General features: G+C 69.2%; 101 protein-coding genes, 3 tRNA genes and 1 other RNA gene (2 of these 105 cut by a window edge). 71 read left to right on the forward strand and 34 right to left on the reverse strand.

Going from position 1 to position 115343, the window contains the following annotated elements:
- From J7E25_RS10820 to J7E25_RS10825, 3 genes are all read right to left on the reverse strand, one after another.
- A protein-coding gene (locus J7E25_RS10820; RefSeq protein ID WP_214870165.1) for an MFS transporter crosses the window boundary here: on the reverse strand, positions 1-386 show its start. Its footprint begins 904 nt before the window's first position; only the first 386 of its 1290 coding nucleotides appear in the window; it begins with the start codon at positions 384-386; its stop codon lies off the left edge, out of view.
- A 317-nt stretch (positions 387-703) separates the two neighbouring features.
- Positions 704-871: a hypothetical protein gene (locus J7E25_RS18340; RefSeq protein WP_308164509.1), complete on the reverse strand. Its 168-nt coding sequence runs from the start codon at positions 869-871 to the stop codon at positions 704-706.
- Between the two features lie 25 nt (positions 872-896).
- Positions 897-1637: a hypothetical protein gene (locus J7E25_RS10825; protein ID WP_308164510.1), complete on the reverse strand. Its 741-nt coding sequence runs from the start codon at positions 1635-1637 to the stop codon at positions 897-899.
- A 129-nt stretch (positions 1638-1766) separates the two neighbouring features.
- Here J7E25_RS10825 and prfB point away from each other — a divergent pair, with 129 nt between their 5' ends.
- The 7 genes from prfB (at position 1767) to J7E25_RS10860 (ending at position 7949) form a co-directional block, all read left to right on the forward strand.
- Entirely contained in the window at positions 1767-2873 is a 1107-nt protein-coding gene (gene prfB / locus J7E25_RS10830; RefSeq protein WP_214870166.1) for a peptide chain release factor 2, read from the forward strand.
- A gap of 25 nt (positions 2874-2898) precedes the next feature.
- Entirely contained in the window at positions 2899-3630 is a 732-nt protein-coding gene (locus tag J7E25_RS10835) for a gamma-glutamyl-gamma-aminobutyrate hydrolase family protein (RefSeq protein WP_214870167.1), read from the forward strand.
- 118 nt (positions 3631-3748) lie between these two features.
- On the forward strand, positions 3749-4792 hold the full coding sequence (ftsE, locus tag J7E25_RS10840) for a cell division ATP-binding protein FtsE (RefSeq protein WP_214870168.1): 1044 nt from the start codon (positions 3749-3751) through the stop codon (positions 4790-4792).
- Positions 4789-5700, forward strand: a complete 912-nt coding sequence (ftsX, locus tag J7E25_RS10845) for a permease-like cell division protein FtsX (protein ID WP_214870169.1) — start codon at positions 4789-4791, stop codon at positions 5698-5700. Before ftsE ends, ftsX begins: the two co-directional genes overlap by 4 nt.
- A gap of 102 nt (positions 5701-5802) precedes the next feature.
- Positions 5803-6279 carry an SsrA-binding protein SmpB gene (gene smpB / locus J7E25_RS10850; protein ID WP_214870170.1) on the forward strand — a complete coding sequence of 159 codons (477 nt, stop codon included), beginning with the start codon at positions 5803-5805 and terminating at the stop codon, positions 6277-6279.
- 99 nt (positions 6280-6378) lie between these two features.
- Entirely contained in the window at positions 6379-7119 is a 741-nt protein-coding gene (locus tag J7E25_RS10855) for a tyrosine-protein phosphatase (protein ID WP_214870171.1), read from the forward strand.
- A 155-nt stretch (positions 7120-7274) separates the two neighbouring features.
- Positions 7275-7949, forward strand: coding sequence for a hypothetical protein (locus J7E25_RS10860; RefSeq protein WP_214870172.1), 675 nt, complete (start codon positions 7275-7277; stop codon positions 7947-7949).
- Between the two features lie 58 nt (positions 7950-8007).
- Here the strand turns inward: J7E25_RS10860 and J7E25_RS10865 are convergent, their stop codons facing one another.
- From J7E25_RS10865 to J7E25_RS10875, 3 genes are all read right to left on the reverse strand, one after another.
- Positions 8008-8697, reverse strand: coding sequence for an SIMPL domain-containing protein (locus tag J7E25_RS10865; RefSeq protein WP_214870173.1), 690 nt, complete (start codon positions 8695-8697; stop codon positions 8008-8010).
- Positions 8698-8797: 100 nt separating this feature from the next.
- A complete protein-coding gene (locus J7E25_RS10870; RefSeq protein WP_214870174.1) occupies positions 8798-10087 on the reverse strand; it encodes a glycosyltransferase in 1290 nt (429 codons plus the stop codon).
- A 33-nt stretch (positions 10088-10120) separates the two neighbouring features.
- Positions 10121-12316, reverse strand: coding sequence for a glycoside hydrolase domain-containing protein (locus J7E25_RS10875; RefSeq protein ID WP_214870175.1), 2196 nt, complete (start codon positions 12314-12316; stop codon positions 10121-10123).
- Positions 12317-12595: 279 nt separating this feature from the next.
- On the opposite strand from J7E25_RS10875, the gene ssrA reads away from it, so the two are divergent.
- Positions 12596-12965, forward strand: a transfer-messenger RNA (tmRNA) gene (ssrA, locus tag J7E25_RS10880).
- Between the two features lie 68 nt (positions 12966-13033).
- On the opposite strand, the gene J7E25_RS10885 is transcribed toward ssrA, so the two are convergent.
- The 4 genes from J7E25_RS10885 to J7E25_RS10900 all read right to left on the reverse strand — a co-directional run bounded on the left by J7E25_RS10885 (position 13034) and on the right by J7E25_RS10900 (position 16008).
- Positions 13034-13402, reverse strand: coding sequence for a hypothetical protein (locus tag J7E25_RS10885; protein ID WP_214870176.1), 369 nt, complete (start codon positions 13400-13402; stop codon positions 13034-13036).
- A 128-nt stretch (positions 13403-13530) separates the two neighbouring features.
- The gene (locus tag J7E25_RS18345) at positions 13531-14055 is read right to left on the reverse strand and encodes a septum formation family protein (protein WP_214870177.1); all 525 of its coding nucleotides are present in this window, start codon (positions 14053-14055) and stop codon (positions 13531-13533) included.
- Between the two features lie 171 nt (positions 14056-14226).
- A complete protein-coding gene (locus J7E25_RS10895; RefSeq protein ID WP_214870178.1) occupies positions 14227-15150 on the reverse strand; it encodes an LLM class F420-dependent oxidoreductase in 924 nt (307 codons plus the stop codon).
- A 12-nt stretch (positions 15151-15162) separates the two neighbouring features.
- A complete protein-coding gene (locus tag J7E25_RS10900) occupies positions 15163-16008 on the reverse strand; it encodes an inositol monophosphatase family protein (RefSeq protein WP_214870179.1) in 846 nt (281 codons plus the stop codon).
- A 136-nt stretch (positions 16009-16144) separates the two neighbouring features.
- Here J7E25_RS10900 and J7E25_RS10905 point away from each other — a divergent pair.
- The 3 genes from J7E25_RS10905 to J7E25_RS10915 all read left to right on the forward strand — a co-directional run bounded on the left by J7E25_RS10905 (position 16145) and on the right by J7E25_RS10915 (position 17479).
- Positions 16145-16217: transfer RNA gene (locus J7E25_RS10905), tRNA-Lys, on the forward strand.
- Between the two features lie 150 nt (positions 16218-16367).
- Positions 16368-16952, forward strand: coding sequence for a helix-turn-helix domain-containing protein (locus J7E25_RS10910; protein ID WP_214870180.1), 585 nt, complete (start codon positions 16368-16370; stop codon positions 16950-16952).
- Positions 16949-17479, forward strand: coding sequence for a hypothetical protein (locus tag J7E25_RS10915; protein WP_214870181.1), 531 nt, complete (start codon positions 16949-16951; stop codon positions 17477-17479). Before J7E25_RS10910 ends, J7E25_RS10915 begins: the two co-directional genes overlap by 4 nt.
- A 46-nt stretch (positions 17480-17525) precedes the next feature.
- On the opposite strand, the gene J7E25_RS10920 is transcribed toward J7E25_RS10915, so the two are convergent.
- Positions 17526-18464, reverse strand: coding sequence for a 5'-3' exonuclease (locus J7E25_RS10920; protein WP_214870182.1), 939 nt, complete (start codon positions 18462-18464; stop codon positions 17526-17528).
- 218 nt (positions 18465-18682) lie between these two features.
- Between J7E25_RS10920 and J7E25_RS10925 the strand changes: the two genes are divergently transcribed.
- On the forward strand, positions 18683-19120 hold the full coding sequence (locus J7E25_RS10925; protein ID WP_308164511.1) for a phosphoribosyltransferase family protein: 438 nt from the start codon (positions 18683-18685) through the stop codon (positions 19118-19120).
- Positions 19121-19251: 131 nt separating this feature from the next.
- Here the strand turns inward: J7E25_RS10925 and J7E25_RS10930 are convergent, their stop codons facing one another.
- The 7 genes from J7E25_RS10930 to J7E25_RS10960 all read right to left on the reverse strand — a co-directional run bounded on the left by J7E25_RS10930 (position 19252) and on the right by J7E25_RS10960 (position 24490).
- Positions 19252-19845, reverse strand: a complete 594-nt coding sequence (locus J7E25_RS10930) for an energy-coupling factor transporter transmembrane protein EcfT (protein ID WP_214870183.1) — start codon at positions 19843-19845, stop codon at positions 19252-19254.
- Complete coding sequence (locus tag J7E25_RS10935; RefSeq protein WP_214870184.1) at positions 19842-20522, reverse strand: energy-coupling factor ABC transporter ATP-binding protein; 681 nt, start codon at positions 20520-20522, stop codon at positions 19842-19844. The genes J7E25_RS10930 and J7E25_RS10935 overlap by 4 nt, the downstream gene beginning before the upstream one ends.
- Entirely contained in the window at positions 20519-21679 is a 1161-nt protein-coding gene (locus J7E25_RS10940; RefSeq protein WP_214870185.1) for a thiolase family protein, read from the reverse strand. The genes J7E25_RS10935 and J7E25_RS10940 overlap by 4 nt, the downstream gene beginning before the upstream one ends.
- The gene (locus tag J7E25_RS10945) at positions 21676-22914 is read right to left on the reverse strand and encodes a class I adenylate-forming enzyme family protein (protein ID WP_214870186.1); all 1239 of its coding nucleotides are present in this window, start codon (positions 22912-22914) and stop codon (positions 21676-21678) included. The genes J7E25_RS10940 and J7E25_RS10945 overlap by 4 nt, the downstream gene beginning before the upstream one ends.
- Positions 22915-22918: 4 nt before the next feature.
- The gene (locus tag J7E25_RS10950; RefSeq protein ID WP_214870187.1) at positions 22919-23578 is read right to left on the reverse strand and encodes a biotin transporter BioY; all 660 of its coding nucleotides are present in this window, start codon (positions 23576-23578) and stop codon (positions 22919-22921) included.
- 167 nt (positions 23579-23745) lie between these two features.
- Complete coding sequence (locus J7E25_RS10955; RefSeq protein ID WP_214870188.1) at positions 23746-24180, reverse strand: hypothetical protein; 435 nt, start codon at positions 24178-24180, stop codon at positions 23746-23748.
- A 109-nt stretch (positions 24181-24289) separates the two neighbouring features.
- Complete coding sequence (locus J7E25_RS10960) at positions 24290-24490, reverse strand: hypothetical protein (RefSeq protein ID WP_214870189.1); 201 nt, start codon at positions 24488-24490, stop codon at positions 24290-24292.
- Positions 24491-24588: 98 nt separating this feature from the next.
- Here J7E25_RS10960 and J7E25_RS10965 point away from each other — a divergent pair, with 98 nt between their 5' ends.
- The 3 genes from J7E25_RS10965 to J7E25_RS18210 are packed head-to-tail and all read left to right on the forward strand — an operon-like array spanning position 24589 to position 30015.
- On the forward strand, positions 24589-25188 hold the full coding sequence (locus tag J7E25_RS10965) for a TetR/AcrR family transcriptional regulator (RefSeq protein ID WP_214870190.1): 600 nt from the start codon (positions 24589-24591) through the stop codon (positions 25186-25188).
- A 7-nt stretch (positions 25189-25195) separates the two neighbouring features.
- Complete coding sequence (locus tag J7E25_RS10970) at positions 25196-28099, forward strand: MMPL family transporter (protein ID WP_214870191.1); 2904 nt, start codon at positions 25196-25198, stop codon at positions 28097-28099.
- Positions 28096-30015 (forward strand): YhgE/Pip family protein, encoded by a 1920-nt coding sequence (locus J7E25_RS18210; RefSeq protein WP_214870192.1) that lies wholly within the window; start codon positions 28096-28098, stop codon positions 30013-30015. Before J7E25_RS10970 ends, J7E25_RS18210 begins: the two co-directional genes overlap by 4 nt.
- A 59-nt stretch (positions 30016-30074) precedes the next feature.
- On the opposite strand, the gene J7E25_RS10980 is transcribed toward J7E25_RS18210, so the two are convergent.
- A complete protein-coding gene (locus J7E25_RS10980) occupies positions 30075-30935 on the reverse strand; it encodes a sugar phosphate isomerase/epimerase (RefSeq protein ID WP_214870193.1) in 861 nt (286 codons plus the stop codon).
- A 110-nt stretch (positions 30936-31045) separates the two neighbouring features.
- Here J7E25_RS10980 and J7E25_RS10985 point away from each other — a divergent pair, with 110 nt between their 5' ends.
- Genes J7E25_RS10985 through ilvC form a run of 5 tightly spaced genes read left to right on the forward strand, consistent with a single transcriptional unit; the run spans position 31046 to position 38422 of the window.
- Positions 31046-33298, forward strand: a complete 2253-nt coding sequence (locus tag J7E25_RS10985) for a bifunctional alpha,alpha-trehalose-phosphate synthase (UDP-forming)/trehalose-phosphatase (protein ID WP_214870194.1) — start codon at positions 31046-31048, stop codon at positions 33296-33298.
- A 10-nt stretch (positions 33299-33308) separates the two neighbouring features.
- Positions 33309-35003 carry a dihydroxy-acid dehydratase gene (ilvD, locus tag J7E25_RS10990; RefSeq protein WP_214870195.1) on the forward strand — a complete coding sequence of 565 codons (1695 nt, stop codon included), beginning with the start codon at positions 33309-33311 and terminating at the stop codon, positions 35001-35003.
- 43 nt (positions 35004-35046) lie between these two features.
- Positions 35047-36849 (forward strand): acetolactate synthase large subunit, encoded by a 1803-nt coding sequence (locus J7E25_RS10995; RefSeq protein ID WP_214870196.1) that lies wholly within the window; start codon positions 35047-35049, stop codon positions 36847-36849.
- 2 nt (positions 36850-36851) lie between these two features.
- Complete coding sequence (gene ilvN, locus J7E25_RS11000) at positions 36852-37361, forward strand: acetolactate synthase small subunit (RefSeq protein ID WP_129521140.1); 510 nt, start codon at positions 36852-36854, stop codon at positions 37359-37361.
- Positions 37362-37372: 11 nt separating this feature from the next.
- Positions 37373-38422 (forward strand): ketol-acid reductoisomerase, encoded by a 1050-nt coding sequence (gene ilvC, locus J7E25_RS11005; RefSeq protein WP_374196228.1) that lies wholly within the window; start codon positions 37373-37375, stop codon positions 38420-38422.
- A gap of 79 nt (positions 38423-38501) precedes the next feature.
- Here the strand turns inward: ilvC and J7E25_RS11010 are convergent, their stop codons facing one another.
- The gene (locus J7E25_RS11010; protein ID WP_214870198.1) at positions 38502-42623 is read right to left on the reverse strand and encodes a BTAD domain-containing putative transcriptional regulator; all 4122 of its coding nucleotides are present in this window, start codon (positions 42621-42623) and stop codon (positions 38502-38504) included.
- A gap of 147 nt (positions 42624-42770) precedes the next feature.
- On the opposite strand from J7E25_RS11010, the gene J7E25_RS11015 reads away from it, so the two are divergent.
- The 6 genes from J7E25_RS11015 to serA all read left to right on the forward strand — a co-directional run bounded on the left by J7E25_RS11015 (position 42771) and on the right by serA (position 46743).
- Positions 42771-43109 (forward strand): hypothetical protein, encoded by a 339-nt coding sequence (locus J7E25_RS11015; protein WP_214870199.1) that lies wholly within the window; start codon positions 42771-42773, stop codon positions 43107-43109.
- A 107-nt stretch (positions 43110-43216) separates the two neighbouring features.
- Positions 43217-43963 carry a copper homeostasis protein CutC gene (locus J7E25_RS11020; RefSeq protein WP_214870200.1) on the forward strand — a complete coding sequence of 249 codons (747 nt, stop codon included), beginning with the start codon at positions 43217-43219 and terminating at the stop codon, positions 43961-43963.
- Positions 43960-44109, forward strand: a complete 150-nt coding sequence (locus tag J7E25_RS11025) for a hypothetical protein (protein ID WP_214870201.1) — start codon at positions 43960-43962, stop codon at positions 44107-44109. The genes J7E25_RS11020 and J7E25_RS11025 overlap by 4 nt, the downstream gene beginning before the upstream one ends.
- A 9-nt stretch (positions 44110-44118) precedes the next feature.
- Positions 44119-44604 carry a DNA polymerase III subunit gamma/tau gene (locus J7E25_RS11030; protein WP_214870202.1) on the forward strand — a complete coding sequence of 162 codons (486 nt, stop codon included), beginning with the start codon at positions 44119-44121 and terminating at the stop codon, positions 44602-44604.
- A complete protein-coding gene (locus J7E25_RS11035; RefSeq protein ID WP_214870203.1) occupies positions 44601-45005 on the forward strand; it encodes a hypothetical protein in 405 nt (134 codons plus the stop codon). Before J7E25_RS11030 ends, J7E25_RS11035 begins: the two co-directional genes overlap by 4 nt.
- A 148-nt stretch (positions 45006-45153) precedes the next feature.
- Positions 45154-46743 (forward strand): phosphoglycerate dehydrogenase, encoded by a 1590-nt coding sequence (gene serA, locus J7E25_RS11040; RefSeq protein WP_214870204.1) that lies wholly within the window; start codon positions 45154-45156, stop codon positions 46741-46743.
- Here serA and J7E25_RS11045 read toward each other — a convergent pair.
- Entirely contained in the window at positions 46733-47305 is a 573-nt protein-coding gene (locus tag J7E25_RS11045) for a TetR/AcrR family transcriptional regulator (protein ID WP_214870205.1), read from the reverse strand. The two genes, serA and J7E25_RS11045, sit on opposite strands and share 11 nt — an antisense overlap.
- 77 nt (positions 47306-47382) lie before the next feature.
- On the opposite strand from J7E25_RS11045, the gene J7E25_RS11050 reads away from it, so the two are divergent.
- On the forward strand, positions 47383-48951 hold the full coding sequence (locus J7E25_RS11050; RefSeq protein ID WP_214870206.1) for an MFS transporter: 1569 nt from the start codon (positions 47383-47385) through the stop codon (positions 48949-48951).
- 77 nt (positions 48952-49028) lie between these two features.
- Here the strand turns inward: J7E25_RS11050 and J7E25_RS11055 are convergent, their stop codons facing one another.
- Entirely contained in the window at positions 49029-49292 is a 264-nt protein-coding gene (locus J7E25_RS11055; RefSeq protein WP_214870207.1) for a DUF6458 family protein, read from the reverse strand.
- A 138-nt stretch (positions 49293-49430) separates the two neighbouring features.
- Between J7E25_RS11055 and J7E25_RS11060 the strand changes: the two genes are divergently transcribed.
- From J7E25_RS11060 to J7E25_RS11075, 4 genes are read left to right on the forward strand one after another with little or no spacing between them, the layout of a single operon-like run.
- The gene (locus J7E25_RS11060; protein WP_214870208.1) at positions 49431-50489 is read left to right on the forward strand and encodes a 3-isopropylmalate dehydrogenase; all 1059 of its coding nucleotides are present in this window, start codon (positions 49431-49433) and stop codon (positions 50487-50489) included.
- 29 nt (positions 50490-50518) lie between these two features.
- The gene (locus J7E25_RS11065; protein WP_214870209.1) at positions 50519-51634 is read left to right on the forward strand and encodes a branched-chain amino acid aminotransferase; all 1116 of its coding nucleotides are present in this window, start codon (positions 50519-50521) and stop codon (positions 51632-51634) included.
- Positions 51631-52089, forward strand: coding sequence for a GNAT family acetyltransferase (locus tag J7E25_RS11070; RefSeq protein ID WP_308164515.1), 459 nt, complete (start codon positions 51631-51633; stop codon positions 52087-52089). Before J7E25_RS11065 ends, J7E25_RS11070 begins: the two co-directional genes overlap by 4 nt.
- 4 nt (positions 52090-52093) lie before the next feature.
- Positions 52094-52870, forward strand: a complete 777-nt coding sequence (locus tag J7E25_RS11075; RefSeq protein ID WP_214870210.1) for a fumarylacetoacetate hydrolase family protein — start codon at positions 52094-52096, stop codon at positions 52868-52870.
- An 18-nt stretch (positions 52871-52888) separates the two neighbouring features.
- On the opposite strand, the gene J7E25_RS11080 is transcribed toward J7E25_RS11075, so the two are convergent.
- The 7 genes from J7E25_RS11080 to J7E25_RS11110 all read right to left on the reverse strand — a co-directional run bounded on the left by J7E25_RS11080 (position 52889) and on the right by J7E25_RS11110 (position 61609).
- Positions 52889-53734 carry a LacI family DNA-binding transcriptional regulator gene (locus J7E25_RS11080; RefSeq protein WP_214870211.1) on the reverse strand — a complete coding sequence of 282 codons (846 nt, stop codon included), beginning with the start codon at positions 53732-53734 and terminating at the stop codon, positions 52889-52891.
- Positions 53718-56186 carry a glycoside hydrolase family 2 protein gene (locus J7E25_RS11085; RefSeq protein ID WP_214870212.1) on the reverse strand — a complete coding sequence of 823 codons (2469 nt, stop codon included), beginning with the start codon at positions 56184-56186 and terminating at the stop codon, positions 53718-53720. Before J7E25_RS11085 ends, J7E25_RS11080 begins: the two co-directional genes overlap by 17 nt.
- Positions 56183-56974 carry an ABC transporter ATP-binding protein gene (locus J7E25_RS11090; protein WP_214870213.1) on the reverse strand — a complete coding sequence of 264 codons (792 nt, stop codon included), beginning with the start codon at positions 56972-56974 and terminating at the stop codon, positions 56183-56185. The genes J7E25_RS11085 and J7E25_RS11090 overlap by 4 nt, the downstream gene beginning before the upstream one ends.
- Positions 56971-57858: an ABC transporter ATP-binding protein gene (locus tag J7E25_RS11095; RefSeq protein WP_214870597.1), complete on the reverse strand. Its 888-nt coding sequence runs from the start codon at positions 57856-57858 to the stop codon at positions 56971-56973. Before J7E25_RS11095 ends, J7E25_RS11090 begins: the two co-directional genes overlap by 4 nt.
- Positions 57859-57890: 32 nt before the next feature.
- The gene (locus J7E25_RS11100; protein ID WP_214870214.1) at positions 57891-58850 is read right to left on the reverse strand and encodes an ABC transporter permease; all 960 of its coding nucleotides are present in this window, start codon (positions 58848-58850) and stop codon (positions 57891-57893) included.
- A gap of 9 nt (positions 58851-58859) precedes the next feature.
- A complete protein-coding gene (locus J7E25_RS11105) occupies positions 58860-59849 on the reverse strand; it encodes an ABC transporter permease (protein WP_214870215.1) in 990 nt (329 codons plus the stop codon).
- Positions 59850-59932: 83 nt separating this feature from the next.
- Positions 59933-61609, reverse strand: coding sequence for an ABC transporter substrate-binding protein (locus J7E25_RS11110; protein ID WP_214870216.1), 1677 nt, complete (start codon positions 61607-61609; stop codon positions 59933-59935).
- A 319-nt stretch (positions 61610-61928) separates the two neighbouring features.
- Between J7E25_RS11110 and J7E25_RS11115 the strand changes: the two genes are divergently transcribed.
- Both J7E25_RS11115 and J7E25_RS11120 read left to right on the forward strand, forming a co-directional pair.
- Entirely contained in the window at positions 61929-63143 is a 1215-nt protein-coding gene (locus J7E25_RS11115) for an ROK family transcriptional regulator (protein WP_214870217.1), read from the forward strand.
- Positions 63140-64081 carry a BadF/BadG/BcrA/BcrD ATPase family protein gene (locus J7E25_RS11120; protein ID WP_214870218.1) on the forward strand — a complete coding sequence of 314 codons (942 nt, stop codon included), beginning with the start codon at positions 63140-63142 and terminating at the stop codon, positions 64079-64081. The genes J7E25_RS11115 and J7E25_RS11120 overlap by 4 nt, the downstream gene beginning before the upstream one ends.
- Before the next feature lie 27 nt (positions 64082-64108).
- On the opposite strand, the gene J7E25_RS11125 is transcribed toward J7E25_RS11120, so the two are convergent.
- Positions 64109-65140 (reverse strand): aminotransferase class V-fold PLP-dependent enzyme, encoded by a 1032-nt coding sequence (locus tag J7E25_RS11125; RefSeq protein ID WP_214870219.1) that lies wholly within the window; start codon positions 65138-65140, stop codon positions 64109-64111.
- A gap of 82 nt (positions 65141-65222) precedes the next feature.
- Between J7E25_RS11125 and J7E25_RS11130 the strand changes: the two genes are divergently transcribed.
- From J7E25_RS11130 to J7E25_RS11150, 5 genes are all read left to right on the forward strand, one after another.
- Positions 65223-66164 carry a LysR family transcriptional regulator gene (locus J7E25_RS11130; RefSeq protein ID WP_215005130.1) on the forward strand — a complete coding sequence of 314 codons (942 nt, stop codon included), beginning with the start codon at positions 65223-65225 and terminating at the stop codon, positions 66162-66164.
- Between the two features lie 59 nt (positions 66165-66223).
- A complete protein-coding gene (gene gltX, locus J7E25_RS11135) occupies positions 66224-67738 on the forward strand; it encodes a glutamate--tRNA ligase (RefSeq protein ID WP_214870221.1) in 1515 nt (504 codons plus the stop codon).
- Positions 67735-68694: an NAD(P)/FAD-dependent oxidoreductase gene (locus tag J7E25_RS11140; RefSeq protein WP_214870222.1), complete on the forward strand. Its 960-nt coding sequence runs from the start codon at positions 67735-67737 to the stop codon at positions 68692-68694. The genes gltX and J7E25_RS11140 overlap by 4 nt, the downstream gene beginning before the upstream one ends.
- 89 nt (positions 68695-68783) lie before the next feature.
- A tRNA-Gln gene (locus J7E25_RS11145) sits at positions 68784-68855 on the forward strand.
- 223 nt (positions 68856-69078) lie between these two features.
- The gene (locus J7E25_RS11150; protein ID WP_214870223.1) at positions 69079-71385 is read left to right on the forward strand and encodes a transglycosylase domain-containing protein; all 2307 of its coding nucleotides are present in this window, start codon (positions 69079-69081) and stop codon (positions 71383-71385) included.
- Positions 71386-71392: 7 nt separating this feature from the next.
- On the opposite strand, the gene J7E25_RS11155 is transcribed toward J7E25_RS11150, so the two are convergent.
- Entirely contained in the window at positions 71393-72028 is a 636-nt protein-coding gene (locus J7E25_RS11155; RefSeq protein ID WP_214870598.1) for an MBL fold metallo-hydrolase, read from the reverse strand.
- 61 nt (positions 72029-72089) lie between these two features.
- Here J7E25_RS11155 and J7E25_RS11160 point away from each other — a divergent pair, with 61 nt between their 5' ends.
- The 18 genes from J7E25_RS11160 (at position 72090) to J7E25_RS11245 (ending at position 96271) form a co-directional block, all read left to right on the forward strand.
- Positions 72090-72992, forward strand: a complete 903-nt coding sequence (locus J7E25_RS11160; protein ID WP_214870224.1) for a diacylglycerol kinase family protein — start codon at positions 72090-72092, stop codon at positions 72990-72992.
- 75 nt (positions 72993-73067) lie between these two features.
- Positions 73068-73140 (forward strand) — tRNA-Glu (locus J7E25_RS11165).
- Positions 73141-73491: 351 nt separating this feature from the next.
- The gene (locus tag J7E25_RS11170) at positions 73492-74526 is read left to right on the forward strand and encodes a TerC family protein (RefSeq protein WP_214870225.1); all 1035 of its coding nucleotides are present in this window, start codon (positions 73492-73494) and stop codon (positions 74524-74526) included.
- 117 nt (positions 74527-74643) lie between these two features.
- Positions 74644-75537: a PP2C family serine/threonine-protein phosphatase gene (locus J7E25_RS11175; RefSeq protein ID WP_215005116.1), complete on the forward strand. Its 894-nt coding sequence runs from the start codon at positions 74644-74646 to the stop codon at positions 75535-75537.
- Positions 75518-76726, forward strand: coding sequence for an FHA domain-containing protein (locus J7E25_RS11180; protein WP_214870226.1), 1209 nt, complete (start codon positions 75518-75520; stop codon positions 76724-76726). The genes J7E25_RS11175 and J7E25_RS11180 overlap by 20 nt, the downstream gene beginning before the upstream one ends.
- Positions 76726-78441 carry a serine/threonine-protein kinase gene (locus tag J7E25_RS11185; RefSeq protein WP_214870600.1) on the forward strand — a complete coding sequence of 572 codons (1716 nt, stop codon included), beginning with the start codon at positions 76726-76728 and terminating at the stop codon, positions 78439-78441. Before J7E25_RS11180 ends, J7E25_RS11185 begins: the two co-directional genes overlap by 1 nt.
- Positions 78438-79154, forward strand: a complete 717-nt coding sequence (locus J7E25_RS11190) for a hypothetical protein (protein ID WP_214870601.1) — start codon at positions 78438-78440, stop codon at positions 79152-79154. Before J7E25_RS11185 ends, J7E25_RS11190 begins: the two co-directional genes overlap by 4 nt.
- A 159-nt stretch (positions 79155-79313) precedes the next feature.
- Positions 79314-84560 (forward strand): Ig-like domain-containing protein, encoded by a 5247-nt coding sequence (locus J7E25_RS11195; RefSeq protein ID WP_214870227.1) that lies wholly within the window; start codon positions 79314-79316, stop codon positions 84558-84560.
- A 109-nt stretch (positions 84561-84669) separates the two neighbouring features.
- Positions 84670-85632, forward strand: a complete 963-nt coding sequence (locus J7E25_RS11200; protein ID WP_214870602.1) for a MoxR family ATPase — start codon at positions 84670-84672, stop codon at positions 85630-85632.
- Entirely contained in the window at positions 85629-86927 is a 1299-nt protein-coding gene (locus tag J7E25_RS11205; protein WP_214870228.1) for a DUF58 domain-containing protein, read from the forward strand. Before J7E25_RS11200 ends, J7E25_RS11205 begins: the two co-directional genes overlap by 4 nt.
- Positions 86924-89239, forward strand: coding sequence for a transglutaminase domain-containing protein (locus J7E25_RS11210; protein WP_214870229.1), 2316 nt, complete (start codon positions 86924-86926; stop codon positions 89237-89239). Before J7E25_RS11205 ends, J7E25_RS11210 begins: the two co-directional genes overlap by 4 nt.
- Before the next feature lie 10 nt (positions 89240-89249).
- Complete coding sequence (locus tag J7E25_RS11215) at positions 89250-89804, forward strand: FHA domain-containing protein (RefSeq protein ID WP_214870230.1); 555 nt, start codon at positions 89250-89252, stop codon at positions 89802-89804.
- A gap of 115 nt (positions 89805-89919) precedes the next feature.
- The gene (leuC, locus tag J7E25_RS11220; RefSeq protein WP_214870231.1) at positions 89920-91374 is read left to right on the forward strand and encodes a 3-isopropylmalate dehydratase large subunit; all 1455 of its coding nucleotides are present in this window, start codon (positions 89920-89922) and stop codon (positions 91372-91374) included.
- A gap of 2 nt (positions 91375-91376) precedes the next feature.
- The gene (gene leuD, locus J7E25_RS11225) at positions 91377-91997 is read left to right on the forward strand and encodes a 3-isopropylmalate dehydratase small subunit (RefSeq protein ID WP_214870232.1); all 621 of its coding nucleotides are present in this window, start codon (positions 91377-91379) and stop codon (positions 91995-91997) included.
- Positions 91994-93364, forward strand: a complete 1371-nt coding sequence (gene murA / locus J7E25_RS11230; protein WP_214870233.1) for a UDP-N-acetylglucosamine 1-carboxyvinyltransferase — start codon at positions 91994-91996, stop codon at positions 93362-93364. The genes leuD and murA overlap by 4 nt, the downstream gene beginning before the upstream one ends.
- A 7-nt stretch (positions 93365-93371) precedes the next feature.
- Positions 93372-94148 (forward strand): 1-acyl-sn-glycerol-3-phosphate acyltransferase, encoded by a 777-nt coding sequence (locus tag J7E25_RS11235; protein WP_215005095.1) that lies wholly within the window; start codon positions 93372-93374, stop codon positions 94146-94148.
- Positions 94138-95277, forward strand: a complete 1140-nt coding sequence (locus J7E25_RS11240) for an NAD(P)H-dependent glycerol-3-phosphate dehydrogenase (RefSeq protein WP_215005092.1) — start codon at positions 94138-94140, stop codon at positions 95275-95277. Before J7E25_RS11235 ends, J7E25_RS11240 begins: the two co-directional genes overlap by 11 nt.
- The gene (locus tag J7E25_RS11245) at positions 95177-96271 is read left to right on the forward strand and encodes a D-alanine--D-alanine ligase family protein (protein WP_214870234.1); all 1095 of its coding nucleotides are present in this window, start codon (positions 95177-95179) and stop codon (positions 96269-96271) included. The genes J7E25_RS11240 and J7E25_RS11245 overlap by 101 nt, the downstream gene beginning before the upstream one ends.
- On the opposite strand, the gene J7E25_RS11250 is transcribed toward J7E25_RS11245, so the two are convergent.
- On the reverse strand, positions 96268-96771 hold the full coding sequence (locus J7E25_RS11250) for a DUF3515 domain-containing protein (RefSeq protein ID WP_214870235.1): 504 nt from the start codon (positions 96769-96771) through the stop codon (positions 96268-96270). The two genes, J7E25_RS11245 and J7E25_RS11250, sit on opposite strands and share 4 nt — an antisense overlap.
- 23 nt (positions 96772-96794) lie before the next feature.
- Here J7E25_RS11250 and thiL point away from each other — a divergent pair, with 23 nt between their 5' ends.
- Positions 96795-97808 carry a thiamine-phosphate kinase gene (thiL, locus tag J7E25_RS11255; RefSeq protein ID WP_214870236.1) on the forward strand — a complete coding sequence of 338 codons (1014 nt, stop codon included), beginning with the start codon at positions 96795-96797 and terminating at the stop codon, positions 97806-97808.
- A gap of 43 nt (positions 97809-97851) precedes the next feature.
- Here thiL and J7E25_RS11260 read toward each other — a convergent pair whose 3' ends face one another.
- On the reverse strand, positions 97852-98451 hold the full coding sequence (locus J7E25_RS11260) for an RsmD family RNA methyltransferase (RefSeq protein WP_214870237.1): 600 nt from the start codon (positions 98449-98451) through the stop codon (positions 97852-97854).
- Between the two features lie 48 nt (positions 98452-98499).
- On the opposite strand from J7E25_RS11260, the gene J7E25_RS18350 reads away from it, so the two are divergent.
- From J7E25_RS18350 to J7E25_RS11290, 6 genes are read left to right on the forward strand one after another with little or no spacing between them, the layout of a single operon-like run.
- The gene (locus J7E25_RS18350) at positions 98500-99306 is read left to right on the forward strand and encodes a tetratricopeptide repeat protein (protein WP_215005089.1); all 807 of its coding nucleotides are present in this window, start codon (positions 98500-98502) and stop codon (positions 99304-99306) included.
- Entirely contained in the window at positions 99303-101552 is a 2250-nt protein-coding gene (locus J7E25_RS11270) for an ATP-dependent DNA helicase RecG (RefSeq protein ID WP_214870238.1), read from the forward strand. Before J7E25_RS18350 ends, J7E25_RS11270 begins: the two co-directional genes overlap by 4 nt.
- A gap of 51 nt (positions 101553-101603) precedes the next feature.
- The gene (coaD, locus tag J7E25_RS11275) at positions 101604-102095 is read left to right on the forward strand and encodes a pantetheine-phosphate adenylyltransferase (protein WP_214870239.1); all 492 of its coding nucleotides are present in this window, start codon (positions 101604-101606) and stop codon (positions 102093-102095) included.
- A 50-nt stretch (positions 102096-102145) separates the two neighbouring features.
- Complete coding sequence (locus J7E25_RS11280; protein ID WP_214870606.1) at positions 102146-103120, forward strand: MoxR family ATPase; 975 nt, start codon at positions 102146-102148, stop codon at positions 103118-103120.
- 1 nt (position 103121) lies between these two features.
- Positions 103122-104516, forward strand: coding sequence for a DUF58 domain-containing protein (locus J7E25_RS11285; protein WP_214870240.1), 1395 nt, complete (start codon positions 103122-103124; stop codon positions 104514-104516).
- A complete protein-coding gene (locus tag J7E25_RS11290; protein ID WP_214870241.1) occupies positions 104506-106836 on the forward strand; it encodes a DUF3488 and transglutaminase-like domain-containing protein in 2331 nt (776 codons plus the stop codon). Before J7E25_RS11285 ends, J7E25_RS11290 begins: the two co-directional genes overlap by 11 nt.
- Before the next feature lie 26 nt (positions 106837-106862).
- Here J7E25_RS11290 and J7E25_RS18455 read toward each other — a convergent pair whose 3' ends face one another.
- On the reverse strand, positions 106863-107021 hold the full coding sequence (locus tag J7E25_RS18455) for a hypothetical protein (RefSeq protein WP_215005083.1): 159 nt from the start codon (positions 107019-107021) through the stop codon (positions 106863-106865).
- On the opposite strand from J7E25_RS18455, the gene J7E25_RS11295 reads away from it, so the two are divergent.
- The 8 genes from J7E25_RS11295 to J7E25_RS11330 form a co-directional block, all read left to right on the forward strand.
- Complete coding sequence (locus tag J7E25_RS11295; RefSeq protein ID WP_215005080.1) at positions 107016-107417, forward strand: DUF177 domain-containing protein; 402 nt, start codon at positions 107016-107018, stop codon at positions 107415-107417. The genes J7E25_RS18455 and J7E25_RS11295 overlap by 6 nt on opposite strands.
- Before the next feature lie 2 nt (positions 107418-107419).
- The gene (gene rpmF / locus J7E25_RS11300; RefSeq protein ID WP_108595599.1) at positions 107420-107623 is read left to right on the forward strand and encodes a 50S ribosomal protein L32; all 204 of its coding nucleotides are present in this window, start codon (positions 107420-107422) and stop codon (positions 107621-107623) included.
- 76 nt (positions 107624-107699) lie between these two features.
- Positions 107700-108362, forward strand: coding sequence for a ribonuclease III (gene rnc, locus J7E25_RS11305; protein WP_251039032.1), 663 nt, complete (start codon positions 107700-107702; stop codon positions 108360-108362).
- Between the two features lie 130 nt (positions 108363-108492).
- Positions 108493-109722, forward strand: a complete 1230-nt coding sequence (locus tag J7E25_RS11310) for an ROK family transcriptional regulator (protein WP_214870243.1) — start codon at positions 108493-108495, stop codon at positions 109720-109722.
- A 186-nt stretch (positions 109723-109908) separates the two neighbouring features.
- Positions 109909-111255, forward strand: a complete 1347-nt coding sequence (locus tag J7E25_RS11315) for an extracellular solute-binding protein (RefSeq protein ID WP_214870244.1) — start codon at positions 109909-109911, stop codon at positions 111253-111255.
- Between the two features lie 3 nt (positions 111256-111258).
- On the forward strand, positions 111259-112209 hold the full coding sequence (locus J7E25_RS11320; protein ID WP_214870245.1) for a carbohydrate ABC transporter permease: 951 nt from the start codon (positions 111259-111261) through the stop codon (positions 112207-112209).
- Between the two features lie 8 nt (positions 112210-112217).
- Positions 112218-113048 (forward strand): carbohydrate ABC transporter permease, encoded by an 831-nt coding sequence (locus J7E25_RS11325; protein ID WP_374196216.1) that lies wholly within the window; start codon positions 112218-112220, stop codon positions 113046-113048.
- A gap of 28 nt (positions 113049-113076) precedes the next feature.
- A protein-coding gene (locus J7E25_RS11330; protein ID WP_214870247.1) for a glycoside hydrolase family 38 C-terminal domain-containing protein crosses the window boundary here: on the forward strand, positions 113077-115343 show its 5' portion. The gene runs 796 nt beyond the window's last position; only the first 2267 of its 3063 coding nucleotides appear in the window; its start codon is at positions 113077-113079; the stop codon falls past the right edge of the window.

Raw genomic sequence — 115343 nt, forward strand, 5'->3', positions numbered from 1 at the left:
ACGTAGCTCGTGAGGAACGCGTGCCGGGCCAGGCCGAACACCGCAGTCGCGAGGCCGAGCAGGAAGACGCCGATGCCGAGCGCGAACGTCGTGGGCGCAGCGAGCGAGATGAGCACGGCGATGACCGCGAGCAGCGCTCCGCCCATCATCGCGTTGCGCTCGCCGATGCGCGCCACGAGCCACCCCGCCGGCAGGTCGCCGACGAGCTCGCCGACCATGAGCATCGCGGCGATGAGGCCCGCGAGGGCGAGCGAGGCGCCACGCTCGGTGGCGACCACGGGGATCACCGGGATCATCGCCCCCTCGCCGAGCGAGAACAGCAGGGTCGGCAGGTAGGCCGGGAGGATGATCGCACGCCAGGAGTACGGCGGCGTGGTGTCGGTCATCTCCTCGATGCTATTCCTCGGTGGAGAACTCGGACGCAGGGCCACGCGGTCACGGCTCGGCTGGGAAGGCCATCTTGGATCTTGACCTCACGCAGGAGATCGCCGCGCTGCGCTCCACCTTTCGCGACATCCACTCCGTCGTCGACGTCGACGCACTTCAGTCGGAGAGCGACGCGCCCCGCTCGGTCGCGACCACCGGGATCACGGGGATCAGCGCGCCCTCGCCGACCGAGAACAGCAGCGTAGGCAAGGAGGCTGGGAGGACGATCGACCGCCACGAGAACGGGTGCGCGGTGTCGGCGGTCGTCCCTTCGATGCTATGCCCGCGCCGCTCCATCGGCCTCGTACCAGCGCAGCACGCGCAGCGCGCGGAGCGTGTTCCACCGGCTCGGCGTGCCGTCGGCGCCCTCCATCGCGAAGTGCCGGCGCGCGCGGTGGGTGCTCTGGAGCAGCCAGCGCCCGTCGTCGCCGCGGCGGCGTCGCACGAGCTCGATCGCTTCGCCGCACCGATCATCGGGAGCTGCGCCGGTGGAACGGAGATAGTCGAGCGCGCGAAGCACGTCGTAGTGCCATTGCGGCGGGAAGGAGAACCGCGTCCACTCCGACCTGATCACCTCGCCGGTCGACAGCGAACCGGAACAGGCGACGCTCCAGCAGGTACTCCTCGCCGCGGTACCGAGCCGCGGTGACCGCCGGGCCGGCCGAGTTCGAACGCTCGAACTCGAGCAGCGCCTCGAGGGCGAGGATGGTGGTGTTGAACGACGACCGCTTCGAGCGCTCCGGCGCCCGGCAGTTCCATCCGCCGTCCTCGAGCTGCTGGCCCAGCAGCCATTCGAGCAGCTCCTCGACGAGCTCGCCGGTCACGCGGAAGTACGCCCCGAGCACGAGCACCATCCCGTTCACACCCGTCTCACGCTCGCCGCCGAAGAACGGCTTGCCGCCGCGGCCCTCCCACGTCACGCCGTCGCGCACGCGCTCGATCGCCGCACGCGCCCCCGCTGACTCGGGATCGAGCCCGAGCAGGCGCAGCAGCAGCATCGTGTACGTCGTCGAAATCCACTTCGGCGAGTACGTGCCGCAGCCCCACTGCCCGTCGGCGCCCTGCAGCGAGAGCAGCCGCGCGCCCCATCCCTCGGTGGCGACGCGGGCGCGCTGGGCAGCGATGACCTCGGCCGGTGTATCGGTCAGGTCGCGCATCACCTGCCAGCGGATCGACGGGTCGGCGTCGAGCAGCCACTCCGTGACATCCATCGGACCCGCCCTTCGAACACCTCGACTCTGTCGTGCCCCTGGGCGGGATGCAAGGGTCCTCGGACCCCCCGCCGGCGGGAGTCCCGCTCGCAGGCCGCTCACGGCGCGGCCCACTAGGCTGGGAATGCCATGTTGGATCTTGACCTCACGCAGGAGATCGCCGCGCTGCGCTCCACCTTCCGCGACATCCGCTCCGTCGTCGACGTCGACGCACTTCAGTCGGAGATCGAGCGGCTGTCAGTGCTCGCCGGTGCGCCCGACCTCTGGGACGACACCGACAACGCCCAGAAGGTGACCAGCGCACTCAGCCACCGCCAGTCCGAGCTCGCGCGCGTGAAGAGCATCGAGTCGCGCCTCGATGACCTCGAGGTGCTCATCGAGCTCGCGAACGAGGCCGGCGACGAGGAGAGTGCCCTCGAGTCGCGCGCCGAGCTCGAGTCGCTGCAGAAGACGATCGGCCAGCTCGAGGTGCAGACCCTGCTCGATGGCGAATGGGACGATCGCCCCGCCGTGATCACCATCCGCGCCGGAGCCGGCGGCGTCGACGCGGCCGACTTCGCCGAGATGCTCATGCGCATGTACTTGCGCTGGGCCGAGAAGCACAACTACTCCGCCAAGGTGATGGACACGAGCTACGCCGAAGAGGCGGGCATCAAGTCGGCCACCTTCGAAATCGACGCACCCTACGCGTTCGGCACCCTTTCCGTCGAGGCGGGTACGCACCGCCTTGTGCGCATGAGCCCGTTCGGCCAGGCCGGCAAGCGTCAGACGAGCTTCGCCGCGGTCGAGGTCATTCCCCTCATGGAGGAGGCGGGCGCGATCGAGATCCCCGAGAACGACATCCGCGTCGACGTGTTCCGATCGAGCGGCCCCGGCGGGCAGTCGGTCAACACGACCGACTCCGCCGTGCGCCTCACCCACCTCCCCACCGGCACGGTCGTCTCGATGCAGAACGAGAAATCGCAGATCCAGAACCGCGCCGCCGCCATGCGCGTGCTGCAGTCGCGACTGCTGCTGCTGCAGAAGGAGCAGGAGGCTGCGCAGAAGAAAGAGCTCGCGGGCACCATCACCGCGAGCTGGGGCGACCAGATGCGCTCCTACGTGCTCGCGCCGTACCAGATGGTCAAAGACCTTCGCACCGAACACGAGGTGAACAACCCGTCCGCCGTCTTCGACGGCGACCTCGACGGGTTCATCGCCGCCGGCATCAAGTGGCGCAAGCAGAAGCAGGACTGAGAGCACGCAACCTCCGGGAGTGCGCATGACCGTTCCCGTCATCGGCCTCGTCGCCGACCGAAAGGCGGTGACGACGGGCGCGTGGGTCGACATCCCGAATGACGGCTTGCCGCACCGATACGTCGCCGCGCTCGAGCAGGCGGGCGGCGCACCGCTGCTCATCCCGAGCCTCGACGTGCACATCGCCGAACCCGAGCGCGTGCTCGACCGCATCGACGGCCTGTTCCTGCCCGGCGGTCGCGACCTCGATGCCGACCTCTACGGCAGCGAGGCGCACCCATCGAACGACCCGCCGCTGCGCGTGCGCGATGAGCTCGAAATCGCCCTCACGCGGCTGGCGCACGATCGGGGCATCCCCGTCTTCGGCACCTGCCGAGGCCTCCAGGTGCTCAATGTGGCGATGGGCGGCACACTCGAGCAGCACCTCGGCGACCGGGTCGATCTCACGATTCACCGCGACGTCATCGGCAGATACACCCCGCACCACGTGTCGATCGAGCCGGGCTCGTTGCTGAGCACCCTCACGCACGAGCTGTCGTTCGAGATCGCCTCACACCACCACCAGGGCGTCGACGAGCTCGGCGAGGGCCTCGTGGTCTCGGCGACCGCCCCCGACGGCGTCATCGAGGCGATCGAGTCCTCCGACGGCTCCTTCTGCCTCGGCGTGCAGTGGCACCCCGAGGAGCGCCTCGATCCCGAGGGTCTCTGGCTCATCGGGGCGTTCATCGCAGCAGCCCGCAAGCGGATGGCCGGATGACCGGCGTCGAACCCGGGCACGGAAACGAGCACGAGCTCGCGCCCGCACGAGCGCGGTTCGCAGTGAGTTGGGCGCGTCGCGGTGCCGACAGCGGGCGCGCTGCTTAAGCTCGACTGCGATGATCCGATTCGACGCTGTGACCAAGACCTACCCGGGCCAGGCGAGGCCCGCGCTGAACGACCTCGGAGTGGAGATCCTCCGCAGCGAGTTCGTGTTCCTCGTCGGCGCATCGGGCTCCGGCAAGTCGACCTTCCTGCGGCTCATCCTCAAAGAGGAAAAGCCCACACGGGGGGCCATCCACGTGCTCGGCCAAGACCTCGGCTCGATCTCGAGTCGCAAGGTCCCCTACTTTCGGCGCGACCTCGGCGTCGTGTTCCAGGACTTCCGCCTGCTGCCGAACAAGTCGGTCTTCGAGAACGTTGCGTTCACCCTGCGCGTCATCGGCAAGTCGCGCGGCTTCATCCAGTCGGCTGTGCCCGAGACGCTGAAGCTCGTCGGTCTCGACGGCAAGGGCAAGCGGATGCCGCACGAGCTCTCGGGTGGCGAGCAGCAGCGTGTCGCAATCGCCCGCGCCATCGTCAACAAGCCGCAGATCCTCCTCGCCGACGAGCCCACGGGAAACCTCGACCCGGTCACGAGCGCCGGCATCATGACTCTGCTCGAGCGCATCAACGCGGGCGGCACGACCGTGGTCATGGCCACGCACGAGGCGGGCATCGTCGACCAGATGCAGCGTCGCGTCATCGAGCTCGTGGCCGGTGACATCGTGCGCGACGAGCGCAGCTCGGGCTACGGCGCGGCACTGCCCGACTCGGGCGACGAGGCCAAGGTGCCCACGGGCGAGCCGATTACGTCGGCCGCACCGAAGGTGCCCATGGAGGTCATGCGCGAGGCGCAGCCGCTCTACGTCGAGCCCGAGGTGCGCGATGACGTGACGGATGCCGCGGCCGCCATCACGGCCGCAGCCACCGCCTCGGTGCCCATCACGCCGGCAACCGACGACGACGCGGCGCCGTTGACGGGCAAGCGACCGGCCAGCCCCGGCTCGAAGCCCGATGCGACCGCACACGAACATCTCACGCTCGCAGAGCGGCTTGGCCTTCGGGCCCCGGGCGGCCCACGCGAAGGCGACGACGATCAAGAAGTTGGGCCGACCAAATGAGGCTCGGTCTCGTGCTCTCAGAGGCGGCCAACGGCCTCCGCCGCAACGCCTCGATGGTGGTCTCGGTCGTGCTCGTCACGTTCATCTCGCTCACCTTCGTGGGCACCGCCGCGCTGCTGCAGTTGCAGATCGGCCAGATGAAGAACTACTGGTACGACCGCGCGCAAGTGGCGGTCTATCTCTGCACGGCCGTGTCGACCACCGCGGGTTGCACCGACGGTGAGGCCACCGACGAGCAGCAGGCGGCGATCCAGCAGCAGCTCGAGTCCGAGACGCTCGCCCCGTTCATCGACGAGTTCTACTTCGAAGACCACGAGCAGGCCTACGCGAACTTCCAGGAGCAGTTCGCCGGCACGCCCGCCGCCGACTACGTGACGCCCGAGGTGCTCAACGAGACGTTCTGGGTGAACCTCGTCGACCCGTCGCAATCGGCGGTGCTCGTCGAGAGCCTCGCGGGCATGGCCGGCGTCGAGCAGGTGGTCGACCAACGCAGTTACCTCGACCAGATCTTCGACGTGCTGAATGCGGCGAGCTACACGGCGATCGCGATCGCGTCCATCATGCTCGTCGCGGCCGCGCTGCTGATCGCCACCACGATTCGGCTGTCGGCGTTCTCGCGACGGCGCGAGCTCGGCATCATGCGGCTCGTCGGGGCATCCAACCGCTTCATCCAGACGCCGTTCGTGCTCGAGGGTGTGTTCGCGGGGCTCATCGGCTCGTTGCTGGCGGGCGGGGCGGTGATCGGGATCGTGCACTTCTTCGTGCAGGGCTACCTCGCGACGAACCTGTCGTTCACGTTCGTCGACCTCACCGACGCGTTCATCGTGGTGCCGTTGCTCATCCTCGTGGGGGTGCTGCTCGCCGCGGTCTCAGCGGGCATCGCGATCACCCGCTACCTCAAGGTCTGAGCACGGCGAACGGATGCCGCGGCATCCGTTAGACTGAACGGCTGCCTCGGCCATCGCCGGCGGCATCCGTCAGCACATGTAATTCGAGTGAGGGAGCACACCGTGCCCAGGGAACGCGGTCAGCAGGTCGTGGCGACCAACCGCAAGGCGCGCCACGATTACACGATCGAGGACACCTATGAAGCGGGCATCGTGCTCACCGGCACCGAGGTGAAGTCGCTGCGCGAGGGCCGCGCGTCGCTCGTCGACGGGTATGCGTTCATCGACGGCGGCGAGATGTGGCTCGACGCGGTGCATATTCCGCAGTACACCGAGGGCACGTGGAACAACCACGCCCCGAGGCGCAAGCGCAAGCTCCTGCTGCACAAGCACGAGATCGTGAAGATCAGCCACCGCACGAGCCAGGGCGGCTACACGCTCGTGCCGCTCTCGATCTACTTCAGCGACGGCAAGGCCAAGGTCGAGATCGCGGTCGCGAAGGGCAAGCGCGAGTACGACAAGCGGCAGGCGCTGCGTGAGCGTCAAGACAAGCGCGAGGCCGATCGCGCCATCTCCAGCCGCCGCAACCTCGGCGACTGATCGGCCCGCTAGGGCGACGGATGCCTCGAGCGCGCGTCGCTCGCGGAGGCCCGAGTTCGCCCTGCCGTCGTGTCGTGCCTGCGAGGTAGGCTCATCGCGATGGAGATCCCCACCCGTATCCCGGTTCCCGGCACGTTCAACTTCCGCGATGTCGGTGGGTTGCCGTCGGTCACGGGAACGGTGCGCGAGGGTGTGCTCTATCGCTCCGACGGGCTGCATCGCCTTGGCGAGGCCGGCCGCGCAGTGCTTCGCGAACTCGGGGTCGGCATCGTCATCGACCTACGTGACGAGAACGAGGCCCAGTACATGCCCGACGACCTCACCGGTCTCGAGGTCGAGGTGGTGCGATTCCCGGTGTTCGAGGGGTCCGGTGCCTCGCAGGGCGCCGGCGGCATCTCACTCGACGCGCTCTATCACCGCATCGTGACCCAGCACACCTCGGTCGTCGTGAGCGCGTTACGCGAGATCGCCGGCGCGGGGGAGCGGGCGGTGGTGGTGCATTGCACCGCCGGCAAAGATCGCACCGGCATCGTCGTCGCGCTCGCGCTCATGGCGGTCGGCGTCCATCGCGAGGCCGTCATCGCCGACTACGTCGTCACCGAGTCGAATCTGGCCGGCGAGTGGCTCGAAGAGATGGTGACCATGGTCGGCCGCTTCGGTGTGCCCGACAGCCCCGAGCTCCGCACGCTCATGGGCGGCAGTCCGCGCGAGGCCATCGAAGGGGTGCTCGACACCATCGAGCGCGAGCACGGTTCGACACGGGAATACCTGCTCGCCTCGGGTCTCCAGCTCGCGCATCTCGCGGCACTCGAGGCGCTGCTGATCGACGACGGGCGCTGACGACGGCCCCGGCGGCGACGGTCGATCGCGCTGCAGCGACGGCGATCCGCGGGGCCCTTGTGGCATACTCCGCATCACAGGCAAGGAGACTGCCATGACGGGACTATTTGGCCGTGACCCTTGGGCCGATTCGCACTAGACCACAGGAGCAGGATATGAACCTTCGTGCCCTCGCCGTTATCGCCTTCTCCCGTCTGGCGCTATTGGTCGGAGCCATTGGCTTCGTGGTGGTCGGCACCCTTATCGGCGGACCGCTAGGCCCGTACGCAATTGCTGTCGGGATTTTCTTGTTCGTCGTCTCGGCGACTGTGGCCATCTGGACAAATGTCGTCATACGTCGGAGCTCGAAGCCCATTGGCGATGGGCGCCCACGGAATGCGAATCCGCTCGAACTCACCTTTGTCGTTGGCGCAGGCCTGACGCTTGTGGTCGGAGCACTTGTCTTCCTGGTGGTCGCGTTCACTCTCGGTGGATGGTTTCAGCCGTTCGAAATTACTGTCGCTGCTCTCTTGGTGGTCGTCTTGGCGATCATGAACATTCGGACGCTTGCAGTCTTGCGCCGGAGCTCGAAGCCCATTGACGATGCGCGCCCAGAGAATGCGAACCCGCCTGAACAGACCGTTATCGTTGGCGCCAGCCTGACGCTCGTGGTCGGAGCGCTTGTCCTCCTGGCGGTCGGCTTCTCGCTCGGCGGATGGCTTCCGCCTTACGCAATTGCTGTCGCGGCGCTCTTGCTGGTCGTCTTGGCAATCGTGAACATTCGGACGCTTGCAGTCTTGCGAAGGTGGGCCATCGATGATGCGCCCCCAGATGAACGCCATCAGCATTGAGAGGGGCACAACCGCCGTATCCGCTCCCGATACAACAGCGGCTATTGCCGCCAGCGATCTAGCGAACTCTGCCCGCGGTCTCGGCAGCGAAGCGGGCGTCGACCGAGGCCGCGATCACGAGCTGCGCGGGCGTGAACTGCGCGGGTGACGCGCCTCCCGATGCATCCGCGGCACCCCGCATCGCGAACACGCGCTCGACGCCGACGCCGGGAGGAGGCAGTGGCTGGGCGGTGAGCAGTCCGGTGTCGGCGAGCTCGACGGGTGTGGGCGAGCCGAGTCCGAGCGCGGACGCGTAGACGGAGGCCTTCTCGACTGCGTCGGCGACCGCGGCACGCTGGGCGTCTGCCTGAACCGAGCGTTGCGTGGCATCCGTGAGCTTCCACTCGATACCGCCCACCGTGAGCGAACTGCGAAGCGAGACCTCGCTCACCCACTCGCCGAGGCGCTCGAGGTCATTGAAGATGACCTCGAGATCGGCACGCGCCTCGTGAACGACGGGCAGTTGCTTGCCCTCGGCATTCCACGGCCGGTGCGACCAGACGCGAAGCTGCCCGGCCGACCAGGTGTCGAGTACGCCGGATGCCTCGAGCCCCCGCACCTCTGCGACGAGTCGCTCATGCGCCTCAGTCGTACGAGCGAGGGTGTTCTCGCGTTCGGCCCCCGATGCACTCACCGAGAGGGACACCGCCCCGAGTTCGGGATCGATGCGCTCTTCGGCGTTGCCCCTGACGGCGATCGTGGTCGGCATGATGGCCCCTCTCAACGCGTGCGCCGGGTGCCGCGATGCACCCGGCGGCCGCGCCGGAGCCCGGTCGCCCTCAGCATACGGGGGAGCGCCGGCCCGAGCGTCAGGCGAGCGTGCGCGCCGGAAGCACCCCCGCCTCATCGAAGAGCCGCTCGAAGACCGCGCCGCGGTCGAACTGCAGGGCGAAGGCGCGGGCCCGGGCGGCACGAGCGAGCCGCTCTTCGGGGTCGAGCGCGAGGGACTCGTCGATCGCCGCGGCGATGGCGTCGGGGTCGTCGACGGGCACGATGATCGCGTGCTCGCCGACCGCCTCGAGGATGCCGCCGGTCTCGGTCGTGACGACCGGCCCGCCGCCGGCGAGCATCTTCTCGGCGAGCGCGATGCCGAAGGTCTCGACGAACTCGGGACGAGGCTTGCTCGGCAGCACGTAGGTGGCGCAACCCGCCATGAGGTAGGGCTTCTCGGCGTCGTCGACATCGTCGAGGAAGATGATGCGGTCGGCGAGCGGGGAGGCCGCGGCGAGCTCGCGGAGCGCCTCGGCCTCGGGGCCGCGCCCCGCGATCACGAGCTGCAGGCGTTCGTTCGACGGGGTGCGTTCGAAGCCGGCGATGAGGTCGTCGACGCCCTTCGCCTTCGTGAGGCGCGAGAGGAAGAGCACATAGCCGTCGCGCTCGAGCCCTCGTGCGGCGAGCACGCCGTCAATGAGCACCGGGTCGAGGTCGAGGTATTGCGAAGTGTCGATAGCGGGGTAGGAGATCCGGATGCGCTCGCGGCACTGGTCCGCGAAGCGGGTGCCGTGGAACGCGTCGATCTCGGCCGCCGAGGAAATGATGAGCTCCCTCGTGTACTCCGAGACCGCGACGCAGTGATCTTGCGCGAGGTAGCTCGAAAGGATGTGCGCGGCCGCGCCGAAGCGCCCCTCGTCGACGCACGAGCGCACGACGTTCGTGACATCCGATCCGACTGCCTCGGCGATCGTCGTGACGTTCACGGGCAGGCCCGTGCTCCACGCCGCGCGCACGGCGTCGGTGACGGCCACGGTGTGCGGGCTGAGGTAGAGCGAGAGGCACACGGTGGGTACGCCGTCGGTGAAGAGCTCGACGAGCCGCCCCGTGATGCCGGCGAGATAGCGCCCATCGGGCACCTTGTAGTCGCCGACCGGTTCGGGGCGCTCGACGATGATGCCCTGGCTATAGGGGAGCATTCGGTCCAGCGGCTTCAGCGGCAGGCCCGTGGCCTGGAGTCGTTCGATGGGCCAGGTGACGATGCGCACCTCGTCGAAGCCGCGTTCGAGGGCGGCCTCGGCGAGGTTGCGTCCCTCGACCGAATGGCCGCAGATCACGGGGTCGGCGCGGTTCACGATGACGAGTCGATTGCGGGGTTTGGTGCTCATGGCGGCTCCTTCGCGGTCAGATACGTTCAGATGTCAGTCGGACGAGGCCGAGGGGGGACGGTCACGTACCCCCCAGCTGCCGGGCTCGGGCCCGAGATCCACGCGCAATCGGCCGCCGCGGTGCAATTCGTCACCGCGAAGCCAGCTGCGCTCGAGCGGATCGCCGTTGAGCGACACCGATTGTACATATTGGGCAGGCCCGTCGGGCCGTGGTTCCACAAACCCCGTGGTCTCGATCGAGAGGGTGCCGTCGCCGAGTCGGATCTCTGCTTCGGCGAACGATGGGGCGTTCAGGAGGAAGAGGTTCTGGCCGGCCACCGGGAAGAGCCCGAGCGACGCCCAGACGTACCACGAGCTGAGTCCGCCCGAGTCGTCGTTGCCCGGCAGCCCGCCGCGGCCCGTGCCGAACTGCTGGAGCACCGCGGCGTGCACGACGTCGGCCGTGCGGTCTGGGCGGCCGGCATACTGGTAGGCCCACGGCGCCTCCATGTCGGGCTCGTTGTTGAGGCCCTCGAAACGACCCAGGGCGTAGCCGTTCGCGAGTTCCTCGAGTCCCGGCCGCACGCCGAGCTGCTGCACCGGCACGGCGCCGAACCCGAAAAAGGCGTCGAGCATGCTCACGAAGGCGTCATCGCCGCCGGCGAGACCGATGCGGTTGTGCATGTCGTGCAAGAGCCGGAACGAGTAGTTGTAGCGGCTGCCCTCGTAGAAGGTCGAGTCGAGCAGGAGCCCCGTGGTGTCGTCGAACGCGTTCACCCACCCTGCGGAGAGTGTCGTGAACTCGTCGGCGAGGGCGCGATCGCCCACGCGGGCTGCCACCTTCGCGGTGCACCAGTAGCCGAAGGCGATGTCGAGGGTGTGGCTGATCGGATGCGCGACGCCGCGCAGCAGGAAGTCCTCGCCGTAGGTGCGGCGCAGGTCGGAGTGCATGTGCACGAGGGCCCAGTCCCAGTCGATGCCGGGAAGGCCGAGCTGGCAGAGGTCGGCGAGGAAGGTCTGCGCGAGTGCGCTGCCCTGCCGCGAGAAGCGATCGCTGCCACGGGCCATCCGGTAGCCGATCGGGAAGTTCCCTTCCTCCTCGCAGATCGTGAGGAGCGCCGTTCCGAGCTCGACCGCCCGCTCGGGCAGGAGGGCGGTGAGGAGCGGCAGCTGGGTGCGGTAGATGTCCCACATCGTGCTCAAGTCGTAGACGAACGGCCCCTCGGTCGGCCAGAACGGGCTCTCCTCGGGCGCGAGGCACGGCTTGATGAGCGAGTGGTACAACGCGGTCGAGAACACCGTCTCCCGCTCGGCCGACGGAGTGTCGATCGTGATCGACTTCAAGTGCCGTCGCCAGGTCTTCTTCGTTCGGTCGCGACGCTGCGGGAAGCGCGCCGGCCCGACGCCGCAGTCGCGCCGGAGGTTTTCGCGAGCTTGCTCGACGCCACGGAGCGAGAACCCGATGCGCACCTCGACACTCTGGCCGGGCTCGCTCGGGCCTGCCCACATCAGGCCGAACGGCCGCAGGGTCGTTGGCCGGATGTGGTCGAAGTCGAGTCGTGTGCCGCCCGGCATGAGTCGCCGGTCGTACCAGAGCATCTGCCGCCATTGCGTGGCGTCGCATTCGATGTAGACCGCGAGCGGCGTGCCTTCGACGACGATCTCGCCCTGCGCGACACCGGGCGCGACGGATTCGAGCTTCGCCCGCAAGGGGATGGTCTCTCCGTGCGGGATCCCGAGGCCGCCGAGCGAGAAGTCGATGACGATGCGCGCACTGCGATGACGTGGGAACGTGTAGCGATGCACGGCGCTCTTCGGGCCCACGGTGAGTTCTGCGCGGATGCCGGAATCGAGTGTCGCGGCGTAGTACCCGGGCTCCGCGACTTCGTCGACGATCTCCCAGTTGCGTCCCAGCTCATCGAGCGGTTCGATCATGGGGCTCACCCGGAAGTAGTTGTAATACTTGCGGATCGCGCCGGTTCCGGACTGCTGGAAGTGCGTGAATCCGGATGCCACGGCCGAATCGTGGATCGTCGTCGGAACGCCCTCGGTGCTGAGGTCGTAGCGTCCGTAGCCCGTGGGGTACGCGCCCGAGTACGCACACGCCGACACCATGCCCAGGGGATACGTCGCCCCGGGGTGCGTGTTGCCGACCTGCGGCTTCGGCCACCACCATGACGCGGCGACCCCGGTCTGCGGCGGTAGGTCGGTGACCTCGGTGCCGATGAACGGATCGACCCGCCCGATCATGCGGCTCCACGACGACGCCGTGCGCCGCCCGTGCGCCCGCATCGCGTCGCGAGCGGCATCATCGTCTCGGGAGTTCCCATGCCGGGACGCTACGGGTATGAGGTCGGTCTTAGGTTACGAGCACGTGAACGGTTGCCGAGCACTCCAGGGAATGACAGGTGCCCTGCACCTGTTGTAGTCTGTAAGGCCGTGCAGCCGTAAGGTTTGCGCGGATTTGGAAACTCCACAGTGTGCGACAACGGCTCGCCGAATCTGATCTCGATCAGCACGGCGCGACATGGGGATGATCGGTTTCGACATCGCCTGCGAACCCACGAGAAGCGGGCCGAGGATTCAGGGTTATCTCGTTAACGATCTCTGAAAAACAATAACTGCCAATAAGACGCAGTCTGACTTCGCGCTCGCTGCTTAAGCGAGTCCGATAGTCCGTCAGCCCGGGTTTGTTTCCGCCCCGGTTGCTGGCGTCATTTAGGGAACTTGCTGCGCGTCGTCGCCTGAGCGACGTGCGGGACTTTCTTCAGGCTGGGCCTGTCGACTTAGGTGCCTGTGGCAAAGGTCGGGGCCGAGTAGAACGCCTGCACAGGATGCGCCCGGAGAAGGCGTGGAATCACAGCGATGGACGGGGGTTCAATTCCCCCCATCTCCACCATCGGCCGTTGTCGCACATCGTGGAAACGAAGGCCGCCCCGATTGGGGCGGCCTTCGTCATGTCGAGCGTCAGGGGCACCCCTCCAACAGCTGGATGCCGTGCTCGGTCTGGCGGCTCACCTGCACGGAACCCTGCGAGTCGCAGATGGCGTTCACGAGCAGGGCGAAACCCTCCCCGTTCTGGAAGTTGCCCTCCTCGCCCGGAAGGCCAAATCCCTCGACCGTTCCCGGTGGCACGAACACCCACGCTTCGGGAGCACCGGGGAAGACGCTGGGCAACCACGCCCAGTTTCCGTCGATGATGGGCCCGTCGGTACACACGGCGCCGCAGGACGCCGGCGCCTTGCTGACGTTGACGCAGTTCAGCGCGCTTGCAGCTGTCGGGACGAGCACGAATGCGGCGACCAGGCCAGCCGCTGCTAACGCCTTCTTGAACATGATTCCTCCGTTGCAGCTTCGGATACGGCAGAACGACGTGAGTCGGTCGCAAACCTACTCAGACCTGAGGATGTGTCAATAGCTGAGCGACGCTTTGGCCAGAGATCGCCCTCGGGCCATGGGCGAGCTCAGTACGCGGTGCCCTGAAGCGACCCGGTCACCTGGCCGGCCGGGTCGTAGATGACGCATGAGACGATGCGGTCGGAGAGCTGGGTCCAGCTCTCCTCCGAGGGGCGGTACGCGTAGAAGTCGAGCGTCGACGAGTCGTAGGCGAGGCCGACGAAGCGGTCGAACTCGACGAGGCAGGTGTCATCGGCTTCGGTCTGGATGGCGTCGTCGCCGGGGAACTCGTCGCCCGTGAGGGTGAAGTCGAAGTACACCTCTTCGTCGTGGGGCTGGTCGCACGGCACGACGGGCACCTCGGAGACGAGCTCTTCGGAGACTTCGTTCATGCAATCGCCGACCCGGAGGGTGAACACGTCGGCCTGCCCCTCCTCGACGATCTCCTGGGTCGTCTCGTCGCGCTCGGCCTGGGGCGCCGAGCCCTGGAGCAGGTTGCCGATGATGCTGCAGCCGCTGAGCGGAACCGCGATGGCGACCGCCGTCAAGGCGGTGAGGACTCGCACGAGCGTGCGGCGCTGGGCAGTGGACACGGAGGTCGCCTCTCGATTGAAGGAGTGCTCGCCAGCGCAGACATGGTCGGTCATGACCTGGTGGGCAGGCCGAACGGCCGCCTCGAGCGTGGATTCGTTGTCACCTTATCGGGCCGCCTGAGGCGGGCGCCACCATCGGCGTGTCACGCGAAGTGGGGCCACTCCCGCTCCTCAGTTGAGGTGCGGGAGCACTTCCGCCGCGATGAGCTCGAGGTGATCGAGGTCGGTCATGTCGACGAGCTGCAGGTAGACGCGATCGGCGCCGAGCGCCTCGAGACGTAGCAGTTTCTCGACCGCGGCTTCGGGCGTTCCCGCCACGTTGACGTCGGCGAACGTGTCGGGGTCGCCGTCGATCGCCGCGAGCCGGCGGTGGTAGTCGGCCTCGTTGGTCGCGACGATCGTGGGCAGCGCGACGGTGGTTCGCAGCGTCTCGGGGTCGCGATCGATCGCTTCGCACGCGCGACGCACGCCGTCGAAGGTCTCGGCGATCCGGTCTTCACCGCGGAACCCGATGTTGAACTCGGTCGCGTACCGTGCGGCGATGGCGGGCGTGCGGCGGGGGCCGTTGCCGCCCACGATGATGGGCACGCGCGGCTGCACGGGCTTCGGCAGAGCCGGCGAGCCCTCGAGCGTGTAGTGCTCGCCCGAGAAGTCGAACCGGCTGCCGACGGGCGTCGACCACAGTCCGGTCACGACGTCGAGCTGCTCCTCGAGCAAGCCGAAGCGCTTCTCGGGGAACGGGATGCCGTAGGCGGCGTGCTCCTCGGCGAACCAGCCCGTGCCGAGGCCGAGCTCGACACGACCGCCCGACATCGCGTCGACTTGGGCGACCTGAATTGCGAGGATGCTCGGGTGCCGGAAGGTCGCCGAGGAGACGAGCGTGCCGAGCCGGATGCGGCGGGTCTCGCGGGCGAGGCCGGCGAGAGTGGTCCAGGCATCCGTGGGTCCTGGCATCCCGTCACTGTCGTCCATCGCGAGGTAATGGTCGGAACGGAACCAGCCGTCGAAGCCGAGTCGCTCTGTCGCGCTGGCTTGCGCGAGCTGGTCGTCGTAGCTCGCACCCTGCTGCGGCTCGGTGAAGATGCAGATCTCCATCTGGGTCTCCTGTCAGTTCTGGTCGGTTGCGAGGGCGGTGAGTACGGCGTCGTGCAGCAGGCCGTTGGTGGCGAGCGAGCTGCCGTGCCAGGGGCCCGGGTCGCCGGTTACCGAGGTGAAGCGGCCGCCCGCCTCCTCGACGATGGGGATGAGGGCGGCCAGGTCGTAGGGCTTCACGTCGAACTCGCTGACGACGTCGATGAGCCCCTCGGCGAGCAGTGCGTAGGCCCACAAGTCTCCGTAGGCGCGGTCACGCCACACCTGCTCAGAAAGGGCGAGCAGTCGATCGAGATAGCCGGCGTCGCGCCACTGGGCAAGGCTCTGGAAGCTGAGCGAGGCGTCGGCGAGCTGCTCGACGCCCGACACGCGCAGACGGCGAGCACCGGGGAATGCTCCGGATGCCGCATCCGTCGCCGACTCGCTCGCGCCGAGTTCAGCGGCCGACGAGATCGTCCACGCACCCATGCCGGTGGCCGCCCACCAGCGCCGGCTCATCGCGGGCGAGGATGCGACGCCGACGACCGGCACGCCGTCGATCGCGAGGGCGATGAGTGTGCCCCACACCGGCACGCCGCGCAGGAAGTTCGACGTGCCATCGATTGGATCGATGATCCACTGGCGGTTCGACTCGCCCTCGATGCCGAACTCCTCGCCGTAGGTGCCGTCGTCGGGACGGGCCGCGGCGATGCGGTCCCGGATCGCCCGTTCGACCGCAAGATCGGCCTCGGTGACGGGCGTGCGGTCGGGTTTCGTCTGCACGTCGAGATCGATGGCGCGGAATCTGGCGAGCGAGACCGCATCGGCGAGGTCGGCGAGTTCGAGGGCGAGGGTGAGGTCGTCGGCGAGGCTGTCGGTCACCGATTCAGGCTATCGGGCCGCGTCGGTGCCGGCCGCCTCGATTCATGCCGCTGCGGCGCGCCCTCGATTGGCGTTGTGGCCCCTTCTCCTGATAACGTGGTCCGTCGGTTCGGGTTGTCAAAACCTCCCGAATCACGCACCTCTAGCTCAATCGGCAGAGCAACTGACTCTTAATCAGTGGGTTCTGGGTTCAAGTCCCAGGGGGTGCACGGAACTGCCTCGAACCTCTCGCCGGGTTCGGGGCTTTTTCATTTGCCCTGGTGTGAACGCGCCTCGATCATTCCGCGGGTCTCTCGGTCCGGCTGGAGTCAGCGCTCCGGTAGGGGTGCGTGGATTCAAGCTGTGGGTATAATTGCTGCATGAGTGACCTCATCCGTACTGCGCGTCGGGGTGCCGGCCTGACGGGTTCGCAGCTCGCAGATCGGCTCGGAATCTCCGTCGGCGCAGTGTCGCACATGGAGCAGTCGGAACGTCGGGGCACGATCCAGCTCGACACGCTTCGTCGAGCGCTCGCGGCGATGGGACAGGAAATCCGTCTCGACACAGTTGCGCGCGACCCGTACGCGCCGTTCACTCCGGCGAACGTCACCGACGAGATCAACCGAGCGATCGACGATGACCGCCCCGAGTTCGCACTCCGAATCCTGACGCACGCTGCGTCGATGATCGCCGAGAGCCCCGAGCGGTTCAGTCGGGAGTCGCTCGAACGTCGGCCGTCCGAGATCGGCGATCACCGTTGGGAGCAACTGTTCCGTGCCATCATCGGCGACGCGATACCCGATGATCGCGCACGACCGAGCTGGGCCGAGCCGACGCGGCTGCCCCGGGCCTGGTATCCCTTCGGGCACTACGCGTCGCTCAAGAGCCGAGCGAAGGAGAGCACGCCCGAGCGGCTCCGGAAGCTGAACATCTTGATCGACGAGCGATCGCTGAGCCGCGCGTGAACGACGGCCTGGCGTTGACGCCGGCGCGGGCGAAGGAGCTCATCGACGAACTCGAGCGACGCCTGGCCGCGCGCGGCATCCACGGTTCGATCCGAATCGCCGGCGGTGCTGCGATGGTGCTTCGATTCCCGGATGATCCAGAAGTCCGGGTCACGACCGACGTGGACGCAGCGTATGAACCCCGCCCCGAGGTCGACGAGGTCATCGCCGAGATGGCACGCGACTACGGCCTGCCGGACCGGTGGATGAACGGTTCGAGCACTCCGTGGAACATCGTGACCGACACCGGCGAGATGATCACCGTCGCCACCGCCGAGGAACTCGTCGGCATGAAGATGGCCGCCGGGAGAGCGCAAGACCTCGCCGACCTGCGTATCCTCGCCAAGCACCTGAACATCACGCGCGCGGAAGAACTCGTCGATATCGCGTACGCGATCTACGGTGAGGATTCGCCGGTATTGAACGACTCGCGCGAGTCATACGAGCTGTTCGCCCGAGACGTACTCGCCGATCGCCGTCGAAGCTGACCAGAAGCGCGCCCAGAGGTACCGTGAGAACCGCGCAAATCCGCGGTCAGTACGCGTCGACCCCGTTGCCGAGTGCGCGCAGCGCCCGCTGCGCCGAGCCGCCGAGGTTCCACTCGTTCGCGAGGCGTTCGACCTCGGCGATGGCCTCGGCATCGAGCGGCCGGATGCGCCCGTCGATCTCGCCGAGTTCGAGGTCGCGCACGACCTCGACGACCTTCGGCGCGACCGCGAGGTAGTCGGTTGCGCCGGTCATGCGCGCCCGGATCGTCGCCGAGAGCGGCGCGGTGGGGTCTGCCGCGGCGGCGATGAGCGCATCGAGATCGACGAACTGCTGCAGGAGGCTCGCGGCCGTCTTCTCGCCGATGCCGGCGACGCCCGGCAGCCCGTCGGAGGTGTCGCCGCGCAGCACGGAGAAGTCGACGTACTGGGAGGGGAGCACCCCGTACTTGCCGACGACCGTGACGTCGGTCACCACCTCGAGCTTGCTCATGCCGCGAGCCGTGTAGATGACGCGCACCCGGCTCGCGTCATCGACGAGCTGGAAGAGGTCGCGGTCGCCCGTGACGACGTCGACCGGCATCGTCGCCTGGGTCGCGAGGCTGCCGATGACGTCATCGGCCTCGTGGTGGGCAGCACCGACGATCGGGATGTCGAGCGCGTCGAGGATCTGCCGGATCATCGGGATCTGCGCCTCGAGCGGGTCGGGCGTCACCTCGACATCGGGGCCGACCGGCACGACCTCGGCGACGCGGTGCGCCTTGTAACTCGGGATGAGATCGACGCGCCAGTGCGGGCGCCAGTCGTCGTCCCAGCACGCCACGAGATGCGTTGGCTCATACTCGGCCACGAGCCGCGCGATGATGTCGAGCAGCCCGCGCACGGCGTTGACGGGCGTGCCGTCTGGAGCGCGGATCGTATCGGGCACGCCGTAGAACGCCCGGAAGTAGAGCGAGGCGGTGTCGAGCAACATGAGTCGGTCGGACATGTCGCAATCCTGCCACGTACCAGCAATCCTCCGGGCGAGGTGGGGAATCGGCCTAATAGTGGGTGATTCGTCGTTGACGTGCGAAAGAGCTGGCTGTGGCACCATGAGGGGTGCCCCAGTTGCGTGAAAGGTTGCTCTCGTCCTTTCGATGGATCGGCGACCGCACCGACCCGGACTATCGCGCCGACGTCACCGGGTGGTGGCGGGACGCTGAGATAGTGGATCAGATCGGCGCGGGCCTGGCTGGTCTGTTCGAGAATGATCGGCCGACCGTCGTCATGGGCACTCAATCCCGTGGAAGTCTGCTAGGAGTGCTTACGGCCCGGAGTGTGGGCGTAGGGCTCGCAGAAGTACGGAAAGATCCGGGCCGCGCCGCGGACAGCGATGCATGGTGGGAGACGTCGACCGCGCCCGACTACCGAGACCAGCATCTGCAGCTGGGGCTTCGTCGCTCGCTCTTGCGTTCGGGCGACAGTGTGCTTTTTGTCGACGACTGGATTGCGACCGGCGCACAGGCAGAAGCATGCCGAGCATTGGTCCAGATGAGCGGTGCAGGTTGGATTGGCGCCGCCGTCGTGGTTGACGGTTTGGTGCGCTCTGACCTTCGTCGCAGCCTGCGAGTGCGGTCACTTCTCCACATTCGCGACCTTGCCTGACGCCGCATCTGGACACGTGCGAACGCGCGTGGACTGAGAAGGTGCCTTAGAGCAGGTAGAGCGAGGCGGTGTCGAGGAGCATCAGTCGTTCGGCCACACCGCGATCATGTCACGACTGCGCCGACCGGCTCTCAATCGTCGAGGCCGCGCGCCACGAGCGCCTCGCCGAGCGCTTCGGCCGATTGCAGCGAACGCACGATCACGGGTACCGCGAGCGCCGTGAGCGACCCGGTCGCTCCTCGCGCGCGCCGCGCCTCGATCACCTCGCGCACGATCTCGGCGGTCAACGGCACGCAGCGGATCGTGAGGGCGAGGAGCAGGCCCACGCGGTCGCCGTCGACCCAGCGCCGGAACGGCCGGAGCAGCTGCTGACACGCGTCGAGCACGCTGGACACCGTCGTCGTGAGGGTGAAGAGGGCGGCAAGGGCGACGGATGCCGCGACGCGCCCGCCCATCATGAGCGCCGCCGTCCACCCGGCGAACAGGGCCTGCACGGGCACGGCGATCGCGAGCAGCCACAGGATCGGCACGACGTGCCGCCACACCATGCGCGGCGGGATGCGAGCGGCGAGGAAGAGCACGCCGACGCCGCCCACGGCTGCCGCGAGTTGCCACGGCTCCTGGAGCACCGTGATCACGGCGATCGTGACGGCGAGCAGTCCGAGCTTGGCCAGCGCGGGCGCACGATGCACGAGGGTGCTGCCGGGAACGTAGAGGCCGATCATGCGATGAGGCTCCGATAGGCGCCGAGCGCGGCATCCGGAGTGTCGTCGGCGACGATGCGGCCCTCATCGATGACGACGACCCGGTCGAAGCCGTCGAGGAGCTCGAGCTGGTGGGTGACCACGACGACCTGCTGCTCGAGCGAGCTCAGCATTTGGCCGATAAGGCGCGCGTTGCGGGCGTCGAGCAGGGTCGTCGGTTCGTCGGCGACGACGACGGAGGGCTCGGCGACGAGCACCGACGCGAGCGCCAGCAGTTGCTTCTGCCCGCCTGAAAGGCGATGCGCGGGGTGCTCGGCGTGGGCGGCGAGGCCGAAGCGCTCGAGCGTCGAGGCCACCCGCTTCGCGACATCCGGCTTCGACAGCCCGCTCTTGCGCAGGGTGAACGCGACGTCTTCCGAGACCGTCGGCATGACGATCTGGTTGTCGGGGTTGGTGAACACGAAGCCGACCCGGCGGCGCACCTCGCGTCCCTGCCGCGTGACGTCGAGGCCGTCGACAGTGACCGTGCCGAGGTCGGGAGTGACGAGGCCGTTGATCATGCGGGCGAGCGTCGACTTGCCCGATCCGTTGGCGCCCACGATGCCGATGCGGCCTTCGCCGAGCACGAGGTCGACGCCGCGCAGCACTGGGCGCTCACCGTAGGAGTGCTCGACCCGGCTGAACTCGATCACGCTCATGCCACTCGCTCCACGATCATCGCCACGCCTTGCCCGCCACCGATCGAACATGCTGCCAAACCGAGCCGCGAGTCGTCTGAGGCGTGCATCCGAGCCGCAAGCCGCACCAGGAGTATCGCCCCCGACGCGCCCCAGGGGTGCCCCAACGCGATCGCGCCGCCGTCGCCCGAGATCGTTCCCTCGTCGAGGCCGACGGCGTCGCTCACCGCGAGCAGTTGCGCGGCGAAGGCCTCGGTGATCTCGACGAAGCCGAGGTCGGCGACGGATGCCCCGCAGCGTTCGAGCGCTCGGAGGATGGCCGGTGCCGCCCCGATCCCGGGCAGTCCGGGGTCGGAGCCGGTGGTCGCCGCAGCGATCACGCGCAGGCCGGGGAGCCCGAGACGCCGACGCACCGCCTCGGTCGTGACGGCCATCGCGGCGGCGCCGTCGGAGATGCCGCATGAGTTTCCCGCGGTGACCGTGCCATCGGGGCGGAATGCAGGGTGGAACCGCGAGAGCGTGCGCTCGTCGAGTCGATCGCGCGGGCGGTCGTCTGCCACGATGCCGTCGAGGGTGACGATCTCCGCGTCGAAGGCGCCGGTTGCCTGCGCTGCCGCGGCGAGCCGGTGCGAACGGGCGGCCCAGGCATCCTGGCGCTCGCGCGTCACGCCCGATCGGGCGGCGAGATCGTCGGCGGCGGGTCCCATCTCGGGGTCGGGAGTGCCGATCGGGGCGAAGGGGGCTCGCTCGTAGCGCCGCGTCGGCGCTCCGTCGCCGGTCTCGGGCGGCCAATAGCGCCATGGCGCCGTCGAGGCCGACTCCGCGCCGCCGGCGATCACGAGCTCAGCGTCGCCACCGCGGATGCGGGAGGCGGCCTGCATCACCGCGTCGAGGCCCGAGCCGCACTGGCGGTCGACCGTGACCCCCGGAACATCGTGGCCGAGCCCGGCGCGAAGCGCCGAGATGCGCGCGACGTCGCCGCCTGGGCCGAGGCAATTGCCGAGCACGACGTCGTCGACGGAAATGCCTGCGGGAGCGACGGATGCCGCGACGGCGGCGAGCACCGGCGCCGCGAGCGCGTCGACGGTGCGGCCCGCGAACCCGCGTCCGGTGGTGGCCACGGCGGTGCGCCGTGCGGCGACGATGACGGGTGCCTCAAAGCTGATGCTGCGGGTCATGCGCGCCCGAACCGATCCTCGTCGAGCGAACCGGCGGCGAGGGCGACGCCGAGCGCACCGCGGGCGACCTTGCCCGAGGTCGTGCGCGGGAGCGACTCGATCGCGTACCAGCGTCGCGGGAGCTCGGGTGCGGTGAGGCGCGAGCGCGCTGCGGTGATGATGTGCGCGCGATCGGCCGACGGGGCGAGCTCGAGCACCGCGACCGGCACGTGTCCGTGCAGGGCGTGGGGCACGGCGATCACGGCCGCGGCTCGAACGCCCGCGAGTCCGGTGAGGGCGGCCTCGACGTCTTCGGCGAGCACCGTGGTGCCCGAGACGGTCACGGCGGAGTCGCCGCGGCCGCGCACGACGAGGCTGCCGTTCGCGGCGGCATCCGCTCGATCGCCGACCGTCGCGAAGCCGTTCGCATCCCTTCGGAACGGCCCGTCGACGCCGGCGTACCCGAGCGAGAGGTAGGGGGAGCGGGCCCACAGTTCGCCCGCGCGCACGTCGACCTCGACGCCGGGGAACGGCATGAGCGCGCCGGAGCCCTCGGCGTCGACGCGCGAGTGGTCGACCGCGGCGACGAACGAGAGCTCGGCGGCACCGTAGTACTCGGTCACGGCGATGCCGGCGGCGCGAGCCGATGCGAGGGTCGATGGCGGGAGTGCGCTGCCCGCGACGACGACTCGTCGTGGGCGGTGCCCCGCTGAGGCGAGTCGCTCGAGCGTCGTCGGCGTCGCGTGCACGAGGTCGGCCCCGGCGATGTCGTCGACGAGCACCACACCGCTCCAGAGCGCGTGCAGCGCGGCGAAGAGGTGCATCGAGACGTGCAGCGGCCCGGTGATCGCGACGATCGGTTGCTCGGCGCGCGCGCCGCGGCGGGCACGGCGAGCCTCGGTGAGCTCGGTGAAGGGCTCGAACGACGCCGTCCACGAGGCGAGCGTGCGGGCGACGGGCCGGGCGTTGCCCGACGATCCGCTCGTCATGAGCACGAGCTCGGTGCCGGGCGGCATCGAGCGCACTGCCGGAGCGGCCTGCGCGGGGTCGGCGACGACGACGGCACGCTTCGCCTCGAGGGCGGCGAGCACCGTCGCGAGCTGGGCCACGGGGTCGGCGTCGTGCGCGAGCACCGGCGCCTGCGTGCGGTCGAACTGCTCGGCGACGGATGCCACGAGCCGGCGCAATTCGGCACGGCTCGACGTGCGACCGGCGAGGCGGATCGCCTCACCGTCGCCGTCGAGCCAGCCGATCACGCCTTTACTCCGAGCGCGGCGCCGAGGCGACCTCGGCTGAGGTCGGACGCGGGGTCGCCGGAGCGGGCTCGCTCGCTGCTTCGACAGCGCGTGACCAGGGCCACGACCGAAGGGCGATGAGGCCCGGCCAGGCGCGGTGCACCTGCTTCGCGACGAGCACGGTGACGACGACCTTGAGGATGTCGCCGGGCAGGAAGACGAAGGAGCCGCTGAGCGCAACCCAGAACGGTACCCCGGACGAGATGGCCAGCCACGGCACGCCGAGTGCGTAGATGGCGACGATGCCGCCGAGCGCGGTCGCGCCGAGGGCGGGGACCACGCCGTACCGGGGGAGGAGGCGTGCCGTGAACCAGCCGATGACGAGGGCTCCCACCAACCAGCCGACCAGGTATCCGGCCGATGGGCCGACGAAGACACCGAGTCCGCCGCGTCCGCCGGAGAGCAGGGGCAGGCCGGCTGCGACGAGGCCTTCGAACAGCAGCACCGTGAGGAAGCCCTTGCGGGCGCCGAGGATCGCGCCCGCGAGCATGACACCGAGCGTCTGGAAGGTGATGGGAACGCCGGTCGTGCCGATCTGCAGGGCGCCGGGAAGGCCGAGCGCGGCGATGAGGGCGGCGAAGACGGCGATCTGTGCGAGATCGCGGGCGGGGATGCGACTGGTCACGAAGTCCTCCGGGTCGAAGCGTTGGCCGAGGAGACGGCGGAATTCACGCTACGGCGGGGAGGGAGGGCCGTGCTCGCGGTCGCCGTACAGAAATCGGGTGCCGATTTTGGACGAGCGCCGTGGGCGGGCGTTGTCCGAATGGCGAGCTGCGCGGACGGAGGGGCGACTCAGGCCGCGCGGGACTCGACGTGCGCGGTGCCGATCGTGGGGAGGGCGTCTGCCTCAGCGGCATCCGAATCTGCCGGCACCTCGACGGGGTCGGCCCACATGACGAGCGGCGACGGGGTCCAGCTGAGCGCGAGCGACTCCTCGCCAGCAGGCACGACGACGGTGACCGCGTCGCGCTCATCGAGGATCGAGCGGGTGAGCTCCGCCGCGATCTGGTGCGTCAGCATCGCGTGGAAGATGCGGTCGGTGTCGCCTTCGGCGCGGCGCACGAGCGACCAGCTGCCCGACGGACCGATGAACTCGGAGAGCTTCGCGTTCAGGAGCTCGAAGATGTGCTCGCCGCGCAGATCGGCCGCGTTCGCGCGCGGTGCGGGAAGGGCAGCGTGAGCGGCGGCTTGTGCGGCAAGCCTCGCGCGGCGCCAGCGGCGGAACATCGTGACCCCTCTCGGTGGTGCGGAACGACGGATCGGGTCGTTCGTCCCAGTCTCGGGCACCGCGTCATGGATTTCGAGTGACACGCCGCGGAGCGGCCCATGGGTGCCGCTATTGGCCGAACTCCCGCTCGAGCTCGGCTCGCTTCGACTCGTCGGACACGGTGCCGATGGCGATCGCGAGGCTCGCGAGCCAGGAGACCCACATGAGTGCCAGGCGCCAGTCGCGTGGACCGGTGGTGGTGGCGCGGATGACGCCGACGCCGGCGAAGATCGCGGTGAGCACGGCCCCGCTGAAGAGGTACTTGCGCATGCCGCAACGCTACTCGTTCGCCTCAGATGTCTGGGAGTCATCCGTGAATCTGACCGATCGTGCAGAATCTGACCGATCGGTCAAGGTACGTTCGACCCATGCCAACCGATGCCCAAGCCACGTCTCGCGTGCGCCCGGCCGACGAACTTCGACAGGTCGCCCTCGAGCTGTTCTCGACCGTCGGCTTCGCCGCGACGTCGCTGCAGCAGATCGCCGACCACGCCGGCTACTCGAAGTCGAGCGTGCTCTACCACTTCGCCTCGAAAGAGGCGCTGCTCGAGTCGGCGATCGGCCCAGCGATCGACGACCTCGAGGCCCTGCTCGGCGACTTCGTCGCCGGTGGTCGCTCAGCCGAGGCACGCACCGTCTTCATCGAGCGGTTCGTCGACTTCCTGCTGGGCAACCGCCTCGCCGTGCACACCTTCGTGAACCAAGGGCAGTCGCTGCTCAGCATCCCAGTCATCCAGCGTGCGAACACCGCCATTCGCGGCATCGCCGACTCGATCTGCGCCGACGACGCACCCGTCATCGAGAACATCCGCTTCGGCGTCGCGCTCGCCGGCGCCGCCTACATGCTCGTCGCCGGCGCCAACTTCGTCGACGACGACCGCAAGTTCGACGACGTCGAGGTGCGCCCGGCACTGATCTCCGTGCTCTCCGAACTCCTCCTCCCGGCCGACGGCCGCTCGACGCGATAGGCACCCAATGGCTCTGCTCCTCCACCGCCTCGGCCGCTTCGCCTTCCGCCGGGCCTGGCTCGTCATCGCGGCCTGGGTGCTCGCCCTCGGCGCCCTCGTCGGCGCCGGGGTCGGGCTCGGCGGCCAGCTCCAGGAGTCCTACGCGATTCCCGGCACCGAATCGCAGACCGCGATCGACCAGCTCGCCGCCGTGTTCCCGCAGACGGCCGGCGCGTCGGCGAAAGCCGTCGTCGAGACGCCCGACGGGGCATCCGTCGACAACGCGGCCTACCGTAGCGCGATCGAGGCCATGGAGGCCGAGCTCGAGGAGGTCGACGGCGTGGCGAGCGTGCTCGGCCCGTTCGACGAGTACGCCGGCGACCAGGTCTCGCACGACGCGCGCACCGCCTACATCCAGGTGCAGTTCGACGGCCCGACCTCGGATGTCACGACCGACACGATCGACGCCGTCACCGCCACCGGCGACATCGGCCGAGACGCCGGGCTCAGGGTCGCGTTCGGCGGCGAGGTGTTCCAGGAGACCAACTTCGGCCTGACGATCACCGAGATCTTCGGCGTGCTCTTCGCCGCAGTCGTGCTCCACATCACCTTCGGCTCGCTGCTCTCGGCCGGCATGCCGCTGCTCACCGCGCTCGTCGGCGTGGGCGCCGCGTTCGGCGGCATCTCGATCGTCGCCGCGTTCGCAACCGTGTCGAGCACGGCCCCGATGCTCGCAGTGATGATCGGGCTCGCCGTGGGCATCGACTACGCGCTCTTCATCCTCTCCCGGCATCGCACGCAGCTGGCGCGCGGCCACACTCCCGAGGAGAGCGCCGCCGAGGCCGTCGCCACGGCGGGCGGTGCGGTCGTGTTCGCGGGGCTCACCGTGATCATTGCGCTGCTGGGCCTGCTCATCGTCGGCATCCCGTTCCTCAGTGTCATGGGCGTCTCGGCGGCCTTCGCCGTGTTCATCGCGGTCGCCGGCGCCGTCACGCTGTTGCCGGCACTCCTCGGAGTGTTCGGCAAGCGGCTCGCGCCGAAGCCCGGAAGTCGGGTGCACCGGCGGGCGAACGCGAGCGATGAGGGCGGCACTCGCACGCTCGGCCGTCGCTGGGTCGACCTCGTGCTGAAGGCGCCCGTCGTCTTCGTGGTGCTCGTCGTCGGCGTGCTCGGTACGGCCGCCATCCCCGCCGCGAGCCTCGACCTGAACCTCCCGAGCGGAGCGTCGGAGCCCGCCGGATCGACGCAGCGCGAGGCCTACGAGATGATCGACTCCGGGTTCGGTCCCGGCTACAACGGGCCGCTCATCGTCACGGTCGACATCACCCAGACGACCGACATCTTCGACGACCTCGACGCCGTCGGCGCTCGCATCGCAGAGCTCGACGACGTCGCCTATGTCGGCGACGGCATGCCGAACGAGACCGCCGACACAGCCATCATCCAGGTCGTGCCCGAAAGCGCCCCCGACGCCCCCGAGACGAAGGACCTCGTCGAGCGAATCCGTGAGCTCGCGCCGTCGATCGAGGCAGACTTCGGCACCCCTCTCGCTGTGACTGGCTATACGGCCGTCTCGATCGACATCTCGAACCGCTTGACCGACGCGCTGATCCCGTTCGCGCTCATCGTCGTCGGGCTCTCGATCGTGCTGCTGCTCATGGTGTTCCGCTCGGTGTTCGTGCCGGTGAAGGCGGCGCTCGGGTTCCTCCTCTCGGCGTTCGGCGCGATCGGCGTCACCGTCGCGATCTTCCAGTGGGGGTGGTTCGCCGACCTGTTGCACGTGCAGCCCGGCCCGATCCTGAGCTTCCTGCCGATCCTCCTGATGGCGGTGCTGTTCGGCCTCGCGATGGACTACGAGGTGTTCCTCGTGTCGGGCATGCGCGAGGAGTTCGTGCGGTCGCTCAAGCACAACCCGGCAGGCGAGCCGCGCCAGGCCGTCGTGCACGGCTTCCAGCACGCGTCGCGGGTGGTCACCGCCGCCGCGCTCATCATGTTCTTCGTGTTCTTCGCCTTCGTGCCCGAGGGCTCCGGGGTGATCAAGGGCATCGCGTTCGCGCTCGCCGTCGGCGTCGCGTTCGACGCGTTCCTCGTGCGGATGACGCTCGTGCCCGCTGCGATGGCGCTCGCCGGCCGTGCCGCCTGGTGGCTGCCGAAGTGGCTTGCGAAGCGGCTGCCCGACGTCGACATCGAGGGCGAGGGGCTCCGGGCCCACCTCGACCAGGTCGCGTGGGCGGCATCGCGGCCCGCCGCCGTGAACGCAGACCTCGCCGTGTTCGGCCTGCCCGAGCGATCGATCGGCCCGGTGTCCCTCGAGGTGCCGAAGGGCGGCCTGCTCGCCATCCGCGGTGAGGCGGTCGACCGTCGCGTGGTCGCGGCGACCCTCGCCGGGCGGCTCGCACCCGTCTCGGGGCGACTCGCGGTGCTGGGGCATCCGCTCCCGTCGGGCAATCGAGACGTGCTGCAGTCCGTGGCGCTCGCGGAAGCAGCAGCGGATGCCGGAGGCCCCCGCAGCGTCGGCGAGCTCATCGCGAGCCGGCTCGACGCGACCCGCCCGTGGTACCGCCTGGCGCCATCACGTGCCCTCGTGCGCAGCTGGACCGATCGCGCCGCAGAGGCCGCGGGGCACGACGACGACGGACCGCGTTTCGGCACCGACACGCCGCTCGCCGCACTCGATACGCTCGATCGCACGATCGTCGCCCTCGCCGCCGCACTTGCGGAGCGGCCGAAGGCCGTCGTCGTCGACCTCGACGATGCCGGCACCTCGGGCACCGCCCTCTGGGATGCTGCCGCGCGCCTCGTTCCCACCGGGGTCACCCTCATCGCGGGAGTCGGCGCCGACGCGGCGCTGCCCGCTCCGGGCTCGCCATACGCCGGGCGTGACATCCGCATCCTCGAACCCGACGCGACCGCCCAGGAGGCCCTCCGATGAGCTCCCGACTCCAGTCTCTGCTCGGCACCACGCCGGCGCAACGCCGTGTGCGCTACGGCGCCCTCCTCGCGGCCGTCATCGTCGTGCCGCTCGCGGTCGCCGGCCTCTTCTCGGGCGCGCTCGGCGGTGCGGGCGACCAGCTCGACGCGATCCCGGCGGTCGTCGTCAACAACGACGAGATGGTCACGATGACGGGCGCCGACGGCACCGAGCAGCCGGTGCTCGCGGGCCGCCAGCTCGTCACGGAGCTCACAGGCCCCGCGAGCACCGGGTTCGACTGGTCCATCTCGAACGACGAGGAGGCCGCCGAGCTGCTCGCGAGCGGCGAGGCCTACGCCGTGCTCACCGTTCCCGCCGACTTCTCCGACTCCGTGACCTCGCTCGCGGGTGAGACGCCCACCAGGGCGCAGCTCGACATCCGAACCGACGACGCGCACGGCTATCTCGCGGGGTCGGTGGCGCAATCGGTCGGCGACGCCATGACCGCCGCCTTCGGCCGTGAGCTCACCGCCCGGTATCTCGAGGGGTTCTACTCGAACCTCGCCTCGCTCGGCGGCTCGCTCGGCGACGCCGCAACCGGCGCGACCGAGCTCTCGAGCGGCGTGGGCTCGCTCGCCGGCGGACTCGGCGAGCTCTCCACCGGCGTCGCCTCGGCGGCGTCGGGCGCAGCGGATGCCGCGAGCGGGGCGTACGCCTACGCCGACGGCGTGGGGGAGTACACCTCGGGAGTCGACTCGCTCGCCGGCGGAATCGGGCAGCTGCAGCAGCAGGCGGGAGCGCTCGACGGCCTCACCTCCGGCACGGCGGACTACGTGACGAATGTGCACGCGGCCGCAGACGGGTTCGACGCGCTCGCCGCGGGCCTCGCGCCGCTCCTCGCGGCGGATCCCTCCGGCGCGGCGGCGCAGAGCGTCGCCGAGTACGCGGGAGGGCTCGACCGGCTCGCGGCAGGCGGCGACCTCCTCGTGACGAAGACCGGTGAGGGCGTCGACCAGTTGCAGGGCGGCATCGACGAGATCGGCACCGGCGTCGCGCAGCTCGCGGGCGGGTCCGAGCAGCTTCGGTCGGGCGCCGACGGGCTCGCGAGCGGTGTCGACTCGCTCGCGAGCGGACTCGGCGAGCTCTCCACTGGCACCGCGGATGCCGCGAGCGGCGCCACGCAACTCGCGGACGGCGCTGGGAGCCTCGCCTCCGGCCTCACGAGCGGCGCCGAGAGTGCCTCCGCGCTCACGGACATCGACGCCGCGACGACGGCCGACGTCGTCTCGGAACCGGTCGTGGTCGATTCCGCCCGCGACCATGAGATCGACTCGACGGGTGAGGTCATCGGCATGCTGTTCGTGCCGATCGGCCTCTGGATCGGGGCGTTGGCGATGTTCCTCGTCTTCCGCCCGTTCAGCCGCGACGCGCTCCGCAGCACCGCCTCGACCGGCGGGCTCGTCTCGCGCACGCTCGCCCGCGCCGGCCTCGTCGCCCTCGCGCAAGCGGTCGCGGTCGTCGCGTTGCTGCACACCGCGCTCGGCGTCTCGTGGGCCGTGCTCCCGCAGACGCTCGCGTTCGCGGCGCTCCTCGCAGTCGCCTTCACCGCGGTCCACGCCTTCCTGAGCGTCGCACTCGGCCGCGCGGGCATGCTCGTCTCGCTCGTGCTCGTGGCCCTCCAGCTCGCGGCATCCGGTGGCCTCTATCCGGTGGAGGTGCTGAGCGGCCCGTTCCAGGCCATCAGCCCGTTCCTGCCGCTCACCTGGGCGGTGCAGGGCATGCAGGCGATCGTCGCCGGTGCCGGTGGGGGAGCCGTGGGCACCGCGGCGGGAATGGTCGCGCTGTTCGGGCTCGCCGGCCTCATCGGCACGGCGATGGTCGTGGCGAGGCGTCGCGGCATCCGCTCGATCGGCTTCGCCTCCGCGGCCCTCGGCTGACGATGGACGGGCTCGGCGTCTGCAGGATCGCCGAGCCCGTTCACCACCGCCTCAGCGCCTCAATGGCGCGAACCCGGCAGGATCGCCTCGAGCGCGCGCCGGGAGCGGATGAGTGCCCGGCGTCGCTTCGACTGGTGCGTGTGCGTGCGGGCGAACTCGAGCGTCTCGCGCAAGAGCTCGAGCCGTTCACGCTCGCTCCTGGCCTTGCGGGTGTTCACCTCGGCGACGATCGAGCCGCTCCAGCCACGGCTCGCGAGCGCCTCGAGCACCTCGGCGACCGGTTCGCGACCGTACCCGGGCAGCAGGTGCTCGTCGAAGATCTGGCCCTCGCCGATCGCGCCCGACCCGTCGCAGAGGTGCACGTGCCGAAGCCGCGCGCCGAGGTCGTTCGCGAACTCGAGACTGTCGACGCCCGACAGCGCGGCATGCGAGAAATCGAGAGTCACCGCGTCGCAGTCCATGATGCGCGGGTCCCATCCGGGGGCATATGCCTTGAGGTTCTTGCCGGCGGCGCGCCACGGGAACATGTTCTCGACGGCGATGACGACCCCGTACTCGGCCGAGATCTCGCGCACGATCCGCAGGAACTCGAGCGCGTAGGTCGCCTGCCAGCGGAACGGCGGGTGCACGACGACCGACTCGGCGCCCACCGCCGCCGCGAGCTCAGCGGTGCGCTCGAGCTTCACGCGAGGGTCGCGCCCCCACACGAAGTGCGTGAGCAGCAGCACCGGGGCGTGCACCGTGAGGATCGGCAGCGCGTACCGTCGCGAGAGCTCGAGGAGATGCTCGGCCTGCTGCGTCGACTCCTCTTGCGTCACCATGATCTCGATGCCGTCGAAGCCCGCGAGCTTCGCCAGCCGGAAGGCATGCTCGGGCTCGAGCGGATAGACGCAGGTCGTGCTCATGCCGATGCGAATCATCAGGGCGGCAGTCTAGCCGCGGCCTCCTCACTGTGGGAGGGTCGTCGCGGGCGATCCCTCCGGCGATCGGTGCACTGTTAGCCTGAGGCAAGCGAAGGGACATCCGCCAGATGCTGCACGCCCCCGAATCGACACCGAGCGACGACCTCTACATCGACGCGGCGTACGACATGATCGTCGTGTCGAATCGCCTTCCCGTCGACTACGAGCAGGCCCCAGACGGGTCCACCACGTGGAAGGGCTCACCAGGTGGCCTCGTCACCGCACTCGAGCCCATCATGCGCACCACCGAAGGCGCCTGGGTGGGCTGGGCGGGCGTCGCCGACATGGAGTTCGACCCGTTCGAGCACGACGGCATCTCGATCATCCCCGTGCCGCTCTCGGCTGACGAGCTCGAAGAGTACTACGAGGGCTTCTCGAACGACACGCTCTGGCCTCTCTATCACGACGTCATCGCGCCGCCGTCGTTCCACCGCGAGTGGTGGGACTCGTACGTTCGCGTCAATCGCCGCTTCGCAGAAGCCGCCGCGCGCGCCGCCTCCCACGGCGCCGTCGTGTGGGTGCAGGACTACCAGCTCCAGCTCGTGCCGCGGATGCTTCGCGAGAGCCGCCCCGACCTCGTGATCGGGTTCTTCAACCACATCCCGTTCCCGGCCTACGGCATCTACTCCCAGCTTCCGTGGCGTCGCCAGGTCATCGACGGACTGCTCGGCGCCGACGTCATCGGCTTCCAGCGGTCGGCCGACGCCGGCAACTTCACGAGAGCCGTGCGCCGGCTGTTCGGGTACGCCACGCGCGGCAGCGTCATCGACGTGCCCGACGGCAACGACCAGGTGCGGCACGTCGTGGCCCGCCATTTCCCGATCTCGATCGACGCGGCCGGCTTCGAGGAGCTCGCGCGCCGCCCCGAAGTGCAGGCGCGCGCGAAGGAGATCCGGTCGAGCCTCGGCGATCCCAAGACGATCATCCTCGGCGTCGACCGGCTCGACTACACGAAGGGCATCCGGCATCGGCTGAAGGCGTTCGGCGAGCTGCTGCGCGACGAGCGGCTCTCGGTCGAAGACGTCACGCTCGTGCAGGTTGCCAGCCCCTCCCGTGAACGCGTCGAGACCTATCGACTGCTTCGCGACGAGATCGAGCTCATGGTCGGCCGACTGAACGGCGACCATTCGACGCTCGGGCACCAGGCGATCGCCTATCTCCACCATGGCTACCCCAGGGAAGAGATGGTGGCCCTCTACCTCGCGGCCGACGTCATGCTCGTCACCGCGTTGCGCGACGGCATGAACCTCGTCGCCAAGGAGTACGTCGCGTGCCGGTTCGACGAGCGCGGGGTGCTGCTGCTCAGCGAGTTCACCGGGGCATCCGACGAGCTCAGGCAAGCCGTGCTCGTCAATCCGCACGACATCGAGGGCTTGAAAGACGCGATCGTCGAGGCGATCGAGATGCCGCAGCGGGAGCGCTCGCGCCGCATGCGCGCCCTGCGCAAGCGAGTGCGGGAGAACGACGTCGCGAACTGGTCGGCCACGTTCCTGAAGACGCTCACCGGCAGCGGCATCATCGCGCCCGGCGTGCCCGAGGGACTCACGTCCGCGCTGAACCGCATCGCCGGCACCGAGCGCCTCCTCGTGGCACTCGACTTCGACGGCACACTCGCTCCGCTCGTCGACCGGCCAGAAGACGCGCGGGCAACCAAGCGCGCCCGAGCGGCGATCGAACGGCTCGCCGCCGCAGACGACACGAGGGTTGCGATCGTGTCGGGGCGAGCGCTGCAGAGCCTGCGCGAGGTGGCCGATCCGCCGCAGGGCACGCTCCTCAGCGGTTCGCACGGCGTCGAGCTGCAACTCGACAGCGGCGGCGTCACGATCGACCTGCGCGATGCCGAGCTGGCCGGACTCGAGCGCCTCACGCAGATCCTCGAAGAAGTGGCATCCGGGGCAGAGGGTGCCTGGGTCGAGTGGAAGCCGGCCGGTCTCGCACTGCACACCCGACGTGTGCCCGCGAACATCGGCGCGACGCTGCAGCGTACGGCGCGCGAGCGCGTCGAGGCCGAGGTGCCCGAGCTCAGCGTGCGCGGCGGCAAGGGAGTGCTCGAGTTCTCGGTGCGCCCAGGCGACAAGGGCGAAGCGCTCACCAGGCTCAGACAGCACGCCGGCTCGAGCGCGGTGTTCTACGTCGGCGACGACGTCACCGACGAAGACGCGTTCGCGGCTCTGGAGTACGAGGATGTCGGCGTCAAGGTCGGCCAAGGCAAGTCGCTCGCCACCCACCGCGTGAAGAGCACGGAAGACGTCGCCGAGCTGCTCGAGCGCCTCGCCGACGCCCGTGACATGGCGCGCGGTCGACCTTCGCGCTGGACATAGACTCGAAGGCATGTCGGAGTTCGATCCCAAGCCGCGTAGCCGCACCGTCACCGACGGCATCGAAGCCATGACGAGCCGGGGCATGCTCCGCGCCGTCGGAATGGGCGATGCCGACTGGGACAAGCCCCAGATCGGCATCGCGAGTTCGTGGAACGAGATCACGCCCTGCAACCTGTCGCTCGGCCGCCTCGCGCAGGCCGCGAAAGAAGGCGTGCACGGCGGTGGCGGCTACCCGCTGCAGTTCGGCACCGTCTCGGTCTCCGACGGCATCTCGATGGGCCACGAGGGCATGCACTTCTCGCTCGTCTCTCGCGAGGTCATCGCCGACTCGGTCGAGGTCGTCATGCAGGCCGAGCGCCTCGACGGCTCGGTGCTCCTCGCGGGCTGTGACAAGTCGATCCCCGGCATGCTCATGGCCGCGGCCCGGCTCGATCTCGCCTCGGTGTTCCTCTACGCCGGATCGATCGCACCCGGTTGGGTGCGGCTCTCCGACGGCACCGAGAAGGACATCACGATCATCGACTCGTTCGAGGCGGTGGGCGCGGTGAAGGCCGGCACGATGAGCGCCGAAGACGCGCACCGCATCGAGTGCGCCTTCGCCCCCGGTGAGGGCGCCTGCGGCGGAATGTACACCGCCAACACCATGGCCTCGGTCGCCGAGGCGCTCGGCCTCTCGCTCCCGGGCTCCGCTTCGCCGGCTTCCGCCGACCGTCGGCGCGACTACTACGCGCACCGCTCGGGCGAGGCCGTCGTCAACCTGTTGAAGCACGGCATCACCGCGCGGCAGATCCTCACCAAGCAGGCATTCGAGAACGCGATCGCCGTGGGCATGGCACTCGGCGGCTCGACGAACATCGTGCTGCACCTGCTCGCGATCGCGCACGAGGCCGAGGTCGACCTGACGCTCGACGACTTCAACCGCATCGGCGCGAAGGTGCCGCACGTCGGCGACCTGAAGCCGTTCGGCAAGTACGTCATGAACGACGTCGACCGTCGCGGCGGCCTGCCCGTGCTCATGAAGGCGCTGCTCGACGCCGGACTCATGCACGGCGACGCACTCACCGTCACCGGCAAGACGCTCGCCGAGAATCTCGCCGAGATGAACATCCCGCCGCTCGACGGCGAGGTGCTGCGTACTCTCGACAACCCGATCCACGAGACCGGCGGGCTCACGATCCTGCACGGGTCGCTCGCACCCGAGGGTGCGGTCGTGAAGACCGCCGGCTTCGACGCGGCGACCTTCGAGGGCCCGGCCCGGGTGTTCGAGCGCGAACGCGCGGCGATGGACGCCCTCACCGAGGGGAAGATCTCGCACGGCGACGTCGTGGTGATCCGCTACGAAGGCCCCAAGGGTGGGCCCGGCATGCGCGAGATGCTCGCCATCACCGCCGCCATCAAGGGCGCGGGACTCGGAAAAGATGTACTACTCTTGACGGACGGTCGATTCTCAGGCGGCACAACCGGCCTCTGCATCGGCCATCTGGCACCCGAAGCAGTCGACGCTGGTCCGATTGCATTCGTGCGCGATGGTGATCTGATACGGGTCGATATCGCAGCTCGCACGATCGACCTACTGGTCGACGACGCCGAGCTGGCTGCCCGCCGTGAAGGCTGGGCTCCGCTTCCTCCGCGCTATACCCGTGGCGTCCTCGCGAAGTACTCGAAGCTCGTGCGTTCCGCCGCCGAAGGCGCCACCACGGGCTAGTGCTGCGCTTCCCGCACACCTCGCTGCAAAGAACAGGAACCGAATGACCACGGAATCCATCCCCGTGCCGTCGCCCACCGCACCGCCCACCGGTGCGCCCGAAAAGATCACCGGCGCCGAGGGCGTCGTGCGCTCGCTCGAGATGCTCGGCATCACCGACGTCTTCGGCCTGCCCGGCGGCGCGATCCTCCCCGTCTACGACCCGCTGCTCGACAGCAAGAAGCTCCGTCACATCCTCGTGCGTCACGAGCAGGGCGCCGGCCACGCGGCAGAGGGGTACGCATCGTCATCCGGCAAGCTCGGCGTGACGATCGCGACCTCTGGCCCCGGCGCCACGAACCTCGTCACGGCCATCGCCGACGCGCACATGGACAGCGTGCCGATCCTCGCCATCACAGGCCAGGTGTTCTCCAACCTGATGGGCACCGACGCGTTCCAAGAGGCCGACATCGTGGGCATCACGATGCCGATCACGAAGCACTCCTTCCTCGTGAAAGACCCCGCCGAGATCCCCTCGACGATCGCCGCGGCCTACCACATCGCCACGACCGGCCGCCCGGGCCCCGTGCTCGTCGATATCACCAAAGACGCCCAGCAGGCCTCGTTCGAGTTCCACTGGCCGCCGAAGATCGATCTGCCGGGGTACCGCCCGATCATGAAGGCGCACGGCAAGCAGGTCGCCGCGGCGGCACAGCTGTTCGCTGAAGCGAAGCGCCCCGTGCTCTACGTCGGCGGCGGCGTCATCCGTTCCCGGGCGTCCGCCGAGCTCATCGAGCTCGCCGAGGCGACCAATGCGCCCGTCGTCACCACCCTCATGGCGCGCGGCGCGTTCCCCGACTCGCACCCGCAGCACCTCGGCATGCCGGGCATGCACGGCACCGTGCCCGCGGTCATCGCGCTGCAGGAGGCCGACCTCCTCATCGCGCTCGGCGCACGGTTCGACGACCGCGTCACCGGCAAGTCGGCACTCTTCGCGCCGAACGCCAAGGTCGTGCACGTCGACATCGATCCGGCCGAGATCTCGAAGATCCGCACCGCCGACGTGCCGATCGTGGGCGATGCGAAAGACGTGATCGTCGACCTGCTCGCGGCCTACCGCGAGGCGACCCGCACCACGACGCCCGACGTCGCCGAGTGGTGGGCCACCCTCGACGGGCTGCGCTCGGAGTTCCCGCTCGGCTTCTCGACCCCCTCCGACGGTCTCCTCGCCCCGCAGCTCGTGATCCAGCGCATCGGCGAGCTCACCGGCCCCGAGGGCGTCTACGCCGCGGGCGTGGGCCAGCACCAGATGTGGGCCGCGCAGTTCATCAAGTACGAGCGCCCGAACTCCTGGCTGAACTCGGGCGGTGCGGGCACCATGGGCTACGCGGTGCCGGCGGCGATGGGCGCGAAGGTCGCCGAGCCAGACCGGGTCGTGTGGGCCATCGATGGCGACGGATGCTTCCAGATGACGAACCAGGAGCTCGCCACGTGCACCCTGAACGACATCCCGATCAAGGTCGCCATCATCAACAACTCCTCGCTCGGCATGGTGCGCCAGTGGCAGACGCTCTTCTACGACGGCCGCTACTCGAACACCGACCTGAACACGGGTCATGACACCGTTCGCATCCCCGACTTCGTCGCACTCGCCGAGGCATACGGCGCACTCGGCATCCGAGTGACGAAAGAGGATGAGATCGACGCGGCGATCAAGCTCGCGCTCGAGACGAACGACCGCCCCGTCGTCATCGACTTCGTCGTGAGCGCCGACGCGATGGTATGGCCGATGGTGCCGCAAGGCGTCTCGAACAGCTACATCCAATACGCGAGAGACCACTCGCCCGCATTCTCTGAGGAGGACTAGACATGTCGACGCACGTTCTCTCACTCCTCGTGGAAGACAAGCCAGGTCTGCTGACCCGCGTCGCAGGGCTCTTCGCTCGTCGCGGCTTCAACATCGAGAGCCTCGCGGTCGGCCACTCCGAGATCGACGGGCTTTCCCGCATCACGGTCGTCGTCGACGTGGAAGACCTGCCGCTCGAGCAGGTCACGAAGCAGCTCAACAAGCTCATCAACGTCATCAAGATCGTGGAGCTCGACCCCGCGCAGTCCGTGCATCGAGAGCACCTGCTCATCAAGGTGCGCGTCGACAACGCGACCCGGTCGCAAGTGCTCGAGGCGGTGAATCTCTTCCGTGCCCGCGTCGTCGATGTCTCGAGCGACGCGCTCGTGATCGAGGTCACCGGTGACTCCGGCAAGACCACCGCGTTCCTCAAGGTGCTCGAGCCCTACGGCATCAAGGAGATCGCCCAGTCGGGCCTTCTCGCGATCGGTCGCGGTGGCAAGTCCATCACCGAGCGCGTCTTCAAGAATTGAACCAGACCCACATCAAGGAGAAAGAACAGCACATGGCTGAGATCTACTACGACAAGGACGCCGACCTCGCGCTCATCCAGGGCAAGAAGGTCGCCGTCATCGGCTACGGCTCGCAGGGCCACGCGCACGCGCAGAACCTCCGCGACTCGGGCGTCGAGGTCGTCATCGGCCTCAAGGAGGGCTCGAAGTCCAAGCCCAAGGCCGAAGAGGCCGGCTTCGAGGTGAAGAGCGTCGCCGATGCCGCGGCCGAGGCCGACGTCATCGTCATCCTCGCTCCTGACCAGTACCAGCGCCACATCTACGCCGAGTCCATCAAAGACAACCTGTCCGAGGGCAAGACCCTCGTCTTCGGCCACGGCTTCAACATTCGCTTCGGCTACATCGAGGCGCCCGAGGGCGTCGACGTCGTCATGGTGGCCCCGAAGGGCCCGGGCCACACCGTGCGCCGTGAGTACGAGGCAGGCCGCGGCGTCCCCGTGATCGTCGCCGTCGAGAAGGATGCCTCGGGCAACGCCTGGCCGCTCGTGCTCTCGTACGCCAAGGCGATCGGCGGCCTCCGCGCCGGCGGCATCAAGACGACCTTCACCGAAGAAACCGAGACCGACCTCTTCGGCGAGCAGGCCGTGCTCTGCGGCGGCGTCTCGCAGCTCGTGCAGTACGGCTTCGAGACCCTCACCGAGGCCGGCTACCAGCCGCAGGTCGCGTACTTCGAGGTGCTCCACGAGCTGAAGCTCATCGTCGACCTCATGTGGGAGGGCGGCATCGCGAAGCAGCGCTGGTCGGTCTCCGACACGGCCGAGTACGGCGACTACGTCTCGGGCCCTCGCGTCATCGATCCGCACGTCAAGGAGAACATGCAGGCGGTGCTCGGCGACATCCAGTCGGGCGCATTCGCCGAGCGGTTCATCGCCGACCAGGACAACGGCGCGAAGGAGTTCCTCGAGCTCCGCGCGAAGGGCGAGGCGCATCCCATCGAGGCCACGGGCCGCGAGCTCCGCAAGCTCTTCGCCTGGAACGCCTCGAACGACGACGACTACGTCGACGGCGAGGTCGCTCGCTGACGCGAGACTCCGCTTCACCGCTACGAGACGGCGGGGTCGGCTCCGGCTGGCCCCGCCGTCGGCGTCTCCGGGCGACGGCTCAGCCGCCAGCCGATCCGAACCCGCACGTCGAGCGATAGGGTGCGATCGCGCCGAGGTGCTCCTCCCACTCCTCGCGTGTGAGGTCGCGTCCCGCGATCCGGCATGCCGCTTCGACCTGGCTCTCGGGGTCGAGGTCCCACAGCTGCAGGCCGTCCGAGCGGACCACCGCGAGCTCACGGCCGTCGGGGCGCAGCGACGCCGCGAACCCCTCCCCGCCCGCCGTTGGGATCGCGTCACCGAGACGCAGGCCGCTCGCGAGGTCGTATAACGAGGCCGACCCGTCGATCCCCGTCGCCAGCAGGGTGCGGCCGTCCACGCTCGCCTGCAGCGTTCTCGTGCCGGCGGCGGTGCTGGGCAGCGAGCCGATCACGGCGAAGTCGTCGATCGCGTAGGTCAGCAGTCGGGTGCCCTCGGCGCCCACCACGACCGCGTCGCCCACGACCGTGGTGATCTCCGGACCCACGAGTTGAGCGGCGGCGAACTCGCCCCGGTCCGTGTCCAGGATCCTCGTGGTGAAGACACCGTCGTTGCTCCACGTGGTCACGAGCAGGCGGGAGCCGTCCGACAGAGGACTGACCGAGGTCGGCCCCAGGCGGCTGTTGAGCTGGAAGGGTCCGGTGAGTCGTTCGCCGGTGATCGGATCGAGCACCCACAGGTATCCGTCCGCGACGACCATGACCCGTCGGCCGGAGGTCCACGTCAGCCCGGTGGACGACTGGTCGGGGATCTCGCTCGGAAGCACCTCGCCCGTCGTCGCGTCGAGCAGGGCCAGCTCCGTGCCGCCATCCAGGTTCACGAGCAACGAATCGACGCCCGCCCAGACGGGACCGACCGCACCGTCGGGAAGCACGAGACGGCTGGAGTCGCTGCGCGGATCCCAGACGTGCACCCGAGATGAGCCATCCGTGACGAGCACGGAGGAGCCATCCGATCCGTACCCGCCCACCGTGGTCGATCCGCGTGCGATCACCCGGGTGATCGCACCTCTGCCGTCGACGGCCCACCGGGAGAGCACCGGTTCGTCCGTTCCCACGATCACGAGCTCGGACCCGTCGGGACCAGGGAAGACGCCCGCTGCGCGCTGCGGGAGCGGTGCGGTCGATGCTCCAGTCGCGAGGTCGTATTGCAGGACATCGCCGGCCTCGTTTCCGCACCACACCGCCCCAGGTGTCGTGGAGACCGACAGCGTCGTGCACGCCGACGGCCACCGGTCGATCTCATGGCTCCATCGCAGCGCGCCCGAGGTCATGTCCAACGCGATGACTCCCGAGTCGCCGGCGGCGATGAGCGTGGAGCCGGCCTGCGCGATCGCACTGTTCGCGAAGCCGGACGGCACCGCGAATCGAGGGCCGGGAACGTTCGTTCGAAGGTCGACGATCCCGACGGCATCGGTGGATCCGATTGCCAGCCGGTCGTCATCAAGGAAGGCCACCGAGGCGGCACCGGCGCCTCGCGTCCAATCGCGCGCCGCAACCGGGTACTCGATGCGGGAGACCTGCATGGATTCCAGGTCGATCGCGCGGAGTCGGCCATCGCGACCGGCGACGGCGGCGAACGATCCCGTGGAGTCGACGGCCACACGGTTGGCGGCGACGCTCAACCTCACGGGCGGACCGATCGGATCGCCCGAGGCGAGGTCCACGGCGAGGAACTCCGACACGCCCGGCTGATAGGAGGCCGAGCCGGGGACGACATATCTCACCACGACCGCGGTCCCGCCGTCCGCGCTGACTTCGACGAACGGCCGGGCTGTGAACGCGACCGTGCTCGGCGTGATCGCGAGGTCCCGTATGGGCCGAGCCGTCTCGATGTCGTAGATCGCCGCGGTTCCGTCGTCTCGCACGACGACGGCCTCATCGGTTCCCGGGATGGGGTGTGCGACGAACCGCTCCGTGTCCGGGATGGTGGAGGTCCGGAGGAGACCGGGGGACGAGGTGAAGGTTCCCATGAGTGCGGTTCGGGGCCGTGGGTCGTCGGGCCAGCGGGTGTGCGCCTCGACGGCGAGGAGCGCCGCGACCGCACGCTGCGACGACCGCAGCGCGAGCGAGGTGCCGACGATGTCCTCGATGTCCGCCGACTCGCGGTGCCGTGCCGCGTCGCCGGCACCGCGCACTGCGAGGATGGTGGCTGCGATGGATGCCACGACGAACACGGCCGCGCTCGTGAGCAGGATGCGTCGGAGTCGGGTCTGGCGCAGTTCGCGTCGGGCGTCTTCGGCGGCGCGATGCTCCTCGGCGAACTCGCGCTCCGCAGACAGGTCGAGGAAGTCGGATTCGGTGCCGGTCAGGTCCGGCGAGGATGCGTTGCGCCATTCGAGCGCGGTGCGCAGGCGTGCCCCGCGGTAGAGCTCGTCCGCCGGCCGTCCTGACTCATCCCATGATTCGGCCGCGGCGGTCAGGCGCGCGAGGGTGCGCGCGCCCTCCGCATCCTCCTCGAGCCAGGAGTGCAGGCGCGGCCAGGCGGTGGCGAGAGATTCATGGGCGACCGTGATCGTCGCGCCGGCCACGCTCACCAGACGTGCGTCCACGAGCCGCGTGATGATCGCGGACCGATGCGCGTCCGCGCGGAGCGGGCCGACCAACACCCGGCGCTGAACGGTGCGTCCATCGGGCGTGAGAGAGACGAGACGCCGCAGGAGTGCCTGGCACTGGATCCGCTCTTCCGGAGACAGCCCGGCGTACAGCTCTTCGGCCGACCGGGCGATCGCTCCGCTGATGCCGCCGACCGACTCGTAGGCCTCGACCGTGAGTACCGCGCCCTCGCGTCGCCGCCAGGTCTCCGCGAGCGCATGGGAGAGGTGGGGGAGCACGCCCAGTTCGCCGACGGCGTCGCGGAGTATGAGCTCGGTGAGGCCGTGTTCCACGCGTAGACCCGAGTATCGAGCGGGTTCCTCGATCGCAAGACGAAGGGCCTCTGCACTCGGGGGGCCGAGGACGACGAGTCCCTCCCGGACGAGCGGACCGAGCAGGGGGTCGGCCACGCAGCGATCGATGGCGTCGGAGCGCAGCGTGAGGATGACGTCGTGTCCGGTAGCGACGACCTGCGCGACCGACTCGCAATAGGCGGCGATTTCGTCGGGCGGCCACCCGAGCTGGAAGAGCTCCTCGAACTGGTCGATGATGACGACGTCGCCCGTGCGCCGACCGGTGCCGGGCGTGATGAGCACCGGCCCGCGGCCGCGGTCTCGGAGGCGGGGTACGACCCCCGCGAGAACCAGCGAAGACTTGCCGCTCCCCGACGGCCCGACGACGGTGACGAGATGCGCCTCATCGAGGCGATCGAGCACCTCGGTGATCTCGGGGTCGCGGCCGAAGAAATCGGCTGCGTCGTCGGGCGTGAAGGGTCGCAGCCCTTTGTACGGGTTGCCGGCCCGCGCCGCGCGGGGGGCGGGCGGAGGATTGATCCGCGGGTCCTGACGGAGGATCTCGGTCTCGAGTGCCGAGATCTCCAGGCCGGGGTCGACGCCCAACCGGCTTCCGAGCTCGTCGCGAAGGCGGCGGAGCGCGGCCAGCGCATCCGCCTGGCGACCGCTTCGATACAACGCGAGCGCGAGGATCGACCAGCGGCGCTCCGAGAGCGGCTCGGCACGCACGAGGCCCTCGGCCTCCGCGATCACGCTGTGGTGCTCGCCGCAGTCGAGGTGCGCCTCGAGCAGATCCTCTTCTATCGCCCGCCTGATCTCGTCGAGCCGTGCGGCCTCGACGGACGCGGGCGGCCACGCGGCGACGTCTGAGAACGGCGGACCACGCCAGAGCGCGAGCGCCTGCTCGTATCCCGTGATCGCCCGTTCCGGATCGCCCTCGCCCTGATGCCCGCGGGCTCGATCAACGAGACGCTGGAAGCGCACGGAGTCGATCGTCTCCGTCGCGACGCCGAGCGCGTACCCTTGCGTGGTCGTCAGGATGCTCTGCGATCCGAGCCGCCGACGAACGCGGGACACGAGCGCCTGCACCTGCTTCGGCCATGTTCGGGGAACCGTGTCACCCCAGCAGGCCTCTGCGAGCTCGCCGGCGCGTACTTCGTGCCCTGGGTTCACCGCCAGTGCGGCGACCACCGCCCGCTCCTGCGGGCTGAGCGCCCCGGCATCCGTCGAGAGCGCCCCGAGCACATTGATGCTCACACCTGCAGTGTGAGAGCTGCGTGAGGCGGTGTCAATGGCGGAGCGCCGGCGTTCATACCGTGCTGATACCGGCGGCCACCGGCGTTCATACCGTGCTGATACCGGCGGCCACCCGCATTCATACCGGCCCTCGTCAACGTGGAGAGCATGGAACACACACAGAACACCCGCAAGTTCCTCGCCGCCGGTCTCGTACTCGTCGCGGCCACGGTCGGTCTCGCAGGCTGCGCAACCGCATCCCCTGCTGCCGACCCCGGCCTCCATCGCATGCTCGTGCGTGAGAGTGCCGACCGGTATGTCGACGAACTCATCGAACGTGCCAACCTCGACTCCACGCACCGCATGCTCGTGCGTGAGAGTGCCGACCGGTACGTCGACGAACTCATCGAACGTGGCAACCTCGACTCCACGCACCGCATGCTCGTGCGTGAGAGTGCCGACCGGTATGTCGACGAACTCATCGAACGTGCCAACGCCGCTCGCTGAGCGGTCCCCACACTGCACCCCCACGGCGGGGTCGGCTCAGGCCGGCCCCGTCGGTGCGTTTCCTCCGGGAACGGGCCTCTCTCGCATGAGTTAGTAGCGTGGCAAGGGTGTCAGGATTCCTTCCCGTCGAGATCGCCGTGCAGGATGCCGCGGGGGTCCGCATCGCGCTCAGCGGCGGTGCCGCCCGCGTCGAGCTCTGCCAGGCCCTCGGGCTGGGCGGGCTCACACCCTCGGCCGGGTCGATCGAGGCTGCCGCGGCGCTCGCGACGGAGGCATCCGTCACCGGTTTCGTGCACGTACTCGTGCGCCCGCGCGGTGGGGGGTTCGTGTACGACCGCGATGAGGTCGAGGCGACCGTGCGCGACATCCGCCTGGCCCGATCGCTCGGTGCCGATGGCGTGGTCGTCGGTGCGCTGACGGATGCCGGTGCGCTCGACCTCGACGCGATCGCCGCGTTCCTCGACGCAGCAGACGGGCTCGACGTCACCGTGCACCGGGCCGTCGATGCCGCAACGGATCCACTCGCGGCCGTCGCCGCGCTTGCAGGTACCGGCGTGCGTCGCGTCCTCACATCAGGAGGTGCAGCCGACTGCCGTGCCGGCCTACCCACGCTGGCCCGGATGGTGTCGGAGGCGGGCGGCGCGGTCGAGGTGATGGCCGGCGGCGGCGTCGGCGTCGACGACATCGGAGCGCTCGCGGCGGTCGGCGTCGACGCGGTGCATCTGTCGGCGCGTCGCCGCGACGGGCGAGGCGGACCGAGCGGGCCGGGCGGCGGCGAGATCGGCTTCGATGCCACCGACGCGGAGCTCGTGCGTGCGGCCGTCGCTGCGGCTCAATCCGCGGTGCGAGCGTGAGCGGCGCTGCCGTCGGACCCGACGTGGACGAAGACGACCGCCGGAAGTCGGCGATGGAGAGCTGGGCCATCGAGGGCGCGCAAGTGGACTTCGAGTTCGGCGCCGCGCAGCCGCGGGTCGAGGGTCGTTGCCTGCCGAATGGCTAGGCTGAGGACATGGCCCGCGATTCCGACGACGACGCCCTGCGCTGGGAGGGCGACGACGATCCGACGCTCGCTCCGGGCTGGAAGACGGTCGGCAATCCGGCGACAGCTGAGCCCGATGCACCCGCATCCGACGGCAACGGCACCGAAGCGGCATCCGACTCCTCGCAGCAGCAGTCAACAGGCCGGGCGGATGCCGCGTCGCCGACGGGCTCGGTCGAGCTCGTCGTGCTCGGGGTGCTCGGCGGCGTGTACCTGCTGTACGCGGTCGGCTGGATCATCGTTGCCACGCGGCTCTCGACCGGATCGGTCGATCCCGTCGCGCAGTTCATGTTCGGGCTCGGTGGCTGGCTGGCGGTTTTCGCGGTTCCCCTGTGGTTCGGGATCACGCTCTGGCTGTCGGCGGGTCGCTCCCGCGTGAGGATCCTCTGGCTCGTCGCCGGAGCGATCGTGCTCGTGCCGTTGCCGTTCCTGCTCGGAACCGGGGTCACCGCATGAGCGCGGGAGCAGGGGAGGAGTCGGTGCGCCGCGAGCGCGCCGAGATCGACGACGCATCGACGCCGCGATCGCGAGTGTCGGGCACTCCGCTCTGGCTGGCCGTCACGCTCGCCGTGCTCTTCGGTCTCTTCTACGCCTACGACGTGTGGGAGGCGCTCGGCAACCTCATCGGCATGTCGACGCTCGCGACTCACCTCGAGGTCGGCATCACCGGCTTCGGCTGGTTCCTCCTCGTGCTCGCCATCGTGCTTCCGCTCGCCCTGTTCGCTGGCGCCTTCGCGCTCGGTCGGCGTCGCGGCCCGCTCGTGCAGATCGCGTTCTATGCGGTCGGGCTCGGTGTGTCGGCCGCGCTCAGCATGGACATCATCGCCGCGTTCACCCGCTGGGTGCCGCTCGCGTGACCCCCGTGCCAGCGCATCGCAGCGGCTGCAGGTGTCTCCCGCCGTCATGAAGTCGGAGCGCTCCGGCGGGCTCGGCTAGAGTTTCACGTGATTGCGTCAGCGATTGCGACGCTCGTCACCCCCCTCTGGCCAAAGGAATCGATTCGTCGTGTCAAAGCCGGTCGTGCTGATCGCAGAAGAACTCTCACCCGCCACCGTCGACGCGCTGGGGCCCGACTTCGACGTTCGCAACGTCGACGGCACCGATCGTGCAGCTCTGCTCGCGGCGCTCTCCGACGCGAATGCGATCCTCGTGCGTTCCGCCACGAAGGTCGACGCCGAGGCGATCGCCGCCGCGCCGCGGCTCAAGGTCATCGCGCGCGCGGGGGTGGGCCTCGACAACGTCGACATCAAGGCGGCGACGACCGCCGGTGTCATGGTCGTGAATGCGCCGACGTCCAACATCATCTCGGCGGCCGAGCTCACCGTCGGACACATCCTGAGCCTCGCCCGCCACATTCCGGCGGCGCACGCGGCGCTCGCGCAGGGCGAATGGAAGCGCTCGCACTACACAGGCGTCGAGCTCTACGAGAAGACCATCGGCATCATCGGCCTCGGTCGCATCGGCGCGCTCATCGCCGCCCGACTGCAGGCGTTCGGCACCGAGGTCATCGCCTACGACCCCTACATCACCGCTGCGCGAGCCCAGCAGCTCGGGGTGCAGACCGTGAGCCTCGACGAGCTCCTCGAGCGCAGCGACTTCATCACGATCCACATGCCGAAGACGCCCGAGACCACGGGCATGATCAGCACCGAGCAGCTCGCGAAGATGAAGCCCACGGCGTACCTCGTGAACGTGGCGCGCGGTGGCCTGATCGACGAGGACGCGCTGTACGAGGCGCTCGCCGCCCGCCGCATCGCCGGTGCGGGCCTCGACGTGTTCGTCTCGGAGCCGCCGCGCGAGTCGCCGCTGCTGTCACTGCCGAACGTCATCGTCACGCCGCACCTCGGCGCCTCGACCGACGAAGCGCAGGAGAAGGCCGGCGTCTCGGTCGCGAAGTCGGTGCGCCTGGCGCTCGCCGGCGAGTTGGTGCCCGACGCGGTGAACGTCGCGGGCGGTGTCATCGACCCGTACGTGCGTCCCGGTATCCCGCTCGTCGAGAAGCTCGGCCAGCTCTTCGCCGGCCTGGCCCACGGTCGCCTCACGAGCATCGACGTCGAGGTGCGCGGCGAGCTCAGCGACTACGACGTCTCGGTGCTGAAGCTCGCCGCCCTCAAGGGCGTCTTCACGAACATCGTCAGCGAGACCGTGTCGTACGTGAACGCGCCGCTCCTCGCTGAGCAGCGCGGCATCGAGGTGCGGCTCATCACCTCGCCGGAGTCGCCCGAGTACCGCAACGTCATCACGCTGCGCGGCGCACTCGCCGACGGCGAGCAGGTGTCGGTGGCGGGCACGCTCACCGGCACGAAGCAGATCGAGAAGCTCGTGGGCGTGAACGGCTACGAGATCGAGGTGCCGATCGCGAAGACCCACATCGTGATGGAGTACACCGACCGTCCCGGCATCGTGGCGATCTACGGCCGCGAGTTCGGCGACGCCGGCATCAACATCGCCGGCATGCAGATCGCGCGGCGTGAGGCCGGCGGCGAGGCGCTGAGCGTGCTCACCGTCGACTCGCCGGTGCCCACCGAGGTGCTCGAGCGGGTGCGCGAGGCCATCGAGGCCGACGTGCTCGTCGAGATCGACATCACCGAGTAGGTGTCGGAGGCGGCTCGGCGGCGAGCCGCTCGAGCAGCGCGATGAGCGAGTCCATCTCCGCCGTGCGCGGCGCATCGACGCCGAGCTGCTCGTCGTCGCCGTGCAGGGCCGAGTCGTAGTAGAGGCCGTCGCCGATGAGCGTGATCGCGAGTGCGACGGTCGGGTCGGCCACGTGCCGTCGCACGGCGTCGAGCCAACGCTGGCGCACCGCACGGATGACGCGGACGGCGGGTGGGCTGCCGGCCTGGGCGAGTCGCGCCGCAGCGACGCCCGCCCGGTCGAGCGGGTGGCCGACGGCGACCGCGCTGCGCACGTAGTAGGCGACGGCGCCCTCAGGGGCGCGCTCGAGCTCCTCGATGTCGGCGTCGACGAGGTCGATGAACCGCGTGAGGACCGCGTCGACGAGTGCTTCGCGTGATGCGAAGTGGTAGAGCAGCCCGCCCTTCGACACGCCGGCGGCGCGGGCCGTGGCCTCGAGGGTCGCGGCCCGCTCGCCGCCGTCGATGAGGATGCGCTCGAACGCATCGAGCACGGCGTCACGGGCGGCAGGTGGACGGCTCATGTGCTCGATCGTAGCGAGCGCAATCCGGTCATCCTCTGATACTATACCGGCTGGACGGTATAGTAACGGAAACTGAGATGACGAACACGACACGCACTGACACCGACACGATCGAGACGCCGACGTCCTCCGCACCGGCGCCGCAGCGAGCATCACGACGCGCCTGGATCGCGCTCGCCGTGCTCATGCTTCCGGTGCTGCTCGTGTCGGTCGACAACACGGTGCTGAGCTTCGCGCTGCCGTCGATCTCGCGCGACCTCGCGCCGACCGCTGCACAGCAACTCTGGATCATCGACGCGTATCCCCTCGTGCTCGCCGGCCTTCTCGTCGCGATGGGCAGTGCCGGCGATCGCTTCGGGCGGCGACGACTGCTCCTCATCGGTTCGACGGGATTCGCGATCGTGTCGATCGCGGCGGCGTTCGCACCGACCGCAGAGGCGCTCATCGCCGCTCGCGCCGCGCTCGGCTTCTTCGGCGCCATGCTCATGCCCTCGACGCTCTCGCTGCTGCGCGCGGTCTTCACCGACCGCGAGCAGCGCCGTCTCGCGATCGCCATCTGGGCGTCGGGATTCGCTGCCGGCAGCGCCCTCGGGCCGCTCGTCGGCGGCATCCTCCTCGAGCACTTCGCGTGGGGTTCCGTGTTCCTCCTCGCCGTGCCGGTGCTCGTGCCATTGCTGGTGCTCGTGCCGCTGCTGATTCCCGAGAGCCGCGATCCCGCGCCCGGGCGCATAGACGTGGCGAGCACCGTGCTCTCGCTCGCTGCGATGGGTCCGGTCGTCTACGGCATCAAGTCGCTCGCGACCGAGGGCGTCGGTGGATTCGGCGTGCAGGCGATCATCATCGGCCTCGTTTGCGCGGCGTGGTTCGTCCGTCGGCAGCTGCGCAGCGACTCGCCCATGCTCGAAGTGCGGCTCTTCCGGCAGGGCTCATTCGGCGGCGCGGTGCTCGTGAACCTCTTCAGCGTCATCGCTCTCGTCGGATTCCTCTACTTCGTGTCGCAGCACCTGCAGCTCATCGCCGAGCTCACCCCCGTCGCGGCCGGACTCGCGCTCCTGCCGGGCCTCATCGCGATGATCATCGCGGGCCTCGTGGTCGTGCCCGTGGCCCGCCGAGTGCGGCCCCGGGTGCTCGTCCCGGTCGCGCTCCTGCTCTCGGCCTCCGGGTACCTCGTCATCGCGCTCTCCACGAGCGCCGAATCGATCGCGCCGATCGTCATCGCCTTCATGCTGCTCGGCGTCGGCATCGGCGCCGCCGAGACGGTCTCGAACGAGCTGATCCTCTCGAGTGCGCCGCCGGCCAAGGCGGGCGCCGCCTCCGCCGTCTCCGAGACGGCCTACGAACTCGGTGCCGTGCTCGGCACGGCCCTGCTCGGCAGCATTCTCGCCGCGCACTTCCGCGCCGCGATCGAACTGCCCGCAGTGCTCACCGGCGAGCAGGCGGCGGCCGCGCGAGAGACGCTCGCGGGTGCCGTGACCGTGGCCGAGGGGCTTCCCGCCGCGGTCGGAGCCGAGCTCGCGGCATCCGCGGCGCACGCGTTCGACGGCGGAGTGGTGGTGACCTCCCTCATCGGTGTGGTGCTCATGGCCGCCGCCGCGGTCGTCGCGGCGGTCGCGCTCAGGAATCCACGGCCGGTCGACGCGGCCTGAAGCACGCTCGCCGCAACGAGCGAACGGCCGTCGCGTCGCTCATGGAGCGCCGGGACGGCCGTTCGACGTTCGAATGCTCAGAGGACGGTGGGGTCCTCGGGAGTCGAGTGCTCGTTGCGCGTGACCCGATCGCCCGTACCGGGGTCGACGCTCGTCTGGGAGGTCGACACGGAACGACGACGACGGGCGAGCAGGATGACGCCGAGGATGACGACGATCACTCCGGCGATCATCAGGATGTAGCCGACCAGCTGAAGGTCGATCCAGTCGACGGTGAGGTTGAGCGCGAACGCGAGGATCGCGCCGATCACGAAGAGCACGATTCCGAGACCGAGACTCATGGGTGGTTCCTGCTTTCTCTCCGGCGGCCCTGCAGGCCGTGTTTCGATGAGGCGGATACCTCGTCCTGAGGCCGAGTGTATCGATCGGCCACTCGCGTGGACAGTACGCTGGGAGGGCTGGCGCACGAAGGAGAATTCATGGTAGGCACGGTCAGGCTCGCGGTCATTCCCGGTGATGGGATCGGACCAGAGGTCGTCGGCGAGGCGCTGAAGGCCCTCGCGGCCGTCACCGACGGCGGGGAGGTCTCGTTCGAGCAGACGGAGTTCTCGCTCGGCGCCGGCCGGTACCTCGAGACCGGCGACGTGATGACCGACGACGACCTCGCCGCCATCGCCGGACACGACGCGATCCTGCTCGGGGCCGTCGGCGGTGCCCCCGGCGATCCGCGACTCCTCGGCGCGAACATCGAGCGCGGACTCCTCCTCAAGCTCCGATTCGAGCTCGACCACTACGTCAACCTGCGTCCGACGGTGCTGTATCCGGGCGTCACGAGCCCGCTCGCCGCTCCGGGCGACGTCGACTTCCTCGTCGTGCGCGAGGGCACCGAGGGGCCGTACGTCGGCAACGGCGGGGCGATCCGCGTCGGCACGCCGCACGAGGTCGCGAACGAGGTTTCGGTGAACACCGCCTACGGGGTGGAGCGCGTCGTGCGCTACGCCTTCGCAGCGGCATCCGCGAGGCCTCGAAAGCGCCTCACCCTGGTGCACAAGACCAACGTGCTCGTGTTCGCCGGATCGCTGTGGAAGCGCACGGTCGATGCCGTCGCAACCGAGTTCCCCGACGTCGCCGTCGACTACCTGCACGTCGACGCGGCGACGATCTTCCTCGTCACGGATCCTGCTAGATTCGATGTCATCGTCACGGACAACCTCTTCGGCGACATTCTGACCGACCTCGCCGGCGCAATCAGCGGCGGCATCGGACTCGCAGCCTCGGGCAACATCAACCCCGACGGCCGGTTCCCGAGCATGTTCGAGCCGGTTCACGGTTCCGCACCCGACATCGCCGGGAAGGGCATCGCCGACCCCACGGCCGCCATCCTCTCCGTCGCGCTGCTCCTCGAGCACCTCGGCCTCACGGAGCAGGCTCAGCAGGTCACGCGGGCGGTCGCCGCCGACATCGCCGAGCGCGGCGACGCGAAACGCTCGACCTCCGAAGTCGGCGACGCCGTCGTCGCCCGCCTCGGCGCACTGTAGAAGATTCCGCGCACTCGAAGGAAGACACCATGACGATCAACCTCCCGCTCCAGGCCCCCTCCGCATCCGGGCTCATCTGGCAGGTCATCCGCAACGAGTCCTCGCGCAGCGAGGCCGAACGCGACGAGATCCTCGCCGACCCCGGCTTCGGCAACCACTTCACCGACCACATGATCGACCTGTGCTGGTCGGAGAAGGGCGGCTGGCACCGTCCGCGGGTGCAGCCCTACGGCCCCATCCAGCTCGACCCCGCTGCGGCCGTCTTCCACTACGCCCAGGAGATCTTCGAGGGCATGAAGGCCTACCGCCACGCCGACGGCTCGATCTGGACCTTCCGTCCCTACGAGAACGCGGCGCGCATGCAGCGCTCGGCACGCCGTATGGCGCTGCCCGAGCTGCCGAGCGAGATCTTTCTCGAGTCGCTCAAGCAGCTCATCGGGGTCGACGCCGCGTGGGTGCCGAGCGCGCCCGAGACGAGCCTCTACCTCCGACCGTTCATGTTCGCGAAAGAGGCGTTCCTCGGCGTACGTCCCGCGAAGAAGGTCGGCTACTACGTCATCGCGAGCCCGGCCGCCGCATACTTCCCGGGCGGCGTGCAGCCCGTGAGCATCTGGCTGTCCACCGACTACGCGCGCGCCGGCAAGGGCGGCACGGGAGCGGCCAAGACCGGCGGCAACTACGCCTCGAGCCTGCTGCCCCAGGCCGAGGCATCCGCGAAGGGCTGCCAGCAGGTGCTCTTCCTCGACAACGACGGGTACATCGAGGAGCTCGGCGGCATGAACATCGTGTTCGTGCAGCGTGACGGCACCCTGGTCACCCCCGAGTCCGACTCGATCCTCGAGGGCATCACGCGCGACTCCGTGCTGCAGCTCGCGGCCGATCGCGGGCACTCGGTCGAGCGCCGCCGCGTCACCATGACGGAATGGCGCGAGGGCGCGGCATCCGGTGACATCGTCGGCGCATTCGCGTGCGGCACCGCCGCCGTCGTCGTGCCGATCGGGCGACTCCTCGCCGACGACTTCGAGATCGTGCACTCGGGCGCCGCCTCGAGCGAGCTCGCACTGTCGCTTCGCGAAGAGCTCACGGGAATCCAGTACGGCCGGGTCGAAGACCGTCACGGGTGGTTGACCCGGCTCGACGCGTGACCGCGCCGGGCGCCGGGCCCGGCATGCGCATCCGCGCGTTCGATCGGGCCGACACCGAAGCCGTCGTCGAGCTGTGGCGTGCCTCGCGCCTCGTCGTGCCCTGGAACGACCCGTATCGCGACATCGAGCGCAAGCTCGCCGTGCAGCCAGAGCTCTTCCTCGTGGGCGAGTCGGGCGGCGCCGTCATCGCGACGGCGATGGTCGGGTACGACGGCCACCGCGGCTGGGTGAACTACCTCGCCGTCGACGGGTCTCGGCGCGGCGAGCGACTCGGTGCGCGACTCATGGCCGAGGCCGAGCGGTTGCTCACCGAGCTCGGGTGCCCGAAGCTCAACCTCCAGGTGCGCTCGACGAATGCAGGGGTGATCGAGTTCTACCGCCGTCTGGGCTACCAGGTCGACGAAGTGGCGAGCCTCGGCAAGCGGCTGATCGCGGATGCCTCGCCGGTAGGCTGAACGCATGAAGCTCGCGCGATTCAGTCACGGCGATTCCATCGCATTCGGCGTCGTCGATGAAGAGGAGCACGAGCTCGTCGTGTTGAAGGCCGACCCGATGTTCGCCGGGTTCGAGACCACGGGGGAGCGCGTGCGGCTCGCCGACGTGAAGCTGCTCGCGCCCGTGATCCCGCGTTCGAAGATCGTCGCGGTCGGCAGGAACTACCGCGACCACGCTGCCGAGATGGGCGGCGACGCCCCGTCAGAGCCGCTGCTCTTCCTGAAGCCGAACACCTCGGTCATCGGTCCCGATGACACGATCGCACTGCCGCGGCAGAGCAAGCAGGTCGAACACGAGGGCGAGCTCGCGGTGGTCATCGGCCGCATCGCGAAGAACGTCGCCGAAGAAGATGCCGACGCGTTCATCTTCGGGTACACGATCGCGAACGACGTCACTGCGCGCGACCTGCAACGCAGCGACGGCCAATGGGCACGGGCGAAGGGCTTCGACACGTTCTGCCCGCTCGGTCCCGTGATCGACACCGAGATCGATCTCGAGCACGGCACGATCGAGACGAGCGTGAACGGCGAGCGCCGGCAGGAGGGGCGCCTGGCCGACATGGTGCACTCGATCCCGGCGATCGTCGCCTATGCGTCATCCGTGTTCACGCTGCTCCCCGGCGACGTGATCCTCACCGGTACGCCGGCGGGCGTCGGTCCGATCGTCTCGGGCGACGTCGTCGAGATCACGGTCTCGGGCCTCGGCACCCTCTCGAACCCGGTGCGTGCGGCCGAACTCTGAGCCGGCGGCACGGCACGTTCACGTCGATTCGCGAATGACGAGCCTCGGCGGTTCGGCTCGACCGGTGCGCACACGCCCGTCGGCGATCGTGTCGAGGAGGAGTTCGGTCGCCCCGCGGCCGTAGCGGGTGAGATCGTGGGCGAGCGCGGTCACGGTGGGGTTCGCCAGCTGCAACGCCACCGAATCGTCCCACGCCACGATCGCCACGCGCTCGGGCACCGCGAGCTCGAGCTCCCTGCAGACCTCGAGGCCGGCGAGTGCCATGACGTCGTTGTCGAACAGGATCCCCGACGGGGCGTCGGCGCGGGTGACGAGCCCGCGGGTCGCCGCAGCCCCGCTGTCGGCGGTGAAGTCGGCCTCGTGCCGTTCGTGCCGAATACCGCGTGCCTCGCACGACCGGGCGAACGCCTCGTCGCGCAACTGCGTGTGCACGTACATCGCGGGGCCCGTCACGCGAGCGAGATGCCGGTGCCCGCGCTCGGCGAGGTGGGCGACCACCCGATCGACGATCTCGACGTTGTCGTCGGTGAACGTCGAGAACCCCGGTGCGTCGTCGGGTCGCGCGAGCGCGACGGCCGGCATGCCCAGTGCCGAGAGGGATGCGAGGCGCGGGTCGGCGGGAGTCAGGTCGGCGACGATGACCCCCCGCACTCGTCGCTCTTCGTGCCAGCGCGCGTGCACGCGAACCTCGTCGTCGAGCGACTCCACGACCTTCATGAGCAGTCGGTGCCCGCGGGCGGCGAGAGCTTCCTCAGCACCCGTGATGAATCGTTGCCAGAACGGTTCCATGGGCACGCGCCGGCGAGGCTGGTGCAGACACAGGCCGACGGATGCCTCGACATCGGCGCTATGCAATGAGGTCATTCACCGAACATAGCGTCGGGAAGCGATCGTGTCCCGCGAGTTCGGCACCCCCTGTTCCGGTGACGAGGAAGGTGTGCGAGTCACCCGGCGCCAGGGTGACGAGACCGGAGTCGACTCGCGCGCCGGGAGCGATGCGGTCGGCCTGCAGCACCAGGTCCTTCACGAGCGACGCCGCGGTCACGCTCAATCGCACGGTGCCGTCGTCGCCGGCGGTCCACGTCGCCGCCAACGCGTCGGCGGGCGACCGGAGCCTCAGCTTCGGGTCCTCGGAGAAATACCACGGCGCGTCGGCCACGTCATCGCCTGCGCGTGCGAGCACGAACTCGCCCGCGGCATCCGTCGTCGCCAGCAACTCCGCGCCGAGCGGGAACCGCGCCGACTCACGCGCCCCGAGGTCGAGCGTGTGCGTCTCAGTGGCCAGCCGGTCGCCGTCGAGGGTCATGCGCGTGACCTCGACCTCGCCGCGCCAGCCTTCGTCGCGGTCATTGTGCGCGACGAGGACAGCCCCGCCGTCGTGCGGCTGCACGGTCAGCAACCGGTCGCCGTACACGCGGCGCAAGGCGTGCCACGCGGGCTTGCGGATGCCCGAGAAGTCCACGGCAGCCCACGAGATCACCGGCCAGGAGTCGTTCAACTGCCACACGATCTGGCCCGTGTTGCGCGGGTGGAGCGAGCGGAAGTGCTCGATGCCGAAGGCGATCGCTCGAGCCTGGTTCAGCTGCGTCGCGAAGTGCCATTCGTCGATGTTGCGCCACTTCGGCAGATGGGCGCCGAGTCCGCGCTCGAGCTTGATGTTGCCCTGGTCGGCCTTCTGGTGCACCAGCATCTGTTCGCCGTAAGGGTCGAGCGGCTCATCGTGCACGGCGCCCGTGAGGGTCGTCCAGGCGGGCGGCCCCTGGAAGCCGAACTCCGACGCGAACCGCGGTTCGTGTTCGCGATACGCGGTGTAGTCGCGCTCGTTCCAAACGTCCCAGAGGTGCATGGTGCCGTGCCGCGCGTCGTTCGGGTGGGCGTACCGCATGAACGAGAACGGGCTGCCGGGGGAGTAAGGACGGGTCGGGTCGAGCTCGGCGACGATCGAGGGCAGCAGGTCGAAGTAGTAGCCCTCGCCCCACGTGCGCCCCTCGAGACGGCGACGCCAGTCCCACTCGAGGTATCCCCAGATGTTCTCGTTGCACCCGTTCCAGAGCACGAGCGACGGATGCCGCGACAGCCGGGCCACCTGCTCGCGCGCCTCGGCCTCCACCTCGCCGCGCAACGGCTCCTCCTCGGCGTAGGCGGCGCACGCGAAGAGGAAGTCCTGCCAGACGAGCATCCCGAGCTCATCGCAGATGTCGTAGAAGTCGTCGTGTTCGTAGAGGCCGCCGCCCCACACCCGCAGGAGGTTCATGTTGGCCTCCACCGCGTCGTTCACTCGCGCGAGGTAGCGCTCGGGGCCGACCCGCGTGACGAAGGTGTCGTCGGGGATCCAGTTCGCGCCGCGGATGTTGACCTCCCGCCCGTTCACGATGACGGTGAACCGAGTGCCGAGTTCGTCCGGAGTCGTGTCGAGCTGCACCGAGCGGAAGCCGACGAGCGCCGACCACCGGTCGTCGCCGGCGGTCACGGTCACTTCGTAGCGTGGTTGCGCGCCGTAACCGCGCGGCCACCACAGGTCGATCTCGCCCGCGTCCACGACGACGCCGAGCTCGGTCGTGCCGGCGGGTGCGAGCGCTGTCACGGTGGTGCCCGCCACCTGAACGGTGATCTCGGTATCGACGGCGGATGCGGCATCCGCCCACTCGAGCGAGACCCGTGCGTCGAGCCGACCGCTCGCGCGATCACCGGCCGGCGCCGAGACCTCGACGAGCGGCCGGACGCCCGCGATGCGCACCCCTGACCAGGAGTCGATGCCGATCGACTTCCAGATGCCCGAGGAGGACAGGTCGATGCCCCAGTCCCAGCCGAAGTCGCAGGCCATCTTGCGCATGGCGTTGAACGGGTGCTGGTTGACGTGGGGACGGGCCCCGAGCAGTTTCGCCTGTTCGTCGGCGAAGTCGAGGGGAGCCCTGAACTCGACGACGAGCTCGTTCGAGCCGTCGACGAGTGCGTCGCGCACGTCGAAGCGGTACGAGCGGTGCTGGTTCGCGGTGCTGGCGACGAGTTGCCCGTTGAGCCGGATGGTCGCCGCCGTGTCGAGCCCGAGCGCGACGAGGTCATGCCGGGTGTGTCCGTCGTCGTGCCAGTCGAACACGGTGCGGTACCGCCAGTCGGTGCGACCGATCCACGCGAGTTGCGTCTCGTTGGCGCCGTCGTACGGGTCGGGGATGCTGCCGGCGGCCACGAGGTCGAGGTGCACCTGGCCCGGCACTCGGGCCGCGATCTCTCTCGTGAATGCGCCGGGTGCAGCTCCGGCGGTCGCGGCGAGGAACCAGTCGGCTCCGTCGGCGGAGTCGAGGGAATGGAACGTCATGCGGCTCGTCTCTTCTCTGGGTTGGGCGCGGCTTCTGCGAGCAGTTTCGTGTACTCGTGCTTCGGCGCGAGGATGACGTCGTCGGCAGGTCCGCGCTCGACGATCTCACCGCGGAACATCACGAGGATCTCATCGGAGAAATGGCGGGCGGTCGCGAGGTCGTGGGTGATGTAGAGCACTCCGAGGTCCTCCTCGCGCTGCAACTCGGCGAGGAGGTTCAGCACGCCGAGGCGGATCGAGACGTCGAGCATCGAGACCGGCTCGTCGGCGATGAGGATCCGCGGTTGCGGTGCGAGGGCGCGCGCGATCGCGACGCGCTGACGCTGGCCGCCCGAGAGCTCGTGGGGCTTGCGCCGGGCGATGCCGGGCTCGAGCTGCACGCGCTCGAGCAGGGCTCCGACCCGTCGGGACACCTCGGCCTCTCCGCGCGCCATTCCGTGCAGCACGAGCGGGCGGGCGAGGTGGTGGAAGACCGTGTGGTACGGATTCAGTGACGCGAACGGGTCTTGGAAGACCATCTGCACGGCGCTCCGGTAGGCGACGAGGCCGGCCCCGCGGCGCCGGATCGGCGAGCCGTCGAGCAGGATCTGTCCGCGTGTCGGTCGCTCGAGCTGCAGGATGAGCTTCGCGATCGTCGACTTGCCGCTTCCCGACTGTCCGACGAGCGCGGTCGTGCGTCCGGCCTCGATGCGGAAGTCCACGTCGTCGACCGCGGTCAGCGTGCGGCTGCGGAATCCGCCTCGCAAGCGGTACTCCTTCGTGACGGAACGGAACTCGAGCGCGCTCATGACGCCACCTCCTGTTTCACGCCGCTGCGCACGAAGTCCCCGCGGTCGCCGGTGAGGCTCGGGAACGACGCGAGCAGTTGCTTCGTGTAGTCGTGCTGCGGGTTCGTGTAGAGCTCGCCGGCGTCGGCGAGCTCCACGATCTCACCGGCCCGCATGACGGCGATGCGGTCGGAGATCTCGAGCAGGAGCGGCAGGTCGTGGGTGATGAAGATCACGGCGAACCCGAGCTCCGCGCGGAGCCTCGTGATCTCCCTCAGGATCTCGCGCTGCACGACCACGTCGAGGGCGGTCGTCGGCTCGTCCATGATCATGATCTGCGGGTCGAGCGCCATCGCCATCGCGATCATGACGCGCTGCCGCATGCCGCCCGAGAGCTCGTGCGGGAAGGAGGTGAGCCGTGAGGGGTCGACGCCGACGCGCTCGAGTAGCTCAGCGCAACGGCGGCGTCGCTCGCGCTTCGGGAGGTCGGGGCGGTGGGTCGTGAAGATGTCCTCGAGCTGCGCGCGGATCGAGATCACCGGGTTGAGCGAGTTCATCGCCCCTTGGAACACCATGGAGATCCGGCTCCAGCGGAACGCCCGCAGGTCTTCGCCCTCGAGCGAGGCGAGGTCGATCGAGTAGCCCTCGCGGGAGTGGAAGACCGCGTTCCCCGAGGAGATGACCGCCGGCGGCTTCAACAGCCGATTGACGCCATAGGCGAGCGTGGTCTTCCCGCACCCGCTCTCACCGGCCAGCCCGAGGATCTCCCCGCGCCCTAGGCTGAGCGAGACGTGCTTGACGGCGTGCACAGTGGGCTCGCCGAGGTAGTCGATGCTGAGATCCGAGATCGTGAGCACCGGGTTCTGCTCGGGCGAGGAAGGAGCGGATGCCGCGACGGCGTGCATCGCGCGGGTGTCGGGGTTCGGGGTGTCGCGGATCACAGCTCGTCCTCCTTCGCGACGCGGCGGAGCTCAGCCCGCGAGAGACCCCAGGACTTGCGGGTCTGGCGAGTCTGCGCGCGCAGCTTCGGGTTGATGATCTCGTCGATCGAGAAGTTGATGAGCGAGAGCGCAGCGCCGAAGAGGGCGATGAGCAGCCCCGGCGGCACGAACCACCACCAGGCCCCGAGCCGGAGTGCGAGTCCGTTCTGCGCGTAGTAGAGCATGGTGCCCCACGTGAACGAACCCGAGGCGCCGAGACCCAGGAAGGAGAGTCCGGCTTCGCCGAGGATCGCGAAGATGACGGCGAAGACCGCTTGCGAGGCGAGCAGCGGCACGAGGTTCGGCAGGATCTCGACGCAGAGGATGCGCCATGGCTTCTCGCCCGACACCCGCGCGGCCGCAACGTAGTCGCGATTGCGCAGGCTGAGCGTGAATCCACGGAGCACCCGGGCCGAGCCCGCCCAGCCGGTGATGGCGAGCACCACCGCGACGAGCAGGAGGCTCTTGTCGGGCACGTAGCTCGAGATGATGATGACGAGCGGGAGCCCGGGGATCACGAGCATGACGTTGCTGATAAGCGAGAACGACTCGTCGATCCAGCCGCCAGCGTAGGCGCCGACGATGCCGAAGAACGCCGAGAGCGCCACGACGAGCACCCCGACGATGAGGCCGATCGTGAGCGAGCCGCGGGTGGCGTGGGCGAGCTGGGCGAGCACGTCCTGGCCGGTCTGGGTCGTGCCGAGCGGGAACTCGGCGCTGGGTGCCGACAAGCCGACGTCGTTCACCGTCGAGGGGTTGCCGACGAGCAGCGGGCCGACGAGCCCGAAGAGCACGATGAGTGCGGCGATGCCGAGTCCGGCGGCGAGCTTCGGGGTCATCTCGGGCATCGAACGCCCGAGGGAGCGCAACCTGGCGGCGCCGCTGACGAGTGCGGGTGCTTCGGTGAGTCCGGTCATGTCGTCCTCCTATGCTCGGGCGCGGGTGCGCGGGTCGATGACGGTGTAGAGCAGGTCGACGAGCAGGTTCGCACCGAGCACCGAGAGGGTGATCACGAGGAAGATGCCCTGCATGAGCGCATAGTCGTTGCTGTTGACGGCCTGGAGGAGCGCCGACCCGATGCCCGGGTACGAGAAGACGGCCTCGGTCACAATCGAACCTGCGACCACGAAGCCGAGCGAGATGGCGAACCCGGCGACGGAGGGCAGGACCGCGTTGCGTGCGGCGTAGTTCGTCATGATGCGGCGGGGCTTCAGGCCCTTCGCCTCTGCGGTCACGATGTAGTCCTCCGACAGGGTCGAGACCATCATGTTGCGCATGCCGAGCATCCAGCCGCCGATCGAAGAGATCACGATTGTCAGCGCCGGCAGGGTGCCGTAGTACATGACGCTGCCGATGAACTCGGGGCTCCAGCCGGGCGAGACCTCCCACACGTCGTACCCGCCGTTCAGGGGGAAGATCTGCCAGATGCTGCCGAAGGCGAACAGGAGGATGAGGGCGAGCCAGAAGTAGGGCACCGATTGGAACATCGTCGTCACCGGCACGACGTTGTCGAGCCAGGAGCCGCGCTTCCAGCCGGCGAGCTGGCCGAGCCCGATGCCGAAGAGGAAGGAGATGACGGTGGAGATGCCGATGAGTCCGATGGTCCACGGCAGGGTCTGGTCGATCACCTGCACGACGGGCGTCGGGAAGTAGGCCACCGACACCCCGAGGTCGCCGCCGAGCACCTGGCCGAGATATTGCCAGTACTGGTCCAAGAGGGGCAGCGAACTGTCGCCGCCGAGGAGGAGCTCGATCGCCCTGCGGGTCTCGGGGGTGACCGGTCCGCGCTGGGCGAGCTTGGAGAGCATGATGTCGACGGGGTTGCCCGGCATCCACCGGGGGATGAAGAAGTTGAGGCTGATCGCAGCCCACAGGGCGATGAGGTAGAAGCCGAGCTTCTGGAGCAGATGGCGCATGAGGCGGAGTCTCTCGGTCGAGTGCGGTCGGGGTGCGGTGCCGCCCGCCCGGTGGACGGGCGGCACCGGTCTTCACCCGGTCGTCACTTCGCCGGCTGCAGTTCCTTGAGGACGATCCCGTTGTCCCAGTTCTTCCACGTGGCGGGCAGCGCGAACTTGTCGTCGTTCGTCGGCCAGCCGGTGGCGCGATCCGTGTTGAACTCGGTGAGCATCGAGTTCACGTAGATCGGGATGTAGGGCAGGTCGCGGGAGATCTCCGCCTGGATGGTCGCATACTGCTCCTTCTGGGCCGCCTCATCGATCGTCACTGCGGCCGCATGGATCGCCTCGTCGACGATGGGGTTCGAGTACCGGGAGCTGTTGCCGGCGCTCGCCGACTCGCCGACGGGGAGGGTCTGGTCGGTCGCGTACCACTTGTTGTAGACGAAGTACGGGTTGTTCGAGGGCTGCAGGCCGATCGAGTCGAGCGAGAGCTGGAACGTGCCCATCATCTGGTTGTTGTTCCACTCGTTCCAGGCGAGCTGCACGGGCTTGAGCTCGATGCCCACCGCTGCAAGCTGCTGCGACATGGCGTCATTCAGCGAGATGTAGTCGCTCCAGCCCGACACCGTCTGCACGGTGAGGCTCAGTCGTTCGCCGTTCTTCTCACGGATTCCATCGGCGCCGGCAACCCAGCCTGCTGCGTCGAGGATCGCGGATGCCTCGTCGACGTCGGCACTCGACGGCGACGTCGCGAGCTCGGGGTCGGTGATCCAGTTGTCGTCGCGGCCGGGGATCACCATCGTCGGGGAGCTCGTGCCGGCGAAGCCGCCGCCCGCGAGCTGGTTGAGCTGGTCGCGGTTGATCGCGTGGTAGATCGCCTGGCGCACGGCTGGGTCGGTCTGCGGGCCGGTGCATCCGAGTTCGGCATTGGAGCACGTGAAGATCGAGGTCGTCAGCGCGGGGGTGTTCACGTAGCTGAGGTTGTCGTGGTCCTTCAAGAGCTGCTCGAGGTCGGGCAGGTACGCGCTCATCCAGTCGACCTTGCCGGCGATGAGCGCGGCCGCCGCGGCATCCGCGGAGTCGAGGGAGACGAAGCGCACCTTGTCGATCGCGGGCTTGCCCTTGTCCCAGTAGTGCTCGTTCTTCTCGAGCAGGTAGCTCTGGGCGGTGAACTCCTTGAGCACGAACGGTCCGGTGCCGACCGCGTCGGAGTTGACCTCGGTGGTGGGGTCGGCGACGTCCTTCCAGATGTGCTCGGGCACGATGCCGCGGTTGCCGAGCACGCTCGGCTCCTGCATGAACGACGGCTCCGGGAAGTGCAGCACGACCGTCGTGTCGTCGATCGCCTCGGCAGTCGCAGCGGACCCCGAGGTGTTCAGTTCGGGTGTCTCGGCGACGAGGTTGAAGGTGAAGGCGACATCCGCCGCGGTGAAGTCCTCGCCATCCGACCACTTGACGCCCTCGCGTGTGGTGATGGTGAGCTCGGTGCCGTCGTCGTTCCACGAGTAGTCGGTCGCGAGGATCGGCGTGGGCTCGGCCTCGGATGCCGCGTTGTACCAGTAGAGCGGCTCGAAGATCACGCCGTTGGTGGAGGGCAGCGCAGTGGGGGAGAACGGGTTGAAGTTCTCGGTGAGCGTGCCGGTGCTTGCGGTGACGGTGATCGAGGTGCCGCCGGCGCCGCTTGCGGCGGGCGAGCAGGCCGAGAGCGCGAGCGCCGCGGTCGCGAGGGAGGCGAGGGCAAGGATCGACCTTGCGCCTCTGCGTGACTTCAGGGACATCGTTGAACCTTTCATCGAAGGGTGTCACGGTGCTGTGACGGTGCGCGGCCGTGAGTGCGAGGCGCTTGGTGCGCGGGTTCGGCAAACCGCTGAGTACTTTCTTAGGCGACTAAAGTATGTGTGTCAAGTAAGTTGCTCGGAGCGCGGAGACCTCGAGGCGGGCCATTCGGCTGGCACGCGAGATCTCAGTCCTTCGAGGCTCGCCGCCCGGGTGGCTGGAGTTCTCGCGCGCGCTGCTCCACACTTGAGTGGCGCGTACGTCGGCCTCGCCTGCTTTCTTTGATGGCTAAATAAAGCAATTTAAGTTAGTATTCCTGATGTGGCAGAGACGATGCGGCGGCGTGGTTCGTCGAAGGGGCGTGCCCTCGACCTGATCAGGTCCCAGGGGCCGATCAGCCGTGTCGAGCTCGCGGAGCTCACGGGGCTCACGCAAGCGACGATCTCCAACCTCGTGCGTGAACTGCTCGCCGACGGCGTCGTCTCCGAGACGGGTCGCGGCGAATCATCGGGTGGCAAGCCGCGCATGCGGCTCGAGATCAACCCGGCCTCGCGCTTCGGTGTCGGCGTCGACCTCGGCGCCGACTCCTCGACCTTCGTCGTGGCCGACCTCGCGGGCACGATCATCGGCAGGCTGGGCATCGACGGGCCGGGAGCCCTCGGCCCAGCCGACTACGTGCGCCGCATGGCCGACGACCTGGCGCATCTCCTCGACGGCCTCGACATCGATCGTTCAGCCGTCGTCGGCCTGGGCATCGCGGCGCCGGGGCCGATCGACCGCGAGGCGGGCGTCATCGTCGGCGCTCCGTCGCTCGCGGCGTGGAGCGAGTTCCCCCTCACCGCTGAGCTCTCGCGACTCACCGGATTCTCGTGCGTGCTCGACAACGACGCCACGGCCGCGGCGCTCGGCGAGTTCTGGCTCGGGGCGACCGAGGTCGGCTCGACGTACGCGTCCGTCTACATGGGCACCGGAATCGGCGCGGGCATCGTGTTCGACGGCACTGTCTATCGCGGCTCGAGGTCGAACGTCGGTGAGCTGGGGCACGTGAGCGTCGACGCCCGTGGCCCCGAATGCCCGTGCGGCAACCGAGGATGCGTCGAGCTCTACGCCGGCCCGCATGCCGTCATCGCCCGCGCGCGCGAAGCCGCGGCGACCGGCGGCATCGACCTCGAGTTCACCGGCGTCGCGGCGACCGACTTCGCGGCGGTCGCCGAAGCGGCGATCACAGGACATGCGCTCGCCCTCGCACTCATCGAGGACTCGGCCGAATACCTCGCCGAGGCCATCGTGTCGCTCGTCAACATCATCGATCTCGACCACCTCGTGCTCGCGGGCAGCGCATTCGAGAAGGTCGGGGCCATCTACGTGCGCACGATCCAGCGCATCGTGGGCGAGCGTGCGCTCTCCCGTCACCTGCAGCAGGTGTCGGTGCGCATGTCGGTCAACGGAACGGATGCCGCGGCGCTCGGTGCAGCCACGATGGTGCTGCAGGAGCAGCTCTCGCCGCGTTCACTGCAATCGGTGACCCTGGCGTGACGACGGGAACGGGCACGGGCGCACGCCTGTCGATCGATGGCGGGCAGAGCGGAATGCGGCTGCGATTCGCGCACGCCGGGCAGCAGCTCGAGGTGGAGACGCCCGGCGTGCTCACCGATCGACCCGTGCTCGAGCAGATCTCCGAGGTCGCCCACGCGTTCGTGCGAGAGCACGCGCTCGAGATCACCGAACTGGCGGTCGGTCTCTCCGGGCTCACGCCCGCGGCCGCCCGGCCGATCCCGCTGCTGGAGTCGGTCGCCGCGCTCGGCGTGCGCCGCGTCGCGGTCGCGCACGACTCGGTGAGCGGATACCTCGCCGCCAACGGCGATGAGCCCGGCGTCGTGCTCGCCATCGGGACCGGCGTCGTCACCCTCGCGGTCACGGCGCGCGGCGCGGCCAAGGTCGACGGTTGGGGTTCGCTGCTCGGCGACGCCGGCAGCGGGTACTGGATCGGCCGAGCCGGGCTCGACGCAGCGCTCCGCAGCTACGACGGCAGGGGCGACGCCACGGTGCTCGCCGCGCTCGCCGTGGAGGCGTTCGGCAAGCTCGACGACCTCTACATGCGGATGCAGGGCGACGATCGCCGAGTGTCGCGCATCGCGTCGTTCGCGAGACCCGTCGTCGAGTCCGCCGAGTCCGGTGACCCTGTTGCGGCCGAGATCGTGACCGGGGCAGCTCGCGAGCTCGCGCATTCCGCCGCTGCAGCACTCGAAGGCGCGGGCCACGCCGACGGCGACGCGATCCGAGTGAGCGCGGTCGGCGGCATCGTCCGGGGCTCGGTGTACCTGCGGGGCGCGCTCGTCGCGGCGCTCGCGGAACGCGGTCGCGGCGAGGGGCTCGCCGCCCCGCTCGGCGCGCCGATCGACGGGGTCGCCCGGCTGCTCGACGTGTCGGCGGGGCATCCGCTCGCCGCGATGGTCAGCACGGCGGCCCAGTGAGCCACCGAGGGCGCTCGTGCCTGCGCCTCAGCGCCCGAGCGCGCGAGCGGCCAGGTCGACGTCGTCGTCGTCGTTCCAGAGGTGGAAGGCGACGCGAGCGCGGCCGGCCCGGCCCGATGCCGTGATGCCGGCAGCGCCGAGGGCGGCGAGCTCGTCGCCGTGCTCGTCGGGCCAGGTGACGATGGCGCTGTCGGATTCCGCGAGCCCGATGCGCTCGCGGAACGCGTTCGCCAGCCCGACATCGTGTCGCCGCACCTCCTCGAGGTCGAGCGACACCGTGAAGCCGAGCGCCGCCTCGGCGCCCGCCCAGGCGTGCCACGCGGGGGAGACGTCGAATCGGCGTGCGTCGGCTGCGAGGTACAGCTCGGGCCCGTAGCACGAGGCCCACGGGTCGTCGCCCGAATACCAGCCGGCGACGTGCGGCCTGAACTCGGCGAGCACGCGATCGGAGACGGCTGCGAACGCGGCTCCGCGCGGAGCGGACAGCCACTTGTACGAGTGGCACACGATGAGATCGGCGCCGAGGCCGGTCGTGGGCATCCAGCCGGTGGCCTGCGTCGTGTCGATGAGGGTGAGCGCCCCGGCCGGTCGGGCGGCGGCGACGACGGATGCCGCGTCGGCGACCTCGCCGGTGGCCGATTGCACGAGCGAGAACGACACGAGCCACGTCTGCGCGGTGACGGCGTCGGCGAGCTCGCGCAGGGGCACGTGCCGCACGCGGAGGTCGCCGCGCGCGAGGAACGGGGCGACGATCGACGAGAAGTCGCCGTCGACGCACAGCACCTCGGCTCCGCTCGGGGCGGATGCCGCGGCGAGCCCCGCGAACACCGAGACCTGCGAGCCCGTGGCGATGCGATCGGGCGTCGTGCCGAGCAGCGTCGCCGCATGTCCGCGGGCGCGTTCGAGCACGGCGGAGTACTCGGCGGCCGTCGCGGCGCCGGTCGACCACCGTTCGAGGTCGCGCCGCACGGCGTCACGGGTGACGTCGGCGGGAAGTCCGAGGGTGCAGGCGGCGAGGTAGCCGCGGCCTGAGGCGAAACGCTGGCGAGCGGGGTGCATGGCACAAGTCTCGGCACCGCAGCATCCATTCGACAAGAACAGGTGAGTGATCGAATGCATGCCGTCGCGTTATGATTCCGGCATGTCCGACGCCTCCGTGGAACACCTTGCCGCCACCCTCGACCTGCAGACCGTGCGGGTCGTGCGCCAGATCGCCGAACACGGATCGCTCACGGCTGCGGCGGCGTCCCTCGGCTACAGCCAGCCCGCCGTGAGCCAGCAGTTGCAGCGTTTCGAGGAGCGCACCGGCATCGCCCTCGTCGAGCGGGTGGGCCGTGGCATCCGCCTCACCGAATCGGGCCGGGTGCTCGCCCGGCACGCGTTCGCCGTCACCACGGCGCTCGAGGCGGCGGCGGGCGAGCTCGCCGAGATCCGCGGACTCCGTGCCGGCCGGGTGCGGCTCGTCGCGTTCCCCTCGGCGTCGGCCACGCTCGTGCCGCGGCTGATCGCGTCGCTGGCGAGCGAGTATCCGGGCGTCGCCGTCACGTATGTCGAGGCGGAGCCGCCCGAGGCGGTCGAAGCGGTGCGCGCCGACCGCGCTGATCTCGCGATCACCTTCAGCTATCCCGGCGATCGCGACGACCCGCACCGGGCGAGCGCGCGAGGCCTCGACGTGCGCGCGTACGGCGATGAGCCGATGCAGCTCGTGCTGCCCGAGGGGCATCCCGCCGCCGAATCCGACGTCATCATGCTCGATCGGCTCGCAGGCGAGCCCTGGATCGCCGGATGCCCCCGCTGCCGCGGCCACTTGCTCGAACTCGCGGGCGCCGCCGGCTTCACGCCGCGGATCGCGTTCGAGACCGACAACTTCGTCGCCGTCGAGGGCATGGTCGCGCAAGGGCTCGGCGTCGCGCTGCTGCCGGCGCTCGCGCTCGAGGCGTCGCCGCGGCATCCGGGCATCGTGACCCGGCCGACCGCGCGAGCCGACGTGCGTTCGCTGCACCTCGTGACCGCTCGCGGCGCAGAGCGGGTGCCCGCGATCGGCGCGACCCTCGCCGCACTGGAGGCGCTCGCGGCCGGCTGAGCCGGGTCGCGCCGAGTGCGCGATTCCCTGAGTGGCGCGCCTCGGTACGATTGAGGCGTATGCCTGAGACAGCTCACCCCACGACCACCGCCACCGGCAGCGACATCCGTGTGCGCTTCTGCCCCTCACCCACCGGCACGCCGCACGTCGGCCTCGTTCGAACGGCCCTCTTCAACTGGGCGTATGCGCGGCACACCGGCGGCACGTTCGTGTTCCGCATCGAAGACACCGACGCGGCTCGCGACAGTGAGGAGAGCTATGAGCAGCTCGTCGACGCGCTCACGTGGCTCGGCCTCGACTGGGACGAGGGCGTCGGCATCGGCGGGCCGCACGCGCCCTATCGGCAGTCGCAGCGCAGCGAGCTCTACGCCGAGATCATCGAGAAGCTGAAGGCCGCCGGCCACCTCTACGAGAGCTACTCCACGGCCGAGGAGATCGACGCGCGAAACGAGGCCGCCGGCCGGCCGAAGCAGCTCGGCTACGACAACTTCGACCGCGACCTCACCGACGAGCAGCGTGCGGCATTCCGTGCCGAGGGCCGGGAGCCTGCGCTCCGCATGCGAGTGCCCGACGTGGAGCTCGCGTTCGACGATCTCGTGCGCGGCCGCATCGACTTCCCGGCCGGCTCGACGACCGACTTCGTGGCCGTGCGTCCGAACGGCGCGCCGCTCTACACGTTCGTGAACCCCGTCGACGATGCGCTCATGGGCATCACGCACGTGCTCCGCGGCGAAGACCTGCTCTCGTCGACGCCGCGCCAGATCACGCTCTACCACGCGCTCATCGACATCGGCGTCGCGCCCTTCGTGCCGCGCTTCGGCCACTTGCCCTACGTGATGGGCGACGGCAACAAGAAGCTCTCGAAGCGCGATCCCGAGTCGAACCTCTTCCACCACCGTGATCGCGGATTCATCCCCGAGGGCCTGCTCAACTACCTCGCCCTGCTCGGCTGGGGCTTCTCTGCCGACCGCGACGTATTCAGCCGCGAGGAGTTCATCGCGAAGTTCGACGTCGCCGACGTGAATCCGAACCCCGCCCGATTCGACCTGAAGAAGGCCGAGGCGATCAACGGCGACCACCTGCGCCGGCTCGACATCGCCGAGTTCGTGACTCGCACGGTGCCGTACCTGCAGGCCGCGGGCGCGGTCTCCACGCCGGTCACCCCGGCAGAGGAGGCGGTGCTCGTCGAGGCGGCACCGCTCGTGCAGGAGCGCATCACCCTGCTCGGTGAGGCTCCCGGCATGCTCGGCTTCCTGTTCACCGATGCCGCGGGCCTCGAGTACGACGAGTCCGCCGTCGCAGCACTCCCGGCCGACACCCAGTCGGTGCTCGCCGCGGCTCGGGTCACCCTCGAGCGGCTGCCCGCCGAGGCGTGGACCCACGAGCAGATCGAGGAGGCGCTGCGCGGCGCCCTCGTCGACGGCCTGGGCCTCAAGCCGCGCGTCGCGTTCGGCCCCGTGCGCACCGCGATCTCGGGTCGTCGCGTCTCGCCGCCGCTCTTCGAGTCGATGCAGATCCTCGGCAAGATCGACTCGCTCGAACGCATCGACCGACTCATGGCGCTGACGGCATGAGCGAAGGGCTCGAGTCGGCGACGGATGCCCCGGCGGGTCCGTCCGACGTCGAGGTCGCCGTCATCGGCGCCGGGCCTGCGGGCCTCTCCGCGGCGCTCAACCTCGTGCGTGCGCGCCGCTCGACCCTGCTCGTCGACAGCAACCGTCCGCGGAACGCCGCGACGCTCGCCTCGCACGGATTCCTCACTCGCGACGGTCTCCCGCCGCTCGAGCTCCGGCGACTCGGGCGCGAGGAGTTCGAGGCATATCCCGCAGCTCGATTCCACGCGGCATCCGTCGACGCCATCGCCCCGCTCGCCGGCGGCGGATTCCGGCTCACGGGCCGCGGCGTGCGCGGTGCCGCCCCCCTCGACGTGACGTCGGCCGCCCTCGTGCTCGCGGCCGGGCTCGTGGAGACGCTGCCCGCCCTGCCGAGCATCCGGGCCTGGTACGGCACGCAACTGCACAGCTGCGTCGAGTGCGACGGCTACGAGAAGTCGGACGCGCCGCTCGTGCTCCTCGGCGAGAGTGACGACCTCGCCGAACGCGCCGTGCTCATCTCGCAGTGGAGCAGCGACCTCCTCGTGTGCACCAACGACGTCGGCACGGTCAGCGACCGCGAGGAGGCAGCACTTGCCGCTCGCGGCATCCGCGTCGACCGAAGGCCCATCACCGACGTCGAGGGCGCCGAAGGGCGCATGACGGGAGTGCGCTTCGCCGACGGCTCGTTCGATGCGCGCACGGGCGGATTCGTGCGACCCGCGTGGCGCGCGGCGATCACCGCGATCAACGGACTCGCGCTCGAGCTCGACCCCGACGGCCTCGTGATCGTCGACGGCAGGGGGCGAACGAACGTGCCGGGCGTCTACGCAGCGGGTGACGTCACGCCGCCCGGACCCGAGCAACTCATCGTCGCGGCGGGCGAGGGCGCCACGGTCGCGGCGACCGTCAACCGCGACCTGCTCGGCCCCCTCTGAGCCTCGCACCGCGGCGCGCGCTCAGTTTGGACCGGGTGCGATCCGTAGGCTAGAGTTGCATGTCGGCGCGGGGCTTCGGTTCCCGCCATTGGGGTATGGTGTAATTGGCAACACGGCGGTTTCTGGTACCGTTGTTCTTGGTTCGAGTCCAGGTACCCCAGCTGGTTCGAAGCGATCGAGGCCCGGAATTCCGGGCCTTTTTTCGTGTCCGCGATCGCCGGCCGTCACGGGCATCGGTGTGGTCGAATCTCAGCGATGGCGACCCCGATGCGACCCTCTCGACAACGTGTCCGCGCTACTGTTGCATAAGACGATGACACGATGTGGAGCATGGGGCCCGCGGCACCGGAGTGCATCGTCATTCGCGGGCGAAGAGGCTTGGGGGTGGTGAGTCCGTTGGTCACCCGGAACATGGTCACCCGCAACAAGCGCAACCGCGACTTCACCGAGAGCCGAACCTTCTCCGGCGTCATCGGTGGATTCATCGGGCTCGTCGTCGCGAGCACCGGGGCCGCGATGCTCGTCGTCGCGGGGATGACCCCTGCGCTCGCGACCGTCGGGCTGGCGACCACCGGCACCATCGGCATGTTCGAGAACCTGCCGAGCTACCTCGAGATCGGCGAGCTCTCGGAGAAGAGCAACATCTACGCCACGACATCCGATGGCACCCCGCTGCTCCTCGCCTCCTTCTACGACCAGAACCGCGTCGAGGTGGGCTGGGACGCCATCAGCCGGTACGTCAAAGACGCCGCCGTCGCCGGCGAGGATCCCCGGTTCTACGAACATGGCGGTGTCGACCTGCAGGGCACGATCCGCGCCGCCCTCACCACCGCAGCCGGCCGGGAGACCCAGGGCGGCTCGTCGATCGCCCAGCAGTACGTGAAGAACGTACGTGTGCAGGAATGCGAGCGGAACGCCGCCGACGAGGAGGAGAAGGCCGGATGCTACGACAAGGTCACCGAGACCTCGATCGACCGCAAGCTCAAGGAGATGCGGCTCGCGATCGGGGTCGAGAAGCGATACAGCAAGAGTGAGATCCTCCTCGGCTACCTGAACATCGCCGGATTCGGTGGAACCGTCTACGGCATCGAAGCGGCGGCGAACTACTACTTCAGCACGAGCGCCGCGAACGTCACCCTCGCGCAAGCCGCGTCACTCATGGCCATCGTGAACAACCCCGTCAAGTTCCAGCTCGACACACCGACCAGCGAGACGAACGGCGCCGCGAACGGCTACGCCGAGAATCTCGCCCGACGCAACTACATCCTCGGCGCGATGCTGAGCGAGAAGAAGATCACGCAGGCCGAGTACGACGAGGCCATCGCCACCCCGGTGCAGCCGGCAATCACGGAGCCGAGCACCGGGTGCCAGACGGCCGGCGGAAGCGCCTACTTCTGCGACTACGTGAAGAACATCCTCCAGCAGGATCCCATCTTCGGCGAAGACGAGGCGACGCGGTTCCTGAACTTCCGCCGCGGAGGGTACGACGTCTACACGACCCTCGACCTCGACCTCCAGATGGCTGCGGAGACCACGATCGGCCAGAACGTGCCGCAGGTCTATCCCGGATGGGATGTCGGCGCGGTGGTCTCGAGCGTCGAGGTCGGCACCGGACGCGTGCTCGCGATGGCGCAGAACAAGACCTACAGCCAAGACCCTGCCGTCCTGGATTCGGGTCCGCAGTTCACGAGCATCAACTACAACACCGACTTCACGAACGGCGGATCCCGCGGATTCCAGCCGGGCTCGTCGTACAAGGTGTTCACCCTCGCGCAATGGCTGAACGAGGGCCATTCCCTCAACCAGCGCGTCGACTCCCGGCCCAAGGCGAACTGGGGCACCTTCCGCGACAGCTGCCTCGGCCCGCAGAACTACGACAGCGAGCACTGGAACCCCAGGAACGACGCCAACGAGTCCGGCGCCAACTACACGGCCCTCGAATCGACGATCCAGTCGATCAACACCGGCTACATCGGCATGGCGAAGCAGCTCGACCTCTGCGGCATCCGCAAGACCGCAGAGGCGTTCGGGATGCACCGAGCCGACGGGGATCCGCTGGTGCAGAGCGCCTCGGCGGTGATCGGCATCAATGAGGTCGCGCCGCTCAGCATGGCGGTCGCCTTCGCCGGCATCTCCAACAACGGTGTCACCTGCAGCCCCATCGCCATCGATCGGATCGTGCGCGACGGCGCAGAGATCCCCGCGCCGAAGTCGACATGCACCCAGTCGGTCTCGCCCGAGGTGGCAGCGGGCATGCACTACGCGTTGACCCGCGTGATGACGAGCGGCACGGCACAGCAGTCGTGGCAGGGCACTTCCCCGCGCGTGCCGCTCATCGGCAAGACCGGCACGACCGACGGCGCGAAGGACACCTGGATGGTCGGGGCGAGCTCCAGGGTCGCGACCGCCGCCGCCGTCGTGAGCGTGAACGGGGAGGCGAACCAGCGCGGGATCTACTTCGACAGCGGGCAGGCCGCCACGGCCAGGCACCGGATGTGGCCGGCGGTGATGTCGGTGGCCGCGGCGAAGTACGGCGGCGCCGGGTTCACGGAGGCGGGGCCGGGGCAGGCCGGGCCGCAAGCGGCCACGCCCGCACCCGACTCGGGGGGCGGCGACACCGGAGGCGAACAGGGCCAGCCCGGCGAGGAGCAGGGCGGGAAGCCGGGAGGCAAGCCCGACAAGCCGGGCTAGCCCCGGCTCAGAAGTCGATCGCGTCGCCGGGCTCGAGCGGAAGGTACTCGCCGCCGCCCTGCTCGGTCGCCCACTTCAGGCGCAGGTTCGCCGTCGACTTGCCGGCGCGCGAGAGCAGCATCTCGTGCGTCGGGAACGCGCGCTTGGGAGCGATCGCGACGACGTAGTCCATCGCCTCGCTGATCTTCATCCACGGCGCATTGGCGTGCACTGCCAGCACGTCGACCTCGACGTCGGGGACGGTGAACGAATCGCCGGCGAAGTAGAGCGAGTCGTTCACGAGCACGCCGACGTTGTCGATGATCGGAATGCTGGGGTGGATCACGGCGTGCGTGCCGCCGAAGAATCGCAAGCGGAACGGCCCGACCTCGACCTCGTCGCCGGCCGCGACCGTCTCGACGGGGAAATCACCTGCCGCCGCCGCGACTCCCGCCGGGCCGAAGATGCGCACCCCTGGGTTCGCCTCGACGATGCGGCTGAGATGCTCGGGCGTCCAGTGGTCGGGGTGCTCGTGGGTGATCACGACGGCGACCGCGCCGCTCGACTCGGTAATGGGCGTCGTATACGACCCGGGGTCGATGTACAGCTTGTGGCCGGAGTCCTCCACGACGAGCGCGGCGTGTTCGAGCTTGGTGAGGCGCATGCCTCGAGCCAACACCGCCTCCCGGTCGATCCGCAAGCCGGTGGACTGCCAGAATCGCAGCATGACCCGACCCCTTCGGCGCCTGCTCGTCGCCGTCAATCCGGCCGCCTCGTTCGGACGCAATCGCGCGGTCGGCCCTGTGGTCGTCGAGCGACTGACGCGAGAGGGATTCGAGGTCGCGATGCTGCGCGAGGCCAACTTCGAGCTCTTGCGGCGTGAGGCCGAGTCGGCGTTCGCACACGGCACCGACGGGCTCATCGTGGTCGGCGGCGACGGCATGGTGTCGCTCGGCGTGAACCTCGTCGCACAGACCGGTGTGCCGCTCGGCGTCGTCGCGGCCGGCACGGGCAACGATCTCGCTCGAGGCTTGGGACTGCCGCACGACGACCCGGCCGAGGCCACCGAGGCCCTGCTGGCCGCGCTCGCACGCCCGCCGGTGGCGATCGACGCGGGAGTCATCCGCCACGGCGAGCTCCGAACCTGGTTCGCGAGCGTCGTCTCGGCCGGGTTCGACGCCCTCGTGAACGAGCGGGCGAATCGGATGTCGCGCCCGCGCGGCGCGAGCCGATACACGATCGCCCTCGTGCGCGAGCTCGCCACCTTCCGGCCGCGCACCTACACGCTCACGATCGACGGAGTGACCCGCACGCAGCGCGCCATGCTCGTCTCGGTCGCGAACAACTCGTCGCTGGGCGGCGGCATGCGCATCGTGCCGCACGCCGATCTCACCGATGGGCTCCTCGACGTGTTCATCGTGCATCCGCTCTCGCGGGCGGGGCTCATCGCCGTCTTCCCGAAGGTCTTCGCGGGTCGGCACACCGATCATCCGGCCGTCGAGTTCGTGCACGCGAAGCATGTGCGAATCGAGGCCGACGACATCATCGCGTACGCCGACGGTGAGCGCATCGGGCCGCTTCCGATCGACATCGACATCGTTCCGGGGGCCGTCTCGATCTTCAGGTGAGGCCGGCGGATGCCGCGCCCGCACCGATTTTGCGGCGGCCCGGCGGCTGTGTCATACTCTTCAAGTTGTCAATTCGGCCCCATCGTTTAGCGGCCTAGGACACCGCCCTCTCACGGCGGCAGCGCGGGTTCAAATCCCGCTGGGGTCACGCTGAGTTGTCAGACAACGCCACGAATGCCCTCGCCTTTCGCGAGGGCATTCGGCATTTCCGGGCCGTATCGGTCGGCCGACGCCATCGAGCTGCCCGGCCGGCAGTTGCAGCGAGCCGTGCCCGAGCGGAGGCCGCACCGCGATGATGCAAGCATCCGGGGTTCGAATCTCGGTGGTCGTGTCGGCTAGACTCGTGCGAGCGAAGGGGAGTATCCCGCGAGGCATCCGTCTCGATTCACGATTCGTCAATACGAGCGCCGTCGCAGCCGCTCCGGTCGTGGAGGCTGCACGTGCAGCGCAGGGAGAGACTTTCGGATTCCGCCGTCCCCGAATCCCCGAAAGGCCCCTCGTGCAACTCGACCTCCCCATCTGGTTCGAAATCGGATCGCTCGTCGTCCTGACGCTCATCCTCGTCGGCGACCTACTCCTCGTGCTCAAGCGGCCGCATGTGCCCTCGATGCGTGAGTCGAGCCTCTGGGTGGTGTTCTACGTCGCGCTCGCGCTCGTCTTCGCCGGGCTCATGTTCGTGCTGGGCGACGCCGAGCACGCAGGGCAGTTCCTCGCCGGCTGGCTGACCGAGTACAGCCTGTCGATCGACAACCTGTTCGTCTTCGTCATCATCATGGCGAGGTTCTCGGTGCCCCGGAAGTACCAGCAGGAGGTGCTCATGGTGGGCATCATCATCGCGCTCGTCCTCCGCGGCATCTTCATCCTGCTCGGCGCCGCGCTCATCGAGAACTTCTCGTGGATCTTCTACATCTTCGGTGCCTTCCTCGTCTGGACGGCCATCCAGCAGGTTCGCGACAGCCACGAAGACGAAGAATCCGAGACGTTCGTGGTCCGGATGCTGCGCACGCGAGTACGCCTCACCGACGAGTACGACGGCGTGAAGCTGCGCACCGTCATCGACGGCAGGAAGTTCTTCACGCCGATGCTCATCGTCTTCGTCGCGATCGGCACGACCGACCTGCTCTTCGCGCTCGACTCGATCCCGGCCATCTTCGGCATCACGCAGAGCCCGTTCATCGTGTTCACCGCGAACCTCTTCGCACTCATGGGCCTGCGCCAGCTCTACTTCCTCCTCGGCGGACTGCTCGAGCGCCTCGAGTACCTGAAGTACGGCATCGCGTTCATCCTCGCCTTCATCGGCGTGAAGCTCGTGCTGCACGCCATGCACGGCAACGAGCTCCCGTTCATCAACGGCGGCGAGCACATCGAGTGGGCGCCCGAGATCTCGACCTGGACGTCGCTCATCGTGATCGTGGCGGCGATGGCCGTCGCGACGGTGGCAAGCCTCGTGAAGGCACGCATCGACGCGCAGCAGCGCGGCCACAAGCTCATGGACGAAGTGCCGCATTTCACCGAGGATTCGCACCACCGCTAGCGGTGACGTATCCACACGGGTTCGGCACGATGACGCGGGAGTTGCTAGCGTGGGTGGGCGGCGCCCACGGGGGGTGCTCGGGCCGGCGCCCGGAAGAGAGCTGTTTCGAGGAGAATCGTGTCGGGTGATGGCGAGGGCGTCGTCGCGCTGCCGCGTGGATCAGCGCTCATCGCGCACAGCGCACGCACCGACGTCGGGCGAGTTCGCACGGTCAACGAGGACTCGTTCCTCGCCGAGGCGCCCGTCTACCTCGTCGCCGACGGCATGGGCGGCCATGCCCGGGGGGATGCCGCGAGCCGTGCGGTGATCGAGACCTTCCGCCGTCACCTCGAATCCGGAAAGCCGTCGTCTCCCGAGCAGGTGCTCGACGCGATCCACAGTTCGAACGAGGCCGTGCGGGCACTCAGCGAGGCCGGCGAAGAGGGCACCGCGGTCGCCGGCACGACGCTCGCGGGAGTCGCCCTCGTCGACGCCGGCGACGGAGCCGGATTCCACTGGATGGTCTTCAACATCGGCGACTCGCGGGTCTACGCTTGGGACGGCCGCAGCCTCGAGCAGTTGAGTGTCGACCACTCCGCGGTGCAGGAGCTCGTCGACGCGGGTCTCATCCAGGCCGACGAGGCCGAGCGGCATCCAGAGCGCAATGTCATCACCCGGGCCATCGGCGCGGACGATTTCGTCGACCCCGATGTCTGGCTGATCCCCGCGGTCGGACGCCAGGTCTTCCTGATCTGCTCCGACGGTCTCTCGAAAGAGGTCGACGACGACGGGATGGCCCGAATCCTCGTCGGAGACACCGGCCACGCGGCCGGACTCGCCGGCGAGCTCGTCGATGCGGCGCTCGCACACGGCGGGCGCGACAACGTGACGGCGATCGTCGTCGAATCCGAGCTCGGTACGGCCGGCGACGACGACGAGACCACGCGAGATCGTCGAGGCCGACTCTCGCACGCCGCAGAAGACACGAGGCCGCGCACATCTGGAGGCGACAATGGCGACGTATCGGCATGACCCCGACGCCGCGTGGTTCGCGGCGGTTCGCGGTGGAGTGATCCTCGTCGTTCCCGCAGAGGCGGCCGATGAGCTCGCCACGCTCTGGAGCGACTTCGCTTCGGGAGACCCGACCTCTCGCGTGCTCGACCGACTGACCGCACAGGGGCTCGGGGCCACCCCGTCGTTCGCCCTGGTCGTCCGCGACGAGGGCGCGGGCTCGGCCCGAGTCGTGGTGCGAGGCCCGATCGTCGTGCGTTCGGGTTCGACCGCGATCGGCGGTGCAGGCGTCTCGACGTGGACCGAACGGGTGATCGAGGGCTCCGGCGCGCTCTCCGTCGAGGTCGATGGTGCCGACCGCCATTCCAGCGCGGCGCTCCCGGTCGTCGAGGCGATCGTGCCGGCGATCTCGGTGACCTCCGAGGGGATCGAGCCGGTCGCTGCGGTTGCTGCCGGGGCCGGCGTCGCCCCCGCGACGGCTCCCACGCCGGCCGCCGCCCCGACGCCCATCGCGATGCGGCCGCCACCCGCTTCGTCGGCAGCATCGACCGTCGCCGAGCAGACGGTGGCGAAGCCGTCGGAGCACGCGGCTTCACCGACACCGTCGCTGCCCGCAGAGCAGACCATGGTGTCGATCGAGGAGACGGTCGCCGGGGTCTCGACGCCGGCGACACCGATCTCGGCGATCGTTCCCCCCGTCGGCTTCGCCTCGGGCTCGGCGGCCGGCGATTCCGGTGCCGATCCCGAGTTCGACGGCGATCACGACGGCATGACCGTCGCAAGCGTCGACATCCGCCGGCTCCGAGAGCAGCGCGCCGCGCAGGCAGGCGTGGCGACACCGGCGGGCGGCGTCGCCGCCGCATCCGTCACTCCGAATGCAAGCCTCCGCATGCCCGACGGCACCCTCGAGCCGATCGGGCACGAGGTCGTGCTCGGGCGTGCGCCCAGTGTCAGCAAGGTGTCGGGAGGCCGCATTCCGCGGCTGCTCACGATCGGTGCGGGCGACCCCGACATCTCACGCAGCCACGTTCGCCTCACACTCGAGGGCGACACGGTCGTGATCACCGACCTGCATTCGCGCAATGGCACGCATGTGGTGGCACCGGGCAAAGCTCCCGTGAAGCTGCGCTCGGGCGAGCCGACCCCGGTGCTCACCGGCACGGTCGTCGACCTCGGCGGCGGCTGGACCGTCCAGGTGGTGGGCGGTTGATGCGCCGCGCGCCGTCGATACCGCCCGAACTCCCGGGTTACACCTCGCTCGGCCTGCTCGGATCGGGCGGCTTCGCCGACGTCTTCCTCTACGAGCAGAGGTTGCCCCGCCGCAAGGTGGCCGTCAAGGTGCTGCTCACCGAAGAACTCGGGCGCGACACGAGAACCCAGTTCGTCGCCGAGGCGAACCTCATGGCGCAGCTGTCGGCGCACCCCTTCATCGTCACGATCTTCCACGCGGATGTCTCGGCCGACGGCCGTCCATACTTCGTCATGGAGTACTGCTCCGGCCCGAGTCTCGCCGAACGGTACAAGCGCGAACGGTTCGCCGTCGAAGACGGACTGCGCACCGGCATCCGGCTGGCAGGCGCCATCGCCACCGCGCACGGCGCCGGAATCCTGCACCGCGACATCAAGCCGGCGAACGTGCTCACGAACGACTACGGCTGGCCCGCCCTCACCGACTTCGGCATCTCCTCGAATCTCGAGGGTGAGCTGCCGGTTCACACGATCACGGCGGCCCCCGACGGCTCGTCGACGGGGTCGGCACAGTCGGCGGTGGGCATGAGCGTGCCCTGGTCGCCGCCCGAGATGTTCGAAGACGACCCCAAGCCCGACACGCGCAGCGACGTCTTCTCGCTCGCCGCGACGGTGTACACCCTGCTCGCAGGGCGTACCCCGTTCGAGATCCCGGGGCGGTCGAACGGCTCGCTCGACCTCATCGGGCGCATCGAACGTGGCGCCATCACGCCGATCGACCGAGACGACGTGCCGCGCAGCCTCAAGACCGTGCTCGCGAAGGGCATGGCCACTCGACGCGACGAGCGCTACCCGAGCGCCGTCGAGTTCGCACGCGCCCTTCAGCGGGTCGAGCTCGAGCTCGGCTACGCGGCGACGAACATCGAGGTGCCGAACCTGGCTTCGGTCCGGGCAGAAGCCGACGAGACCGATGAAGCGGATGCCACGCGCGCTCGCTCCGTTCGCACTGTCGAAGCCCAGTCGCCGCGACCGGTGGTGGCGGCGGCTCCCGACGACGATGACGCCACCCGGGCGCGTTCGCCTCAGCGGGTCGACCCGCAGCCGCGGGTTCCCACGGCCCCGTCATTCCCCGTGGCAGCACCCGTCGACGACCACACGGTCGTGCGCACTCGTGGGTCCGCGGCATCCGCACCCGCTCATGACCGCTCGCCGGCCGCGGCGCCTGCCGGAACGAGCACGGCGCTCGCCGATGCGACGGTCGTGCGAGCGCCGAACGCGGTGAAGGCCGATGCCGCGGGGTCACCCGCCGACACGAAGGCGACGTCACGTCGGCCGAGCATCGGTGCCGTCGTCGGTGTCGCCGCCGGCCTCGTCGTGCTCGTCGTCGTCGGCATCGCCATCGCACTCTCCGGCACGCTCTCGATGCCCGAACCGCCGGCGACGCCGACCGGCGAGCCCGACGACGCCGTGGTGGCCGCCACCGTGCCGGCGCCGACCGTCTCGCCGGGCGTGCCGAGCGCCGACGGCACCTCCGTCGAGTTCGCGGTCTCGCACGAACCCGTCGAGAGCGGAGACGTCTACCGCTGGAAGCGCGCCGACGGCAGCGGGAACGCGCAAGTGACCGAGGGGCCGACCATCACGGTCAGCGGGGCGACGCCGGGAGTGCCGCTCTGTATCGACGTGCAGGTGCAACGAGGCAGCAAGACCTCGGAGCCTCAGCGGGGGTGCACACCGTGAGACCGCTGCGGGTCGAGTACTGCGGGGAGTGGTACACCGTCGAAGCCGGGGAGCCCTTCACGATCGGCCGGGAATCCGACCTCACGATCGATGACAACCCCTACCTCCACCGCACGTTCCTGACCCTCTCGGCCGAATACGGCCTGTGGTGGCTCTCGAACGTCGGCCAGTTGCTCTCGGCCACGGTCTCCGATGCGACCGGCAGCGTGCAGGCGTGGGTGGCGCCCGGGGCGAAACTGCCGCTCGTGTTCCAGGCGGTGCACGTCATGTTCAGTGCCGGGGCGACGACCTACGACTTCACGGTGCACGCCGAGGAGGACTTCTACAACACCTCGCTCACGGCCAGGCCGGTCGACGGCGGCACCACGGTGCTGCCGGTCACGCTCACGAGCAGCCAGCGGCTGCTCGTGGTCGCGCTTGCGGAGAACCTGCTCTCGCAGCATTCCGCGGGCAGGGCGTCGGTGCCGACCTCGGCCGAGGCGGCGGCCCGTCTCGGCTGGAGCATGACGACGTTCAATCGCAAGCTCGACAACGTCTGCGAGAAGCTCGACAAGATCGGCGTCAACGGCCTCCGCGGCGGTCGGGGCAAGCTCGCCACGAATCGGCGCGCGCGGCTCGTGGAGTATGCGGTGGCGACGCGGCTCGTGAGCGTCGACGACCTCGCCCTGCTCGATGCAGCGGCGGCGGCCGCGGCTGAATCCGCCGCTCCGTGATGCGCGCGCGGTGACGCGTCGCCGTTCAACCCAGTTCTCGGACGGGAGGGGAGTCCTCCCCATGTGAGCAACGGCATCACCCGTGTTAGCGTGTACCCCGGAGTGGGGGCTGCTCCCGATCTCATGCCCGTGTCTGCAGTGAAAATCAGGGAGTGACGGTTGGGTACCTTCTCGTCGTGGCTCCGCCCGCGCAAGACGATGGCCACGACCGTGGCCATTTCCGTGCTCGCGGGTGTGCCACTCACGTTCGCCGTGCTGCATCAGGGGTTCCCGGTGACCGATCCCGACCTGCGTGCGCGTGAGGTGTGGGTGACGAATGGCGAGGAGTTGCTCGCCGGTCGCCTCAATCGGCAGATCGAGGAGCTCGACGCGGCGGTGAGCACCGTGTCGAACGACATGGATGTCTTCCAGAACGGCGACGACGCGTTCCTCTACGACATGAGCGCCGGCTCCCTCGAGCGAATCGACCCCGCGTTCACGACGCTGACGCAGCGAATCGACGTGCCGCTGGGCTCCGAGATCGCCTACGGCGGCGAGGTGTTCGCGATCCTCTCGTCGAAGGGCGAGCTGTGGACGACGCCCGCGGGCGGGGAGCTCTCGTTCGATCCGCGCGGCACCGACCCCGTGGTCAAGCTGGGTGACGACGCGCAGGTCGCGGTGACGTCAGAGGGCGTCGTTCTCGCGACGTCGCCGTCGAAGAAGAAGTTGTACCGCATCGCGCCGGGCGGCGGCGATCCGACGACGTCGGAGTTGCCACGGCTGGGTGAGCATCAGCTGGCGGCGGTGGGCGATCGTGCGGTCATCTTCGACGTGGAGCGCAATGCGCTCGTCGTCGATGGGCGGGTGATCGAGCTGCCCGAGGCAGGACTGAAGTTGCAGCAGTCGGGGGCCGAGCACGATTCGGCGTTCGTGGCCGCGGCGTCGGCGTTGTTGGAGGTGCCGCTCGGTGGGGGCGAGGTTCGGGTCATCGAGAACGGTGCCGAGGCTGTAGCGGGGTCGGCCGATGAAGTCGCAGCGCCGGTGTGGTTGAACGGGTGCGCGCACGGGGCGTGGGCGACGTCGTCGCGGTATCTTTCCGCGTGCGACGGGAAGGAGCCCGCGCCGCAGGAGATCGAACAGCCGACGGTGGGGTCGCGGTTGGAGTTCCGGGTGAACCGGGATGTGATCGTGCTGAACGATCTGACCAACGGGAACGCATGGTTGGTGGATTCGGATCTTCGGCTGGTCGACAACTGGGACGAGGTCACGCCACCCGAGGAGTCCGACGAGCTCGAGGGCGATGAGAAGAGCGCCCAGCAGACGTTCGAGGATACCCTGGCCGAGCGCACCGACGCGAACCGTCCGCCGCTGGCGCGTGATGACGAGTACGGGGTTCGTCCCGGGCGCACGACCGTGCTCGAGGTGTTGGAGAACGACACCGATCCCGACGGCGATGTGCTGACGGTGTCCGGCACCTCGGAGGTCGCGGAGTCGCAGGGGCGGCTGGAGCTGATCGATGGCGGCCGGGCGCTGCAGTTCACGCCGGCTGAGGGTGCTGCCGGCACGGTGTCGTTCCGGTACGGCGTGGATGACGGTCGCAAGGGCGCGTCCGAGGCATCGGTGAATGTGCGGGTCGTTCCCGAGCCGGAGAATGCGGCGCCGGTGTCGTTGCGTTCGGGTGCGGTGAGCGTGGAGCAGGGCCAGCAGATCTCGTACAACGTGCTGGCGGACTGGATCGACCCCGACGGCGACGACGTGTTCCTCGTCAACGCCTCGCCGACGAGTGGCGACTCCGCACGGTTCAGCCCCGATGGTTTCGTGACCTTCGATCACCAATCGGGCGAGCTCGGCCTCAAGGAGGTGCAGTTCACGGTCTCCGACGGCCAGGCCACGGCGGCCGGCGTCCTGACGGTCGACGTCAAGCCCACCGGCGCGCTGAATCCCATCGGAACGCCTGACTTCGCCAAGGTGTTCACCGGTGAGACGGTGCTCGTGAACCCCCTCGAGAACGACTTGTCACCGTCGGGCGCCCCGCTTTCGCTGCTCGGTGTCGACGACGTGCCCGGCGGGGCATCCGTCACACCCAACCTCGAGCGCGGCACGATCGCGTTCAGTGCCAATGCGCCGGGGGAGTACATCTTCCTCTACAACCTCGGCGCGGATGCCGCCGTCAGCGTCGGCCTCGTGCGCGTGCAGGTCGTGGATCCGCCCACCGAGGCGCAACCGCCGATCGCCGTGAAGGACACCGCATACCTCCGGCCCGGTGAGCCGACGTCGGTGCCCGTGCTCGCCAACGACGTCTCACCCACCGGGCGCGTGCTTGCGGTGCAATCCGTCGACGACTCGATGACCGACGACCTCGTCTCGGTCGAGATCATCACCAACACCGTCGCCCGCGTGACGGCCTCTGCGGCGCTGGATCGACAGTTGCAGTTCAGCTACACGATCTCCGACGGCATCGAGACGGCCACCGCCACGGTCACGGTCGTGCCGGTGCCGCCACTCGTGAACAACCAGCCGCCGGTGGCGCTCGACGACAACGTCAACGTGCGCGCCGGAGACATCGTCACGGTTCCCGTGCTCGACAACGACTATCACCCCGACGGGGCGAAGATCCACGTGCTGCCCGATCTCGCTGAAGCCGAAACCCCCCAGGGGCTCGCATTCGTGAGTGAGGACACGGTGCGCTTCCAAGCGCCCGAAGAGGCCGGCCTGTACTCCGTCGTGTACACGATCGGCGACGACTTCGAGCAGACCGCCCGCGCTCAGGTCAACTTCACCGTGGTCGCGAAGGATGCCGGCGAGAATCGGCCGCCACTGCCGACCCCGCTCACCTCGCGCACCTTCGCCGGCTCGGCCGTGAAGATCGACGTGCCGCTCGACGGACTCGACCCCGACGGCGACTCGGTCGTGCTCACGGGAATCAAGGCGGCACCGAGTCTCGGTCGCGTCGCCGACCAGACCAGCACCTCCTTCACGTACGAGGCGTTCGCGGGCTCCACGGGCACCGACACCTTCACCTACGAGGTTCGCGACACGCAGGGCGAGGTCGCGGTCGGCACGATCCGCATCGGCGTCATTCCCCGGCCGGCCGTCGCGCTGCCGCCGAAGGCCGTCGACGACACCGTCGAGATGAAGCCCGGCCGCACGGCATCCGTCGAGGTGCTCCTGAACGACTCGGATCCGAGCGGCTACAGCCTGAAGGTCACCGGCCTCGCCGAGGTCGACGAGGGCATCAAGGCCAAGGTGCGCGAACAGCGCCGCGTCGTGGTGACGGCACCCGAGCAGGAGGGCGCATTCACGATCCGCTACGAGATCTCGAACGGGCACGGCGGCGCCGACAGCGCGTTCCTGCAGATCGCGGTGAAGGAGAATGCGGTCATCCTTCCGCCGACCGCCGAGGACCAGGTCATCGAACCCGAAGACGTGCTCGACGTCGACTCGGTCGAAGTGCACCCGCTCGACGATGCCACGAACGCGGGCGGTCTCGTCGAAGACCTCGTCGTATCGGTCGAAGGCCCCAACGCGAACCGGGCAGAGGTGCAAGCCGACGGCAGCATCGTCGTGCGCCCGGCGAAGCAGCGCTTCGCCGTCGCGTACCGGCTCACGAACGAGCTCGACGACCTCGATGCGATGGCCTTCGTCATCGTGCCGCCGTCGGTGAGCGCGACCGAGGACGCCGAAGAGCCGAGCATCCCGGGCCCGCATCTGGCCGACCTCGGCCCCATCGTCATTCCCATGAACGGCAAGATCAGCTGGAGCGCGGCAGACATCGTGGTCGTCCCCTCGGGCAATCCTGCGCTCATCCTGTCGGCCACGAGCACCAATGCCGGGGAGTCGGCGTTCGTCGACGGCGAGAACCTGCAGTACGTGCCGGCGAAGGACTATCGCGGGGAGGCGTCGGTCACGTTCGAGGTGACCGACGGCACGTCGGCCGACGATCCGAAGGGACGCAAGGCGTTCCTCACGATTCCGATCACGGTCGGCGATCCGAACTTCGAGGACACGCCGCCGGTCTTCACGCCGCGGAGCGAGACGATCGAGGCGGGCGAGCCCGCGCTCCAAGTGGATCTGCGGTCGTCGACCGACCACCCGAACCCCGATGCGATCCAGCGGATCAGCTATTCGAACCTCAGCGGCACCACCGCAGACATCCAGGCGACGATCGACGGCGGCGCACTGAACATCTCCGCGCCGCTCGGCGTGCAGCCCGGCACTTCGACGCGGCTCACCTTCGACGTGAAGTTCAACGAGTTCACGGTGCCCGGCTACATCGACGTGAAGGTCGTCTCATCGACCCGGGCGATGCCGCAAGCCGTCGACGACGGGCCCGTCGAGATGCAGCGCAGCCAGTCGCAGGCGATCGACGTGCTCGCAAACGACTTCAACCCGTTCCCAGAGGTGCCGCTCCGTGTCGTGGCCGCGGAGATCGATCAAGCGGATGTCGGATCGAGCGCATCCGTGAGCTTCACCGCCGAAGGGATCACCGTGCGCACCGGCGCCTCGTTCACCGGGACGCTGAGCGTGATCTACCGGATCCAGGACGCCACGAAAGACCCGGCACGTGAGACGCAGGGCCGCGCGACGATCATCGTGCGTGCTGCACCCGATGCGCCGAACGCCCCTTCGGTGACTGCGGGCGATGCCTCGGCGACCGTGACGTGGAGGGCCCCCGCGAGCAACAACTCGCCGATCACGGATTACATCGTCGAGTACAACGGCGGCTCCAAGACGTTCCCCGCGTCCGCTGCAGGTGTGGGGCAGAACATCGGCGGCCTCACCAACGGCACCACGTACACGTTCACGGTGCGAGCCGTGAACGCGATCGGCACGTCGGCTCCCTCGCCCGGCACCAACGGCACGCCGTATGGCACGCCGAACGCGCCGCAGATCACGTCGTTCACGGCCTCGGGTTACGCGCCGGCCGACCTCACCGCGAGGTGGAACGTCCCGACGTCGACGGGCGGCGGCTCGGTCACCTACGAGTGGCGGCTCGACGGCGGCAACTGGAACTCCACGACCAGCCGCTCGGCCACGATCAACAACAGGGACGCAGGCACGTACCGCATCGAGGTGCGGGCCATCAACAACGGCAGCGGCCGCGCGGGCCCCCCCGACGCCGCCGCCGTGGGCGTGAGCAACCCCCCGAAGACGGTGTCGCTGTCGAAGGGCGACCGTGTCGGGTCCTACTCCGGACCGTACGGCTACTGCAACGGCGATTGCTGGCAGTACAACGTGTCGGTCTCGGGCTTCCCCGACGGCACCGCGTCGGGCTACGCCATGTGCAACGGCACCCGGCTCTCGACCGACATCCGCATCTCGGTGAATGGCGGCCGCGGCAGCTACACGGGCAAGTTCCCCGAAGCCTGGTGCGGGTACCCCGACGCGTATGTCGTGATCGACGGCGTCAGGAGCAACAATTGGTGAGCCGGCGTGAGAACTCGGGGTTGAGGTTGCAGCAGTCGGGTGCCGAGAGATACGGCGAACGGGCAGTCGAACACGGCGCCCGCAATGGAGGGAGAGTCCGAACGTGTCCGTGACGCAAGAACAGGCCCAGTGGTATCAAGACGCCTTCAGCAAGCTCGTCGACAATGTCGACCAGGCGATCCTGGGCAAGCGACAGGTCATCGAGCTCGTCGTGACCGCCATGCTGGCCGGCGGACACGTGCTGCTCGAGGACTTCCCCGGCACCGGCAAGACGGTGCTCGCCAAGGCGCTCGCGAACACGCTCGACGGCACCCACTCGCGCATCCAGTTCACTCCCGACCTGCTGCCCTCAGACGTCACCGGCGTCACGATCTACGACCAGGGCAAGGGGCACTTCGAGTTCCACCGTGGCCCGATCTTCGCGTCGATCGTGCTCGCCGACGAGATCAACCGCGCGAGCCCCAAGACGCAGTCGGCGCTCCTCGAGGTCATGGAGGAGGGCAAGGTCACCGTCGACGGCGTGAGCTACGACGTCGGCAGCCCGTTCATGGTGATCGCCACGCAGAACCCAGTCGAGCAGGCCGGCACGTACTCGCTCCCCGAGGCACAGCTCGACAGGTTCCTGATCAAGACCTCACTCGGATACCCCGACCACGACACGGCGGTGACGCTCCTGCTCGATTCGGCCAACCGCGCCCGCGCCTCGCGGGTCTCGCCGATCATCGCCTCGAGCTCGATCATGACGATGGCGCAACTGGCGTCTGACGTCTACGTCGACGCATCCGTGCTCTCGTACCTCAACCAGATCGTCGCCGCGACGAGGGAACACCAGGACACCGCCCTCGGGGTCAGCATGCGCGGCGCTCTCGCACTTGCGCGAGCGACGAAGTCGTGGGCGATCGCCCATGGCCGCACGTATGTCACCCCCGACGACGTGCGTGATCTCGCCGTGCCCGTACTGGCTCACCGCATCATCGTCGACCCCGAGTCGGACTTCGCCGGCATCACAGCCGAAGACATCGTCTCGCGAGTGCTCGTCGAGATCGCGCCGCCCGCGTACCGGGCGGCATGAGCGGGGAGACCGCGGCGCGGCCGGCCCCATCCCAGGCGCGCATCGCGTTGCGCACGATCGGGCGAGCCATCGCGGCATCCGTTCGATCGACCGTGATGCGTGCCGCCGGCGCGTCGCAGGACGTCGCCCAGTTCGCGTCACCCGTTGTCAGCGTCGTCTCGACGACGGGATGGCTCGTGCTCGCGGCAGCGGTCGCGTCCCTGCTGCTCGCGTGGTTGTTCGGCTGGATCGAGTTCGCATTCCTCGGCTTCACGTTGCTCGCGGCGCTGCTCATCGCCGTGTCGTTCGTGTTCGGCCGCATGAGCTACCGGGTCGGAATCGAGCTGAAGCCCGCCAGGGTCGTCGCGGGGGAGCGAGCGCTGGGTCGGATGCTGGTCACCAACACCGGCACCCGTGCATCCACGCCGGCACGGCTCGAGCTGCCGGTCGGTGCCGGTCTCGCCGAGTTCATGGTGCCGGCGCTGGCGCCCGAAGCCGAGCACGAAGAGCTGTTCGCCGTTCCGACCAACCGGCGGGCCGTCATCGTGGCCGGCCCTGCGGAGTCCGTTCGTGGAGACCAGCTCGGCCTGCTTCGGCGCACCGTGCGATGGACCGATCCGGTGGAGCTGTTCGTGCACCCGGTCACCGCGAGGCTGCAACCGTCGGCGGCAGGTCTCATGCGCGACCTCGAGGGCGAGATCACGAAGACCATCACCAACAACGACATCTCGTTCCACGCCCTGCGCGCCTACGCGCCGGGCGACGCGCTCCGCAACGTGCACTGGCGTACCTCGGCGCGTACTGGTCAACTCATGGTGCGCCAGTACGAGGAGACGCGTCGATCGCAGCTCACGCTCGTACAGACCACCGAGCGCAAGCACTACGCGTCCGATGAGGAGTTCGAACTCGGCGTCTCGGTGCTCGCCTCCATCGCCGTGCAGGTCATTCGCGACGGCACCCGCCTCTCGGTGGTCACCGAGGGCCTGGCCCTTCGCACGGCCACGCCGACCACGCTGCTCGACGACTCGTCTCGGATCGAACAGACCGGCGGCGCGTTCGCATCGGTGCGGGACTTCGTTCGCGAGGCCACGAAGCGGTTGCCCCCGCCGAGTGTCGTGATCGCCGTCGCCGGCTCGGGTATGCCCGTTGCGGAATTCCGATCCATCGAGACGATCTTCAGCGCCGACACCACGATGGTGGCGATGCGCGTCGAACTCGGCGCGGCATCCCGCATCTCGAGAATCTCCGGTGCCGTCATCGTGACCATCGGCGACCTCGCCGACCTTTCTCGCATCATGCGGAGGGTGCGCCCATGACCAGGCTTCCTCGCAACGTCGTCGGCGACATCCTCGTCCTCAGTACGCTCTCGCTCATCGGCGTACTCGGATACGAGACGTCGTTCGGCGACCTGAACTTCCTCCTGGCGGCCTTCGGCGGGCTCGCCGTCGGCACGTTCGCCGCTGTGGCGGGATCGCTCTGGCGACTCGGAGTGCTCACGACCGTGCTCCTCGGTCTCGCCGGGTACTTCCTGCTCGGCACGCCGTTCACCATGCCGGGCGTGGGCACCTTCGTCGTGCTGCCGAGCCTCGAGTCGATCGTCGGCCTCGCATTCGGCGCCGTGTTCGGCTGGGCCGACATCGTGACGATCGGCACGCCCGTCGAGGCGCCGTACTACGTCGCAGCCGTGCCGTACTTCGCGGCATGGCTCGTCTCGCTCGTCGGCACCGTGCTCGTCACGAGATGGCTCGTGCGGCGACGCACCGTGCTGCGCTCGAGCGTGCTGCTCATCGGCCCGATCCTCCTGTACGTATCCGGCATCCTGCTCGGCACCGACGAAGCCTATTTCGCGGGGCTGCGTGGCGTGACCTTCGCGGTGCTGGCCCTCGTCTGGATCGCCTGGCGACGAGGCGCGACGGTCGAGGCGAGCGGTGAGGGCGCTCAGCGCCTGCGCAAGCAGAAGCTCACGGGCACGGCCTTCGTCGTGGCGGGTGCCATCGCTGTCGGAACGCTCGCCGGAGCCGCCTTCGCACCCGCGACGCCCGACCGGTTCGTGCTGCGCGAGGAGATCGTGCCGCCGTTCGACCCGCTCGAGTTCCCGAGCCCGTTGTCGGGCTTCCGCAAGTACACCAAAGACCTCGCCGAGACGCCGCTCTTCGAGGTCACCGGGCTCGAGCCCGGCGACACGATCCGCCTGGCGACGATGGACTCGTACACGGGCCGGCTGTGGAATGTCGCCGGTCCCGACGACGTCGGCGCCGAAGGCGGCGGTTATGCGATCGTGGGTGAGACGCTCCCCGAGCCGTTGCTCGCGACCCTCGGGAGCCGGCGCGAGATCGAGGTCGACGTGGCCGGCTACGGCGACGTCTGGATTCCGACCGTGGGATACGGATCATCGCTGCGTCTGCTCGATGACGAGACGGCCGCTCGCGAGGGTGACGTCCGGTACAACCCGGCCGCCGGCACTGCCGTGCTCACGAGCGGCATCGGCGAGGGTGCCAGGTACCGGCTCGACGCCCGCATCCAGGAGGAGCCCGAGCTCGAGGACCTCATCGACGTGCCGGTCGCGAGCCTGACGCTGCCCGTCGTGGCGAACTCACCCGACGTGGTCGCCGCGAAGGCGGACGAGTTCGTCGGCGATGCGGCGAGTCCGATCGAGCAACTGCGAAACATCGAGCGTGCCCTCAAGACCGGCGGATTCCTCAGCCACGGGCTCGCCTCAGATGCCGTGCCCTCTCGCGCCGGGCACGGGGCCGACCGCATCATCGAGCTCTTCACCCGATCCCAGATGGTCGGTGACGAGGAGCAGTACGCCTCGGCCATGGCGTTGATGGCGCGGCACCTCGGCTATCCGGCCCGGGTGGTCATGGGCTTCGCGCCAGACGTGCCAGCCGACGGCGGAACCGTCGAGGTGACCGGTGATGACATCACCGCATGGGTCGAGGTGCCGTTCGAGGGAGTCGGCTGGATCTCCTTCCGCCCGACGCCTGAACAGGTCGACGTGCCGCAGGAACAGACGCCGAAGCCGAAGTCCGAGCCCCAGCCGCAGGTGCGCCAGCCTCCGCGAGCGGAGGAGATCGAGGATGACCTGCTCACGACCGTCGAGATCGACGAGACCGATGACGACCGTGACGAGGCGTTCGTCGTGCCCGGTTGGGTCTGGGTGGTCGCAGGTGTGCTCGGTATCCCGCTCGCCATCGTGTTCCTGCCGATCCTCGCCGTCGCCCTCATGAAGCGGCGACGTCGTCAGAAGCGCCTGAAGGGTGCCAACGATCGACGCGCGGCCGGTGCGTGGGAAGAACTGGTCGACCGATACGCAGAGCTCGGCATCGAGCCACCCGACCGTGGCACTCGATTGCAGTCGGCTCGCATGCTCGAACGGCTGGCCGCCGAGCAGGGTCTCGAACGTTCGGGTCCGAACGGATCGCCCGGCGAACAGCATTCCGAGCCGGTGCGACTCGCGAACCTCGCCGCGACGATCGATCGCGATGTGTTCGGCGGCACCGAGGTGTCCGACGAGGTCGTCACAGCACGCTGGACCGAGGCGGATGCCGCGATCGCCGCGGTGTACGGGGCTGCCGGACGCATCCGTCGCGCCATCAGCCGGTATCGGATCCGCTCACGCCGCTAAAGTGGATTGCGTGGCCGCGCCGGACTTCATCGTCCCCCCTCCGGGGTTGATTCCGAACGCGCCCGAGAACACGGAGCCCGAACGCACCGTCCAAGTGGTTCCCGGGCGCGCGCTGCCGTCATTCGTGCCGACGGCGCCGCACAGCATGCCGTCCCCGATGCCGCCGGTGCTCCCGATGCCCGGGCCTGCTCCGACGCCCTCCGCCTCGAATGCGGCGCCCGGGCCCTGGCGCCTGACGGGTGAGCGTGGGTTCGAAGTCGTCGTCGAGGGGCGACTCGTGCTCGGCCGCGACCCGGTCGCCGCGCCGCCGCATTCCGACGCGAAGGGCGTTCCCATCGTCGATCCGGCCCGATCCGTCTCGAAGACCCATGCGCTCGTCGAGGCGACCGCCGACGGCGTGTCGGTCACCGATCTCCACTCGACCAATGGCGTGCGAATCCGAACCGCCGACGTCGAGCCGCACGAGATCGCCCCCGGCATGCCCGCGGTGGTCCCGCCGGGGGCATCGTTCCTCCTCGGCGATCTCGAGTTGCACGTGGATCGTCTGTCCAGAGACACGGTGTAATCTGTGAGCGTGCGCGCTCCACGACTTCTTCGGTGCCGCGGCGGGGCCTCGTCCTAGGCCCTCCCCGCCGCGGAGTCCGTCGACGGCTGACACTGATTCTGAGGAAGACGAACGCATGACCACCACGATCCCGGCGGGCGATCGCCCGCGTACCCTGGCCGAAAAGGTCTGGGAAGCCCATCTCGTGAAGAAGGGCGAGGCCGGCACTCCCGACCTCATCTACATCGACCTGCACCTCGTGCATGAGGTCACGAGCCCGCAGGCCTTCGACGGCCTCCGGCTCGCCGGCCGACCGGTTCGCCGGCCCGACCTGACGATCGCGACCGAAGACCACAACACCCCGACCCTCGCGATCGACAAGCCCATCGCCGACCCGACGAGCCGCACCCAGATCGAGACCCTGCGCCGCAACGCCGCTGAGTTCGGCATCCGGCTGCACTCACTCGGCGACGTCGAGCAGGGCATCGTGCACGTGGTGGGCCCGCAACTCGGACTCACCCAGCCCGGCATCACGGTCGTGTGCGGCGACTCGCACACGTCGACGCACGGGGCGTTCGGAGCGATGGCCTTCGGCATCGGCACGAGCGAGGTCGAGCACGTGCTCGCCACGCAGACCCTTCCGCTGAAGCCGTTCAAGACGATGGCGATCAACGTCGAGGGGTCCCTCCGGCCGGGGGTCACGGCAAAGGACATCATCCTCGCGGTGATCGCCAAGATCGGCACGGGCGGTGGCCAGGGCTACGTGCTCGAGTACCGTGGCAGCGCCATCCGCGCGCTCTCGATGGACGGCCGCATGACGATCTGCAACATGTCGATCGAGGCGGGTGCCCGTGCCGGAATGGTGGCTCCGGATGCCACCACCTACGAGTACCTCAAGGGCCGCGCCCATGCACCCGAAGGCGCCGACTGGGACGCCGCCGTCGCGTACTGGGAGACCCTCGCGACCGACGAGGGAGCGCAGTTCGATGCCGAGGTCTCGATCGACGCCGACACCCTCGAGCCGTTCGTCACCTGGGGCACGAATCCGGGCCAGGGCGTCTCGCTCAGCGAGGCCGTGCCCGACCCGGCGACCATCGCCGACCAGCATGAGCGCGCCGCCGCCGAGCGCGCCCTCGAGTACATGGATCTCGCGCCCGGAACGCCGTTGAAAGACATCCGCGTCGATGCCGTGTTCATGGGCTCGTGCACGAACAGCCGCATCGAAGACCTGCGGGCCTTCGCCTCGATCATCAAGGGCAAGCACAAGGCCGACGGCGTGCGCGTCATGGTCGTGCCGGGCTCCGCTCGCGTGCGGCTCGAGGCCGAGGCCGAGGGCCTCGACAAGGTCATCACCGAGTTCGGCGCCGAGTGGCGCTTCGCCGGCTGCTCGATGTGCCTCGGCATGAATCCCGACCAGCTGGCCCCCGGCGAGCGGTGCGCGTCGACCTCCAACCGGAACTTCGAGGGCCGGCAGGGCAAGGGGGGCCGCACCCATCTGGTGTCGCCGCTCGTCGCCGCCGCGACCGCGATCAGGGGCACGCTCTCGGGTCCGTGGGATCTCGAGGCCGCGAGCCAGTCGGAGGGCAACTGACCATGGACAAGATCACCACCGTCACGGGCACCGCGGTGCCGCTGCGCCGCTCCAACGTCGACACCGACCAGATCATCCCCGCCGTCTTCCTCAAACGGGTCACGAAGACCGGCTTCGAGGACGCCCTCTTCTTCGCGTGGCGCCAAGATCCCGAGTTCGTGCTCAACCGGCCCGAGCACTCGGGCGCCCGCATCCTCATCGCAGGTCCCGACTTCGGCACGGGATCGAGCCGTGAGCACGCCGTCTGGGCGCTGCGCGACTACGGCTTCGATGTCGTGATCAGCTCGAGGTTCGGCGACATCTTCCGCGGCAACGCGGGCAAGCAGGGCCTCGTCGCCGCGCAGGTTGCGTACGAAGACGTCGAGCGCCTCTGGGAGGCGATCGAGGCGGAGCCGGGAATAGCCGTCACGGTCGATCTGGTTGAGCGTACGGTGGGCGCGGGTGCGCTCACCGTGCCGTTCGACATCGACGACTACACTCGGTGGAGGCTTCTCGAGGGGCTCGACGACATCGGTCTCACCCTGCGGGATGAGAACGCAATCGCCGAGTTCGAGTCACATCGGGAGGCCTGGCGGCCGAAGACGCTCCCCATCCGGGAGCCGGCGGAATCAGGGAGTCTGTGAATACGCTCGGGCAGGATGCAAAGAACCATGGAACGGCAGTCGGTTTGAACGTCGACAAGATCACGATCAACGGCGGCAAACCGCTCCGCGGTCGCATCGAGTTGAAGGGCGCCAAGAACCTCGTCACGAAGGCGATGGTCGCGGCCATCCTCGGCGACACCCCCAGCGTGCTGAAAGACGTGCCGAACATCAGTGACGTGCGCATCGTGCGCGGTCTCCTCGAGGTGCACGGCGTGACCGTCACCCACGGCGTCGACGAGGGCGAGCTCATCCTCGACCCGTCCGCGGTCGAGACGGCGCACATGGCCGACATCGACGCGCACGCGGGTTCGAGCCGCATCCCGATCCTCTTCTGCGGGCCGCTCCTGCACCGCCTCGGTGAGGCATTCATCCCCGACCTCGGCGGGTGCCGCATCGGCGACCGCCCCATCGACTACCACCTCGAGGTGCTGCGCAACTTCGGCGCCATCGTCGAGAAGCTCCCAAGCGGCATCCGGATGTCGGCACCCAACGGGCTGCATGGCGCCAAGGTGTCGCTGCCGTACCCGAGTGTGGGCGCGACCGAGCAGGTGCTGCTCACCGCGGTGCTCGCCGACGGCATCACCGAGCTCTCGGGCGCTGCGATCGAGCCCGAGATCATGGATCTCATCAACATCCTGCAGAAGATGGGTGCGATCATCACGGTCGACACCGACCGCGTCATCCGCATCGAGGGCGTCGACAAGCTCGACGGCTACACGCACCGGGCGCTCTTCGACCGGAATGAGGCGGCCAGCTGGGCCGCGGCGGCGCTTGCGACCGACGGCGACATCTTCGTCGGCGGCGCACGCCAAGCCGAGATGCTCACGTTCCTGAACGTGTTCCGCAAGGTCGGCGGCGACTTCGAGATCCAGGAAGACGGCATCCGCTTCTTCCACCCGGGGGGCGAGCTGAAGCCCGTCATCATCGAGACCGACGTGCACCCGGGCTTCATGACCGACTGGCAGCAGCCGCTCGTGATCGCCCTCACGAAGGCGAAGGGCGTCTCGATCGTGCACGAGACCGTCTACGAGCAGCGCTTCGGCTTCGTCGACGCGCTCGTCGAGATGGGCGCGTCGATCGAGGTGCACAAGGAGTGCCTCGGTGGTCGGCCGTGCCGTTTCGGCCAGCGCAACTTCAAGCACTCAGCGGTCATCTCGGGCCCGACGCCGCTCGTCGGCGCCGACATCGAGGTGCCCGACCTGCGCGGCGGCTTCAGCCACCTCATCGCAGCGCTCACGGCCGAGGGCCGATCGACCGTCTCGAACGTCGGCATCATCGCGCGCGGCTACGAGGACTTCATCACGAAGCTCGAGTTGCTCGGGGCGGATTTCGAACTCGAAGGATAATGGGGGAGTGCCACACGACGACTCGTCTCCCGACGCTCCTGCGAAGCCACGTTCGGAGACCCGCCGCCCCTCCGTCTTCTGGGTGCTCGCCGGCCTGGTCCTGCCGGTGATGAACCTCGCCATCCGCTTCCGATTCCATCACCCCGAGCGGATGCCGCAGACGGGCGCCTTCGTACTGGCGCCCAATCACTACAGCGAGATCGACCCGGTCGTCATGGGCATGGTGGCCTGGAAGCTCGGGCGCGCGCCGCGATTCCTCGCGAAGGCCTCCCTCTTCTCGGTGCCGGTGGCGGGCTGGCTCCTGCGGAAGTCGGGCCAGATCCCCGTCGAACGCGCCGGCAGCAAGAGCCACGCTGCACTCCGCGCAGCCGAGGAGCTCGTCGAGAAGGGACGCATGGTCGTGGTCTACCCCGAGGGTTCGCTCACGCGCGACCCCGGGCTCTGGCCGATGCGCGGCAAGACCGGCGCCGTGCGCATCGCCCTCGAACGCGGCATCCCGATCATCCCTGCCGCGCACTGGGGCACGCAGGCGCTCATGCCGCGCTACGGCAAGAAGCTCAGCCTCTTCCCCCGCAAGACCATCGACGTCGTGATCGGCGAACCGCTCGACCTCAGTGCGTATCGCGGCAAGCCGCTCGACCAGGCCACGCTCATCAAGGCCACGAGCGAGCTCATGGAAGCGATCGCCGGCCTCCTCGCCGAACTGCGCGGCGAACCTGCTCCAGCACAACGCTGGAACCCGAGCGCGCACTCGCAGAAGGAGACCGGACGCTTTGAAGGCTAGATCCAACGCCCGTCGCGGCCCGGGCAAGCGGGTCGCCGTGCTCGGCGCCGGAAGCTGGGGCACGACCTTCGCGAAGATCCTCGCCGACGGCGGTGCCGATGTCGTGCTCTGGGCCCGGCGGCCCGAGCTTGCACGCGAGATCCAGGAGGCCAAGCGCAACAGCGACTACCTCCCCGGCGTGAACCTGCCCCTCGGGCTCCGGTCCACCTCCCGGCTCGATCTCGCCCTCGCGGGCGCCGAGCAGGTGTTCGTGTCGGTGCCGAGCCAGTCGCTGCGTGAGAATCTCAAGGTCATCGCGCCGCACCTGCACGCCGAGGCGATCGTCGTGTCGCTCATGAAGGGCGTCGAGAAGGGCACCGGCCTGCGCATGAGCGAGGTCATCGCCGAGGTGCTCACGATCGATCCCTCCCAGATCGCGGTGATCTCCGGGCCGAACCTCGCGCTCGAGATCGCGAAGGAGCAGCCGACGGCGGCGGTCGTCTCCTCGACGAGCCTCGAGACCGCGCAGGCCGTGGCATCCCTCGCGACGAATCGATACTTCCGCTCGTTCGTGAACACCGACGTCATCGGCACCGAGTTCGGCGGCGTGCTGAAGAATCTCATCGCGGTGGCGATCGGCATCGTCGACGGCGTCGGCTACGGCGAGAACACGAAGGCGTCGATCATCACGCGCGGACTCGTGGAGATGACCGACTTCGCGGTCGCCTACGGGGCGCATCCCGAGACGCTCTCGGGGCTCGCCGGCCTCGGCGATCTCATCGCGACGAGCCAGTCGCCGCTTTCACGCAACAACACCGCGGGTCGCCTCCTGGGCCAGGGGTATCACCTCAACGACGTCGTGAAGCAGATGCAGCAGACCACCGAGGGACTCGCGTCGGTCGGGCCGGTCCTCGAGCTCGCGCGGGCGAAGGGCGTGGAGATGCCCATCGTCGAGCAGGTGCGGCAGGTGCTCGCGGGCACGCTCGACCCGAAGGACATCGCGCCGCACCTCACGACCGATGACGAGCCGCAGGGCGAAAGGACTTTGGATGGACAAGCTCAGGGTGGTTCTGCTCTTCGGCGGGCGTTCAAGCGAACACTCGATCAGCTGCGCCACGGCGGGCGGAGTGCTCCGGGCTATCGACCGTGAGCGCTATGAGGTGATCCCGGTCGGGATCACGCGCGAGGGGGCGTTCGTGCTCGAGACGGATGACCCCGAGCGCTTCGGCCTCGATCCCGAGCACCTGCCCGAGGTCGCCGACAACGGCACGCGCGTGCGCTGGCCCGAGAGCTCGGCGTCCCGCGAGCTCACGGTCGTCGCCGCCGATGGGGAGGTGGCGTCGCTCGGCGACGTCGACCTCGTGTTCCCGATCCTGCACGGGCGTTTCGGCGAAGACGGCACGATCCAGGGCATGTTCGAGCTCATCGGACTTCCCTACGTCGGCAACGGGGTGCTCGCCTCGGCGATCGGCATGGACAAGCACTTCACCAAGACGGTGCTCGAGGGCGCGGGCATCGAGGTCGCGCCCTGGGTGACCGTGACGCGAGCGGGGTGGGACGCCGATCCCGAGCTCTGGACGCGTCGCACGCACGCGCTGGGCCTGCCGGTCTTCGTCAAGCCGGCGCGCGCCGGTTCGTCGGTCGGAGTCACGAAGGTCTCTGAGTGGACCGAACTCGAGGCCGCCCTCGACGTCGCGTTCGCCGAGGACCGTACGGTGCTCATCGAGGCAGCGGTCGTGGGGCGCGAGATCGAGTGCGGTGTGCTCGAGGGCCGCGACGGCGAGGGCGCACGCGTGAGCGTCGCCGGCGAGGTGGTCGTCTCAGGGCGCGAGTTCTACGACTTCGAGGCGAAGTACCTCGACGCACCCGGTGTCGAGCTCATCTGCCCTGCAGAGCTGGGCGACGGCGAGCTCTTCGAACTGCAGCGCATCGCGCGCCGTGCCTTCGAGGCCATCGGGGCGGAGGGTCTCGCGCGCGTCGACGTCTTCCTCACGGGTGAGGGCTTCGTCGTCAACGAGATCAACACGATGCCGGGCTTCACGCCGATCTCGATGTTCCCGACCTGCTGGCTGAACTCAGGGCTCGACTACCCCGAGCTCATCACCGAGCTGATCGAGGTCGGCCGCACTCGCGGCAGCCGCTAGCCGTCTGCGTCGTCAAGCGAGGTGCACGCGCGCTCGGCCGGGATGACCGAGACCGCCGACGAGAGGTCGGAGATCGCCGTCGTGCCCGAGACCACGTCGTTGTCGACGAGCACCTCGACGGCGGGCGTTCGTCCGTAGGTCGTGAAGAGGAAGCGGGGTGCGTCGGATTCGTCGATGATCCAGTCGACGCCGTCGACGTTCACGCAGCGGTCAGTCGTTGGGCCCGGCGGTGTCACGCCGCACCTGAGCAGCACGGATGCCGGTGTTCCCCACGCACCCGTGCCCTGAGCGTCGGTCTCGCGTGCCGGCAGGTCGGCGACCACGTCGGGCAGCCGAACGACGACCGCCGCGCACTCGGGATCGCTCGCGTCGGGCGCCGCCTCGAACGGCACCGCCTGGGTGCATCCGGCGAGGGTGAGCGCTCCAGCGAGGGCCGCGAGGCCCGCGGCCAGCACACGAATGCGGGCGCGGCGCGGCGCGGGCACGAGTGGGTGAGGCATCCCGTTCAGGCTACCGTGAGGGCATGGAAGATCCTGCACCGACGGACGCCCCACGCACCGGCCCTACGGTCGGGGAGCTCGGCGAATCGGCGGTGCTCGCCCGCATCCTCCCGCGATTGCACCCGGGTGACGCGGCGATCCTCGGAGCCGGCGACGATGCGGCCGTGGTCGCGGCGGCCGATGGCCGGTTCGTCGTCACGACCGACCTCATGGTGCACGGACCCGACTTCCGCCTGGCCTGGTCGACGCCGTTCGAGCTCGGCTGGAAGGCCGCCGCGACCAATCTCACGGATGTCGCGGCGATGGGCGCTCGCCCGACGGCTCTCGTCGTCGCCATTGCTGCACCGCCCACCACGGAGGTGTCGGTGCTCGAAGGCATCGCCGACGGGTTCCGGGAAGGCCTCGCGGCCCTCGCGCCCGGGGCCGGCGTCGTCGGCGGCGACCTCTCGGCGTCGCCGGTGCTCATGATCGCGGTGACCGCGTTCGGCGACCTCGACGGGCGCGCCCCGGTGCTGCGATCGGGCGCGCGTGTCGGCGACGTCGTCGCCCACGCGGGCGCTCGCGGCGCGGCGGCCCAGGGTCTTGCGCTGCTCTTCGCCGAGGCGACGGATGCCTCAGGAGAGCCCGACCGGCTCGCGACGCGCGGCGTACGCGAGCGGCATCCGCAGCTCGTGCGGGCGCAGCTCGCCCCCGAACCCCCGGTCTCCGCCGGCGTCGTCGCCGCACTCGCGGGGGCCACGTCGATGCTCGACGTCTCCGACGGGCTCGCCCGCGACGCCCGGCGCATCGCCGAGGCGAGCGGCGTCGGCCTCGACTTCGACGGCGCCGCGCTCGGCCCTGATCCGCGACTCGCGCTCGCGGGCGCCGAGGATCATGGGCTCCTCGCGACCTTTCCTCGGGGAAGCGCCGTGCCGGCGCCCTTCGAGGTGATCGGCCGCGTGATCGAGGCGGCGCCGGGCGAGCTGCGGGTCGACGGCCGTGACGTCGGTTCCGACGGGTGGGACCCGTACTCCGGCTGGGACGGTCGAGCGGGCTGACACCGCCGGCGCGCCACCGCACCGCTCGTGACGCGTGACGCGGTCAGTCCGAGGACTCCGCATTCACCTCGTTCGCGTGGTCGGTGCGGTGCGCCCACCAGAGGGTCGTCTCGCCGTAGTCGCGGCGCCGGTCGAGCAGGATGCCGTCGGGCCACGCCGGTTCGGGGGAGCGCGAACTGCGCTCGACCATGACGATCGCATCGGGGGTGAGCAGCGGCACGAGCAGCTCGAGGTCGCGCGTGAGCGCCCCCTCGCCGAGGTCGTAGGGCGGATCGATGAAGACCACGTCGACGCCGGCCGCGGCGCTCTCGAGGTAGGCGGCGACCGGACGCGGCACCACCCGGATGCGCGGCCGGTGACCGCGCGCGGCCCTGAGCACGGCATCGGCGTTGCGCCGGCACACGTCGGCAGCCGGTTTCGCCCGTTCGACGAGCACGACGTCGACCGCGCCGCGGCTCGCCGCCTCGAGACCGAGTGCACCCGAGCCCGCATACAGGTCGAACACGCATGCGCCCTCGAGCACATCCCGTGCCCCGAGCGCGGAGAAGATCGCCTCGCGCACCCGGTCGCTCGTCGGACGCGTGCCCGATCGGGGCACGGCGAGGGTGAGTGAGCCGGCGAATCCGGCGATGATGCGGGTCATGCTTCCGGCAGCATAACGTCGACCGCCCGGCGCTGCCATGATGGAAGGGTGGATGACTCGACCGACCAGGTGCCCGCCGAACCGTCCCGACACCGGGCCGCAGAACAACTCATGCTCGACCGCATGTGGGACTTCAGCGACCCGGCCGCGAGCGAAGAGCGGTTCCGTGAGGCGGCCGACGACGACGACCACCCCGCCCACGTCCGCGGCGTGATGGCGACCCAGCTCGCACGCGCGCTCGGCATCCAGGGCAAGACGGCCGAAGCGTTCGCCGTGCTCGACTCCGTCGTCGACAGCGCTCCGGCCGGCGAGCCCGAGACGAATGCCGCTGAGCTCCGGGCTCGAGTGGCGATCGAGCGCGGCCGGCTCACCGCGACCTCGGGCAATCCGGCCGACGCCGTGCCCGAGCTCACTCGCGGCGTGCGCCAGGCCGCGCTCGCCGGTTCGACGTTCCTCGTGCTCGACGCACTGCACATGCTCGCCCTCAACGATGCCGGGCACGAGGAGGAATGGGCGGCAGAGGGATTCGACGTGCTCGAGGGCACTCGCGATCCGCGCACGCTCCGCTGGGGCGTCGCACTGCACAACAACCTCGGCTGGACCCTGCACGACGAGGGTCGCGCCGAGGCCGCGCTGCGGCACTTCGAGCAGGCCGTCGAGGCCGCCGACGCCTACGGCACCGCCGAGCAGCAGCACGTGGCTCGCTGGTCGGTCGCGAGGTGCCTGCGAACCCTCGATCGCGCCGAGGAGGCCCTCGACATCCAGCGCGAACTCGCGCGCGCCCGCCCCGACGATCCCTACGTGCAGGCAGAGCTGGCCGCACTGACGGGGGCGGAGCCTACGATCGAGGAATGACGGCCGAGAAAGCAGGCGCGACTGGCGCGGATGAGGGCGGCACCGGCATCCGCACCGATGCCGTTGCGACGCCCGCCCCGGGTTCCTACACGCTCGACTCGAAGCTCTCCGGTGCGCTCGGTGGCCGCACCGCGCAAGCGATCGGGCGCGCCTTCGGCTACGCGACCGTCGGGGAGCTGCTCGCGCACTACCCCCGGCGCTACGCCCTGCGCGGCGAGCTCACGGCGCTCGCGAGCCTCCCGCTCGACGAGAACGTCACGATCGTCGCCGAGGTGCTCGAGGTGCGGGTGCGCGAGATGCGTCAGCGTCGCGGGTCGATCCTCGAGGCCAAGATCTCCGACGGCACCGGCATCCTCACGCTCACGTTCTTCAACCAGAAGTGGCGGGAGAACGACCTGCGACCCGGACGCCGCGGCATCTTCGCCGGCAAGGTCGGCGACTACAAGGGCAATCGGCAGCTCGCGCATCCCGATTACGAGCTCTTCGACGAGTCCGAGACGCTCACCGCCGGTGACGCCGCGGCGAAGCGCTGGGCCGAGTCGCCCATTCCCATCTACCCGGCCACGGGCACGCTCGCGAGCTGGCAGCTCGCCAAGTCGATCGCGCTGCTCCTCGACGGGCTCGGCCCCGTCGACGATCCACTGCCCGGCGACGTGCGCGAGCGCCGCTCCCTGCTCGCCCACCGGAGTGCGCTCGAGAAGATCCACCGGCCCGAGCGGGAGTCCGACTGGAAAGAGGCTCGCCGTACGTTGCGATTCACCGAGGCGTTCGTGCTGCAGACGGCGCTTCTCGAGCGGCGCGCCGAGCTCCGCAGGCACACCACGACCGCGCGGCATCCGTCGGCCGGCGGCGCGCTCGAGAGATTCGACGCGAGCCTGCCGTTCTCGCTGACGGGAGACCAGCAGGCGGTCGGTGCCGAGATCACCGACGATCTCGAGCATCCGGTGCCCATGAACCGCCTCATCCAGGGCGAAGTCGGCTCGGGCAAGACCGTCGTCGCCCTGCGCGCCATGCTCGCCGTCGCCGACTCGGGCGGGCAATCGGCCCTGCTCGCACCCACCGAAGTGCTCGCAGGCCAGCATCTGCGCTCGATCGCGCGAATGCTCGGGCCCGAGCTGTCGGCCGAGCTCATGCCCACGCTCCTCACCGGGCAGTTGCCCGTCGCCGACCGCAAGAAAGCGCTGTTGCGGGCCGCGGCGGGCCAGTCGCGCATCGTCATCGGCACGCACGCCCTCATCGGTGACGCCGTCTCGTTCGCCGACCTCGGCCTGGTCGTCGTCGACGAGCAGCACCGGTTCGGCGTCGAGCAGCGCGAGGCGCTGCGCTTGAAGGGGCAGCATCCACCGCACGTGCTCGTGCTCACGGCCACCCCGATCCCGCGCACCGTCGCCATGACCGTGTTCGGCGATCTCGACGTCTCGACGATCCGCGAGCTGCCCGCCGGGCGTGCCGGCATCGAGTCGCACGTCGTGCCGCTCGCCGACCGGCCAGGGTGGCGGGCACGAGTCTGGGAGCGTCTCGCCGAAGAGCTCGCCGCAGGGCGTCAGGGGTTCGTCGTCTGCCCCGCGATCGAGGCGCGAGTCGCCGAAGACGATGGAGCCGAAGCAGGCGAGGCCGCGGATGTCACGGGGCCCGCGGCAACCGTCGCCTCGGTGCTCGCCGAGCTCACGGGGCATCCGCGATTCGCCGAGGCCCGCGTGGCGCCCTTGCACGGCCGCATGAGCGCCGACGAGAAGGATCGCACGATGCGCGCCTTCGCGGCGGGCGAGCTCGACGTGCTCGTCGCGACGACCGTCATCGAGGTCGGCGTCGACGTGCCGAACGCGAGCGCGATGGTCGTCGTCGACGCCGACCGGTTCGGCGTCTCGCAACTGCACCAGTTGCGCGGCAGAGTGGGCCGCGGGAGCGTGCCGGGGCTGTGCCTGCTCGTGACGTCGGCCGAGGCGGGCTCGCTCGCCCGGCAACGGGTCGAGGCAGTCGCGGCGACGCTCGACGGATTCGAGCTCGCCCGCGTCGATCTCGAACTGCGGCAGGAGGGCGACGTACTCGGGGCGACCCAGTCGGGCGGTCGCTCCTCGCTGAAGCTGCTGCGGGTCGCGCGCGACGGCGACCTCATCGCCGATGCACGCGACCTCGCCGAGGGGGTGCTCGCCGGCGACCCGGGGCTCACCGCGCATCCCGCGCTCGCTGCGGCGGTGCGCCGCCGTCTCGACGACGAGTCGAGCGGCTACCTGAGCAAGGGCTGAGACTCGCGCAGAGCCCTGCCGGCGCGGCGCGCGGGCAGTACGCTTGACGCTATGCAGCGGATCGCCGTCGTTCCAGGTTCATTCGACCCCGTCACGCTCGGCCATCTCGATGTCATCGCACGGGCCGCCGGGCTCTACGACGAGTTGCACGTCGTCGTCGTGCACAACCCCGACAAGACCGCCTTGCTGCCGATCGCCCAGCGCGTCTCGCTCATCGAGCGCGCCGTGGCCGATGCGGGCATCGAGGGGCGCATCATCGTCGCGTCGTGGAGCATGGGACTCCTCGTCGACTACTGCACCGACGTCGGGGCATCCGTGCTCGTGAAGGGCGTCCGCTCGCAGGTCGACGTCGCCTACGAGACGCCCATGGCGATCGTCAATCGCCATCTCGCCGGAGTCGAGACCGTGTTCCTCCTGCCCGATCCCGGGAACGCGCACGTCTCGAGCTCGCTCGTGCGGCAGGTCGCTGCGCTCGGCGGCGATGTCACCCCGTTCGTGCCGCCGGCCGTCGCCGACTACCTTCAGGCGGCGATGACGCTGTGAGCGAGGCGGCCGTGACACTGGGCAAGGCGGAGGGGGGCGCCATGCCGGTCATGGGAATCGACGAGGTCGGCGCCCGCGCGGCCGGCATCGTGCAGAACGTGGAGACGGTCATCGCCGGCAAGCGCGAGGCCGTCACGGCGTCGCTGACGGTGCTGCTCGCCGAGGGCCATCTCCTCATCGAAGACGTTCCGGGCGTGGGCAAGACCATGCTCGCGAAGGCGCTCGCGCGTTCGGTCGACTGCACCGTCAGCCGCATCCAGTTCACGCCCGACCTGCTGCCGAGCGACGTCACCGGCGTCTCGGTCTTCGACCAGGCGAACCGGCGATTCGAATACAAGCAGGGGCCCGTGTTCGCCAACATCGTCATCGGCGACGAGATCAACCGTGCGAGCCCGAAGACGCAATCCGCGCTGCTCGAGTGCATGGAGGAGCGCCAGGTCACGGCCGACGGCACCACCTATCTGCTCGAGCAGCCGTTCACGGTCATCGCCACCCAGAACCCGGTCGAGATGGAGGGCACGTACCCGCTGCCCGAGGCCCAGCGCGATCGCTTCATGGCCAGAATCTCGATGGGCTACCCGGCTTCTGCCGACGAGCTCGCGATGCTCGCCATGCGCGAGACCGGAAGTCCACTCGACCAGCTCGAATCGGTCGTCACGATCACCGAGCTCCGCGGGATGATCGAGGCGGTGCAGCGCGTCTTCACGTCGCAGCCGGTCAAGGAGTACGCGGTCGAGCTCGCCCGCGCCACTCGCGACGACCGCCAGCTGCGGCTCGGCGCGAGCCCGCGTGCCACCCTCCAGCTCGTGCGCGCGGCGAAGGCGCACGCGGCCATGCACGGTCGCGACTTCGTGCTTCCCGACGATGTCGACGCACTCGCGGTGCCGGTGCTCGCGCACCGCCTCGTGCCGACGAGCCGTGCCGTCGGCTCCCACGACCGCGACAGCGGGCCGCTCATCGACGCAATCGTGCGCCGCATCGTAGGGGAGACGCCGGTTCCGGTAGGCAGCGCACGAAGGAACTGACATGTCCCGCTCCCGCTCCGCGCGTATCAAGGCCTGGCCTCGACTCAGCCGGCGCGGCACGACGCTCGTCGTCGTGGGAGTGCTGCTGTTCGCCGTGTCGCTCTGGTTCGACTTGCGCGACATCCTGCTGCTCGCCTTCGTCGGCATCGCGATGCCGCTCGTCGCCGTGGCCTTCGTGGGGTTCCGCACGCCGCGGCTCGCGGTGACGCGCATGTTCGCACCGCCCGTGGTTGGCGCGGGCGGCGCCACCCGCGTGGCGCTCATCGTGAAGAACCGATCACGGCGCACGTTCGACGGCGCCCACTGGCGCGACCGGGTGCCCGAAGGGCTCAAGGGCCCGGCCGAGGCGATACTGCCGGCCGTCGGCCCGTACGAGGGTGTCCTTCCCTCGGGCGACGACACGATACGGCTCGAGTACAAGCTCCGGATGCCGCGGCGCGGCGTCTTCTCGATCGGTCCGCTCGTCATCGGCATCGCCGATCCGTTCGGACTCGCGCGCATCGACCGCGAGGTGGGCACGGGGCACGAGGTCGTCGTGACGCCCCGTGTGACGCCGCTCGACGCCGCCCTCGGCACCGCGGCGAGTGTCGATGGGGTGCTGCACGGCCTGCAGCGTCGCACCCACCCGAACTCCGACGAGCTCATCGCGCGCGAATACCGCTACGGTGACCCGCTGCGTCGGGTGAACTGGGCGGCGACCGCCCGCCGCGGCGAGCTCATGGTGCGCGAGGAGGAGCAGCGCGGCGACCCCGAAGCGAGGCTCATCCTCGACACGACGCTCGCCGGGCGGCCGAAGTCCGCCTCGCTCCGCCGTGAGCGCGACGACAGCGGGCACCTCGGCTATGAGCTCGGCATCGAGATCGCCGCGTCCGTCGGGGTGCACCTGCTCGAGCGGGGCTTCCGCGTGCGCTGCGACCATCTCGCCGACCCCGAGCACGGCGCGCTCTCGGCGTCATCGCCCGGCGGCTATCGCATGCCGGGCGGCGACCGGTCACTGCTCGAGGACCTCGCCCGGCTCGAGGGTCCGGCTCGGCCGGGATCGGCTGCGGCGACGGAGGTCGCGTCCTACGCCCGGGATCGCCCGCGGGCGCGAGAGGCCCGGATGCCCGGGTTCGTCGTGCTCGTCGATCCTGACGAGCACGATGCGCGCTCGCTCATCGCCCTCCGCTCCGGCTTCGAGCCGGCGATCGCGTTCGTGCTCGAGAGCGTCGCTCCGAGTGTCATCGACGCCCTCGAGGAGGCCGACTGGCGTCTCGTGCGCGTGCGCCGGCCGGCGGAGATCGCCGGTGCCTGGGCGGGCACCGCGGTCCCTGCGCGACAGCAGCCTGCCGCGCGGGTCATGCGATCGCGCGCCATCGTGCCGCGCCCCGAGGGGGTGACGCCCGATGAACCTTGACCCGGTGCCGCTCACGCGCGCCCAGCGCCTCGCACTGACGACGGCGTCGTTCGTGTTCCTCGCGGTCGCCACGATGTCGCTCGGCCCCCTCATCGCGGGCAGCGGCTGGTGGTGGCTGTGCGCGTTCATCGCCGCGGGGGTGCTCTTCTCGGGAGTGGGGTTGCGTGCCCTGCGCGTTACCGCCGCACTCGTGCCGGTGCTCGAGCTCGTGGTGCTGCTGCTGTTGCTCACCCTCGTGTTCAGCGCCGGATCGAGCATCGCGCTCATCATCCCCACGCAGGGCACGTTCGAGACGTTCGCCCAGCTGTTCTCGGGCGCAGCGCGCACGATCGAGCAGCAATCGGTGCCTGCGATCCCCGTGCCGGCGCTCACGTTCGCGCTCGCGTTCGGTGTGGGCGTCCTCGCGGTCCTCGTCGACATCCTCGTGCAGACCGTGCGGATGCCCGCCCTCGCGGCGGCACCCGCCCTCGTGCCGATCCTCATCCCCGGCTTCATCATCGAGGCGGGCGCAGAGGTGCCCACGCTCGTGCTCGCCGCGGCCGCATATCTCCTGCTGCTGCGCATCGATGTGCGGGTGCGGCGGCGGGCACGCCTCGCAGCGGGCGACCTCGACGATGACGCGGCCACGGTCGTGCCGCCGAAACGCGTGCCGATCGCCTCGACCCTCGGCGCGACGCTCGGGCTCGCCGCCGTCGGCATCCTCACCGCTTCGGTGCTCGCGGCGTCGACGCCGAGCATCTCGACGAGCCTCCTGCTCGGTTCACCCGGTCAGGGCACCCTATTCGCCCGGGGTGTGAGCCCGTTCATCGACCTCGGTCGCGACCTCCGCCGACCCGCGCCCAGGCCGGCCTTCCACTACCTCGCGCGCGACAGCGATCGCCCCTACTTCACGCTGCTCACGCTCGACCGCTTCGAGGGCGAGGTGTGGGGCGTCACGGAGCAGGCGGTCGACGGCGACAACACCGTCGATGCGATGCCGCGCCCCGAGGGTCTCTCGAGCGCCGTCGCGACATCGGAGCATCCCATCGACGTCGTCGTCGACGAGGTGCGCACGACCTGGCTGCCGGTGCCGTATCCGACGACGAGCATCGAGGGGCTCGACGGTTCGTGGTTCTGGGATGCCGGTTCCCTCACGGTGCGCAGCGTCGACACGAACACTGCCGGCCAGCGATACCGGGTGAACCGGCTCGAGATCGACCCGACGCCCGCGCAGTTGCGCGCGGCCCCGCGCGTGCTCCCCGACGAGTTGGCACGGTTCCTCGAGCTGCCCGACGAGGTCCCGGCGATCATCGGCGAGACCGCGGCATCCGTCACGGCCGGAGCCGGCTCGCCGTACGACGCCGCCGTGGCGATCCAGGCCTACCTCCGGTCCAACGAGTTCGACTACTCCACGGAGGCACCGGTCGCCGAAGGCTACGACGGCGGCGGATTCGACGTGATCGCGAAGTTCCTCGAGGTGCGCGCCGGGTACTGCGTGCAGTTCGCCGCGACCATGGCGGTGCTGGCCCGCGAGTCCGGCATCCCGGCGCGCATCTCGATCGGCTACACGCAGGGCTCCCCGTCCGAGGAGCGGATCGACGGGGTGCAGCGCATGGAGGTCGACACGCATGACCTCCACTCGTGGCCCGAGCTCTACTTCGAGGGTGTCGGCTGGGTGCCGTTCGAGCCAACTCCCGGCCGCGGCACCGTGCCCGGGTACTCCCGGCCCGGCGCCGGGGAAGGCGCGAGCACCGCGACGCCGAGTGCCGCCCCTGCGACCCCCGGAGCGTCGGGTCGACCCGACGCCGACCCCGATCGCGGACTCGCCGGTGGCGCGAGCGATCCGTTCGCCACGAACGCCTGGTGGATCCGCGGCGGGGTGCTCACGCTCGTCGTGCTCGCGCTGCTGCTCATCCCCGCCGTGATCCGGGCCGGCCAGCGGCAGGCGCGACGCCGACGCATCCGAGCGGGGGAGTGGGCCGCGGATGCCGCGTGGGACGAGCTCACCGCCACCGCAGCCGATCTCGGGGCGGGTGTCGCCGACGTCGAGACACCGCGCGTCGTCGCGGCGCGGCTGAGCGAGCGTGAGGCGTTCACCGCCGACGAGCCTCGCACCGCCCTGGTCGCCCTGCGCGATGCGGTCGAACGCGAGCGCTACGGACCGGTGCGGCACGGAGCCGGCGCACCCGACGAGGGGCTCCTCGACGCGCTCTCGGTCGCCGTGGCCGCGCTCGCGGCCGATGCCCGCCCCGCCGAGCGCCTGGCGGCGGCTCTCGCGCCGCAGTCGCTGTTCGCGCGGGTACGGAGGGCGTTCGGCGAACGTCCGTCCGCCGGCGCGTAGAATCGTCCATCGTGGCCATTCAGCATTCACCGTTCCGCCTGAACGTGCGCGACATCCTGAACCGTCCGGGTGAGATGCGCGAGCAGCGACTCGCTGTGCCAGTCGTCGACCCGATGGGAGAGAGCCTCGTCGCCGTGCGCGCGGGCTCCGAGCTCGACGTCGACGTTCGACTCGAGTCGGTGCACGAGGGGATTCTCGCGACCGCCGAGGTCGACGCGATCGCCGAAGGGGAGTGCGGTCGGTGCCTCATCGACATCGCCCTGCCCGTCGAAGTCGAGTTCCAGGAGCTTTTCGCGTATCATTCTGGAGAAGCTTTCGAGTATGAGGTTCAAGACGACCACGTGGATCTTGAATCACTCATCCGAGATGCGGTAGTGCTGGCACTGCCGTTCCAGCCGGTGTGCCGGCCGGACTGCCCGGGTCTCGACCCTGAGACCGGGCTCCGGCTAGCCGATCATCCGGAACTCGTCACCCCTGAGCACGTCGACCCGCGATGGTCGGCGCTCGCTGGGTTCCCGGCTTCCCGAGACAACGGTTCGGATGACGCATCCGATACCGACCAGCAGAGAGAAGAGAGATAGACATGGCTGTTCCGAAGCGGAAGAAGTCACGCTCGAACACGCACGCGCGCCGTTCGCAGTGGAAGGCCGAGGTCCCCACCCTCGTCAAGACCGTCGAGAACGGCAAGGTCACCTACAGCCTCCCGCACCGTGCGAAGGTCGTCGAGGACTCCGCGGGCACCCCGCTCTTCCTCGAGTACAAGGGCCGCAAGGTCGCCGACGTCTAGTCGGCCAGAACCAAGCCTGCGACCGGTCGTGACGCGAACGGAGCACACAGGGCACGGGGAGTACACGCTCGACGAGTTGCAGCAGCGACTGCACATCGTCGTAGACCCCGAGCTGCTGCTGCTCGCGCTCACGCACCGGTCGTTCGCGTACGAGAACGGTGGCATCCCCACCAACGAGCGCCTCGAGTTCCTCGGCGATTCGATTCTCGGGCAGGCCGTCACCGTCAAGCTCTTCCGCGACCACCCCGACCTCGATGAGGGCGAGCTCGCCAAGCGTCGAGCGAGCCTCGTCTCGAGTGCCGCACTCGCAGAGGTCGGCCGGTCGATCGGTCTCGGCCCGTTCATCAGGCTCGGCCGTGGCGAGACCATGACCGGCGGCGCCGACAAGCCGTCGATCCTCGCCGACACCGTCGAGGCCATCATCGGTGCGGTCTACCTCGACGCCGGAGGCGATGCCGCCACGGCGCTCGTGCTGCGGCTCGTTGCGCCGCTCATGCTCGACCCCGCGCGATTCGGTGCGGCGATGGACCCGAAGACGAGCCTCCAGGAGATCGCCGCACGGCGCGGCGCCCCTGCGCCGGTCTACACGGTCGCCGAGAGCGGTCCCGACCACAACAAGCACTTCGTCGCGACCGTCACCGTCGGCGGGCTCGCCGAGGCGTCGGGCGAGGGCTCGAGCAAGAAGCAGGCCGAGATGGCCGCTGCCCTCGAGGCATGGACGGCGCTGAGCGCGCGCTGAGCTCGCACTGACGCGAGCCCCCACGACGTCCCCCTCCTCGGCATTGCCCGCCTGCGGTCCGTGTCGCACGACGAGACATCCCTCGCTCGAACGGCATACTGGTGACAGACGGCTCGAGGGGGTGACGCGCGTGCGACGAGGCACGAACGTCCATGCGCTCGGCGGATTCAACCAGATCGTCATCCTCGACACGATCCGGCGCAACCGCGAGGGACTGAGTCGCGTCGAGATCGCGGAGCACACGGGGCTGAGCGCGCAAACCGTCTCGAACGTGTCGCGCCGGCTGCTCGATGACGGCATCATCCGAGAGGCCGGGCAGCGCATACTCGGCGTGGGCAAGCCGCGGATCATCCTGCAGCTCGACCCCTCGGGCGGCTACGCGATCGGGGTGCACCTCGACCCCGCGGTGATCACCTATGTCGTGCTCGACCTCGACGGGCGCGTGGTGGCGCACACGGCGACGAGAACGCCTTCCGGCGTGGCGCCCGAACGGGTGATCGCCGGCATGCGCAATTCCATCGACGCCATCATCGCCGATGCCGGCGTCGATCGTTCGCGGGTGCTCGGAGTGGGCATCGCGGCTCCGGGACCCCTCGACCTCGAGCAGGGCGTGGTGCTCGACCCGCCGCTTCTCGAGGGATGGCACGGCGTGCCGCTCCGCGACGCCCTCGCGGAATCGACCGGCCTGATGGTGTTGCTCGAGAAGGACGTCACCGCGGCAACCGTCGCCGAGCTCTGGATGAGCTCCGGACACGAGCGCGACGACTTCATGTTCTTCTACTACGGCACGGGCGTCGGTGTCGGTCTCGCGATCGCGCACGAGGCGGTGCGGGGCGCGACCAACAACGCGGGCGATGCAGGGCACCTCATGGTGGACCCCGACGGGCCGGTCTGCAGCTGCGGGCGCCGCGGATGCCTCGGCGATGCCATCATGCCCCGAGCGCTCGTCGGGGGCGCGCTGTCGAGCGGCCTGATCGCTGCGCCCACTGGAGGGCTCGACGGTGTCGGGATCGACGAAGGCCTCGGGCAACTGGCGGCACTGGCCGCATCCGGAGATGCCGAGGCATCCCGCGTGCTCGAGCAGATGGCCGGTCGCATCGCGACCGCCGTCGTGACCGTCGCCAACCTGCTCGACCTCGACACGGTGGTCTTCGGCGGCCCGTATTGGAACCTCGTCTCACCGCTGGTCCTCGCGAGGATCGCCGAACTGGTCAACTCCTCCGACGCGCTCGTCACGACGCATCCGATCGCGGTGACCGTCTCGGCGATCGGCGATGACGTGGCTGCGGTCGGCGCGGCGTGCCTCGTGCTGGATGACGTGCTGTCACCTCGGCCGTCGGCGTTGCTGATCGCCACCTGACGCCGTTCGCGCGAACGTCCCCGGTGGCCGGCGAGTCGCACGTGAGCGGCGCAGATCAGGCTTGACAAGAATTAGTCCATGCATTTTAGTTATAGCCACACGGCTGGTTACCCACACAGCCGAGTCACCCCACACGGCCCTTGGCATGACGCCGACGTGGCAGCCACTTGGAATCAAAGGAGATCCATGAAGAGAACACTCTCGGCGACCGTCGCACTCGGCGCCGCAGGCCTGCTCGTCCTCACCGGCTGCTCGGCCGGCGGGAGCGAGGCATCCGACACCATCAAGGTCGCCTACCAGAAGTTCGGCACCTTCACCCAGCTCGACGCCCACATGAAGCAGGTCAAGGAGGCGTTCGAAGCGGAGAACACGGGCCTGACCGTCGAACTCGTGCCGATCGAGGCACAGCAGAACGACTACTTCACGAAGCTCGCGCTCATGAACCAGTCCGCCGCGACCGCACCCGACGTGATGTACGAGGACACCTTCATGGTGGAGTCCGACGCCGATGCCGGCTACCTCGCCCCGCTCGACGAGTACACCGGGGCCTGGGACGAGTGGGACATGTTCTACGACAACGCGAAAAGCGCGGGGCTCAGCTCCGACGGCAAGACGTACGGCATCCCCATGGGCACCGATACCCGTGCCCTCTGGTACAACAAGGACCTCTTCGAGCAGGCGGGCCTGCCGGTGCCATGGGAGCCCGCGACCTGGGAGGACGTGCTCGACGCGGCCGCGACGATCAAGGCGAAGCTGCCGGGCGTCGTCCCGCTGAACGTCTACTCGGGCAAGGCCCAGGGTGAGGCCGCGGCGATGCAGGGCTTCGAGATGCTGCTCTACGGCACCGGCGACACCCTCTACGACGCCGACACGAAGAAGTGGGTGACCGGCTCCCAGGGCTTCGAGGACTCCCTGACCTTCATCGAGGACCTCTACCAGGGCGGGCTCGGCCCGACACCCGAGCAGGCGCTCGACAAGAACATCGGCAACATCGTCGCCAGTGAGTGGCTCCCGCAGGGCAAGCTCGCGATCAACCTCGACGGCTCGTGGCTGAGCGGCACCTGGCTCGAGACCGGCACCGCGCCGTGGCCCGAGTGGAACGACGTCATGGGACAGGCGCCGATGCCCACCCAGAACGGCGATGACCCGGGAGCGAACAGCATGTCGGGCGGCTGGACCCTGGCGATGGGCTCCAAGTCGAAGAACAAGGACGCCGCATGGGACTTCATCGCGCTGGCCCTCGACAAGGACAACTCGCAGTCCTACGACATCGCGGCGAGCCAGATCGCGGTGCGCAGCGACGTCTCGGACGACCCCGACTACCAGGCGGCAAACCCGACGTTCGGCTTCTTCTCCGAGATCGTCGCGGTGACCAACTTCCGTCCGGCCACGAGCGACTACGGCAAGATCTCGAGCGAGATCACCATCGCGATGGAGGCGGTGATGACCGGGCAGCAGAGTCCCGCTGACGCCGCGGCCGCCTACGACGAAGCCGTCGTGAGGATCGTGGGCGAAGAGAACACCACGAGCTAACCGATGGCCATCGTCGTAGAAGATGTACGACCCGTCGCCGGGTCGGGCCGGGGATCCGCTCCTCGGCCCGGCCGGTCGAAGGTCGGAGTCCGCCGCTCCCTCGTGCGCAGCATCCCGCTGGTGCCCGCGATCGTGCTGCTCGCGATCTTCCTGCTGGGTCCGGTGCTCAGCTCGTTCTACGGGTCGTTCACCGACGCATCGCTCACCGGATCGGCGGCTCAGGGGGCGTCGTTCGTCGGCTTCGCCAATTACGCGGAGCTCTTCGCCGACCCCGACTTCCCGAAGTCGATCATCTTGACGCTGGTGTTCCTGGTGGCGTCGGCGATCGTCGGCCAGAACGTGATCGGCCTCGGGCTCGCGATCCTGATGCGCTCCTCGAGCCGGTTCACGCGTGGCATGGTCGGCACCTTCGTCGTGACCGCGTGGGTGCTCCCCGAGATCGTGGCGTCGTTCGCCGCCTACGCGTTCTTCAACGACACCGGCACGCTCAACACGCTGCTCGGCTCCGTCGGCCTCGAGGGGGCGAACTGGCTCTACGCGACGCCGATGCTCGCGGTCATCCTCGCGAACATCTGGCGGGGCACCGCATTCTCGATGCTCGTGTACTCGGCGGCGTTGCAGGACGTGCCGCCCGAGATCACCGAGTCGGCCGAGGTCGACGGGGCACGCGGATGGCAGCGGCTCGCGTTCATCACCGTGCCGATGATCAGGCGCAGCATCTCGACCAACCTGATGCTCACGACCCTCCAAACGCTGTCGGTGTTCACGCTCATCTTCGTCATGACGGGCGGAGGGCCGGGGACCGACAGCTCGACGCTGCCCGTGCTCGCCTACCAAGAGGCGTTCCAGTTCGGCAAGCTCGGCTTCGGAACCGCGATCGCCACGATCCTGCTCCTCGTCGGAGCCGTGTTCTCCGTGGTGTACCTCCGCGCGCTCAAGCCCGAGGTGGACTGACCATGGGCATGACCTCGCCCAGCCGGCGCAGTCTCCGCACCGTGTCGAACGGTGTGCTGCTCCTCGTGGGCATCGCCTTCGCACTGCCGCTCGTGTGGCTGGTGCTCGCCTCGGTCGACGAACGCGCGACCCTGTCGATCAAGCTGCCCGGCGCCGTCTCCCTCCAGAACTTCGTCGACGTCATGACGCCCGAGAAGGCCTTCGTTCCGCTGCTGAACAGCCTGGTCCTGTCCGGCGGATGCGCCCTCATCACCGTCGTCGTCGCCGTGCTGGCGGCCTACCCGCTGTCGCGCTACCGGATGCGCATCAACAAGCCGTTCCTCTACGGGGTGCTGTTCGGCACCTGCCTGCCGATCACCGCGATGATGGTTCCGGTCTACAGCCTCTTCGTCGCTTTCAACCTGATCGATTCAATGGGCGGCACGATCCTCTTCCTGGCCGCCACGAGCTTGCCGATGGCCATCTACATGACCAAGAGCTTCATGGACAGCGTCCCCGTCAGCCTCGAGGAAGCCGCGTGGATGGACGGGGCCTCGATGATGACGACGCTCATGCGCGTCGTCGTGCCGCTCATGCGGCCGGGCCTCGCGGTGGTGTTCATCTTCGTGTTCATCGGGGCCTGGGGGAACTTCTTCGTGCCGTTCGTGCTGCTGCTCTCGCCCGACAAGCTCCCCGCCGCGGTCAGCATCTTCGCCTTCTTCGGGCAATACGGCACCGTCGCGTACGGCCAGCTCGCCGCCTTCTCGCTGCTCTACTCAGTTCCCGTCATCACCCTGTACGTGTTCATCTCACGCGTGCTCGGCGGTTCGTCCGCACTCGCAGGCGCCGTCAAAGGCTGACCCGCACCCGATCCACTAGGAGCCTCCCATGCACGACAACTCCGCCCTCGTCCGCGCCCGGATCGCCCGGTTCGTGGAGGAACGCGTGAAGCCGGCCCTCTACAGGGACAGCGCGGGGCTCACCCTCAGCGCGTGGGAGGTGCCCGACGAACCGGTTCCGTTCGCCGAGGCCGTGGGGCAGGCCTTCGAGCCGTTCACGATCGGGTCTGCGTGGGGCAAGCCGTGGGGCACCACCTGGTTCCACGTCACCGGCACCGTGCCCGAGGCGTGGAAAGGACTCGACGGGGTGGTCGAACTCGTCGTCGACCTCGGGTTCCTCTCGGGCCAGTCGGGCTTCCAAGCTGAAGGACTCGTGTTCGACCCGGCCGGACGCATCATCAAGGCCATCGAGCCGTTCAACGACCACGTGCCCCTCGAGGTCGGTCCTGGCGGACGGATCGACGTCTACATCGAGGCGGCCTCGAATCCGGATGTCGGGAGCGACTGGAGCTTCCGGCCGACACCGGTCGGCGACAAGGCGACCGCCGGCACGCAGCCCATCTATCGATTGCGCAGGGTCGATGTCGCACTGCTCGACACGGAGGTGTGGGAGTTGCAGATGGACATCTGGACGCTCACCGGCCTCATGGATGCGCTCAGCCCCGACCTGCCGCGCAGGGCCGACATCCTGCGCGCCCTCGAGGCGGTCGTCGATGTGATGGATCCGGTCGATGTGTCGGGCACGGCCGCGACCGGCCGGGCGATCCTCGCGCCGGTACTGGCGCAACCGGCGTACGCGAGCGCCCACCGCGTTGTCGCCGTCGGCCATGCGCACATCGACTCGGCCTGGTTGTGGCCGGTGCGCGAGACGATCCGCAAGTGCGCGCGCACCTTCTCCAACGTGCTCGACCTGATGGATCACGACCCCGGCTTCGTCTTCGCCGCCTCCTCGGCGCAGCAATACGCCTGGATGAAGGAGCACTATCCCGAGCTCTTCGAGCGGATCCGGGCACGAGCGGCCGAGGGCAGATTCGTGCCGGTCGGCGGGATGTGGGTCGAGTCCGATACGAACATGCCGGGAGGGGAGGCGCTCGCGAGGCAACTGATGGCAGGGAAGCAGTTCTTCATGCGCGAGTTCGGCATCGAGCCGCTCGAGGTGTGGCTGCCGGATTCGTTCGGCTACTCCGCGGCGTTCCCGCAGATCGCGGTCGCGGCCGGCTCGCGGTACTTCCTGACGCAGAAGACGAGCTGGAACGAGACGAACACGATGCCGCACCACACCTTCTCGTGGGAGGGGATCGACGGCTCGCGCATCTTCACGCACTTCCCGCCCGTCGACACCTACAACGCCGTGCTCTCGGGGGAGGAGTTGGCCAAGGCGCAACGGCAGTACGCCGAGAAGGGGGCGTCGAACATCTCGCTGGTGCCGTTCGGATTCGGTGACGGCGGCGGCGGGCCGACGCGCGAGATGCTCGCAGCCGCATCACGCACCGCCTCCCTCGAGGGCTCGCCGACCGTGACCGTCGCGTCGCCGCAGGCGTTCTTCGAGGAGGCCGAGCGCGACTATCCCAACCCTCCGGTGTGGTCGGGCGAGCTCTACCTGGAGTTCCATCGCGGAACCTACACCTCCCAAGCGAGGACGAAGGCCGGCAACCGCCGCAGCGAGCACCTCCTCCGGGAGGCCGAGCTCTGGGCTGCGACCGCAGCGGTGCGCACGGGCGCCGACTATCCGTACGAGCGCCTCGCCGGGCTGTGGCATTCGGTGCTCCTCCTGCAGTTCCACGACATCCTGCCGGGCACCTCGATCGCCTGGGTCCACCAGGTCGCAGAGGAGAACTACCGGCGGATCGCGGCAGAGCTCGAGGACATCATCGGTGCCGCCATCTCCGCGCTCGGTGCGGGTGCCGCCGAAGGGCGCACGGTCGCCTTCAACGCGTCTCCCTTCGCCGTGTCGGGGGTTGCGGCGATGTCCGCGGGTCCCGTCGACCCGCCGAGTGCGGTGAGCGTCGAACGCGACGGTGCGGGATTCGTGCTCGAGAACGCGCGGCTTCGCGTCTCGATCGACGGGCAGGGACTGGTCACGTCGCTGGTCGACGTGAGCACCGGCCGCGACGCCGTCCCGGCCGGGCAGGCCGGCAACCTGCTGCAGCTCTTCAGGGATACACCCACGCAGTGGGACGCGTGGGACATCGACTACCACTACCAGCGCTCCGGCAGGGAGCTCCGCGATGCGGAGTCGGTCGAGTTGGTGACGGATGCCCCGGAGCGGGCGAGCATCCGCGTCGAGCGCCGGTTCGGGGCATCCGCCGTCTCCCA

It is taken from the genome of Agromyces sp. ISL-38, from assembly GCF_018613935.1.
Taxonomy (GTDB): Bacteria; Actinomycetota; Actinomycetes; order Actinomycetales; family Microbacteriaceae; genus Agromyces.

Bases quoted from the DNA above. Each gene is read 5' to 3' on its own strand.
- J7E25_RS11325 (WP_374196216.1), top strand. From the start codon at position 112,218: ATGACCTCGCCCAGCCGGCGCAGTCTCCGCACCGTGTCGAACGGTGTG.
- J7E25_RS11270 (WP_214870238.1), top strand. From the start codon at position 99,303: ATGACGGCCGAGAAAGCAGGCGCGACTGGCGCGGATGAGGGCGGCACC.
- ftsE (WP_214870168.1), top strand. From the start codon at position 3,749: ATGATCCGATTCGACGCTGTGACCAAGACCTACCCGGGCCAGGCGAGG.
- J7E25_RS11285 (WP_214870240.1), top strand. From the start codon at position 103,122: ATGTCCCGCTCCCGCTCCGCGCGTATCAAGGCCTGGCCTCGACTCAGC.
- J7E25_RS11105 (WP_214870215.1), bottom strand. From the start codon at position 59,849: ATGCGCCATCTGCTCCAGAAGCTCGGCTTCTACCTCATCGCCCTGTGG.
- J7E25_RS11245 (WP_214870234.1), top strand. From the start codon at position 95,177: ATGGACAAGCTCAGGGTGGTTCTGCTCTTCGGCGGGCGTTCAAGCGAA.
- J7E25_RS11250 (WP_214870235.1), bottom strand. From the start codon at position 96,771: ATGCCTCACCCACTCGTGCCCGCGCCGCGCCGCGCCCGCATTCGTGTG.
- J7E25_RS10970 (WP_214870191.1), top strand. From the start codon at position 25,196: ATGGCTCTGCTCCTCCACCGCCTCGGCCGCTTCGCCTTCCGCCGGGCC.
- leuD (WP_214870232.1), top strand. From the start codon at position 91,377: ATGGACAAGATCACCACCGTCACGGGCACCGCGGTGCCGCTGCGCCGC.
- ftsX (WP_214870169.1), top strand. From the start codon at position 4,789: ATGAGGCTCGGTCTCGTGCTCTCAGAGGCGGCCAACGGCCTCCGCCGC.
- leuC (WP_214870231.1), top strand. From the start codon at position 89,920: ATGACCACCACGATCCCGGCGGGCGATCGCCCGCGTACCCTGGCCGAA.
- J7E25_RS11205 (WP_214870228.1), top strand. From the start codon at position 85,629: ATGAGCGGGGAGACCGCGGCGCGGCCGGCCCCATCCCAGGCGCGCATC.
- J7E25_RS11315 (WP_214870244.1), top strand. From the start codon at position 109,909: ATGAAGAGAACACTCTCGGCGACCGTCGCACTCGGCGCCGCAGGCCTG.
- J7E25_RS11160 (WP_214870224.1), top strand. From the start codon at position 72,090: ATGACCCGACCCCTTCGGCGCCTGCTCGTCGCCGTCAATCCGGCCGCC.
- J7E25_RS10940 (WP_214870185.1), bottom strand. From the start codon at position 21,679: ATGACCCGCAGCATCAGCTTTGAGGCACCCGTCATCGTCGCCGCACGG.
- J7E25_RS10935 (WP_214870184.1), bottom strand. From the start codon at position 20,522: ATGAGCGTGATCGAGTTCAGCCGGGTCGAGCACTCCTACGGTGAGCGC.
- J7E25_RS11065 (WP_214870209.1), top strand. From the start codon at position 50,519: ATGACGATCAACCTCCCGCTCCAGGCCCCCTCCGCATCCGGGCTCATC.
- J7E25_RS11060 (WP_214870208.1), top strand. From the start codon at position 49,431: ATGGTAGGCACGGTCAGGCTCGCGGTCATTCCCGGTGATGGGATCGGA.
- J7E25_RS11080 (WP_214870211.1), bottom strand. From the start codon at position 53,734: ATGACCTCATTGCATAGCGCCGATGTCGAGGCATCCGTCGGCCTGTGT.
- J7E25_RS10995 (WP_214870196.1), top strand. From the start codon at position 35,047: ATGACCACGGAATCCATCCCCGTGCCGTCGCCCACCGCACCGCCCACC.
- J7E25_RS11130 (WP_215005130.1), top strand. From the start codon at position 65,223: ATGTCCGACGCCTCCGTGGAACACCTTGCCGCCACCCTCGACCTGCAG.
- prfB (WP_214870166.1), top strand. From the start codon at position 1,767: ATGTTGGATCTTGACCTCACGCAGGAGATCGCCGCGCTGCGCTCCACC.
- J7E25_RS11015 (WP_214870199.1), top strand. From the start codon at position 42,771: ATGGAACACACACAGAACACCCGCAAGTTCCTCGCCGCCGGTCTCGTA.
- J7E25_RS10930 (WP_214870183.1), bottom strand. From the start codon at position 19,845: ATGATCGGCCTCTACGTTCCCGGCAGCACCCTCGTGCATCGTGCGCCC.
- J7E25_RS10895 (WP_214870178.1), bottom strand. From the start codon at position 15,150: ATGGAGATCTGCATCTTCACCGAGCCGCAGCAGGGTGCGAGCTACGAC.
- rpmF (WP_108595599.1), top strand. From the start codon at position 107,420: ATGGCTGTTCCGAAGCGGAAGAAGTCACGCTCGAACACGCACGCGCGC.
- J7E25_RS11055 (WP_214870207.1), bottom strand. From the start codon at position 49,292: ATGAGTCTCGGTCTCGGAATCGTGCTCTTCGTGATCGGCGCGATCCTC.
- J7E25_RS10865 (WP_214870173.1), bottom strand. From the start codon at position 8,697: ATGCCGACCACGATCGCCGTCAGGGGCAACGCCGAAGAGCGCATCGAT.
- J7E25_RS11085 (WP_214870212.1), bottom strand. From the start codon at position 56,186: ATGACGTTCCATTCCCTCGACTCCGCCGACGGAGCCGACTGGTTCCTC.
- J7E25_RS11075 (WP_214870210.1), top strand. From the start codon at position 52,094: ATGAAGCTCGCGCGATTCAGTCACGGCGATTCCATCGCATTCGGCGTC.
- J7E25_RS11030 (WP_214870202.1), top strand. From the start codon at position 44,119: ATGGCCCGCGATTCCGACGACGACGCCCTGCGCTGGGAGGGCGACGAC.
- J7E25_RS11125 (WP_214870219.1), bottom strand. From the start codon at position 65,140: ATGCACCCCGCTCGCCAGCGTTTCGCCTCAGGCCGCGGCTACCTCGCC.
- J7E25_RS11185 (WP_214870600.1), top strand. From the start codon at position 76,726: ATGCGCCGCGCGCCGTCGATACCGCCCGAACTCCCGGGTTACACCTCG.
- J7E25_RS11210 (WP_214870229.1), top strand. From the start codon at position 86,924: ATGACCAGGCTTCCTCGCAACGTCGTCGGCGACATCCTCGTCCTCAGT.
- J7E25_RS10985 (WP_214870194.1), top strand. From the start codon at position 31,046: ATGCTGCACGCCCCCGAATCGACACCGAGCGACGACCTCTACATCGAC.
- J7E25_RS10960 (WP_214870189.1), bottom strand. From the start codon at position 24,490: ATGCGCAAGTACCTCTTCAGCGGGGCCGTGCTCACCGCGATCTTCGCC.
- J7E25_RS11090 (WP_214870213.1), bottom strand. From the start codon at position 56,974: ATGAGCGCGCTCGAGTTCCGTTCCGTCACGAAGGAGTACCGCTTGCGA.
- J7E25_RS18210 (WP_214870192.1), top strand. From the start codon at position 28,096: ATGAGCTCCCGACTCCAGTCTCTGCTCGGCACCACGCCGGCGCAACGC.
- coaD (WP_214870239.1), top strand. From the start codon at position 101,604: ATGCAGCGGATCGCCGTCGTTCCAGGTTCATTCGACCCCGTCACGCTC.
- J7E25_RS11320 (WP_214870245.1), top strand. From the start codon at position 111,259: ATGGCCATCGTCGTAGAAGATGTACGACCCGTCGCCGGGTCGGGCCGG.
- J7E25_RS11290 (WP_214870241.1), top strand. From the start codon at position 104,506: ATGAACCTTGACCCGGTGCCGCTCACGCGCGCCCAGCGCCTCGCACTG.
- J7E25_RS11050 (WP_214870206.1), top strand. From the start codon at position 47,383: ATGACGAACACGACACGCACTGACACCGACACGATCGAGACGCCGACG.
- J7E25_RS10835 (WP_214870167.1), top strand. From the start codon at position 2,899: ATGACCGTTCCCGTCATCGGCCTCGTCGCCGACCGAAAGGCGGTGACG.
- J7E25_RS11260 (WP_214870237.1), bottom strand. From the start codon at position 98,451: ATGACCCGCATCATCGCCGGATTCGCCGGCTCACTCACCCTCGCCGTG.
- gltX (WP_214870221.1), top strand. From the start codon at position 66,224: ATGCCTGAGACAGCTCACCCCACGACCACCGCCACCGGCAGCGACATC.
- J7E25_RS10825 (WP_308164510.1), bottom strand. From the start codon at position 1,637: ATGGATGTCACGGAGTGGCTGCTCGACGCCGACCCGTCGATCCGCTGG.
- J7E25_RS10955 (WP_214870188.1), bottom strand. From the start codon at position 24,180: ATGTTCCGCCGCTGGCGCCGCGCGAGGCTTGCCGCACAAGCCGCCGCT.
- J7E25_RS11095 (WP_214870597.1), bottom strand. From the start codon at position 57,858: ATGCACGCCGTCGCGGCATCCGCTCCTTCCTCGCCCGAGCAGAACCCG.
- J7E25_RS10910 (WP_214870180.1), top strand. From the start codon at position 16,368: ATGAGTGACCTCATCCGTACTGCGCGTCGGGGTGCCGGCCTGACGGGT.
- J7E25_RS10965 (WP_214870190.1), top strand. From the start codon at position 24,589: ATGCCAACCGATGCCCAAGCCACGTCTCGCGTGCGCCCGGCCGACGAA.
- J7E25_RS10870 (WP_214870174.1), bottom strand. From the start codon at position 10,087: ATGAGCACCAAACCCCGCAATCGACTCGTCATCGTGAACCGCGCCGAC.
- J7E25_RS10860 (WP_214870172.1), top strand. From the start codon at position 7,275: ATGAACCTTCGTGCCCTCGCCGTTATCGCCTTCTCCCGTCTGGCGCTA.
- J7E25_RS11035 (WP_214870203.1), top strand. From the start codon at position 44,601: ATGAGCGCGGGAGCAGGGGAGGAGTCGGTGCGCCGCGAGCGCGCCGAG.
- ilvN (WP_129521140.1), top strand. From the start codon at position 36,852: ATGTCGACGCACGTTCTCTCACTCCTCGTGGAAGACAAGCCAGGTCTG.
- J7E25_RS10920 (WP_214870182.1), bottom strand. From the start codon at position 18,464: ATGTCCGACCGACTCATGTTGCTCGACACCGCCTCGCTCTACTTCCGG.
- J7E25_RS11155 (WP_214870598.1), bottom strand. From the start codon at position 72,028: ATGCGCCTCACCAAGCTCGAACACGCCGCGCTCGTCGTGGAGGACTCC.
- J7E25_RS10875 (WP_214870175.1), bottom strand. From the start codon at position 12,316: ATGATCGGGCGGGTCGATCCGTTCATCGGCACCGAGGTCACCGACCTA.
- ilvD (WP_214870195.1), top strand. From the start codon at position 33,309: ATGTCGGAGTTCGATCCCAAGCCGCGTAGCCGCACCGTCACCGACGGC.
- J7E25_RS11100 (WP_214870214.1), bottom strand. From the start codon at position 58,850: ATGACCGGACTCACCGAAGCACCCGCACTCGTCAGCGGCGCCGCCAGG.
- J7E25_RS11140 (WP_214870222.1), top strand. From the start codon at position 67,735: ATGAGCGAAGGGCTCGAGTCGGCGACGGATGCCCCGGCGGGTCCGTCC.
- J7E25_RS11045 (WP_214870205.1), bottom strand. From the start codon at position 47,305: ATGAGCCGTCCACCTGCCGCCCGTGACGCCGTGCTCGATGCGTTCGAG.
- J7E25_RS10885 (WP_214870176.1), bottom strand. From the start codon at position 13,402: ATGTTCAAGAAGGCGTTAGCAGCGGCTGGCCTGGTCGCCGCATTCGTG.
- J7E25_RS10855 (WP_214870171.1), top strand. From the start codon at position 6,379: ATGGAGATCCCCACCCGTATCCCGGTTCCCGGCACGTTCAACTTCCGC.
- J7E25_RS11180 (WP_214870226.1), top strand. From the start codon at position 75,518: ATGGCGACGTATCGGCATGACCCCGACGCCGCGTGGTTCGCGGCGGTT.
- J7E25_RS11110 (WP_214870216.1), bottom strand. From the start codon at position 61,609: ATGTCCCTGAAGTCACGCAGAGGCGCAAGGTCGATCCTTGCCCTCGCC.
- J7E25_RS10980 (WP_214870193.1), bottom strand. From the start codon at position 30,935: ATGATTCGCATCGGCATGAGCACGACCTGCGTCTATCCGCTCGAGCCC.
- thiL (WP_214870236.1), top strand. From the start codon at position 96,795: ATGGAAGATCCTGCACCGACGGACGCCCCACGCACCGGCCCTACGGTC.
- J7E25_RS11280 (WP_214870606.1), top strand. From the start codon at position 102,146: ATGGGAATCGACGAGGTCGGCGCCCGCGCGGCCGGCATCGTGCAGAAC.